Origin of the sequence: Nocardiopsis sp. NPDC006139, assembly GCF_040614155.1 — a bacterium.
GTDB classification, from domain to species: domain Bacteria; phylum Actinomycetota; class Actinomycetes; order Streptosporangiales; family Streptosporangiaceae; genus Nocardiopsis; species Nocardiopsis changdeensis.
In genome coordinates, this window is the sequence record NZ_JBEXTT010000007.1 from 1 (window position 1) to 115,005 (window position 115,005).

Sequence of the window (115,005 nt, forward strand, 5' to 3'; positions counted from 1 at the left end):
ATTCTCGTGTGACGGGGCCAAAACAAACTTGGCTGTAAAAATCGAACACGCGCTGTTGAGTTCTCAAGAAGCAACCGCCCTTCCCGTACAAGCCCCGGAGTCCTTACGGCTCCTGGTTGCTCTTCCGTGGAAGGCGTCTGCGTTTCCGCTTTGTTGTGTCTTCACTTTATCAGTGTTCCCGTTCCCCGCCAAATCGGCGTTTTCCGGGTCCTTCTGATTTCAGTGAAGGCGTGTGCCTCTTTCGAGGCGACCCGACCGAGTTTACATGGTCGAAGCAGTGCTTCGAACCGCTCACTTCGGAAGGGAGTTCGTCGCTGATCCCGGTCCGGTTCCGAGTCGACATCCTGTGGAGCCGCTCGCCGTCCCGTTGGCGACTCGGAGAACACTACCCCCCTCCGGGGGCCGCGGCAAACCGAACCGCCTGTGTCGCCACTCACACGCCGCATCCCCCGCCCCGCAGTGCTTCCGGCTCCCTTCGCGATCGGCCCGCGCCGGCCCCGCTCACCGGTGGACGGGGCTCGCGCGGGGCTTCGCTCACCGGGGTGACAAAACGGCGGGCTCCTCCGGCGGCCGGCGCGTCCGGGTCGGGGGCGGAGGCGGTGCACACGCTCTTCTTTTTCTCGGTCGCCGCACGTCAGAGCCTTTTCGTGAGCAATTGCGGGAATCGCCGGAAACTTCCGGGACCACCCTTGAAATCGCCCTGACCCCGTTCCATGATGTGCAGCATTACCGGCCCTTCATCCGGCCGGTGACCGTGTGCCGTGGTTCGGGGGGACGGCGGGCGCGACGCGGTCGCACGTGTTCGCATCCGTGCCCTGTGCGGGCGCACCCGGAAGGACGTTCATGGACCGCACATCCCCCGAAGAGGTCGGCGCCGACTCCCCCCGGAGCCACACCAGCTGGAAGCGCTTCGCGCTGTTCTGCGTCCCCGCGGGCGTCGCCGTCGGCGGGCTGCTGGTCGCCATGGCGCAGGGCGCCCTGGCCGCCTCGTTCTCCGTGTCCGGGCAGGAGTTCAAGATCTCCGCGGACAGCCTGCACGGCGAGGGCTTCGTCCAGTACGGCTGGCTCGACCAGACCGTCCGCAGGGAGGCCGTCCCCGTCGCGGTCGCCGGGATCCGGGAGGCCGAGATCGTCGGCCTGTGCCAGTCGGTGCTCACCGAGTTCCCCATCGTCGGCGCGATCTCGCTCCGGTTGACCGCCGGCGACCAGGGCTCGCCGGTGACCGCGGAGAACCTGGTCATCGACATGTCGCAGATGGGCGGCGACGCCGAGTTCGAGAACATCGAGATCGGCCGGGACGCCGGGACCCTCGACAAGGGTCCGCGGGGCGCCGCCGGGTTCAACGACCTGTTCGGCATGCAGTCGGACGTCATCGTGGTCGAGGACCTGGAGCAGACCGCCCGGGCCGCGACCGCGGGCACGTTCCGCCTCGCCGATCTGAACCTGGGCGTCAGCCTCGGGGAGGACGAGTGCTTCTGAGCCGGTGGACGGCCTGGCGCAGGCGCCGCCCGTTCGCCGGAGGGCTCCTGATCATCGCCTCCGGGGTGGTCATGGCCTCGCTGGTCGCCATGCCGGTCGAGCTGATGGTGCACACCGGCGTCGGGACCGTCTCCTCGGTGCTGTTCGGGGGCATGCTCGTCGTCCTGGGGCTGGTCACCTGGTTCACCCCCGCCCAGCACGTCATCACGGGTTCCCTCGCGGGGTTCCTCGGGCTGGGCGCGCTGGTCCTGTCCAACCTGGGCGGTCTGGTGGTGGGGACGCTGCTGGCGCTGGTCGGCGGCGGTCTGGCCTTCGCCTGGCGGCCCGTGGCACGGCCGCCGCGGCGCGGGGCCCGGCGGGACCGGTCCGGGGCCTGAGACCACCGGGACGGGCGCCGCCCGTCCCGGTCCGTCCGGAAAACCACGGCTACCGAATGGCGCGCATCCCTGGCACAAGTCCTCTCTTAGGAGTGTTCATGTCGGTTCCGCGACCGAGATCCCGCACCTACTCCTTGCTCGCCCTGACCGGCGCCGCCCTGCTGCTGCCCGGCGGCACCGCGCTGGCCGCCCAGGCCGGTCCGACGACGGTCGAGCCGGCCGGGGCCGCGTTCTCCGCGTCCCTGTCCGGCAGCGCCACCTTCACCGCCGGGAGCGTCGTGATCACCTGCGACGTCTCGGCCACCGACCCCGGCGGCGGGAACAACCTCGTGCCCGCCGCCCCGGGCAACCACAACCCGGACGGCGCCGTGTCCGGGCCGATCAACGCGCCCACGTTCGAGGACTGCTCGACGAACGTGCTGTTCGTGGACGCGACCGTCACGGTGGCGGACCCGGTGTGGGAGATGTCCATGCAGAACGGCTCCCCGTCGGTGGGCACCATGACCGTCCCCGCGGGCGGGATCGTGGTGACCACCAGCGGCCTGGCCTCGTGCACCGCGACGGTGAGCCCCGACGCCCCGGTCGGGGTGTCGGGCACCTGGACGAACGGCTCGCCCGCTTCGACGCTGGCCTTCGACACCTCCGCCCCGGTGGTGGTGGAGGGCGGCTTCGGCTGCCCGGTGGAGGCCACGGAGTCGGGCTTCACCGCGACCTACCTGGTGACGAACGCCGACGACCCGTCCTCGCCGATCACCGTGACCGGCTGACGCACGCGGCCGGCGGCCCCCGTTCCGCTCCGGGGAGCGGTCGGGGGCCGTCGCCCGGGCGCGGGGGTGTCAGCCCTCGTCGTCCATGGGCTCCTCCGACATCTCGCCGTCCATGGGGTCCTCTTCGGACATGTCGTCCTCCATGGGCTCCTCGGACATGGAGTCGTCCCCGGACATGTCGTCCGTCATCTCGCCGGACTCCTCCGTCCCGTCCTCCATCGGCTCCTCGGACATCTCGTCGTCCATGGGCTCCTCGGACATCTCCTCGGTGTCGACCGGGCCGCCCTCTGCGGTGTTCTCGCATGCGGCGACGCCGAACACGGCGACACCGGCGATGGCCCCGGCGGCGAGCAGGCGGCGGGCCCTGTGGAAGGTGGTGGGCATCTCCGGTTCCTCTTCTCTCGGTTCCCCGGCCCTCGGTCCGGGCCGGGGTCGCCCCCGTGCGGGGGGCGGGGTCTCAGGCCACGGTCACGGTGACGCTGTGGTGGCCGGTGGCCCCGTCCGGCGCGGGAGGCGCCTGGTCGGGGGTCTGGGTCCGGCCGGCGCGGTCGGTGGCGCGGACGGCGATGCGGTGCCCGCCCGGTTCGGCGTCCCATTCCAGGACCCACTGGCGCCAGGTGTCGGCGGTCCCCTCCGGCGCGAGCCGGGCCTCGGTCCAGGGGCCGCCGTCGATGCTGACCTCGACCCTGTCGATGCCGGTGTGCTGGGCCCAGGCGACCCCGGCCACGGTGGTGGGGCCCGGCGGGAGGTCCGCCCCCTCGCGGGGGGTGTCGATGCGGGACTGCGTCTTGACCGGTCCCCGGGCCGCCCAGCCGCGGGGGACCCAGTAGGCGTCGAAGGAGTCGAACGTGGTCAGCTCGATGTCGACGATCCACTTGCAGGCCGACACGTAGCCGTAGAGCCCGGGGACGACCATGCGGACGGGGAAACCGTGCTCGCGGGGGAGGGGGCGGCCGTTCATGCCGACCGCGAGCATGGCGTCGCGCCCGTCCATGGCGTCGGCGACCGGGGTGCCGATGGTCATCCCGTCCTCGGATCGGGAGACCAGCTGGTCGGCGGGGCCTCCGTCGGCGGGGGAGCGCACCCCGGCCTGTGCCAGCAGGGAGGCGAGGGGGACGCCGGTCCACCGGGCGTTGCCGATGTACTCGCCGCCGACGGGGTTGGACACGCAGGCGAGGGTGATGTCGCGTTCGCGGAGGTCGGGGTGGCCGAGCAGGTCGTCGTAGGTGAGCACGAGCTCGTCGCGGACCCCGAGGCCGTGGATGCGCAGCGACCAGGCGGTGGCGTCGATGCGGGGCACGGACAGGGCCGTGTCGATGCGGTAGAAGTCGGCGTCGGGGGTGAAGTGCGGGGCGAGCCCGTCGATCTCCAGGTCGATGCCGTCCGGCAGGGGCGCGGCGCGGTCGCCGGGGACGGGCAGGGTGACGTCGGCGGGGGTGAGGCCGCCCCGGCCGGCGGGGGCCAGCCGGGCTCCGGCGGCGACCGCGGCCGAGGCCGCCGCGGCGGTTCCGGCCAGGAGGACGAACCTGCGCCGGTCGAAGCCTCCCCGGCCGTCCCCGCCGGGCGGGGCGGGGGTCCGGGTGAGGAGGGTGAGGACCGCGGCGAAGGCGGCGGCGCCCGCCAGGGTGGGCAGGGCGTCGAGAGGTCCGGCGTCGGGCCGGGTCAGTGCGGCGGTGAGGCCGACGGCGGTGAACAGGACCGTCCCCGTGATCGCGGCGGCGCGCCTGCGTACGGCGGCGATGCCGATGAGCACGGCCGCGCAGGCCAGGAGGACGGCGATGCCGCCGAGCAGGACGGGTTTGTCCGCTGTACCGAACGTGTCCACGGCGAACTGCTTGAGGGGGAGGGGCACCAGGTCGATGACGCCGGCGCCGACCGCCTGGAGCGGTCTCGCCGCGGGGCGGGACACGAGGGCGCCGACGGCCTCGGCCGCGGCCAGGGCGGCGCCCGCGGACACGAGTCCCGCGACGGCTGCCGGGACCGCGGGGAGGCTGCTCGGTGTGTCGGTCATGCCCCTCGTTCGGAGCCGGTTCCGGGAGGGCGACACGTCTTCGGGTAACAGAAGGATCACGGATCCGCGGACGGGGTCTCCCGGCGCCCCTCTGGTCCGAACCCCGGGGTGAACGAACAGGGAAGGCTGGTGGTCCGGTGATACGGGCGGGATCGCACCCGGCTCCGGAAGGGGCGGGGACATGGCGGGGCGACCCTCTGGCGGAGCCGCTGGGCCGGGTCGCCCTGGGCGACCTGGAAGCGTTCGAAGAGGTGTACCGGGAGCTGTCGGGGCCGGTCTTCGGGGTGGCCAGGCGGGTGCTGGTGGACACTGCGCAGGCGGAGGAGGTGTGCCAGGAGGTCTTCCTGGAGGTGTGGCGGACGGGTTCGCGGCACGATCCGGAGCTGGGGAGCGTGGCGGCGTGGGTGTGCACCATCGCCCACCGCAGGGCGGTGGACCGGGTCCGGTCGGAGCAGGCGGCGTCGGACAGGCTGTCGGCGGCGGGCCGGCTGGAGCCGGGGGCGACCCCGCACGACGCGGTGCCCGAGCAGGTGGAGAACCGCCTGGAGCAGGAGAAGGTGCGCCGCTGCCTGCGGCGGCTGACCGAGGGGCAGCGTGAGGCGGTCCGCCTCACCTACTACACCGGGTACACGCAGCGGCAGGCCGCCGACCTGCTGCGGGTGCCGCTGACCACCGTCAAGGGCAGGCTCCGCGACGGGTTGATCAAGTTGAGGGACTGCCTGGGGGTGGCGGTGTGAGACGGACCGGGGAGCACGGGCTGACGGCCGGGTACGCCGTCCACGCGTTGGAGCCGGAGGAGGCCCGCCGGGCGGAGCGGCACCTCGCGGAGTGCGAGGACTGCCGCCGGGACCTCGCCGAGTTCCGCGAGACCACGGCCAGGCTGGCGCGTGCCGAGGCGGTCCGGCCCGGGGAGCAGGTGTGGCGGGCCCTGCGCGCCGAGGCGGAGCGGACCCGGCAGGAGCCGCCGCGCCGTGCCGGGCAGGCCGGCGGGCGCGCCCGGGTCCGGAACCTGGCGCGGTGGGCCCCGTGGGGGCTGGCCGCGGCGCTGGCCCTGTTCTGCACGGTGCTGGCCGGGGCCCTGGTGTCGGCCAACGAGCGGCTGGCCGCGCAGGAGGCCCGGGCGGCGGAGATGGAGGCGCTGCTGGCCGCGTCCGACACGAACATGATGGAGGCCCCGCTGGGGGACGCCCGCGCGACGCTGTTCGCCTCGTACGACCGGGATGCCGCTGTCCTGGTGGTGGAGGGGCTGCCGCGGGCGCCGGAGGGGATGGACTACCGGATGTGGTGGTTCTCGGGCGGCGAGGTGCGTCCGGCCGGCGTGCTGGAGGCCTCGGACGGCGGGCACCACGCGGGGCTGGCCGGGGGGATGGGCTCGCCGGACCAGCTGTGGGTGTCCCTGGAGCCGGAAGGGGAGAGGGCGGAGCCGAGCGGGGAGGAGCTCACCATCGACATGTGAGGCGACGTGTCGACACGCGGTGTCGACATGCGGTGTCGACATGTCGGCGGGGCGACCGTGTCCCGAAGTGACAAGGAACGGCGGGTGACCGCTCATCCGCGTACGGAGAAACGCTCCGCCCCGTCGCCTACGGTCGCAGTATTTCCGGGTGGTCCACGCGGCGAAGGCCGCCCGGTGAGGCGCGGAAGGCTTCGCCCGTCCCCGTACCCCCCGGAGACAGCATGGCTACCGATGGTCCGTCCCGTGTACGACACACCTTCGAGGTGGCCCGGGTCCTGGTGCGCGCGGGCGTCCTCGCGCCGGGCCGCCCGGACAGGATCGCCCGACAGCTGCGCGCCCTCAGGACGTGGGGGGCGACGATCGCGGGCGGATACGCGGCCGCCGAGGAGCGCGCCCCCGACCACGCCGCGGTCGTCGACGAGCGCGGGGAGAGCACCTTCGCGGTGATGAACCTGCGCGGGCGTGCGCTGGCCCGCTCGTTGCGGGAGGCGGGCGCGGGTCCCCAGAGCCGGGTGGGGCTGCTGTGTCGCAATCACAGCGGTTTCGTGCAGACGATGATCGCCTGCGGCCGCCTGGGCGCGGACACGGTGCTGCTGAACACGGGCCTTTCGGCACCGCAGCTGGCGGACGTGGCGCAGGCCAACGGGATCACCGTGCTGGTGGCCGACGAGGAGTTCGCGGAGCTGTGCGCGCTCATCCCGGCGCAGATCCCGCGGCTGACGGCGTGGAGCGACTCCGGCGCCTCGGACCTGGCGTGGGGGAGCGTCCCCCTGGACGGCGCGGACCAGGAGCCGCCCGGGAGCCCGGGTCGGCTGATCGTGCTGACGTCGGGGACGACTGGTACGCCCAAGGGTGCCCGGCGGCCCACCCCGCGGGGCCCGCAGGACGCCGCGTCGATCCTGTCGCGGATCCCGCTGCGGTCCTCGGACCGGATCCTGGTGTCGGCGCCCGCCTTCCACGCCTGGGGGCTGGCGGGGGTGCAGCTGGGGATGACGATGCGGGCGACCCTGGTGATGCGGCGGGTGTTCGAGCCGGAGGACGTGCTGCGGACGGTCCAGGAGCAGCGGTGCACGGCGCTGTTCGCGGTGCCGGTGATGCTGCAGAGGATCCTCGACCTGCCCAGGTCGACGCGGGCCGCCTACGACACGTCGTCGCTGCGGATCGTGGCGGTGAGCGGGTCGGCGATGAGCCCCAAGCTGATCACGGGCTTCATGGACGAGTTCGGGGACGTGCTCTACAACCTGTACGGGTCCACCGAGGTGTCGTGGGCGACGATCGCGACGCCGCAGGACATGCGCACCTCGCCGACGACGGCGGGGCGGGCGCCTCTGGGGACCCGGCTGGCGGTGGTGGACGCCGACGGGGCGGAGCTGCCGCCGGGGCGGGAGGGGTCGATCTTCGTCGGCAACGCGATGCTGTTCGACGGGTACACCAACGGCAGGAGCAAGCGGGTGGCCGACGGTCTCATGGAGACCGGGGACCGGGGGTACATCGACGCGGACGGGCTGCTGCACGTGGCCGGCCGGGACGACGACATGATCGTCTCCGGCGGGGAGAACGTGTTCCCGCGTCCGGTGGAGGAGGCGATCGTCGCCCTCCCGGGCGTGCGCGAGGTCGTGGTGGCGGGGGTGCCGGACGAGGAGTTCGGCCAGCGCTTCGCGGCGTTCGTGGTGCCGCACGAGGGCGCGTCGCCGGACCCGAACGAGATCCGGATGCGGGTGCGCGGGGTGCTGGGCCGGTTCTCGGTGCCCCGGGACGTGGTGTTCCTGGAGGAGCTGCCGCGCAACGCCGCCGGAAAGGTGGTCAAGCGCAGGCTTCCGTTCGACGTTCCGCGCCAGTGACGGCGGGGTCCGGGTGCCGTCCCCTCCCCGGGCCCGGGCGTGCGGAAATGCCGGACCATGAAAGGAATCCGAATCCTCGGGGAATTGGGTTCCTTTTTTCCTCGCGTGCAAGACATTTGTGTGCTTTGACATCGGGTACGGGGTTACTACCATGTTGCCGATGCCCGACCGACCTGAAACGTCCGAGGACGATTTCCCCCTCCCCCGCGTCGATGAGCAGATGTGTTTCGCTCTCTACGCCGCTTCGCGTGCGGTCACCAACCTCTACCGGCCGCTCCTGGAGCCTTTGAACCTCACCTATCCCCAGTACCTCGTGATGATGCTGCTGTGGGAGCGGGGGGAGTGCTCGGTCAAGGACGTGTGCTCGGCGCTCCAGCTGGACTACGGCACACTCACCCCGCTGCTGAAGCGGCTGGAGGCGCGCGGGCTGCTGGACCGCGGCCGGGATCCGCGCGACGAGCGGTCGGTGCTGGTCGCGCTCACCCCGTCCGGTGCTCGGATGCGGGAGCTGGCCGAGGGGATCCCGGAGGCGGTCGGGGAGGCCATCGACCTCCCCGAGGAGGAGTTCGAGGCCACCCGGCTGGCCCTGCGGCGGCTGACCGGGAACGTGCTGGGCGGCCGCGCCCGGATGCCCGCGCGGCTCGCCGCGCTCGCCGGGGAGGGCGCCCGCGGGGCGCCGGACCCCGGCACACAGGACTGACAGGCCCGAGAGGTGCCTGTCTCCGTCACCGCGCCCGTTCGGGGATGAACGCGGCGACGGGCGGTCCGGGCGCCGCGGGGGTCGTGCCCGGCCCGGGACCGGCGGGCGGGCCGGGGAGGGATCCCCGGCCCGCCCGCTCCCGTTTCCCGGGGGCTCAGCAGGCGCCGGGGGTGTTCTCCCAGTACCCGGCCGAGGTCTCGGTGAGGGAGGTCGTCACGAACACGTTCCACAGGCCGAGCGGGTCGTCGGAGCCGGCGGCGTAGGCCAGGCCGAGCCGCTGGACGGCGCGGCCCGCCCGGACGTGGTCGTAGTTGGTGGCGCGCACGCACTCCCCGGACCCGGGGTCCTCGGTGGGCTCCTCCGTTGGCGGGTCGGTGGGATCGGGGCCGGGGCCGTCGGCCAGCCCCCAGAACCCCGCGGTGTACCCCGTGGAGCAGACCGAGGCGAGGAAGTACGCGCCCGCGGTGCCGCAGCCCGAGGCCGGGTCGACGGGGGTGCCGTGCCCCAGCCCGGAGACCGAGTAGTGCGCGACCCGCGCCGAGGCGGCGTCGGCCCCGCCGTAGTAGGACGCGGTGGTGGACCCCGGCAGCGACTCGGTGGCGGTGGGGGAGCCGGAGATGCCGTGGACGTCGGTCCACTGCCGCACGCTGCCGGTGCCGTTGGCGGGGGCGACGGTGGTGTCGGAGGTGCCGTGCCAGACGGCCACGCGCGGCCAGGACCCGGTCCACCCGGGGTTCTTGGCGCGGACCCTGTCGCCCCACTGCTGCGGGGTCTGGGTCCGGCCGGGGTTCATGCAGGTGAAGGCGTCGATCATGCTCGAGGCGCAGCCGGTGGGGATCCCGGCGACGATGGAGCCCCCGGCGAAGAGGTCGGGGTAGGCCGACAGCACCTCGCTCACCATGGCACCGCCGGCGGACAGGCCGGAGGCGTACACGCGGTCGGCGTCCAGACCGTGGGCGGACACGGTGTGCTCCACCATGGACCGGACCGAGCGGGCCTCCCCGGAGTCGCGGGCGACGTCGCCGGGCTCGAACCAGTTGAAGCAGCGGTTGGCGTTGTTGGCGGTCTTCTGCTCGGCGTAGGCGAGGGCGAACCCGCCCGCGTCGGCGGCCTGCGCCCAGCCGGAGTGGCGGTGGTAGGCGGCCGCGTCCTGGGCGCAGCCGTGGAAGAGCAGCACCAGGGGCGCGTCGGCTGACAGCCCGTCGGGCACGTACGTGTACAGGGAGAGGTTGCCGGGATTGGTACCGAACGAGGTGACGGGGGTGAGGGCGGCGGCGTGCGCGCGGGGCGCCAGGGCGGCCAGCAGTGCGGCGGCCGTGACGAGGACGGTGGCCAGGGCGAGGGCGAGGGGCACCCGCGCCCGGCGGGCGGCGGAGTCCATGGGGGTTGCCTCCTGGGATACGGCGTGAGCGGGGGGTTCGGCCGAACCGTTGCCCGGACCCTAACGCGCGTGTGACCCATGCGACATGTAGCAGAGACCCCGATCACACGCCACTGTCCAGTGCGAACCCCACAGGGGGCTCCGGGGGCATGGCCGATGTCCACATGTCCGAGTCCGGTGGTGTGTCCCCGCCTCCTATCCCCCGGCCGCGCGCTCGGGCCTACCTTGCTGCCATGACGACGCACGAGTTCCCGGCGGATACGGCGCGGCGCGCCCCCCGGACCCCCTCCCCCCGGCCCGCGGAGCGCACCGCCCGGGTCGACCTGACCGGCAAGACCGCCTTCGTCTCGGGTGCCGCCGGCGGCATCGGCCGGGCCTGCGCCCTGCGCCTGGCCGACGCGGGCGCCTCCGTGCGTCTGGCCGACGTGGACGCCGACGCCCTCGGCGCCCTGGCCGACCGGGGTGTGGGCGAGCCGGTCGTACTGGACCTGACCGACCTCGACGCCGCCGAGGAGGCCGCGCGGGGCTGCGACATCGTCGTGAACAACGCCGGCGTGCAGACGGTCTCGCCGGTGCAGGACTTCCCTCCCGAGCGGTTCTCGTTCATCCTTCGTCTCATGGTCGAGTCGCCTTTCCGGCTGGTGCGCGGCGCCCTGCCGCACATGTACGGGCGGGGCTGGGGAAGGATCGTCAACATCTCCTCGGTGCACGGGCTGCGCGCCTCGGCCTACAAGTCGGCGTACGTGACGGCCAAGCACGGGCTGGAGGGGTTCTCCAAGGTGGTGGCGCTGGAGGGGGCCCCACACGGGGTGACCTCCAACTGTGTGAACCCGGGATACGTGCGCACGGCGCTGGTGGAGAAGCAGATCGCGGACCAGGCGGCGGCGCACGGCATCCCCGAGGAGCGGGTGGTGTCGGAGGTGCTGCTGGCACGGACCCCGCTGAAGAGGTTGATCGAACCGGAAGAGGTGGCCGAGCTGGTCGCCTACCTGTGTGGTGACGACGCGTCGTACATCAACGGGGCGTCGCTGCCGGTGGACGGAGCATGGAGCGCGAGCTGAACACGACCCCTTCCCGGCCCGGCGACGACCCGGCGGGCGTCGCCGGCCAGGCCCCCTTCCTGGACCTGCTGCTGCGCGACGCGCCGGCGGTGGAGTACGAGCGCCCGGTGCTGCGGGCCCGCGCCCAGGGCGCGGACCCGGAGGTGGTGGCGGCCCTGGAGGCGGCCAAGCTGACCGCGCTTCGCGTGCGGTCGGTGATGCGGGACCGGCAGCGCCGTGAGTCGGAGCTGAGCGCCCTGTTCGAGACCGCCAACGACCTGGCGGGGATGCGCAGCCTCGACCAGGTGCTGCGGGCGATCGTGGAGCGGGCGCGCAACCTGCTGGGCACCGACATCGCGTACCTGACGCTGAGCGACCCGGAGGCGGGCGGCACCGTGATGCGGGTGACGTCGGGGTCGGTGTCGGCGTCGTTCCAGCAGCTGCGGCTGGGCGCGGGCAAGGGGCTGGGCGGCCTGGTGGCCAAGACGGCGCTGCCGTACGTGACGGCCAACTACTTCGCCGACCCGCGGTTCGCCCACGCGGAGAACATCGACCACGCGGTGCGCGAGGAGGGCCTGGTGGCCATCCTGGGCGTCCCGTTGAAGATGAACGGCCGGGACGTGGGGGTCCTGTTCGCGGCGAACCGGCGGGAGCGGCCGTTCGCGCACTCGGAGGTGGCGCTGCTGTCGTCGCTGGCCACACACGCGGCGATCGCGATCGACAGCGCCAACCTCATCGACGACACCCGGCGGGCGCTGGACGAGCTGCACACCGTCAACGAGCGGTTGCAGCGGCACACGGCGTCGGTGGAGCGGTCGGCGGCCGCCCACGACCGGCTCACCGACCTGGTGCTGCGCGGCGGCGGGGTGCGGGAGGTGGCGGCGGCGATCGCCGAGGTGCTGGGCGGGTCGGTGACGGTCCGGGACGTGACCACGGACGTGACGGTGACGGCGACCCCGCAGGGGTCGGTGACCGAGAGTTCGCACCCGCCGGAGCCGGACGGGGCCGTGGAGGAGGCGGTGAGGGCGGCGCTGGCGAGCGGCCGCGCGGTGCGCGCCGGGAACGCCTGGGTGGCGTCGGCCGCGGCGGGCAGCGAACCGTTGGGCACACTGGTGCTGCGCGGGGTGGAGCTGGACGAGACCGACCAGCGGGTGCTGGAGCGGGCGGCGATGGTGACGGCCCTGCTGCTGCTGATCCGCCGTTCGGTGAGCGAGACCGAGCACCGGGTGCGCGGCGACCTGCTCAACGAGCTGCTGGAGACCCCGGCGCGCGACCCGGGTTCGCTGCGGGAGCGCGCGGCCCTGCTGCACGCGGACCTGGACGCACCGCACGTGCTGGTGGTGGCCGAGGCTCCGGGCGCCGACCCGGGGCGGCTGCGGTCGGCGGCCACGCACGTGGCCGAGACCACCGGCGGGCTGGCCGGGAGCCGGGCGGGGCGGCTGGTGCTGGCGCTGCCGGGGACCGACCCCAGGGCCGCGGGGCGGCGTGCGGCCGAGGAGCTGGCCCTGGCGGCCGGGGGTGCGCCGGTGACGGTGGGGCTGGCCGGGCCGACGGGCGGCCCGGAGCGGTTCCGGCCGGCGTTCGCCGAGGCGGCGCGGTGCGTGCAGACGCTGCGGGCGCTGGGCCGGGAGGGCGACCTGGCGACCGCCGAGGACCTGGGGTTCTCGGGGCTGCTGCTGGGCCGGGACCGGGACGTGCCGGGGTTCGTGCGGTCCGCGCTGGGTCCGCTGCTGGAGTACGACGAGCGGCGCGGGACCGTGCTGGTGGAGACGCTGAAGGCGTATTTCGCGGCCGGGGGCAACCTGTCCAGGGCCCGCACCGCGCTGCACATCCACGTGAACACGGTGTCGCAGCGCCTGGAGCGGATCGGCCAGCTCCTCGGGGAGGACTGGCAGCACCCCGACCGCGCGCTGGAGCTACAGCTGGCCCTGCACCTGCACGGTCTCCTGGACAAGGGTGTGGACCTGCTCGGCGAGCAGCCGGGCGGTTGAGGAGAACAGCGGCGTGTAGTGGTTGTCGTCGGGGAGTTCGACGGTGGCCAGGGTGTCGGGCAGGCCGGCGAGGCGCTCGGGCGTGTACAGCCCGGGCGTTTCGTCCATGAGCCCGCGCGCCGTCCACAGCAGGCGGGCGGGGACGGTGAGCCGGTGGATCGCGCCGAGGACCTCCGTGTCGGACAGGACCTGCCCGCCGTCGACCCGCACGGCCGCCTCGTCGCAGGTGGAGCGCAGCTCGGGGGCGGTCCCGGTGAGGTCGCGCAGGACGTAGTCGTCGGCCCAGGGGTTCCACCGACCGGCGAAGGCCGGGTGCCTCTGCCAGAACGCCCGGTAGTCGTCGGGGGAGCCGAAGGTCATGCGCAGCCGGGCCATGGCCGGGCCCAGGACGGCGTCGATGTCGGTCCCGGCGGGGACGGGGAGCCCGTGGCCGCCGTCGACGAGCAGCAGCCCGGCCACCCGGTCGGGGTGGCGCACGGCGGCCAGGCAGGCCACGAACGCGCCCATGGAGTGGCCGACCCAGACGGTCCGCTCCACGCCCAGGTGGTCCAGGACGGCGACGAGGTCGTCCGTGTGGGCGGCCAGGCCGTGCGGGCCGGGCAGGGTGCCGCTGGCCCCGCGCCCGCGCAGGTCGGGCGCGTGCAGCGGGGGGCCGCCGCGGGCGGCCAGCTCGGCCGCGGTCCGGGCGAAGGAGTGGCCATTGGCGGTGATGCCGTGGACGGCCAGGACGGGGACGCCGGGGCCGTCACCCCACCGGGTGACGGCCAGGTCGCCCCCGGGGACGGGGACGGTGTACTCGTCCCCGCCGACCGGGGTGGTGTCGCTCATGCGGATATCCCTCTCACTCGTGTGCGGTCCGGCGGCCGCGCAGCGCGGACCGGACCCGCCCGGGCAGCGCGGTCAGGCCGCCGGGGAAGAAGAAGACCATCAGGACGAAGAGCGCGCCGAGGATGAACAGGGGCTGCGACAGCGGGGCGGCGATCCAGTCGGGCAGGGCCGAGAAGGCCTCCCCGCCCGCCTGGCGCAGCCGGTGCTCGGCGTAGGTGTACAGCCCGGCGCCCAGCACCGCGCCCCAGCGGCTGCCCGCCCCGCCCAGGGCCACCATCACCAGCAGGGTGAGCGTGAACTCGGCGGTGGTGATGGTGGGCGTGACCCCGCCGGTGACCAGCAGGTAGACCACGCCGCCCAGGGAGGCCAGGCCGCCGCCGACGGTGAACGCCGCCAGCTTGTACGGGTAGGGGTCGACGCCCAGCACCGCGACGCGCTGCTCGTTGGCGCGGATGCCCTGCCAGACCCGGCCCACCGGGGAGGCCGACAGCCACCACACCATGACGGTCGCTAGCGCGGCGTAGGCGAGCGCCGCCCAGTACAGGTTGGCGGTGTCCATGACGCCCACGAACGCGTCGGGGACCACGGCGGTGTTGAGCGACAGGCCCTCCTCGCCGCCGGTCACCCGGCCCGGGTCGCGGGCCACCAGGATGGACCCGGCCTGGGCGAACGCCAGGGTGACCATGGCCATCGCGATGCCGTTGACCCGCAGTGCCACCGCTCCCAGCAGCAGGGACAGCAGGGTTCCGGCCAGGACGGAGACCAGCGCCGCCCACAGCAGGGGCAGCTCCAGGATCCGCATCAGGAGCGCGGCCGTGTAGGCGCCGCAGGCGAAGTACAGGGCGTGCCCGAAGGACAGCAGCCCCACCCTCCCGTACAGCAGGTCGTAGCTGGTGGCCAGGCCGCCGAACACCAGGCAGAACGCGAGCAGGTGCAGGGTGGCCGGGCTGTTGAGGGCGCCCTCGAACAGGCCGGGGACCGTCAGGGTGGAGAAGGGCAGGGTGGCCAGGACCACCAGCACGGCGGCAGGGCCGGCCCAGCGGGGGAGTCGGCGCCGCCCGCCCGCGGCCGGGGCCGCGGTGTCGTCGGCCCGGGCGGCCGCCCGGGGTTCGGTCTCGGTGATCATGCCACCCTCTCCGCGGACTTCTTGGCGGCCAGTCCGCCCTGCCGGGTGAGCAGCACCAGGGCGAGGACGATGACCACGGCGATGTCGCCGAGTCCGGCGACGGTGTAGTAGTTGGCGAACTGCTGGACCAGGGCGACGGTCACGGAGGCGATCGCGCAGCCGGTCAGGGAGGTGGTGCCGCCGATGACCACGACGATGAACGCGAAGATCAGCAGCGACATCCCCTGGGTGGGGGTGACCACGCCGTAGTAGAGGCCGCCCAGCGCCCCGGCCAGCGCGGCCGCGGCGCCGCCGATGGCGAACACCAGGGTGAACGACCTGCGCACGTCGATGCCCAGGGCGGTGACCATGGCCCGGTCCTGGACCCCGGCGCGGACGATGAGCCCGTAGCGGGTGCGGGAGTTGAACAGCCACAGGGCGGTGAACAGGGCTGCCGCGGCGAGGATGAGCAGCAGCCGGTCCCTGGGGATGCTGGCGCCGAGCACCTCGACGGTGCCCCGGACCAGGTCCGGCTTGGGGAAGGTCAGCGGGTCGGCGCCCCAGACGGCCTGGAGGAGCGCCGGGGTGGCCAGGCTGAGGCCGACCGTGGCGAGGATCTGCTCGCGGTGCCTGCCGTAGAGCGGGCGGATGACGCACAGTTCGACGAGGGTGGCGGCCAGGGTCCCGGCGGCGACGCCGAACACCAGGGCCAGCAGGAACCCGGGCCCGTCGGGGCCGGCCCCGGGCAGGAAGTTCGCCGCCCACCACGTGCCGTAGGCGCCCAGGGCGAGGAACGCCCCGTGCGCGAAGTTGAGCACGTCCATGAGGCCGAAGATCAGCGACAGTCCGGAGGCGATGAGGAAGTAGAGGGCGCCCAGGCCGAGCCCGGTGACGATGAGGAGGACCACGGTGCTCACGCGGTCGGCCTCCCTTCGGTGTCGGCGGCCGTGCCCGTGGCGGGCGCGGCGGCGGGGGCGGCCGCCGCGCGGGACACGCCCAGGAGTTCGCGGACGCGGTCGGCGTCGTCCAGGAGGTCCGGGACGGGGCCGGTGTGGACGACCCGGCCGGCGTCCAGGACGACGGCGTCGCCCCCGACCCGGCGGACCAGGGACAGGTTCTGTTCGACCAGCAGCACCGGCACCTCCTCGGCGGCGCGGGCCACCGCGTCGGCGACCTCGCGGACGATCCGGGGGGCCAGGCCCTTGGTGGGCTCGTCGACGATGAGGAGGCGGTTGTCGTTGAGCAGGGCGCGGCCGATGGCGAGCATCTGCTGCTGGCCGCCGGAGAGGGTGCCCGCGGGCTGGTCCCTGCGCGCGGCGAGCTCGGGGAACAGTTCGTGGACGAGGCCGTAGCGGTGGGGTCCGGGGCGCCGCTCGGCGATGCGCAGGTTCTCGGCGACGGTGAGGGCGGCGAAGATCCCGCGTTCCTCGGGGACGTAGCCGATGCCCCGGGAGACGATGGCGTGGGTGGGCTCGGCGGTGGTGTCGGCGCCGTCGAAGACCACCCGGCCGGTGCGGGGCACCAGGCCCAGGACGGCCTTGACGGTGGTGGTCTTGCCGACGCCGTTGCGGCCGAGCAGGGAGGTGACGCCGCGTTCGGGCATGGCGAAGGAGACGCCCTGGAGGATGTGGGAGCCCTCGATCCACACGTTGAGGTCGACCGCCTCCAGCAGCGGTCCGGCGGCGGTCACGCCCCGTCCCCGAGGTAGGCGGCCTGGACGTCGGGGTCGGCCATGGCGGAGTCGGGGTCGGTGAAGGCGAGCAGTGCGCCGTGGTGCATCACGGCCAGCCGGTCGGCCATGTCGAGGAGCACCTCCATGTGGTGTTCGACCATGAGGACCGTGCATCCCTGTTCGCGGTGCACGTCCCGGATGACGGTGGTGAGTTCGCCGACCTCCCCGGCGCTGACCCCGGCCATGGGCTCGTCCAGGAGGATGAGCCGGGGGCGGCGGGCCAGCAGCAGGGCGAGTTCGAGCTTGCGCTTGTCGCCGTGGGAGAGGTCTCCGGCCGGTGCGGCGGCGCGGTGGGAGAGGCGGACCAGGTCCAGGGCGGCGGCCGCCTCGGGGCCGCCGTCCCCGGCGCGCTTCCAGAACCTGCGGGAGTCGCCGGTGCGGGCCTGGACGGCCAGGCCGACGTTGGCGCCGACGGTGAGGTCGGCGAAGACGCTGGAGGTCTGGAAGGTGCGGCCCATGCCCAGGCGGGCCCGCTTGTACGGGGCGTACCGGGTGATGTCGGCGCCGCCCAGGGAGACCGTGCCCGCGGTGGGCCGGGTGAGGCCGGACACGAGGTTGAACAGGGAGGTCTTGCCGGCGCCGTTGGGTCCGATGAGGGCGACGAACTCGCCCTCGGCGACGTGCATGGTGATGTCGTCGACGATGACGGCGCCGCCGACCGACCAGCTCAGGTGGTCCAGGGCCAGGGAGGTGGCCGCGGCCGCGCCGGGCGCGGCGGCGGTGGCCGCGCCCGCGGGGGTGTCGGTGGCCATCACCCCTCCGCGACGACGGGCTCGACGTCGGCGGCGGGGATCTCCGCGACCAGCTCGGGCTCGGCGGAGTCGCCGGACCCGACCAGCTCGACCTGGTACATGGGCTGGAGCAGGGCGTGGTCCTCGGCGCGGATGGTCAGCTCGCCCTTGACGCCGTCGAAGGTCCAGCCCTCCAGGGCGGCGACGCGGTCGGCGGTGGTGTCGCCCTCGGTGGCGGCGTGGACGATCATCTGGGCGGCGGTGAAGCCGTCGGGGGTGAACAGGTCGACGGTGCCGCCCGCCTCCTCGACGCGTTCGCGCATGGCCTGAGCGGCCTCGGTGTCGGAGGCGCCGTCGAAGTAGTGGGACAGGAACGAGATGTCGCCGCCGGCCTCGCCGAAGACCGGGTAGGACGCCCTGATGTCCAGGCCGGTGACGACCTCGGTGTCGGCGAGGACGCCCTGCTGGTCCAGGGCCTGCCACATGGCGGCGGCGGTCTCCCCGGCCCAGGCGACGAACACCAGGTCGGCGTCGGCCTTGCCGACCTGCTCGGCGAAGGGGGTGAGGTCGGTGGTGTCCGCCGGGGCCAGGATGCTGTCGACCTCGGCTCCCTCCCCGCCCAGGACGGCGGTGACGGCGTCGACGTTGGCCTGGCCGAAGGTGCCCTGCTGGGCGAACACGACGACCTTGGAGCCCTCGGCGTCGTCCATGAAGCTGCCCGCGGCGAGGATGTCCTGGTAGGTCTGGCGGCCGGAGCGGAAGGTGTTGGCGTTGATGCCGGTGACGGCGTCGGTGGCGGCCGGGCCGGAGATGAAGAGGATGTCGTCCTGTTCGGCCAACGGGGCGACCTGGACGGCGATGCCCGAGGCGGTGGACCCGGCGATGATGTCGTGGCCGGTGCCGATGAGCTCGCGGGCGGCGGAAACCGCGGCGGTGGGGTCGCCGCCGTCGTCCATGTACTCGACCTCGACGGCGCGGCCGTCGATCTCCATGGTGCCGCCGGTGGCGTAGTCGAGTCCGGCCTCCAGGCCCTGCCTGTACTGCTCGCCGTAGGTGGCCAGCGGGCCGGTGGCCGAGTAGACGATGCCGATCCTGACGGGCCCGTCCCCGCCCCCTCCCGCGGCCTCGCCGGGGCTGCCGCAGGCGGTGAGGGCGAGGACGACCGCGCAGGAGGCGGCGGTCAGGGGGGTCTTGCGCATTTCTCTTCCTCCAGTCGGCACCGCCTCGTCACGATCGCCCGCGCTGGGGGATGGGGTGCCAACCCGAAGGTAGAGCTACGGTGATCCGTTTCACATGTACATGTGACATACATTCGGGCGCGAACCGGTGTAGAGGGGCGCCATAGGGTCCTTTCGGGAACCTCGGGCCTTGACCTCAACATTTGTTGAGGAACCAGGCTGTCCTCCGACGGCCGGGCGATCCGGCCGCGGAACCGAGGGGAACGACCATGGAGCGACCCGTACTGGTGACCGGGGCGACGGGTAACACCGGCCGGCACGTGGTGGCCGGACTGCTGGCCGAGGGCGTGCCCGTGCGCGCCCTGGTCCGCCGGGAGGACCACGGCCTGCCGGCCGGGGTGGAGGCCGTGACCGGCGACGTCACCGACCCGGAGGCGGTGGCCCGTGCGGCGGAGGGCGTCCGGGCCGCCTACCTGGTGTGGCCGCTGATGACGGCGGAGGGGGTGGGGCCGGTGGCGGCGGCGCTGGCCCGGCACGCGGACCGCGTCGTCTACCTTTCGGCGGCGCAGGCCGGTGGCGGGGACCCCGGCGAGCGGGGGTCGTGGGGCGCGGTGGAGGACGTGGTCCGGGACTCCGGGGCGGAGTGGGTCTTCCTGCGGGTGACCGGGCTGTCCGCCAACGCGCTCCAGTGGTCCGGGCGGGTCCGCACCGGCACGGTGCGGGCCCCGTACGGGGACGCGCGGCGGTCCCTGGTGCACGAGCGCGACGTCGCCGAGGTGGCGGTGCGGGCCCTGGTCGACGAGGGGCACGCGGGCAGGGCCTACCTGATGACCGGCCCGGAGGCGGTGTCCCAGCGGGACCAGGTGCGGATGCTCGGCGAGGCCGTCGGCGTGGCGGCGCGGTGGGAGGAGCAGCCCCGGGAGGAGGCGGCGGCGGAGCTCACCGCCCTGTTCGGGGACGCCGGGTACGCGGAGGCGGCGCTGGAGTACTGGGCCTCACTGGCCGAGCGCCCCGAGGAGGTGTCGGGGGACGTCGAGAGGGTGCTCGGCCGCCCGGCGCTGCCCTTCTCCCGGTGGGCGCGCGACCGCGCCGACGACTTCCGCTGACCGCGCCGCGCGGCGCCCGGCGCCGGGCCCGGGCCGCACCCGGGGCGGGCGCGGCGCGGGCCCGGCGCCGGGCTCAGCAGCGGCCGCGGTCGGACCAGGGGCCCCAGAGCGTGCCGGAGTCGGGCTCGTTGTCCTGGTTCCACCAGCGGGACTCGTACTCGCGGCCGTTGTGGCTGACCCGCTCCCCCTCCTCATAGGTGGTGCCGGGGCTCCAGGCGGGCGCGGAGCAGGAGTGGTCGTCCCAGCCTCCGCCCTGGCCTCCGCCGTGCCCGTCGTTGTGCCCGCCGCCGTCCCCGTCGTCGGACTCCTCGTCGCGGTCGCCTTCGGACTCCTCCGAGGGGGTCTCCGACGGGGACTCCGAGGGCTCCTCCTCGGGCTCCGGGCCGGTCGAGACGGTCACCGAGACCTCGCCCTCCTCGGGCAGGATCGACCCCGGCTCGGGGTTCTGGGCGCTGACCCCGCCCGGTTCGACGGTCTCGTGGTGCTGCTCGACGACCACCGCGGTCAGGCCGACCCGGGTGAGGGCGTCCACGGCCTCCTCCTGCGTCATCCCGTCCAGCGAGGGGACGATGACGCCCTCGCTGACCCGGATGACCACCGGGTCCTCGCGGTCGCCCTCCCGTCCCGCGGCGGGCTCGGTGGCCAGGACGGTCCCCGGCAGCTGCTCGGCGGAGTGCTCCTGGACGACGTCGATGCGGGTGAACCCCGCCTCGCGCAGCAGGTCGCGGGCCTCGTTCTCGGTGTCGCCGACCACGTCAGGGACATCCGCGTGGCGGGGTCCGACGGACAGCGCCAGCATGACCGCGTCGCCCTCGGCCAGGACGGCGCCCGGGCCCGGCTCGCTGCCCGCGACCCCGCCCGGCTCGACGGTGTCGTGGTAGGTGTCCCGGAAGCGGACCACCAGCCCCAGGCCGAGCGATTCCAGCCGCGCCTCCGCCTCCTCCGCGGCGACCCCCGCCAGGTCGGGGAGGGTGGCCTCGGGCTCGCGGGGGAACAGCGCCCACCCGGTCGCGAACAGGGCGGCGACCAGCAGCACGGCGGCCGCCAGCCCGGGGACGCGGCGCCGCAGCGGTCCGCGGCGGGGTGCGGGGAGCTCGGCGGCGGCGATCGGGATGGGGCGGGTGGTGTCGGCGCCGCCCTCCTCCAACGGCCGGGACAGCGACCGCATCACCTGCTCGACCAGGGTGAGGTACTGGCCCGCGTCGCGGGGCCGGTAACGCGGGTTGGGGTCGGTCGCGTTGGCGACCAGCATGTCCAGGTCCGGCGGCAGGGAGTCCACCAGCGCCGAGGGGCGCAGCGGGCGCGCCTCGCCGGGGTCGGCCGGCTCGCCGGTGATGAGCGCGTGCAGGAGCAGGCCCACCGCGCGCACGTCGGTCCGGGTGTCGGGTGCCTCGTCCTCGGCGGCGTCGAAGAGGAGCGGGAAGCCGGTGATGCCCGCCCTCCCGTCGTCGCCGACGACGACCCGGTCGGGGGTCAGGGCGCCGTGCACGATCCCCTGGGCGTGGGCGGCGTCGAGCGCCTCCAGGACGGAGGCGATGACGGTGAGCGCCCGGTGCGGCTCGTGGACGGGGGAGGTGCCGTCCAGGACCTCGGCGAGGGGTTCGCCGCGAAGGTACTCGTTGACGGCGTAGACGCGGTCCCCGTCGCGGCCGTGGTCGAGGAACCGGGCCAGGCCCGGGTGGGAGACGGCCTCCAGGTGCTGCGCCCTGCCGCGGAAGGCGTGCACGGCCGGCGCGTCGCCGACCAGCCACGGGTGCAGGACGGTGACGACGACGGTCGTCCCGGTGGCGCGGTCGTGGGCCGCGTAGGCGCTCCCCGAGGCATCACTGCGAAGGCGCTCCCCGAGGACGTAGCGTCCGTCCAGGACCGCGCCGGAGTGGGGATCGGGGGTGGGGGTCTCCATGAATCGGAATTGTACGGGCCGGAATTCCGGAATTCGGCTCTGATTTCACCCCGTACCGGTTCGCTCACCCGAACTCCCCGGTGGAGGCCGGAACGGTAATGTCGGCGCTGTCCGCCCTTCCCCCGAACCGTTGCGAGGCGACCGTGCAGACCCCGCCCACCGGAAGCATCGAGGACCGCGCCCTGGGCGTCCTGCTGGGCGCCGCCTGCGGCGACGCGCTGGGCGTGCCCTACGAGTTCGGCCCCACGCTGTCCGAGCGCCGGGTGCCGGAGATGATCGGCGGCGGCCTGGGCCCCTACGCACCCGGGGAGTACTCCGACGACACCCAGATGACGGTGTGCATCGCCCATGCGCTGCGCGACCACGACGACCCGCTGTCCGCCGGGGCGCTGCGCGCGACCGCCGACGCCTTCCTGGAGTGGGCGAACGGCGGGGCCACCGACATCGGCAACCAGACCCGCCGGGTGATGGGCGGTGCCGGGGGCGCCTTCCGCCGCCCGGAGGTCGCCGAGGTGATGGCGGCGTACGCCGCGTCCATGTTCGAGGAGGGGGTGGCGAGCGCGGGCAACGGGTCGCTGATGCGCACCGGGCCGCTGGCCCTGGCCTACCTGCGCGACCCGGAGGGGCTGGCCCGGGCCGCCGACGCCTACAGCCTCCTGACCCACGGGGACCCGCTGGCCTCGCAGGCCTGCGTGCTGTGGTGCGAGGGGATCCGCCGGGCCGTGCTGGAGGGCACCCTGGACGGCGTCCGCGACGGGGTGGAACTGCTGCCGGAGGACGCGCGCGGCCGCTGGAAGACCTGGCTGGACGAGGCGGAGTCGGCGGCGCCGCACACGTTCGCGAACAACGGGTTCGTGGTGAGCGCGCTCCAGGCGGCGTGGTCGGCCCTCACCCGCAACCCGGAGGGGTACGTGGCGGCCGTGCACGCGGCGGTGCGGGCGGGCAACGACACCGACACCGTCGCGGCGATCGCCGGTGCGCTGGCCGGGGCCCGGTGGGGCCTGTCGGGGATCCCGGCGGGGTACGTGTCGGCGGTGCACGGGTGGCCCGGGTACCGGTCCGACGACCTGGCCGGACTCGCCCTGGAGATCCTGCGGCGGCATTCCGCGTCGTAGGTCCCTAGGGCGTGTTCGGCGGATCATTCCGGGTCGCGGCCGCGAGGCCTCCTCTCGCCGCGCCGCCCGCGCTCGGACGGCCGAACCCGGGCCGACCTGCGCCGGTCCTCCTGCGAGAGATCGCCTCGCGGCCGCTCCCGGCATTCGGCGCAAGCGCCGAAACGCTCGAAAGCATCCACCGAACACGCCCTAGGCTGGGGCCGTCCGGAACACGAAACGAGGAGCATGCCCATGTCCGTGTCGTTGAACTGGGTGGACGCCGGCGAGCAGGAGCACCTGATGGCCGCCCCCGTCCGGGAGGCCGTCCGGGGCCACGCCGAGGTGCGGGTCGCGCCGATCGACCCGAACCTGGCGGACACCGCGGCCTTCTGCACCCACTACGGGATGACGCTGGAGACCAGCGCGAACTGCGTGGTGGTGGCGGCCAAGCGCGGCGGCGAGACCACCTACGCGGCGTGCATGGTCCTGGCCACCGACCGGGCCGACGTCAACGGCGTGGTCCGCCGCCACCTGGGCGCGCGCAAGGCGTCGTTCGCGCCGATGGCGGAGGCCACGGGGCTGACCGGGATGGAGTACGGCGGGATCACCCCGTTCGGGCTGCCGCGGGAGTGGCCGATCCTGGTGGACGAGGCCGTGGCGGCCACCCCGTACGTGGTGGTGGGCAGCGGGCTGCGCCGGTCCAAGCTGTGGGTGCCGGGCAAGCTCGTGGCCGCCCTCCCGGGCGCCGAGGTCGTCCCGCTCGCCCAGCACTGACCCGCGGCCCGGTCCCGGGTCCCACGGGCCCGGCGGTGTGCCCGGTTCCGGCCGGGCGGACCGGCCCCGGGTCTCGCGGACCGGGGGACGGGCACGACACCGAGCACCACGAGGACCCCGCCTCGGCGGGGGAGCCCCGGGCCCGTCCACAGGCTGTGGATGGACTCCGCCGGGCAGCCCGGTCCGGGTCTCGCGGACCGGGGGACGGGCACGACACCGAGCACCACGAGGACCCCGCCTCGGCGGGGGAGCCCCCGGCCCCGAGTCCCGCAGCCCCGGCGGCGAGCACGGCGCCGAACGCCACGAGGGCCCCGCCTCGGCGGAGGAGCCCTCGGCCCCAGGCCCCGCAGGTCGGGGGCGGGTACAGCGCCAGCGCCACGAGGCCCCCGCCGCGGCGGGGGCCCGGGTCCGTCCACAGGCTGTGGACGGACCCGACCGGGCGGCTCAGGGCCGGTCCTCGACCTCCGGGACCCAGGCCGTCTCCACGATCACCGAGTAGTGGTTGACCAGGGGCAGCTCCACCCCCTCGGGCTGCTCGTACTCCGACTCCACCGCGACGACCTCGAAGTAGAGCGGCATCCCGGTGTCGGCGTCGAACATGATCCGGCGCTCCAGGGTCTCCTCGCCCTCCTCCTCCACCAGGAAGAGCTCGCCCTCGCGCCCGTACCGGTCCTCGGACGGGCCCGCGTAGAGCACGCCCTCGTGCCCGGCCAGCACCCGCAGCACGGCCGACTGGACCCGCGGGTCGACGGGGGCCTCGGTGTACAGGCTCTGGAGCGCGTAGAAGAGGGTCGCCTCCGGCGTGCCGGCGTCGAACCCGGCCCCGTCGACCAGCTGCTCCTCCAATTCCTCCGGGTCGGTGGACAGCGTGTCCGGCTCCCAGGTGAAGAACATCCCGTCGCCGCCCTCGCCGTCCCCCCATTCGAAGCGCTCGGTGCCGTCGCCGAACAGGAAGCCCAGCGGGCCCTCGTCCCCGCCGACGTGCTCCGGCTCTCGGGGCACGGACAGCTCCACCCCGGACTCGTCGGGGGCCCGCCACACGCTGCGCTCCTCCGGCAGGATCCCCCAGCCGACCCGTCCGCTGTCCACGTCCTGCGAGTACGTGAACGTCCACTCCGAGGTCCGCACGTACGCCACGTCCCCGTCGCGTGCGGGCGGCTCCGCCGCCGCGGCGGCGCGGGCCAGGTCGAGCAGGTGCTCCCGCCCCCCGGTGCGTTCGGAGGCGGGCACGTCCAGCGGGGCGGGCGGCGGCTCCGCGTACGCGGGCCGTCCGCTCTGGAGCGACACCGGGACGACGACCGCGACGGCCGTCAGCGCGGCGGCGGCCCCGATGAGGGCCGGACGCAGGAGGCGGCGGGGCCGCGCCGGGGCGCCTCCCGGCCGGTGCCCGGCGGCGATGACCTCGATCCGGGACAGCTCGCGCGCGGCCGCGTCCTCCGGATACCCGGCGGCCGGGTCGTGCCCGGCGAACAGGCGCCGGACGGCGGCGACGTCGTCGTTGAACGCGGTGTCCTTCATGGGTTCTCCTTCAGGGCGGTGCGGGCGGGGGTCCGGGGGGCGGCCGCGGGGCGGCGCTCCCCGTCGGGGGGCGGCTGGTCCAGGAAGCGCTCGATCCGCCGCCGCGCCCGGTACAGCCGCACACGGGCCGTGGCGGTGGTGCAGCCCAGCACCCGGGCGGCGTCGCGCACCTCCAGCCCCTCCCAGGCCAGGAGCATGATCAGCTCCCGGTCGGTCTCGCCGAGCCGCCCCAGCGCCCGCAGCGCGCTGTCGCGTTCGGCCACCGCCCCGGTCGGGTCCGGCGCGCCCGGCTCCCGGTGGTCGCCCTCGGGGAAGGGGGTCGACATCTCTCCTTGTCGCCTCAGCTCCCGGAACCGGGCCCGCACGATGTTGCGGGCCACCCCGTACAGCCACGGCAGCGGCTCGTCCCGGGGCACCCGGTCGAACCGGCGCCAGGCGACGGAGAAGGTCTCCGCCGCGACGTCGTCGGCCGCGTCCGGGCCCAGCCTCCGCAGGGCGTAGCGCCGGACGTCGTCGTAGTGGCCGGTGAAGAAGCGGGTGAACAGTCCACCCGCCCCCTCCTCCGTGTCATCGCCGCTCATCCCTCTCCTCTCGGTGTGCCGTCACCCCTCTTCTGTCGGCGGCGGGCCGTTCATTACACGGCATTTTCGAGATGTCGACAGAACCACCTGTCCGCACGTCCACATGGTGGGAAAACGCAGGTGGCGGCGGACGCGACCGGCCGGGCACTATTTACTGAACGATCGGTCTGTAATACTGTGCCGGAAGACACTCAGCCCGAGGAGAGGACCGTCAGGTGTCCGAAGTACTGCAGAGCTACGCGCTGGGATCGTGGTTCACCCCCACCGACGGGGGCGAGCCCCTCGCCGACGCGAACACCGGTGAGACCGTCGCCCGCATGTCGCAGAACGGCCCCGACGTCTCCGCCATGGTCGACTACGCCCGCACCGTCGGCGGCCCGGCGCTGCGCGCCCTCACCTTCCACCAGCGCGCGAACCTGCTCAAGGCCCTCGCCCAGCACCTGATGCAGTACAAGGACGAGTTCTACGCGCTCTCCCACCGGACCGGCGCCACCAAGCGCGACAGCGCCGTGGACATCGACGGCGGCTTCGGCACCCTCTTCAGCTTCTCCAGCAAGGGCCGCCGCGAGCTGCCCAACTCCACGGTCATCCTCGACGGCCCCCTGGAGCGGCTCAGCCGCGAGGGCACCTTCGCGGGACAGCACGTCTACACCTCCCGGCCCGGCGTCGCGGTGCAGATCAACGCGTTCAACTTCCCCGTGTGGGGCATGCTCGAGAAACTCGCCCCCGCGTTCCTGGCCGGGCTGCCCAGCATCGTCAAGCCCGCCGCCCAGACCGCCTACCTGACCGAGGCCGTGGTCCGCAGGGCCGTCGAGTCGGGGATCCTCCCCGAGGGCTCCCTCCAGCTGCTCGTCGCCGGGCACCGGGGGCTGCTCGACGGCCTGGGCCCGCAGGACATCGTCGGCTTCACCGGCTCGGCCGCCACCGGCGCCATCCTGCGCAACCACCCGAACGTGGTCAGCGGCGGCACGCAGCTGAACGTCGAGGCCGACTCCCTCAACTGCTCCATCCTGGGCCCGGACGTCACCGCCGAGGACCCCGAGTTCGACCTGTACATCAAGCAGGTCGTCACCGAGATGACCGTCAAGGCGGGCCAGAAGTGCACCGCCATCCGCCGCGTCATCGTCCCCGAGGCGATGGCCGACACCGTCGTCGAGGCCCTGAAGGAGCGCCTGGCCAAGGTCGTGGTGGGCGCCGCCGACCACCCGGACACCCGCATGGGCGCCCTGGTCTCCCTGGCCCAGCGCGACGAGGTCCGCAAGGCGGTCAAGGCCCTGCGCACCTCCTGCGAGCTGGTGTACGGCGACCCCGAGCGGGTCGAGGTCGTGGGCGCCGACGCCGAGTCCGGCGCGTTCATGTCGCCGATCCTCCTGCGCGCCGAGCCGGGCGCCCGGGAGCCGCACGAGGTGGAGGCGTTCGGCCCGGTCAGCACCGTCATCACCTACGGCTCGGTGGCCGAGGCCGTCGAGCTGGCCGCCCTGGGCAAGGGCTCCCTGGTGGGCTCGCTGGTCACCCACGACCCCGACGTCGCCCGGGAGGTCGTCCTGGGCGTCGCCCCCTGGCACGGCCGCATCCTGGTGCTGGACCGGGACGACGCCAAGGAGTCCACCGGCCACGGCTCCCCGCTGCCCGTGCTGGTGCACGGCGGCCCGGGCCGCGCCGGCGGCGGCGAGGAGATGGGCGGTGTGCGCGGCGTCAAGCACCACATGCAGCGCACCGCGATCCAGGCCTCGCCGGACATGCTCACCGCGATCACCGGGCACTGGACCACGGGTTCCAAGAGGAACGTGGGCGACGTCCACCCCTTCCGCAAGAACCTGGCCGAGCTGCGCATCGGCGACACCATCGAGTCGGCGGAGCGCAGGGTGACCCGCGCCGACATCGACCACTTCGCCGAGTTCACCGGGGACACGTTCTACGCCCACACCGACGAGGAGGCCGCCGCCGCCAACCCGCTGTTCGGCGGGATCGTGGCGCACGGCTACCTGGTGGTGTCGCTGGCCGCCGGCCTGTTCGTGGACCCGGCCCCGGGCCCGGTGCTGGCCAACTTCGGCGTGGACAACCTGCGGTTCCTCACCCCCGTGAAGGAGGACGCGGTCATCAGGGTGACGCTGACCGCCAAGCAGATCACCCCGCGCACCAACGCGGAGTACGGCGAGGTCCGCTGGGACGCCGTGGTCACCGACCAGGACGGCGAGGCCGTCGCCACCTACGACGTGCTCACCCTGGTCGCCAAGGGCGACGAGGAGGCGTAGCGGCGAAGAGGCATGGCGGCGTATCGCCGTGTCGACATGGCGGTGCCCACGGCCGGTCGGCCGTGGGCACCGCCGCGTTCAGACCCGGGAGGCGGGGAAGGCCCTGCGGGACAGCGGGACCAGCAGCAGCACCGGGACGAGCAGGGCGAGCACGCCCCAGGGCAGCGCTCCGGCGCCCACCCCCGCGAGCAGCGCCCCGCCCGCCGCGCCGCCCCCGGCCATGGCGACGTTCCACAGGGTGACGTACACGGACTGGGCGGTGACGGCCGCCGCCCCGCCGACGTCGGCGACCGCGGTCTGAAGCAGGGTCGGCACCCCGCCCCACCCGAGCCCCCACAGGGCGGCCGCGACCAGGGCCATGCCCGGCAGGCCGGCGGCCAGCGCCAGGAGGACGGCCGCCGCGCCGATGAGCAGGACCGCGCCGACGGCCAGGGCCCGCAGCCTCCGGTCGATAAGGGCGCCCACGATCCAGACGCCGGCCACGGAGGCCGCCCCGAACACCAGGAGGACCAGGTCCACGCCGCCGCCGCGCCCCGCGTTCGCGAGGACCGGGGCGATGTAGGTGTAGAGGACGGTGTGGGCGGTCACCAGCAGGAGGGTGACGGCCAGCAGCGGCAGCAGGCCGGGCAGGGCGAACACCCTGGCGAACGGCACCCGTTCCGCCCGGGGCTGCCCCGGGCGGTCCGGTACGGCCGCCAGGATCCACCCGGCCAGGACGAGGGCGATCCCGGTGATGACCAGGAACACCGAGCGCCAGCCGACCATGTCCCCGAGGAAGGCGCCGGCGGGCACCCCCAGGGACAGGGCGAGCGGGATGCCGATCAGGACGATGGCGATCGCCCGGCCCTGGTGGTGTTCCGGCACCAGGGAACGGGCGTAGCCGACGAGCATCGCCCAGGCGAGCCCCGCGGCGATCCCGGCGGCGAACCGGGCTGCCAGGGTGAGCAGGTGGTCGGAGGAGAGGGCGGTGACGGTGTTGGCCACGGCGAACAGTGCCACGGTCCCCAGCAGCAGGGGGCGGCGTCGCACTCCGGCGGTGACCGCGGCGAGCGGGATCACGGTGAGCGCGGTACCGGCGGCGTAGGCCGTCACGGCCTGCCCCATGGTGGACTCGCCCACTCCGAGGTCGGCGCTCATGGCGGGCAGCAGCCCGGCGGGCACCAGCTCGGTGAGGACGACCAGGAGGGCGACGGCGGCGAGGGCGAGCAGGGCGGCCCACGGAAGCCGGGCCGCCCGTTCGGGGATAACCCCTTGTGCGGTGGTGGTCATGACCGCCATGCTCAAACCCTCACATCTATGTGAAGGTCAACGGGGCGACCGGTGAGGTGGGCCACATGCGGATCGGGGAGCTGGCGGAGCGGACCGAGACCTCGCGCCGGCTGCTGCGCTACTACGAGGAGCAGGGGCTGATCGTGTCCCGGCGCCTGGAGAACGGCTACCGGGACTACGACGAGGACACCGTGGACCGGGTGCTCCAGATCCGGGGGCTGCTCGACGCCGGCCTGCCCACCAAGATCATCAGGCAGATGTTGCCCTGTCTGGACCGGCCCCGCTCGATCCTGATCTCCGACGTCTCCCCGCAGATGATCGCCACCCTGCGCGGTGAACTCTCGCGCATGGACCGGCGCATCCGCTGCCTGGAGCAGAACCGCAGGGCCATCGCCGAGTACCTGAAGGCGGTGCTCCCCGGGGACCCGGAGCCCGCCGCCTGACGACGGGAGCGCCCCGGGGGTGCCGACTCCCCCCGGGGCGCTGTCGTGGGACCCGCTACAGGCGGGCGATGGCCGCGGCGGGGTCCTCGATGGCGTCGGCGACGACCCGCATGAACCCGGCCGCCGCGCCGCCGTCGCACACCCGGTGGTCGAACGCGAACGACAGCTGGGTGACCTTGCGGACGGTCAGCTCGCCGTCCACCACCCACGGGCGGTCGATGATCCGGCCGATGCCGAGGATGGCCACCTGCGGGTGGTTGATGATGGCGGCGCTTCCGTCGACCCGCAGCGAACCGTAGTTGTTGAGGGTGAAGGTGCCGCCGGTCATCTCGGCCGGGGTCGCCCGGCCCGCGCGGGCGGCGGCGGTGAGCCGCTTGATCTCGGTGTCCAGCTCGGCGGTGGTGAGCCGGTGCGCGCCGAGCACGGCCGGCGCGACCAGGCCGCGGTCGGTCTGCACGGCCAGGCCCAGGTTGATCCCGTCGTACTGGACCAGCTCGCCGCGCTCGGTGTCCACCAGCCCGTTGAGCTCGGGGTGGGCGCGCAGTCCGGCCACGGTGAACCGGGCGACGTAGGACAGCAGCCCCGGGCCGTCCGGGTGGGCGGCGCGCAGGCGGACCAGCTCGGTGGCGTCGACGTCCACCCACACGGTGGCCTCGGGGATCTCGCTCCTGCTGCGCGAGAGGGCGGCGGCGACGCTCTTGCGGAACCCGCTCATGGGCACCCTGGCGGACTCGGCCAGCCCGGTGCGCGGGTCCACGGCGCCCGCAGGGACCGGTGCCGGAGCCGGTGCCGGGGCCGCCTCGGCGGCGGGCGCGGCGATCGGGGACCGGGCGGCCTCGATGGCGGCGAGCACGTCGCGGCGGGTGATGAGCCCGTCCTGGCCGCTGCCCTCGATGTCGGCGACGCGCAGCCCGGCCTCGCGGGCGAGCCGTCTCACCAGCGGCGAGGTCACCAGCGGGACGCGGCGCGCGGGCGGGGACTCGGGCGCGACCGGGGCCGCGGGCGCGGCGGTGGGCGCCGCAACGGCCCCGCGGGGCCGGCGGCGGCGCCCCCGGGCCCCCGCCTCCGGGGTGCCGTAGCCGATGAGGACGTTGCCCGAGCCGCTCCCGGCGCGCTCCTCCTCTCGGTACCGCTCACCGGCCGCGGACACCGCGGCCGGCTCCGGCACGGAGGGCGCGGGGGCGGCGGGCGCGGAGGGGGCCGCCGGGGCCGCCGCCTCGTCGGCGACGCTGATCAGCGCGGAGCCCACCGCCAGCACCTCGCCCTCGGCGCCGTGCAGCGCGTGCACCACCCCGCCGTAGGGGGTGGGCACCTCCACGATCGACTTCGCGGTCTCCACCTCGGCGATCGGCTGGTCGATGGCGACGGTGTCGCCCACCGCGACCAGCCACTTGACCACCTCGGCCTCGGTGAGGCCCTCGCCCAGGTCGGGCAGTTCGAAGGTGCGGATCGTCACTGGTCGTCCTCCCACTGAAGGTCGTCCACCGCGTCGAGGATGCGGTCGACGCTCGGCAGCTGGTGGCGCTCCAGCTTGGGCGGCGGGAACGGGATGTCGAACCCGGTGACCCGGCGCACCGGGGCGGCCAGGGAGTGGAAGCAGCGCTCGGTCACCCGGGCGACGATCTCCGAGGCGACGCTGGCGAACCCGCTGGCCTCGGCGATCACGACGGCCCGGCCCGTGGAGCGCACCGCGGCGCACACGGTCTCGTCGTCGAAGGGGACGATGGAGCGCAGGTCCACCACCTGGAGGCTGCGGCCCTCCTGGGCCGCGGCCTCGGCGGCCTCCAGCGCGGTGGGCACCGAGGGCCCGTAGGCGATGAGGGTGGCGTCGGTGCCGGGGCGGCACACCACCGCGGTGCCGATGCCCGGACGCGAGCCGTCGCCCGGGTCGAACTCCTCCTTGGCCCAGTAGAGCTTCTTGGGCTCCATGAACACGACGGGGTCGTCGGAGGCGATGGCCTCGCGCAGCAGGTGGTAGGCGTCCGCGGGGGTGGCCGGGGTGACCACCTTCAGGCCGGGGGTGTGGGCGTAGTACGCCTCGGAGGAGTCGCAGTGGTGCTCCACGCCGCCGATGCCGCCCGCGTAGGGCACCCGGATGACGATGGGCAGGGAGACCCGGCCGCGGGTGCGGTTGCGCAGCTTGGCGATGTGGCTGACGATCTGCTCGAACGCCGGGTAGGCGAACGCGTCGAACTGCATCTCGATGACGGGGCGCATCCCGTTCATCGCCATGCCCACGGCCAGGCCCGCGATGCCGGACTCGGCGAGCGGGGTGTCGAAGCAGCGGTCCTCGCCGAACTCGGCGGTGAGGCCGTCGGTGATGCGGAAGACGCCGCCGAGGGGGCCGACGTCCTCGCCGAAGACGTACACGGTCTCGTCCTCGGCCATGGCGTCGCGCAGCGCCCGGTTGAGGGCCTGGGCCATGGTGAGCTTGGTGGGGTCGGTCGCCATGGGTCAGTCGCTCTCTCTGCTCAGTTCGTCGGCCAGGACGGCGGCCTGCTCCCTCAGCTGCGGGGTGGGCTCGGCGTACACGTGGGCGAACAGTTCGGAGGGGTGGGGGTCGTCGTCCCGGGAGATGCCCTCGCGCATGGCGGCGGCGACGGCCTCGGCCCGCTCGGTGATCTCGTCCCGGCGCGCCTTGGTGAGCACGCGCTTGCGCTTGAGCAGCGCCTCCAGCCGCGTCAGCGGGTCGCGGGCGACCCACGGACCGACCTCGTCGCTGTCGCGGTAGCGGGTGTCGTCGTCGGCGTTGGTGTGCGCCTGCATGCGGTAGGTGTGCGCCTCGACCAGCTGCGGGCCCGCGCCGGAGCGGGCGGCCGCGACGGCGGCGTCCAGCACGGCCAGCACGGCGGCGGTGTCGTTGCCGTCGACGCGCTCGCCGTTGACCCCGTAGCCGATGCCCTTGTGGGCGAGGGAGGGCGCGGCGGTCTGCCGGGCGAGGGGGACGGAGATGGCGTACTCGTTGTTCTGGACGAAGAACACGACGGGGGCCTTGAGCACGGCGGCGAAGTTCAGTGCCTCGTGGAAGTCGCCCTCGCTGGTGGCGCCGTCGCCGCACAGGGCCATCACGACGGTGTCCTCACCGCGCAGGCGGGCGGCGTGGGCGACGCCGACGGCGTGCAGCAGCTGGGTGGCGAGCGGGGTGGCCTGCGGGGCGACCCGGTGCTCGTAGGGGTCGTACCCGGCGTGCCAGTCGCCCTTGAGGAGGGTGAGCACCTCGACGGGGTCGACGCCGCGGGTGACGACGGCGACGGTGTCCCGGTAGGTGGGGAAGAGCCAGTCGTTCTCGCCCAGCACGAGGGAGGCGCCGACCTGGCAGGCCTCCTGGCCGTGCGAGGAGGGGTAGACCGCCAGGCGGCCCTGGCGGACCAGTGCGCCGGCCTGGTCGTTGACGCGACGGCCGACCACCAGGGCGGTGTACGCGGCGAGGAGACGCCCGTTGTCGGGGAAGGGGAGGGTCGGGTTCTCGACCGGCCTCCCCGACTCGTCGAGCAGCTGCACCGGCTGCTCGGAGGGGAGCAGGTCCCGGTCGTCGGCCATGCCTCTGCCTCCATATGTCGAGAGTCGGATGTGTCGAAGGTGACGTGTACAGACATATGGTGAGGTTTCTTGCCATCTGTTCGCCATAGGCGTGCCGAAGTCGAGAAAACGTCGTAGATGACATCGGCTTTCGTGACCGTTCGTCCAGATATGTGACCCGGGGCACGTCCCCGGATGGACATGTGGCCGACACTCCCGGTCACCCCCGCGCGCCCGCCCACCTGCCGGAACGCCGCGCCCCCGGAGCCCCGGGCCGGGACGGGGTCCTAGCATGCGTGGCAGGGTGTGACACGAGAGGAACGAGGTACCGGTGAGCGACGACCGCGAGACACTCACGTACGAGCTGTTCGGCACCGCGATGCGGGAGCTGGCGCAGGAGATCGCCGACGACGGCTTCGAGCCCGACATCATCCTGTCCATCGCGCGCGGCGGACTGTTCGTGGCGGGCGGCCTCGGCTACGCCCTCGGCGTCAAGAACCTCCACGTCATGAACGTGGAGTTCTACACGGGCGTGGGCACGACCCTGGACATGCCGGTCATGCTGCCGCCCGTCCCCAACGTGGTGGACCTGAGCGACAAGAGGGTCCTGGTCGCCGACGACGTCGCCGACACCGGCAAGACCCTCAAGCTCGTCCACGACTTCTGCGCCGAGCACGTCGCCGAGGTGCGCAGCGCGGTCATCTACCAGAAGTCCCATTCGCTGATCGACTGCGAGTACGTGTGGAAGCGCACCGACCAGTGGATCGACTTCCCGTGGTCGGTGCTGCCCCCGGTGGTCTCCCGCGAGGGCCAGGTCCTCGACTCCTGAGACGTTTTCAGCGGATGTTCCCGTGCTCCTTCGGCGCTTGCGCCGAAGGAGCACGGGCGGCCTACGGGCGATCCCTCGCAAGACGGCGGGCGCAGGCCGGTCCGGGGCCGTCCGAGCGGAAGCGGCGCCGCGAGAGGCGGCCCAGGGGTCGCGAGGCGGAATGTTCCGCCGGACACGCCCCGGGACCGGGGCTGCGCGGGTGGGCGGCAGGTCCGTCATGCCCCCGCGCTCGGGAGGTCCGGGATCCGGGGCCCGGACGGCGGCCACCGGTGCTCACTCCGGTGACCTCACCGGGGCGGCACCGGCCTCCGGCCGGAGGCGTCCCCCGACCCCGCCCGTCAGCGGCAGCACGGCGGGACCGCCCATCACCCGCAGCCGGAGGGTCCCGGGCTCCCCGCCCCGGCCGCGGCGCACCCAGTGCGGGGTCCGCCCGGGGTTCCCGGTGACGAAGAGATCGACGGCGTCCTCCACCGGCCATCCGCCGGCGAGGCCGGTCAGCGACGGGGCCCGGACCCTGCGCACGGCGGTGACCGACGACAGGGGCACGACGGTGCGCACCCCGGACCGCCACAGGCACCGGTTCCGGACGAGCTCGACGGCGTCGTCCGTGATGAGGATGCCGGAACCGGCGGCGGCCTCCGGCAGCCGCCACAGCGCCCAGGCGGCCAGGAGCACGGAGGGCAGGACGACGAAGAGGAGCATCCGAGGCTCGGCGAAGAGGTCGAACCCCAGGGTCACAGCCATGAGCACCGTGATCAGGAAGAACCCGAGGGCGCCGACGGCCCGCTGGAGTCCGCGCCGGGGGAGTTCCACCCAGACGTCCGTACGGGGCGGAACGGCCCCGGGTCCGGGCACCGGCGCGGAGGCCGGGACGGGGCGCAGGCGTTCGGCGAGGTGGAGGATCTCGGAGGCCGCGCGGGCGTCCGCCGGGGCGAGCACCAGCCGGGGCGTGTCGGTGACGGTCCCCCACCCCGGCGTCCCGGCGGGGGCGTACCGCGCCCAGCGGGGGAGGGGGCTCTCGGGAGCGGGCCCGGTGGCGTGCACTTCCAGCACCGGAAGCCGCGCGCTGCCAGTGCCGGGCCCGCGCGGACGCTCGTGCCGTGTCAGGGCGTGCACCTCCTCCCAGGGCACGAAGTGGCGGGTGCCCCGGAGGAACGGTCCCGGGCCGCGGCGCACCGACAGGCCCCGGGCGTCCAGGCGGACCCCCTGCGGGGCCCAGAACCGGGGCCCCACCGCGAGGGCGCCGAGCACGGCGGCCCCGGCCGCCCCGGCCGGCACGGCGAGGAAGGGGTCCCCGGAGTCGTACCAGGACCACCCCAGCACACCGGTGAGGAACAGGGCGGGCAGGAACCCTGCGACCGCCCACCCCAGGACCCGCATCCCGCGGAAGGAGAACCACCGGCCGTCGGCGGCGGGAGGCGGGGCTGCCGCGGGGGCCACCGCGGCCCGGTACCCGGCGACGGTCCGCGGCAGGTCCCGGGCGACGTCCTCGGGCAGTTGGAGGAAGACGCGGTAGGCGTCCGATACGGGTTCGCCCTCGGGGGGCTCCGCGCCGGGCGCGACGACGTGCGCCCACTGCGGCGGCGCGGCGTCGGCCGCGCCGTCCAGGTGCAGCACCGAACCGGCGAACCCGCGCCTCGCCTCCGGGTTCGCGGGCTCGCCCACTCCGGCCAGTCCGCCCCAGGGGATGTGCAGGCTCCGCTCCCGTGACCAGCCGGACCGTTCCTGGTACAGCGTCAGCCCGCCGGGGTCGAGGCGGATGCCCTGCCGGGCCAGGAAGGCCGGGGCACGGACGAGCAGGAAGACCAGCACCCCGGCGGCGCCGAACGCGAAGACCCCGAGCAGGAGCGCGGCGATACCGGTGACGACGCCGAGGACTCCGGCGAACGCCGGGTCGAGGTGCCGGTCGATCAGCGGGCGGACGTACACCATCAGGCCCGCGCATCCCGCAGCGCTCACCGTGAGCAGGATCAGGACGGCGGCGAGGGCGCGGGGGAGGGACCTCCGGGAGGCGGCGGTCAGGTCGATGGTCTGCACCCGGCAAGTGAAGCAAACGCACGCGTCGGCCTGCCAGCCCCGCCCCGGCCGGTCAGGACGCGGCGATGCGCAGCCGCTCCGCCAGCCACAGCGGGACGTTCACCGAGGACCGGGGGAAGTACCGCAGGTCGAGGGCGTGGTCGAAGGCGGTCGGCGGCAGGGAGAAGGCGGGCTCGCCGTCCCGGTCGTAGGAGACCCGCCACCCGGAGGACGGCCCCACGACGATGTCGACCGTGAACCAGGCGCCCCGCTCCTCGACGTAGGTGGCCGAGCGCAGCACCTCCAGTGCGGCGCGCAGGTCCCGGTCCACGGGCAGGTCGCGGTCGCCGTCGGGCCGGGCAGCGGTCAGGGTGCCGCCCGCGTACCCGGCCAGGGCGCGGTAGGTCAGGCGCAGCCGGGACCACTCCGGGCCCCGGGCCAGGCAGCGCATCCGGTCGGCGATGTCGTCGAGCAGGGCGACCCGGCGCGCGAGGGGGAGCCGCAGCGGCGGAACGCTGGGGCGGTCGGGCGGGCCCGGCCAGGGCGGGTCGTCGGCGGCGCGGTCGGACAGCAGGTCCGCCCAGGAGGGGCGGCGGGAGGGGGCCCGGCGGGCCATCTCGGCGCGCAGTCCGTCCACGTCGGCGGGCTCGCCGGTGGGGTGCGCGAATCCCAGCTCGCGGACGTCCTCGTCCACCGGCCCGGGCATCCACTCCGGCCAGTGGTCGTAGGCGCGTTCCAGGGTGGCGCCCTCGCGGGTGACGGTCAGGCGGGCGAAGAGCCACCGCCCGTCCGCGCCGCCCTCGTCCAGGCGCAGGCGCTCCAGGACCGCGTGCAGCCCGGGGCCGGCGGCGACGGGGACCAGGTCGTCGTGGAGGAGGCCGTGCGGGTGGGGGGCGCGGTAGAGGAGGACCCTGCGGTCGGCGTCGCCGAGCAGGTGGCCGCGGACCAGGGCCGCGGCCCGGGCCAGGGCCTCCTCGGCGCGGCCGTCCGGTTCGGCGTCCGCCGCCAGGGCGGTGACGGGGTCGCCGCGGCCGGGCAGTTCGCGGGCCGCGCGCATGGCGTCCCCGAGCAGCAGCATCAGGGAGCGCCCGCCGATGGCGGGGTGCGCGGCGGCGGGCCGGGAGCCGCCCGGCGCCATCTCCTCGGGCTCCTGCTCACCGGTGAGTCCGAGACCGCGGGCCAGCGCGAGCCCCGCGACCGGGTCGGCGTCGTCGCGGGCGGCGTGGTCCAGGACCCCGGTGAGCGCGTCGGCGTCCAGGGTGCGCTCCCGGGCCCGGGCCGCCAGGTCGGCCACGGCCTTGCGGGCGGACACGGTGTCCGCGGGGTCGGCGGTGGCCAGGGCGGCGCGGACCACCCACTCGGTGAAGTCGTCCAGGTCGGCGCACCAGCCGACGGTGGCGGCCAGGCCGTCGTCCGCCCAGTCGTCGGGGTAGGCGGCGCGCGCCCACTCCCCGTCCCACCAGTAGGCGAAGTCGGGGCGGGGCCGCTCGGCCAGCCAGTCCCAGGGCAGCGTCTCGGGGGCGCCCTGGAAGGGGTCGATGGGCCGGGTCCGGGCCCGTTCCCCGGCGCTCTCGGGGTCCTGCCCGACGAGCAGGAACCCGCCGCCGGCCACCCGGGCCAGGCAGAAGCGGGATCCCAGGACCAACCGGAAGTGGACGGCGGCGGGTCCGGGGACGCACTCGGTCAGCCCGAGCCCGGCGCAGACGGACGCGTAGGCCCCGACCCGGGCCCACAGGACCTCGGGATGGGGCAGGTCGGAGGGCAGTCCTGGCTGGTGGAACACCGTGGCGCCTTTCCTGGGGGAGCCGTCCCGCACATTGTTCCCCACCGGGTACGGGGCGACCCCGTATTGTGCCGCCGTGTCACGGCCGGTGTTTCACGTGAAACACCGTCCGCCCGAGCGGTATGCCGGGACGGACGCGGCCCCGGCCCGTTCCGCGGGCGCCGGATGGGACGGACCGGCGCCCCTACCGCACCGGCCCGCCCCCGTCCCCGGGTCAGGCGTGGGTGTCCTCGGGGATCTCCGGGGTGATCGAGTAGTCCCGGAACACCGCGCGGAACCCCTCCCGCTGCGGCGAGCAGCACATGACCCCCACCCGGCAGGTCCCGCCCAGCGGCAGGTGGGCCAACCGCAGCAGCCGCCACGCGCCCCAGCCGTCGAGGTACTGGACGTTGACGGTCTCGCCGGTGCGGATCGCACGGATGGTCACCGGAGGAAAGGAGCCCCCGGTCCGGGGCAGGGAGACCACCGACCAGTCGGAGTGGCCGCGGGTGACCACGGCGCTGACGTTGAGCCCGCCGCCGACGAACTCGGTGCCGGTCTTGATCCAGTTCTCCTCGTCGGCGCGGAGCATCAGGCCGGCCTGGTCGTACTGCTCCAGGTAGTCGCCGTCGAACGTGACCTGGACGGTGAAGTCCCCGGTGGCCTCGGCGGACAGGAAGTGGCCGTCGTCGTGCACGAACCCGTAGTGGGTGTGCCGCCAGAAGTCCTTGCGGTCCCCGGTGGTCACGGTGAGGACGCCGTCCTCGACCGTCCAGGACGGGGGCTCGTTCATCCAGGCCATGTCGGTGAACACGGTGGCGCCTTTCGTTCAGGGGTGTGGGAGCGCTCCTGTGAACGTCGGTACGACCCTATGTCGACAAGGCGCCGTGGCGAGAGGGGGACAAGGCGAGGGGGAGGCACGGCGACAGGTCGCCGCGCCTCCCCCGGGCGAACGGGTCAGGCGGCCTTCTCGGCCGTGTCGGCCCCGTCGTCGTCGACGTGCAGGTCGACGCCCATCTTCTCCTTGACCAGCGAGACCCCCAGGAAGGAGACCGCGGCGGCGACGATCATGTAGACGCCGATGCTCCAGGAGACACCGGTGTTCTCCAGCAGCATCTGGGCGATCATCGGGGCGAAGGCGCCGCCCAGGATCGCGCCCAGGGCGTAGCCGATGGAGACGCCGGAGTAGCGGATCTCGGCCGGGAACATCTCGGCGTACAGCGCGGACTGGGGCCCGTAGCTCAGGCCCAGGGTGAGGCAGAAGACGAAGACGCCCACGAAGTACATGAGGACGTCGCCGGTGTCGACCAGGAACCACATCGGCACCGCCCAGGCGGCGAGCAGGACGTAGCCGATCTGGAAGGTGCGCACCCGGCCCCAGCGGTCGCTGACCCAGCCGCCGTACAGGGTGGAGATGAGCCAGCCGAAGGAGGCCAGGGTGGTGGCCAGCAGGACCGGCCCGCGCTCCATACCCAGGGCGGTGGAGGCGTAGGTGGCCAGGAAGGCGATGACCAGGTAGCCGGCGGCGTTGTTGGCGAGGAAGATCAGCGCGGAGAGCACGACCTCGCGGGTGTTCTTGCGGAACAGGGTGCCCAGCGGGGCGGAGGACTTGGCGCGGCGCTTCTGCATCAGCTCGAAGACCGGGGACTCCTCCACGGACTTGCGGATGAGGTGGCCGATGATGATCAGCAGGAAGGACAGCAGGAACGGGATGCGCCAGCCCCAGGCGAGGAAGGCGTCCTGGCCGATGATCACGGTGATGAGCCAGACGACGAAGGTCGCCAGGATCATGCCGCAGGGGACGCCGATCTGCGGGTAGGCGCCGAAGAAGCCGCGCTTGTTCACCGGCGCGTGCTCCACGGACATCAGGGCCGCGCCGCCCCATTCGCCGCCGGCGGAGAAGCCCTGGAGGATGCGCAGGGTGATGAGCAGGATCGGGGCGGCGATACCGATCTGGGCGTAGGTCGGCAGCAGGCCGATGAGGCAGGTGGCGATGCCCATCATGACCAGCGTCGCGACGAGGACCTTCTTGCGGCCGAACCTGTCGCCCAGGTGGCCCGCCACGATGGCGCCCAGGGGGCGGAACAGGAAGGAGATGCCGATGGTCGCGAACGACAGGATCTGGGCGAGGCCGGGGTTGGACTGCTCCAGCGGTCCGAGGAACAGGGGCGCCAGGACGAGGCCGGCGGCCTGGGCGTAGATGAAGAAGTCGTACCACTCGATGGTGGTGCCGACCATGGTCCCGGCGAGGACCTTGCGCCGTTCCCTGCCATCCAGCGGGGCGGGTGCCGAGGCCGTGGCGTCGGATGTTGCCATTGCTGCTCCGTAATGTCTGCCGACCGGGGGTCGGTCACTGCCGGGGCCCGTGCCCGGCACCCGGGGACGGGGGGTACCGAATCGGCACAGGACGGTTGTGCCGAGACATAGGTCACGAGCCCTAGGACACTATGCCATGTGACCCACGGCATTATGAACAGCAGGGCGGAATCTTCCCTGATCAGGGCATGTGTACTGACCGAACGGTCGGTGAGTGTGCGAACACCGTCCGACCATCGCCGCAGGCCGCGGGCCCGCGTCACCGCCCCCCGGGACAGGACCCGGAGAGCACGACGCGCAAACGCAGGCAGAGGCCGAGCAGGCGGAGCGGCAGGGAGAGCTCCAGCAGGCCGAGGCCGGACGGAAGGGGGCAGTGGGCACTGCACGGGGAATCGCTCATGGTCGGACTGTACCCCCTGGGGGTATGAAGGGAACGCGAGGGGACGCACGGAAGAGGGACTCGACACCCCCGCCCCCGGGCCCGGCCGCACGGCGGCACGTCCCCTTGTCGACACGCCGACAAGGGGACGAGGGGACACGTGGACGAGGAGACACAGGGGACGGCCCGGCCCTCCGATGGGGGACACTGGAACGGTGAGCACCGAGAACACCCGCCCCGGACCGCCCGCGCTGAGCGTCTCCGTCCTCGTGTTGACGCTGGCCCGCCGGGTGGAGGGCGAACTCGGCGCCGCGCTGGCCCCGCTCGACCTCACCGTCGCCCGCCTGGGCCTGCTCGGCCACATCGCCGGGGTGCCCGGCGTCTCGTTCAGCGACCTGGCCCGGATGTCGGGGATCACCGTGCAGAGCGCGCACTCGGGCGTGAAGGCCCTGGTCGCGGCGGGCCTGGTGCACGACCTCACCGCCCGGCCGGGGGCGGCGTCCAGCATCGAGGTGACCCGGCGGGGGCGCGAGCTGCTGGAGCGCGCGGGCCGGGAGATCGCACGGGTGGACGAGGAGCTGTTCGGGCCGGACGCGGACCCGATCCAGCAGCAGGTCGGCGCGGCGTTCCGCGAGGCGTTCTCCTCCCCGCCCCGGGACTGAACCTCACCCCACCTTCAGAGTGGCTGAAGCATGCCCTAGGCTTCAGGCAACCTGAAGGTTTTGTCACCGAGGAGCCCACCCATGGAAGACCTCCTGCTCTCGATCCACGTCCTGGCGGGCATCGTGTTCGTCGGCGGATCGGCGGTCGCCACCAGCCTGTTCCCCCGTTACGTCCCGGTCGCCGTCCCGGCGGGTGCCCCCGTCGAGGCCCCGGGGGACGGCGGCGGGCGCAGCCGCGATACGGCCCTCGCCCTGCACCGCATCACCCGCGTCTACGCGCTCATCGGCATCGTCGTGCCGGTGGTCGGCATCGCCCTGGCCCTGCTCCAGGGGCGGATGGCCGAGCTCTGGGTCAACGTCGCGATGGTCCTCACCGCGGCCGCGGGTGTGCTGCTGGCCTGGCAGATCCACCCCCGCCAGCGCGAGGCGCTGCGCGAGCCGGGGGAGAAGTCGGCGCTGGGGCGGCTGTCCATGTGGAGCGGGATCTACAACCTGCTGTGGGCGGTGGTGGTCGTGCTCATGATCGTCCGGCCGGGCTCCGCCGCCTGACCCGGTGTCCGGCGGCGGACACCGCCGGGCACCGCGGAGACGGCCCCCGGCGGGCACGGTTCGGCCGACGGAACCCCCCAGAGCGCACCCCGCGGGTGTTCGACCCGCAGGGGCCCGGGGCGGGTGCGCGCGGCCGCGCGCCGCGGGAGGGGAGGAGGCGGTGCGCTCGCCGCGCGGCCCCGGGACCAGCGGGAACAATACCGTTGCCCGGTCGCGAGGGTCGCTGTTAGCGTCGCAGGAATGATCCCCGTGACGGAGAACGAGATCCGCGGCTCGTTCATCAACTGCTCCAAGGGCGAGGCCAAGCGCCTCTCCCTCCCGCGGGACCTGGACTCCCGGCCGTGGGAGGACCTGGACTTCCTCGGCTGGCGCGACCCGATGGCGCACGAGCGCGCGTACCTGGTCGTCGAGCGCGGTGACGGTCCGGTGGGCGTGGCCTTCCGGCTCACCGGCTCGGAGACCGGGGCCCGGCGGGCCCTGTGCTCGGTGTGCGTGACCAGCCGCCAGGGTCCCGGCGTGGCGCTCATGGTGGCGCCGCGTGTGGGCAAGGCGGGACGCGAGGGGAACACGGTGGGGCTGCACATGTGCACCGACTTCGCCTGTTCGCTGTACGTGCGCGGGCTCAAGCAGCCCGAGCCGGGCGGGCGCTTCGCGGAGACGCTGACCGTGGAGGAGAAGGTGAAGCGGCTGGAGGAGAACCTGCACGGGTTCCTGGACCGGCTGACCCGGGGGTAGACGTGTCGGCGAACGGGCATGTCGACTCACCGACACGCCCGTCCGCCTTCGGGAAGGGCCGTGGGGCGCCCCTCCGCCGCCCCGGTCCCGGGGCGGCGGCTCACGCACCCCCGGTGCGGTCGGCCGCGTCCGGTGCGGGGACCGGCTCCCCGCCGCCGCGCGGCCGGCGCATACCGCCCTGGACCCGGGTGGCGGCGACCGCGAAGGCCGCGGTCGTCACCAGCGTGACGGTCGCCCACACCTGCCAGCCGCCCGCCGCCGACACGACCGGCGCCAGCAGGACCGCGCCGAGGATGAAGATGCGGCTCACGAAGTGGTTGAGGCCGAAGGCGACCCCCTGCACGTCCGGGTGCACCGACTCCTCCGCGTACTCCGAGAAACTCGCCATCCACGGCCCGAAAACGGTCCCGAGGGCCACCCCCAGGCCGGTCAGCAGCACGACGACGAGCCATGCCGGAGCGCCCGCGCCCGCGCTCATCGCCAGCACCAGCGCCCCCAGCAGCAGCGTGGCCGCCACCGCCCCGTAGACCAGGAACGGCTTGCGCATCTGGAGCCTGTCGGAGAACCGGGCGAAGGCCAGCGAGGCCAGCAGGTTGCTCGCCCAGAAGCACATCACGACCGCGGACGCCATGCGCACCGAGATCCCGAAGTGCTCGGCCACCATCGCCTGCCCGTAGGCGTTCATGGTGGCGAGCAGCACGTAGAGCAGCGACATCGCGGCCACGTGCGCCCAGACGACCCGGTGCCCCAGCAGCATCCGCAGCCGGTTCCCGGACGGCGCCGGGGCGCCCTCCCGGGTGGACCGCTCGCTGAGCCTGATGGTGCGCCGCAGCTCGGGGGACAGGTCGCGCAGGGTCAGGGCGACGATCGTGGCTCCGACGCAGGCCAGGCCCGCCATCAGGAAGATCTGCGAACGCCAGGAGTGGCCGAACAGGTCGAGCGTCAGCACCGCGACGGCCGCGGCGAAGAAGTTCGCCCCGACCGGCCCCCAGCTCCAGAACGCGAACGCCTGCGCCCGCCCCATCCGCGGCGTGAAGTCGCGGATCAGCGGCTGCGTCCCCGCCATCGCCACGCCCTCGACGAAGGCGAGCAGGATGCGCGCGGCGGTGAAGTGCACGACCGTCTGCGACATCGCCATGAACAGGCACGCCGCCGCGGACAGGAACATGAACGGCACCAGGATCCGCACCCGGCCGAACCGGTCCACCAGCTCTCCGCCCAGGTACCCGGACACCGCCCCGAAGAGCAGCGACGCCGCGGTGATCTGCCCGTAGGTCTGGAGGGACATGCCGATGTCGTCCAGCAGCAGGGGCAGGACCGGGGCGAGCTGCCCCTCGTAGGCGGAGATGAACAGCGCCAGGACGACGACGGCCAGCAGGAGGCGGCGGCGGGCTCCGGTGGGGTACTCGTGCAGGAGTCTTCGGTGCGAGGACACGGGACCGACCCTTCTCTGAATCCTGGACACCACGTCCAGGAATGGTCGAGGTGTCCAGAAGATAAGCACAGTGACCGGCGCCACACAACCCCCTGCGCCGCCCCTAGTCCGAGAAGGAGTCGAAACCCGAGGCCCAGTAGCGCCCGCGCCGGGACAGCTCGACCAGCGTCTCCACGACCTGTTCGGTGTCCGGCCGGGGGGCGGGCGACTCCAACCACCACAGCAGCACCGCGACCTGCTCGCCGACCCAGGCGCGGGCGATGACGCGCAGGTCGACACGGGGGCGGGCACCCTGGGCCCGGACCCGCTCGGCGAAGATGCCGTAGGCCGTCGCGGTCCACGCGTCGGTCAGCGCCCGCAGCCCCCGCCCGTCGCCCTCCCCCCGCAGGATCAGGCGGTACACGTCCGGCTCCTCCGCCGCGTGGCGGAAGAGCTCGGCCACCGGCCGCCCGGTGAACCCGACCCCCTCGCGGTCCAGCGGCGCCATCCGTTCGCGCAGCTCGTCCAGGACGACCTCGACCACGTGGTCGTACAGCGCCTCCTTGTCCCGGAAGTGCGTGTAGAACGTCGCCCGCCCGACGTCCGCGGCGGCGGCGATGTGCTCCACCTTGACGCCGGCGTACCCGCGTTCGAGCACCTGGGAGACGAACGCCGCCCGCAGCGCGGCGCGTGTCCGGAGTATCCGGCGATCCTCATGTGTCATGGGGCCTTTCTAGCAACCCCTCGACCGCTGGACACATCCTGGACATTGTGTCTAGTATCTCGATGCTCGCTCATCGACCTCTGGAGGGCCCGTGAACCTCGGTACCTACCTCACCCGAAGCGCGACCCACTGGCCCGAGGCGGAGGCCCTGGTGTCGGGGGACCGGCGCTGGAGCTACCGCGCCCTGGAGGAGGACGCCAACCGGCTGGCCTCCGCGCTCCTGGCGCGCGGCTGCGTCCCCGGCACCGCGGTCGCCACGCTGGCGAACAACCGCGGGGAACTGGTCGTCGCCGAGATGGCGATCTGCAAGGCGGGGTGCCTGCGCGTGCCGATCAGCGCACGGCTGGCGGCGGCCGAGATCGAACACGTCCTGCTGGACGCGCGGGTGCGCCTGGTGTTCGTGGACGCGGCCAACCTCGACACCGTGCGCGCCATCGTCGCCGCCCGCGCCCCCGACTGCCTCGTCGTCTCCTTCGACGACGGCGACCCCGCCTACGCCTCCCTCCTGGCGGAGGGGGACCCGGCCCCTGTGGCCGTCGACCTCGACCTCGACGACCCGGCGGTGCTCAACTTCACCTCCGGCTCCACGGGCACGCTCAAGGCGGCCGTCCAGACGGTCGGCAACCGGCTGTCCAACATGCGCAAGCTGGCCATGAACCCGCAGGGGTCGGTGGGCCGGGACTCGGTCTACCTCGCCCCCGGCCCGATCACCCACGCCAGCGGCATGGGCATCCTGGGCTGCCTCTTCCGCGGCGCCGCCGTCGTCGTCCTGCCGAGCTTCGAGGTCGAGTCCTACCTCGACGTCCTCGAACGGGAGGGCGTCACCCACACCTTCCTGGTGCCGGTCATGCTCAACCTGGTGCTGGCCTCGCCGACGGCGCGCGACCGCGACCTCTCCCGCCTGCGCAGCGTCACGATCGGCGGCGCACCGGTGAGCCCGGCCCGCCTGCGCGACGCCGTCGGCCTCTTCGGCCCCGTGGTCAACCAGGGCTACGGACAGGGCGAGACCACGAGCGCCATCACCTTCCTCACCTCCGAGGACGTGGTGCGGGGGATCGAGTCAGACCCCGAACTCCTGCTCTCCTGCGGGCGCCCCGTCTTCGACACCGAGGTCCGCGTCGTGGACGACGCGGGCTCACCGCTCCCGGCCGGAGAGGTCGGGCAGATCGTGGCGCGCGGCCCCGACTGCGTGCGGGAGTACTTCCACGCCCCCGAGGCCACCGCGGAGACGTTCCGCGACGGCTGGGTGCACACCGGGGACCTCGGCTACCTGCGGCACGACGGCTACCTGTTCATCGTGGACCGCCAGAAGGACATGATCATCTCCGGCGGCTACAACGTCTACTGCACCGAGGTGGAGGCCGCCCTCTACGAGCACCCCGCCGTCTTCGAGGTCTGCGTGGTGGGCACGCCGGACGAGCGGTGGGGCGAGACGGTCAAGGCGTTCGTGGCGCTCCACCCGGGCCGGGAGGCCTCCGGCGACGAGCTGCGCGAGTTCTGCGCCACCCGGCTGTCCAGGGTCAAGCTGCCGCGGGTCGTCGAGTTCGTCCGACAGCTGCCGCGCAACCGCAACGGGAAGATCGACCGGCGCGCGCTCCGGCAGCGCGAGTGGGCCGGCGCCGAACGAAAGGTGGGGTGAGGGAACCATGGCCTTCTCACTGCGACCGACCTACGGGGACCGTCCGCACCTGGACGGGCTGGTCACCCGGCTCCGGGACTACCTGGACGGCGAACTCGCCGAATACGAGGCCGGCCTCGGCCTGGAGCACGAGACGCCGCTGGAGCGGTCCGTACTGGAACCGGTGTGGCGGCGCAGCCGCGAGCTCGGCTTCTACGGCGTCCACCTGCCCGAGCACCTGGGCGGACAGGGGCTGTCCTTCACCGAGCTGGCGGCCCTCAAGGAGGAGGTGGGCGCCTCCGGCCGCGTCCTGGCCACCAGCGTGCTGGGCGACATGGGCGGGCCGCTGCGCATCGGCGCGATCTTCGAGCACGCCACCGAGTACCAGATCGAGAAGTACCTGCTGCCGGTCGTGCGCGCCGAACGGGCCTGCTGCTTCTCCATGACCGAGGACGACGCCGGCTCCGACGTGCGGCGCATGCGGACCACCGCCACCCCGGTCCCGGGCGGCTACCGGATCACCGGCCACAAGGTGTTCAGCACCGGCGGCACCTTCGCGGACTTCTCGATCCTGGTCGCCCGGATGGACGGCGCCGAGGAGGTCTACTCCGCGTTCCTCGTGGACCTCAACTCGCCCGGCTGCCGCGTCACCCCCGGCCGGGTGCCCCTGTCCGGGCAGAACATCGAGAGCGACGTCGTACTGGAGGACTGCTTCGTCCCCGCGGAGAACCTGCTCGGCGAGGAGGGCCAGGGGCTGCGGATCAGCCTGGGCCGGGTCACCGCCAACCGGCTGCTGCACTGCCCCACCGCCCTGGGCGCGGCGCGGCGCGCGCTCGGCCTGGCCCTCGACTTCGCCGCGACGCGCCGGGTCTCGGGCGGCCTCCTGCTGGAGAAGCAGGCGATCCAGCACACGCTCGCCGACATGGCCACCGACTACTACGCGGCCCGTTCGATGACCTACGACGCCCTCGCCGCGCTCGACGCGGGTGAGCGGCCCCGGATCGAGTCCTTCATGTGCAAGCTGTTCGTGGCCGAGCGCGCCTTCGACATCGCCGACCGCGCGGTGCAGATGCACGGCAAGGCCGGGATGGTGCGCGGGGCGCCGGTGGAGGTGATCTGGCGGCAGCTGCGCATGTTCCGGGTGCTGACCGGGGCGTCGGAGATCCAGCGCAACGGCATCGTCCGCGACCTGGTGAAGTCCGTGGGGGGTGCGGCATGACGCGCCCCGGAGACCCCCTCCCCGCCGAGGACGGGCAGGACCTGCGCGACGCCGGACGCGGCTTCCTGGGGACGCTCGAACCCGCCGTGGTGACCGACGCCGCCGGCGGCACGGTCTACGACGCCGACGCGTACGCGTTCCTGGACGGGCCCGCGCCCGACACGGCCCACCCCGGCCTGTGGCGGCAGAGCGGGCTCACCGCGCGGCACGGCCTGTTCGAGGTCACCGAGGGCGTCTACCAGGTCCGCGGGTTCGACCTGGCCAACATGACCCTGGTGGAGGGCGCGACCGGGGTCGTCGTGATCGACACCCTGACCTCGGCGGAGACCGCCGCCGCGGCCCTGGCGCTCTACCGTTCGCACCGCGGCGACCGCCCGGTCACCGGCGTGATCCTCACCCACCCGCACGCGGACCACTTCGGGGGCGCGGCCGGAGTCCTCGCCGGGGCCGCACCCGGCGTCCCCGTGCTGGCGCCCGAGGGGTTCATGGAGCACGCGGTCTCCGAGAACGTCCAGGCCGGCCCCGCGATGGCCCGGCGGTCCGGCTTCATGTACGGCACCGCGCTGGAGGCGTCACCCGACGGCCACCTGGGCTGCGGCCTGGGACAACGGCTGTCCACCGGCACCATCGGCCTGGTCGAGCCCACGGACTCGGTCACCCGCACCGGCGAGGTGCGCGTGATCGACGGCGTCGAGATCGAGTTCCAGCTCACGCCGGGGACCGAGGCCCCGGCGGAGATGAACATGTACCTCCCCGCCCGGCGGGCACTGTGCCTGGCCGAGAACGCCGTGCACACGATGCACAACATCCTCACCCTGCGGGGGGCCCGGGTCCGCGACGCCCGCCAGTGGGCGCGCTACCTCACGGAGGCCCTGCACCTCTTCGGCCACCGCACCGAGGTCGCCTTCGCCACCCACCACTGGCCCACCTGGGGCGCCGACCGGATCGAGGAGTTCCTGACCGGGCAGCGCGACCTGTACGCCTACATGCACGACCAGACCGTGCGCCTGATCAACCGGGGCCTGACCCCGCGGGAGATCGCCGAGCAGCTCACCCTGCCGCCCGCGCTGGAACGGCGGTGGGCCAACCGCGGGTACTACGGATCGCTGAGCCACAACGTCAAGGGCATCTACCAGCGCTACCTCGGCTGGTACGACGGCAACCCCGCCCACCTGTGGGAGCACCCGCCGGTCGAGGAGGCGAAACGCTGGATGCGCCTGCTCGGCGGAGTCGACGCGGCCCTCGCGCACGCGGACTCCCTGGTCGGGGAGGGCGACCTCCGCTTCGCCGCCACCCTGCTCGACCACGCGGTCTTCGCCGACCCCGGCCACGAGGGGGCGCGGCGCCGCCTGGCCGACGTCTACACCGCGCTCGGCCACGGCTGCGAGAACGCCACCTGGCGCAACGCCTACCTCACCGGGGCCCGCGAACTCCTCGGCGGTCCGGCCCCCCGCCGCCGCGGCGGCGGCCGCGGCATGCTGGCCGCGCTCGACGTCGGATCGCTGCTCGACTCCCTGGCCGTTCGGGTCGACGGGCCCGCCGCCTGGGACCTCGACCTGCGCGTGGACCTGCGGCTGACGGACCAGGACCGCGTCTGGCACGTGCGCCTGGCCAACGGCGTGCTGGTGCACCACCCCGGCGACGCCCCCGACCCGCGGGCCGACCTGGTGGTCACCACGACGAGGCGGGGGCTGGTCGGCCTCCTGGCGGGCCGGGGGCGGGGGGACGCCGGGTACGAGGGCGACCCCGGGGTGCTCCGCACGCTGTTGGGCGTTCTGGAGGCACCGGACCCGGAGTTCGGCGTGGTGGTGCCCTGAGGCGCGCTCCGGCGCGAACGGCGGCGTCCGCCCGCGGCGGGTGCCGCGGGCGGACGCGGACATGCGGGCATGTCGACAGGTCGTCATGCCCGCATGTCGGGGAGTCGGCGCCGCCGGGGCGGTCAGCGGCCGCGGCCGTCCAGGGCGGCGACCTCGCGCACCGCGCCGGCGACGGCCCGGAAGTCCTTCCGGAGGATCGCGCCGTGGTTGCTCGGCACCTTCGCGAAGAGCCGGATGTTCTCGTTGCGCTCGTACACCGCGTCCATGCCGGCCCGGATGACCTCCTGCTCGTCGCCCTTGCTCCCGAAGGACGTCCCCGAGGCGAGGACGTACCTCGTCGGCACGGTGATGGAGTCCAGGACGGCGCCCAGCTCCTTCTCCCCGCCGAGCAGGCCGAGCTCGATGTTGCTCTGCGCCATCTGCTCGGCGTTCATCCGGGGGAGCAGCCCGGTGGGGCGCAGCAGCGGCCCGAGCAGGGCGACCCGCCGGAACATCACGCGGATCCGCTGCGCCATGGCCTCGTCCATCCAGTCGTAGGGCTGGGCGCCGTCGACCATGACCGCCCCGATCGCGCGTTCCGGGTTCCGGGCGGTCCAGTGCGACGCGACGTAGGCGCCGTAGGACCAGCCCACCACCAGCGCCCGCTCCACGCCCCGGGCGTCCAGGACCGCGGTCACGTCGCGGACGGCGGCCTCGAAGGAGTAGTCCGAGGAGGTCTTGGACCTTCTGCCGCGGGCGCGCTCGTCGTAGGTGATGTGCCGCCACTGCGGGCCGAGCTCGGCGATGGTCCGCCGCCAGTAGCCCTGGGTGGCGAACTGGCCGTTGAGGTAGACCACGGGGGTGCCGGTCCCGCCGGTGTCGGTCACGGCCAGGGCCGTGTCGTCCACCGGCACCATGCCGGTCCAGGGGGTCTCGGTGCGGGTTCCGTTGCCGCCGGTCATGTTCCTTCTCCTTGTGTCTTCGTGCGGTGTGCGGTGCGGGGGCGTGCCGGTCGGGGTGCGGGCGGGTGGGCCGCCCGCACCGGGTCGGCGTTTCAGAGGCTGCGGGCGGTGATGTCGCCCATGTCGGTGGTGGCCCGGATGTCGAGCGCGGCGGTGCCGTCGTTGCGGAGCCCGTTGTCGATGCGGCCGAGGCCGGTACCGGCGTCCAGCGAGGCGGACACCCCGGCGGCGGCGGTCACCGAGATGTCTCCGGAGCCGGTGCGCAGCACGACCTCGCCCGCGGCGGCCTCGTCGATGCGGATGTCGCCCCGGTCGGTCCGGATCTCGGCCGGGCCGGTGAGGCGGCCGACCTCGACGTCGCCGTCGAGCACGGCCAGGCGCAGGGCCGCGGCCTCGTCGATCTTGGTCTGCCGGTAGGCGCCCTCGAAGACGACCTCGCCCAGTCGGCCGACCCCGCGCAGTTCGGCGCCGCCGGTGCGGCCCTCGACCCGGGAGCCGGAGGGGACCTGGACGGTGACCTCCAGGGCCCCGGTCGGGCCCAGCAGGCGGTTCCCGGTTTCCGGGGTGAGGATCCGCAGCACGCCGTCGTCGTAGGTGACGGAGGTCTGCTCGGCGGCCTTGGCGTCGCGGCCGCGGCCGGCCTTGGCGGGCCGGACCTCGACGGTGCTGTCGGACCGGTCGGCGGCGATGATCTGGACGCGCCCGGCGGGGATGTCCAGGACGACGGAGACCGGGGTGGTGGTGTCGAACTTCTCCATGGTGCTCTCTCCTTGCACTCGCTGTTTCCAATGATGGAAACGCTACGTTGCATTCGCGAATCTGGCAACACAATCGTTGCCAAGAGATTGAGTATTAGCAGGTAGATACGTCATATTCTTTGCAATGGGATGTCGATTAACGCAACAGGATGATCGCCTCGTGTTGCATTGATTGAAGCCGAACGCTACGCTGGGCCCATCAGCGGACAGAAAGGGGCCCACGGTGCCGGGAGGCAGGCTCACCCAACAGGAGCGCCGGCGGATCGCGCAGGGGCTGGCCGACGGCCTCGCCTACGCCGAGATCGCCCGCGACCTGGACCGTCCCACCTCGACGGTCACGCGCGAGGTGATGCGCAACGGCGGCCCCACCGCCTACCACGCCGACCTGGCCCAGCGGGCCACCGAGCGCCGCGGGCGCCGGCGCAGGAAGGCCGAACCGGGGGGCCGCGCCTCCGGCCCGGGCGCCCGCGACGACGCCGCGCTGGCCGAGTACGAGGAGAAGTTCACGGCCATCTTCGTGCAGCAGGGCCTGCCCACGATGACGGCCCGGGTGCTGACCTGCCTCTTCACCGCCGAGGCCGGGAGCCTCACCGCGGCCGAGCTCGTCGACCGGCTCCGGGTCAGCCCGGCGTCGGTCTCCAAGGCGGTCACGTTCCTGGAGGGCCAGGGCCTCCTCCGCCGGGAGCGGGACGAGGGCCGCCGCGACCGCTACTTCGTCGACGACGACGTGTGGTACCAGTCGGTGATCGCCAGCGCCCGGGGCACCGCCGAGCTCGCCGAGACCGCGCGGCAGGGCGTCGACCTGGTCGGACGCGGCAGCGTGGCCGCCACCCGGCTGGAGAACGTCGCGCGCTTCAGCGACTTCATCAGCGAGAGCATCCTGCGCGCCGCCGAACAGGTCCGCGACGTCCTCCACACGAAACCCCCGGCGGTCCCGGACGAGCCGCCCCGGGAGGAGCGGGGGAAGCGGGACCGGGACTGACCGCCCGGGGGGCGGGGCGACGGCGGCGGGGTTGACCTTGCGGTTACTGGAGGGCGCACACTCGTCGCATGCTCTCCATCAAGGACTTCAGCGAGATGTGCCGCCTCTCGCCGCAGACGCTCCGCTTCTACCACGCCGAAGGCCTCCTGGTCCCCGCCGAGGTCGACGAGCGGACCGGGTACCGCGGGTACGAATTCGCGCAGATCGAGACCGCGATGACGGTCATGGCCCTGCGCGGGGCCGGGATGAGCGTCAAGCTCGTACGGCGGGCCCTCGACGAGCCCGCGTCCGCCGCCGACCTGCTGCGGGAGCACACCGAGGAGCTGCGGCTGAAGCGCGCGGCCGAGGACGACGCCATCGCCACCGCGCGTGAGCTGCTGACCGCCCGGCCGACGGTGCGCCGGGGCACCGCGCCCGGCCGCGCCGTGGTGACCGCGGTGGCGCCCGACCCCGAGTCCCCGCCCACCGAACTGGAGGACGACGTCTGGGGGCCGACCATGACCTCCGTCGCCGCCACCGCGCGCGGGCTGGCCGCGCTGGTGGAGGAGCACGGCGGCCGGGTCGCCGGCCCGGCGTGGGCGTCCATGACCCTGGAGACCGAGGAGCAGCTGCACCGGTACCACTCGGCCGAAGGCCCCGTATGGCGGGTCGACGTCCCCGTCGCCGGGGACACCGCAGCGCTCGCGGAGCACGCCGAGGTCCGGGCCTTCGAGTCCCGCGAGGAGCTGTCCGTGTTCATCCCGGGCGCGCAGTCCATGGCCAAGTACGGCACCGCCCTGTCGATGCTGGCCTCGCACCGCGTCGAGGACATGATCATCGACATGTCGGCCATCCGCCTGGTCCTCCACGACGACGGCGTCGAGACCGCCATCCGGCTGATCCCCCTGGCCGACTTCATGGAGGACGAGGTCCCCGCCTAGGCCGTCATCCGGACGGCCGCTCCGGAGCCCGCAGCCCCGCCTCCCTCCCCAGGAGTCCGGCCCGGGTCCGGTTGGTGAGGCCGAGGCGGATGAGCAGGCGCGACACGTACCCCCGTACCGTCGACTCCGCCAGGAACAGCCGCGCCCCGATCTCCGCGTTGGTCATCCCCTCCGCCAGGCACCCCAGGAGGTCGCGGTCCCGCGGGCTCAGCCCCGCGACCAGCTCGCGGGCGCGCGCCGACACCCCGGACCGCCCCGTGAACCCGCCCGCGACCTCCCGGGACAGCACCGCGTGCCCGCCCGCCGCCACCCGCACCAGCCCCACCAGGTCCTCCATGGGGGTGGACTTCACCAGGAACCCGGCCGCACCTGCCTCCAGGGCGCGCGCCACGTGGGAGTCGTCGGCGAACGTGGTCAGCGCGACCACCGCCGGGGGATCGGGCAGGGCGGCGATGCGCTCGGTGGCGGCGATCCCGTCCACCCCCGGCATCCGCAGGTCCATCAGTACGACGCGCGGCCGGTGCCGGAGCACCGCCTCCACCGCCTCCGCCCCGTCGGCCGCCTCGCCCACCACACGCAGGTCCTCGGCCGCGCCGAGGATGACCCGCAGGTGCTCGCGGACCATCGGCTCGTCGTCCACGAGCACCACGTCGATCACCGTTCCTCCTCCGTTCCCTCCCCGGGCAGGGGCACCACGGCCGCCACCAGGAATCCGTCGCCGTCCCGTCCGGCGCGCAGGGACCCGCCCAGCATCTCCACCCGGTGCCGCAGCCCCTCCAGGCCGGTCCCGGTCCCCTCGATGAGGGGACCGGTCCGATCGTCCTCCACCGGGTTGGCCGCCTCCACCAGCACCGCGCCGCGCTCGCGGACCACCCTGAGCCGGACCGCCGCGCCGGGGGCGTGCTTGCGCGCGTTGGTCAGGCACTCCTGGACCACCCGGTGCAGGGCCCGCGCCACATGGGGCGGCAGGCCGGCGAGGTCGTCCGGAACGTCCGGCTCCACCGCCTGCCCCGCCTCCCGCGCCTCGCGCACCGGCGCCAGCGGATCGGGGACGCCGACCGCCGGCCCGAAGGACACCGGCGGGTCCGGCCGCACCGAGGCCGGGTCGTTCAGCACACCGACGATCTCGCGCAGCTCGTCGACGGCCCGCCCGCCCGCGGCCCGGATGCGGTCGGCGACCTCGCGCACCCCGGGGTCGGCGGACGCGGCGGCCAGCGCTCCCGCCTGGAGAACGATCAGGCTGACCTGGTGCGACACCACGTCGTGCATCTCCCGGGCCAGCCGCCGGCGCTCGTCGACGCGGGCCCGCTCGGCCAGCAGCGCCCGTTCGCGCTCCTCCTGCCGGGCCCGTTCCCTCCGCGCCTGCGCCAGGCGCCCGTACAGGGCCAGGGCCGCGCCGCCCAGCACCGGCGAGGAGGCGTTGAGCGCCTCCAGGAACGCGAACCCCTCCGTCCCGCGCACGACGGCGATGAACACCGCGTAGCCGACGAAGGCGGCCGCCCCCACCGCCGCCCCGCGCGGACCGCGCGCCCACCTCACCAGGTTCGCGGCGGCCCACGCCAGGACGAGGACCGGCCACACCAGGCCGCCCACCAGGGCCAGCTCCCGCCAGGCCCCGCCGGCCAGGTACGGGAGCACCGCCAGGACCACCGCCGCCGCGGCGACGGTGCCCGGGAACCGGGGGCCCAGGGGCACCAGCACCGCCGACGCGCCGGCCATGCCCGCGGCGCCGGCGAGGACCGGGAGCGGCCCGGCCCCGTCGATGACCACCAGGCAGAACACGCCGTTGGCGACGGCGAGGAGCCCGAAGGCGCAGGCGAGCAGGATCGCCCCGCGACGCGCGGGCCGCCCCCTTCCGGGCGGCGGGGCCGGGGGAACCGCGTGGTCGTCCATGCCCCCACCGTAGGCGGCGGGCCCCCTCCCGGACCCGTCCGGGCGGGGATCGACGACATTCGTCGTCTCCCTCACCGCATTCGGCGCTCCCGCCGCCACACCCCCGGGCGGTTGCCTGGTGGTGACGGACGAAGGACGACGGAGGGCGGACGGCGTGATCGAAGTCGAGGACCTGAGCAAGCACTACGGCCGGACCCGGGCGGTGGACGGCCTGACGTTCACCGCGCCCTCCGGCCGCGTCACCGGGTTCCTGGGTCCCAACGGCGCGGGCAAGAGCACGACCATGCGGATGATCCTCGGGCTGGACCGGCCCACCGGCGGCCGGGCCGCGATCGACGGGCTCCGCTACCGGGACCTGCCCGACCCGCTCCGGGCGGTGGGCGCCGTGCTCGACACCGACGGGATACCGCCCGGCATGACCGCCGCGGGGCACCTGCGCTGGGTGGCGGCGGCCGCGCGCCTGCCCGACCGGCGGGTGGACGAGGTGCTGGGCGCGGTCGGGCTGTCCGGGGTCGCCGGGAAACGGGTGGGCGGCTTCTCGCTCGGCATGCGCCAGCGGCTGGGCATCGCCACCGCCCTGCTGGGCGACCCCGGGACCCTGGTGCTCGACGAGCCGGTCAACGGGCTCGACCCGGAGGGGGTCCGGTGGGTGCGCACGCTGATGCGGTCGCTGGCCGCGGAGGGTCGCACCGTGCTGGTCTCCAGCCACCTCATGGGGGAGATGGCCGAGACCGCGGACCGTGTGGTCGTCATCGGCCTGGGGCGGCTGATCGCCGACACCACCGTGGCGGACCTGGTCCGCAAGGGTGCGGGCGGCCGGGTCCGGGTCGGCGGGCCGCGGCCCGGGCCGCTCGCCGCCGTCCTGCGCGACCACGGCTGCACCGTCGAGACCGATGCCGGGGACGGGACCGCCGACCTGCTGGTCACCGGGGCCGAGGCCGCCGACGTGGGTGAGCTGGCCGCGAGGTACGGGCTGGTGCTGCACGGGCTGACGACGGAGCGGCCCAGCCTGGAGGACGTGTTCATGGAGCTCACGGGCGCCGACGCGGGTCACGTGTCCGCGCCGGTGGCCCGGACGGGAGGGAGGCGATGACCGCCGGGGTACAGGAGAACGGACGGGGGACGCGCCCGGGCCCGGGGTTCGGGCCGGTGCTGCGGTCGGAGTGGCGCAAGTTCCTGGCGACGCCCGCCAACCGGCTCGTGCTGGTGCTGGCGTTCGTGCTGACGGTGGGCGTCACCGTGCTCATGGTGGTGTTCGGCGACAGCGCCGCGATCGCCCGCGAGCAGGCGGAGGGCGAGTACGCCGTCATCTTCTTCGCGGGAGGGTTCGGCACGCTGGCCTTCGCCGGCCTCGCGGGCGGCATGGTGGCGTCGGAGTTCCGCGGTCCCGCGGTGTGGACGCTGGCCGCGTCCCCCCGCCGGTGGCGCCCGCTGCTGGCCAAGCTGGTCATCGTGGCGGCGCTGGCGCTGGTGGTGGGACTGGCCGTGGCCCAGGTGAACTTCCACGTCAGCCAGGCCGCCCTGCGCGCGGCGGGGGAGCCGACGCTGAGCCTGGGCGCGCCGGGGATGCTCCGGGCGACGCTGGTCTACATCCCGCTGGGGATGGCGGTACAGGCGGTGCTCACGGCGTGCGCGGCCGCGGTGCTGCGCAGCGCGGCCGGGGCGTTCACGGCGGTGTTCCTGGTCAACCTGCTGCCGGTGGTCACGGCCCCCTTCCTGGGGGAGTGGTGGATGGAGAGCGTGCCCCGGTTCACCTACGGCGCGGCGACGGAGAGCGTCGCGGGCATCGCGGTCCCGGGAAGCGAGGGGTACCTGCCCACCGCGGCCGCCGTGCTCGTGCTCGTGGCGTGGGCGGCGGTCTTCGTGGCGGTCGCGGTGGCGGTGTTCGAGCGCCGGGACGTGTGACCGGGGAGGACGGGGGTCAGCCGGCCGCGGGGGCGCCCGCGGCCGCCCGGTCGCGCAGGCGCGCGACGGCGGCCTCCGTCGCCTCGTCGGCGGGCAGCATGACCAGCACCTGCTGGTCCCGCGGGGACGCCTCCAGGACCTCCCGGTGCAGGTGGAGGACCCCGGCCGAGGGGTGCGCCAGGGTCAGCACCCCGCGCTCGGGGAGCCTGTGGCTCTGGAGGCGGTCGGTGAACTCCGGGCCCGCCACCGGGGCGAGCTCGGCGCCCATCCATTCCGCGGACTCCCGGGACGGCGCCGTCCACAGGTCGAACGCCTGCTCGTCGGCGACGGCGCCCCAGTCGGGGAACAGCTCCCGCGCCCGGGGGTCGGTGAACACGTACCGGGTCAGGTTGGGGAACCCGCCGTCCGCACCCGCCTCCTCCAACAGGCCCGTCTCCGCGAACACCGCGTCGAACCCGCGCGTGCGGGCCAGCAGGTCGCCCAGCCGGTTGGTCACGGCCGCCACTCCCGGCTCCAGCAGCCCCAGCGTCCGCAGGACGGTCGGCGCGACCTCCCGGTCCGGCGGCGCGGGACGGTTGTGGGAGGGGCACCCGCCGCCGGTGATCTTGGCCAGGTAGAGCAGGTGCCCGCGCTCCGAGCCGTCGAGTCCGAGCGCTTCGCCCAGCGCGTTCACGACGGCGGGCGACGGGTTGCCGTCGCGCCCCTGCTCGATCCGGGTGAGGTATTCGACGCTGATCCCCGCCAGCGAGGCGAGGTCCACCCGGCGCAGCCCGGGGGAGCGGCGGCGGTGGCGGGCCGGCAGGCCCAGCGCCTCCGGCTGGATGGCGTCGCGCCTGGCCCGGATGAAATCGCCCAGAGGAGTACCCATGCCGCGATCCTAGGGCGGGCCCGCCCGGCGGGTCACGGCCTCAGCATGGCCCTGTGGGGGCCAGCCTGACCACGGCCTGTTCACGTCCGCCGCCGGGGCGGATCGTGGTCGGCATGGACAACACAGCACACGCTTTCAAGCTCGTGATCGTCGTCGGCAGCGTCCGGGAGGGCCGGTTCGGCCCCACGGTCGCCTCCTGGGTCGCCGACAGGGCGGACGCCCACGGGGCCTTCGAGGTGGAGGTCGTCGACCTCGCGGACTTCGACCTCCCCCTGGCCCTGCCCGCGGTCCCGCCGAAGATGGCGGGCGACGCCTACCCCTTCCCGGACTCCCTGGCCCCGTTGACGGAGGCGCTGTCGGGGGCGGACGCGTTCATCCTGGTCACCCCCGAGTACAACCACAGCTACCCGGCCTCGCTGAAGGCCGCCATCGACTGGCACTTCACCCAGTGGGCGGCCAAGCCGGTCGGCTTCGTCAGCTACGGGGGAGCGGCGGGCGGCCGCCACGCGGTGCTGCACCTGGAGAACGTGCTGACGGAGCTGCACGCAGTGACCGTCCGCGACGGCCTGAGCTTCCCCAACTACTTCTTCACCTGGGAGGACGGCCTCCCGCGGGACCCCGAGGCCGAGGGGTACGCCAAGGCGATGCTGGAGCAGCTGGCCTGGTGGGCCGGGGCGCTGCGGGCCGCCCGTGCGGCGGCCCCCTACCCGGGGTGAGGGGCGCCGGGCGGGGCCGCGGCCCCGCCCCCCTTCCCGGGTCAGGGCCGGGCGACCCCCGTCCGGTAGGCCCAGACCACCGTCTGCAGCCGGTCCCGGGTGCCGATCTTGGCCATCGCCCGGGTCAGGTGCGACTTCACCGTGCTGGTCTCGATGAACAGCGCCCCGGCGATCTCCGCGTTCGACATCCCCTGTGCCAGCAGCCGCACGATGTCCGCCTCCCGGGCGGTGAGCAGGCCCCGCGCGTCCGGGTCGGCTCCGCCCGGGGGCCTGCGCCGGGCGAACTCGGCCATGACCCGGCGGGTCACGGCCCGGTCCACCAGCCCCTGCCCGCTCGCGAGCCGCCGGACCGCGTCCACCAGGTCGTCGGGGTCGGTGTCCTTGAGGACGAACCCGGCGGCCCCCGACTCCAGCGCCCCGAACACGTACTCGTCGAGGTCGAAGGTGGTGATCACGAGGATCTCCGGCGGCCGCTCGCCGGGCCGCCGGGCCGACCGCTCCAGGATCTCCCGGGTCGCCGCCAGCCCGTCGCCGCCCGGCATGCGCACGTCCATGCAGACCACGTCGGGCCTGAGCCGGGACGCCAGCTCCACCGCCGACGGGCCGTCCCCCGCCTCGCCGACCACCTCGATGCCGTCGGCCATGTCGAGGATCACCCGGAACCCGGCCCGGACGATGGCCTGGTCGTCCACCAGCAGAACCCTGATCACCGCTCGCCCCCGTCCGCCGGCAACTCCCACCGCACCCGCCATCCTCCATCACCGGTGGGCCCGGCCTCCAGCGCCGCACCCACCACCTGGGCGCGTTCGCGCATGCCCAGCACGCCCAGCCCGCGGTGATCCCGCCCGGTCGCACGGGCCCCGCCCGGCCCGTTCTCCACCTCCAGGACGAACCCCTCCGCCCCGTGCCGGAGCAGCACCCGCACCCGTGCCCCCGCGGCGTGGTCGCGGGCGTTGGTCAGCGACTCCTGCACCACCCGGTAGGCGGTGACGTCGGCGATCGGCGCCAGCCCGTACGGCTCGCCCTCGCGCACCACCTCGATCTCCGTGCCGAGTTCGCGCTCGGCGCCGACCAGCCGGTCCAGGTCGGCCAGCCCGGGCACGGGCGCGCCCTGTTCGGCCCCGGCGCCGCCGTCCTCGGCGGGGTCGCGCAGCGCGCCGACCACCGAGCGCAGGCCGGCCAGGGTCTCCCTGCCCTGGGACCGGACCCAGGCCATCGCCTCCCGGGCGGCCTCGTCGTCCCGGCCGATCAGCCGCTCCGCCGCCCCGGCCTGCACGACCATGCCGGACAGGTGGTGGGCGGCGATGTCGTGCAGTTCGCGGGCCATCCGGGTGCGCTCGGCCCGGATGGCCGACTCGGCGCGTTCCCGCTCGGCGCGGGCCTCCTCCGCGGCACGCGTCCGCAGCAGGCCGAGGTAGCGGCGCCGGGTGCCCACGTAGGCGCCGACCAGGGCGGGGAGCACGAACGTGGGAACGCCGGAGGCCAGCAGCTCCAGCCATGGCACCGCCGAGTCCCCGGAGGCCGGCGGCAGGTCCGCGGGCGGCGCCAGCAGCCCCTGGGCCGAACCGCCGACCAGCCAGTAGAGGACGACGGCGCCCGTGACCGCCCCGAGGAGCCGGGGCACGGGCAGTAGGGTCCCGCAGGTGTACGCGGCGATGAACAGCGCGAGCCCCTGGACCCCGACCTCCGGCGGCAGCAGCGCCATGACCGGCAGTTGGAGCGCCGTCCCGCCGACCAGGCACACGACCGGGTACCGGCGGCGCACGGCCAGCAGCAGCGACTGCGCGGCCATGGCGGCGGTGAGGACGGCCCCCGCGGCCGCGGAGAGCGCCACCGCGTCCACGTGGACCAACGAGAACAGCAGCAGCCAGAGCATCCCGACCGAGGCCGCCGCGACGGCCGCCGCCAGGGCCGCGTCCCTGCGGGCCCGCCCGCGCAGCCCCACCCGGTCCAGCAGCGCGTCCGCCAGTTCGCCCGCCCCGGAGAACGGCGTCGCCGGCACCGGCACCGCCGTTCGCGCGGCGGGGCCGTGGTCCTGCCCGCCCATCGGGTCCCCCTTCACTCGTCCGTGGACATGATCCCCGCCGGCACCCGGGACCTCAGTACGTCGGGTCGAAGGAGAGCAGCCCGAAGGACAGCGCGAACCACGCCGTGCCCGCCAGTGCCGCCAGTACCAGCGCCCCGGCCGCGTACCGCTTCCACCCGGCACGGCGCCGGACGTCACCGGCCAGCGACCACGCGGCGGGGACGACGCCCAGCGCGCCGAGCAGCTGCAGACCGTGGAGGCCCAGCAGCACGGCCGCGGGCACCTCGTTCATCCCCATCAGGAACGACAGGACCAGCACCCACCCGACCGCGGCGGCCAGGGCCGCGGCCGTGCCGACCCGGGTGAGGACCCGGGCGGTGCGCCCCGCCCGGTCGCGCGCGGGCAGGGACAGGATCCGGCGCGCCACCGCGCCGACCGGCCAGGAGAGCACGGCCACGAGCAGGACCGCCGGCGAGAAGGCCAGGACCGCCGGTGCCGCGACGTGCCCGGGGCCGGCGCGCAGGAACGCGGACGCCGGGTCGGTCCCGAGCGCCTCCACCCGGCCGTCCTCGGCGCGCATGGACAGCGTCCGGTGCCCGCCGACCTCCCTCCACAGCCACGGCTCGACCTCCTCGTACACCTGGGGGTGGCCGCTCGCGGTGCCGGGGGTGACCAGGATGGTGCCGTCCCCGCGGTCCCGGACCTCCAGCCCGCCGACGAGGTCGAGCACCGACAGGAAGTTGCTCTGGACGGCGCGGGTGCCGATGTAGCTCCCGTCCGCCATCGCGGCGTGCTCGGCGGCGGTGTCGGTCCCGGCCGCGGGCCCCTCCTCCCGGGGCAGGTAGCGGTCCATGAAACCGCCGGTGATCTCCTCCCGCAGGTAGTACCCCTGCCCGTCCGGGTACCCGCCGCCGTTGAAGGACACGAAGACGCCGGTGCCGTCTTCGGGGTGGATCTGCAGGTGGGAGTGGAAGTACATGCTGTCCCCTCCGTGCCCCAGCGCGGGCCGCCCGTTGCGGTCCTCCCGGTAGAACCCCAGGGCCATGCGCGGCCCCGCGGCGAGCGTGCCCAGGGAGTCCTCGTCCAGGGCCGGGGAGTGCATGAGGTCGAGGGTGTCCCCGTCCAGCCCCAGCCCCTCGAGGTCGCCCAGGTGGGCGAGCATGAACCGGGCCATGTCGGGGGCGGAGGTGGTCAGCGCCCCCGCGGGGGCGTCGGGGACGGTCTCGAACTCGCCGGCGGGCCCGGTGTCGTCGGTGTACCCGGAGGCCGGCCGGTCCCGGAACCCCTCGGGGAGCGGCTGGGCGAAGGTGGAGGAGTCCATGCCGAGCGGCTCGAACACGGTCTCCGCGACGTACTCCTCGAACGGCGCGCCGGCCGTGCGCTCGACGATGTACCCGGCCAGCGCGTTGCCGTAGTTGGAGTAGGCGGGCACGGTGCCCGGCGGGTACACCTGCTCGGGCGGGTCCTCGACCAGGTAGGAGCGCAGGTCGGGGGCGTCCTGGCCGCTGAGGAACATGCCCTTGATCCGCTCCTCGAACCCCGGGGTGTGCGTCAGCAGGTGCCGCAGGGTGACCGGCTCGTCGAACCGGGTGGGGAGGGTGAAGTCGAGGTACTCGTTCACGTCGGTGTCGAGGTCGAGGGCGCCCTCCTGGACCAGCCCCATCACCGCGGTCGCGGTGACCAGCTTGGACACCGAGGCGACCCGGAACAGGGTCTCCTCCGGGTCGACCGGGACGGGTCCGCCCCCGTCCGCGCCGGTGTCGGCGTACCCGTAGCCGCGGACGGTGAGGATCTCCCCGTCGTGGACGACGGAGACGACGGCGCCGGGGATGCCCGAGACGTCGAGGGCCCCGGGGACGACCCCGTCGAGCCAGGCGTTGACGTCCTGCTCGGTGAGCTCGGCGGTGGGCGGCGCCGCCGCGGGCGCGGGGGCGCCGTCGTTCGGGGCGCCCCCGCCCGCGGGCGCGGCGCAGGCCGAGGCGAGGACGGCGAGGGCGGCGGCCGCGGCCGCCAGGGGGACCGGGGCGCGGCGTGCGCGCGGCGGTGCGGTGGTCTTCGCGGGGATCACGGACCCCTCCTTCCGGTGGTGTGGTCCCAGCGTCGCGAAAACGGTGCCCCGGCCACATCGGACGCGGATCGGCACCGTGGTTGCGACCTTCGTCGGAGGCGCCGCCTCCTCGGGTCGGCCCATCGCTCCGTCGACCCGCCGCCCCGTCCACCCGCCGCCCTGTCGACGCGTCCCCTTGTCGACTCGTCGCCGTGTCGCCTCCTCGACCCGGCGACACGGCGCTCCGCCGGCGGAGCGGCCTCACCTCACCGGACGAGGTCCTTGAGGTAGGCGGCGGTACGGCTCCCGGGCACGGCGGCCACCTCGGCGGGGGTGCCCGCGGCGACCACCCGGCCGCCCTCGTCACCGCCGCCGGGCCCCAGGTCGACGACGTGGTCGGCGGTGGCGACGATCCGCATCTCGTGCTCGGCGGCCACCACGGTCGCGCCCGCGTCGATGAGGTCGCGCAACCGCTCCATGAGCACGTCGGCGTCGTGGGGGTGCAGCCCGGTGGTGGGCTCGTCCAGCAGGTAGACGGTGTCGGCGACGGTGCGGCGCTGGAGTTCGGCGGCGAGCTTGATCCGCTGCGCCTCCCCGCCGGACAGCTCGGTGGCGGGCTGGCCCAGCCGCAGGTAGCCCAGGCCGACCGCGCTCAGGGTGTCCAGCGAGCGCGCCACGGAGGGCGCCCGGGCGAAGAACTCCAGCGCCTCGTCCACCGACAGGTCCAGGACCTGGGCGACGGTGAGCCCCCGGTAGGCCACCCGCAGGGTGTCGGGGTTGTAGCGGGCGCCCCCGCAGTCGGGGCAGGGGGCGTAGGTGCTGGGCAGGAACAGCAGCTCCACGGACACGAACCCCTCGCCCTCGCAGGTGGGGCACCGCCCCTCGGGCACGTTGAAGGAGAACCGCCCGGGCCCGTACCCGAGCGCCTTCGCCTCGTCGGTACCGGCGAACAGCCTGCGCACCGTGTCGAACAGCCCCGTGTAGGTGGCCGGGTTGGAGCGCGGGGTGCGGCCGATGGGCTTCTGGTCCACCCACACCGCCCGTCCGCGTGCGGCGGCGTGCTCCCCGATCGCGCCGAGCAGGGTGGACTTGCCCGAGCCGGACACACCGGTGACGGCGGTGAACACTCCCAGCGGTACGTCGACGTCGAGCCCGCGCAGGTTGTTGCGGTCGATCCCGCGCAGCTCCAGGGTCCCGGAGGGGGTGCGGCCGACCCGCTCGGGGACGGGGGGATCGAAGAGGTAGCGGCGGGTCACCGACTCCCCGACCTCCGCCAGCCCGGGCACCGGGCCGCTGTAGAGCACCCGGCCGCCGTCGGCCCCGGCCCCGGGCCCCACGTCCACGACCCAGTCGGCTCCCCGCACGATGTCCATGTCGTGCTCCACGAAGCACACGGTGTTGCCGCCGTCGCGCAGCCGCCGCAGGATGCCCGACAGGGCCTCGCAGTCCGCCGGGTGCAGCCCGGCCGACGGCTCGTCCAGCACGTACACCACCCCGAACAGGGCTGTGCGCACCTGTGTGGCCAGCCGGATGCGCTGGAGTTCCCCGGTGGAGAGGGTGGGGGCGGGGCGGGCGGTGCCCAGGTAGCCCAGGCCCAGCTCCACCAGGACCCCGACGCGGGCGGTGATGTCCTGGACGAGGGCGCCCGCGGGGCCGGGGTCGTCGTGCCAGGGGGCGAGCAGGTCGGCCAGCGCGGAGAGCGGCATCCGGGCCAGCTCGTCGATGCTCCGGCCCGCGAAGGTCACACGCAGCGCCGCGGCGTTGAGCCGCCGCCCGTCGCACCCGCGGCAGGCCCGCTCGTCCATGAAGGAACGGGCGCGCTCCCTGCGGGCCTCGCTGGCCGAGGACGCGTACGCCTTGAGGACCAGCCGCCGGGCACTGCTGTAGGTGCCCTGGTAGGGGCGCTGCACCCGGCCCGCCTCCCGGACGGGGTGCACGGTGACCACCGGCTGTTCGTCGGTGAACAGGATCCATTCGCGCTCCTCGCTCGGGAGCTCGCGCCAGGGGCGGTGGACGTCGTACCCGAGGGTGTCGAGGATGTCGCGCAGGTTCTTGCCCTGCCAGGCGCCGGGCCAGGACGCGATGGCGCCGTCGGCGATGCTCAGGGACGGGTCGGGGACCAGCGACCCCTCGGTGACCTCGTACTCCACGCCCTCCCCGTGGCAGACGGGACAGGCGCCGACCGCGGTGTTGGGGGAGAAGGAGTCGGAATCCAGGTGTTCGGCCCCGGGCGGATAGGTCCCCGCCCGGGAGAAGAGCATGCGCAGCGAATTGGAGACCGCGGTCAGGGTGCCCACCGTGGACCGCCCCGAGGGGACCGAACGGGCCTGGGCCAGGGCCACCGCGGGCGGCAGCCCGGTGATGCCGTCGACGTCCGGCGCGGGCAGCTGCTGGAGGAGGCGGCGCGCGTACGGCGCGACCGACTCCAGGTAGCGGTGCTGGGCCTCGGCGTACAGGGTGCCGAACGCGATCGAGGACTTGCCGGACCCGGACACCCCGGTGAACGCGACGAGCGCGTCGCGGGGCAGGGAAACGTCCACGGCGCGCAGGTTGTGCACCCGCGCGCCGCGGACCCGGATGTGGGCGTCGGTGTTCTCCATGCTCAGAGGATTACCCGACGCGGCGCCGTTCCCGGTCCGCGGCCCGCCCCGGGGCCGCGGACCCGGGGGTCAGCCGGTGTAGTTGGGGTCCTCCGCGATGGGCGGGGCCGGGACCGCGCTGGGGGTGTCGGGGTCCCACGGGTCGTCCTGCGGCATCTCGGAGGGCACGGGGGCCGGGTCGCCCGGGTCCACGGGCGCGTTCCCCTCCTCCGTGGGCGGGTCGGTCGGAACGCCGGGGTGGCCTCCGTCGCCGGGGGTCGGGGCCGGGGTGGCGACGGCGGCCGGCTCGGCCGGGGCGTCGTCCGACGCGAGCGCCGGGGCGGCGCCGAAGAAGGCCGCCGCCATGGCGGCGACGATGAGCATCCGGGACTTCACTCGCATGGTCGACCTCTTGTCGTTCTCGCTGTCGGGTGTTCGGGGGTCCGCTCGGTGAGCGGTCATTCGGTGATCTCGACCGGGGTTCCCAGCGGCAGGCGCTCGGCCATCCAGGTGATGTCCTCGTTGGAGACCCGGATGCAGCCGTGGCTGACCTCGCCGCCCAGGCCCGACTCGTCGTCGGTGCCGTGCACCGCGAGCTGTCCGGGCCCGCCCGCGAAGGTCTCCAGGGTGTCGGAGTGCCCGCTGAGCCCGAAGGCGTAGGCGCCGTAGGCGCCCGCGGGGTCCGAGGGCCGGAGCAGCTCGGTGAAGTAGTACTCACCGGGCGGTGTCGGGGTCTCGCTCGTCCCGATGCCGATCGGGCCGGTCCGGAGCTCCTCCCCGCCCTCGACGACGGTGAAGGAGAACTCCGACATGTCGATCTCCACGCGGAACGCGGTGGCGGTGAGTTCGACGTCGTCGGCCTCGATCCAGCCGGTGGAGCCGTTGGGCCGCACCGGCAGCAGCACCTCCAGCCAGCCGCCCCGGACCTGTCGGACGAGGAAGGTGCGGTCCGCGCCGAAGTCGTTCGGGCTGGCGAGGGTGTGCACCACCTCGCCGCCGTCCGGCTCGGAGCGGACCTCGACCTCGTCGCCGACGGCCGTGGCGATGTAGGAGCCCTCGGGTGCCGCGGACTCCTCCGCCCGCCCGGACGTGCCGGAGGGTTCCTCCGGGGAGTCCGAAGCGGACGAGCAGGCGGTGGCCGCGGCCAGGACCGCGGCGGCGGCCAGGGCGGGCAGGGCCACGGAGGCTCCGCGGGGCATCAGGGATCGGCGCATGGGGTCCATCCGGTCGGGGTGGTCCGGCCGGGCTCTCCGTGCCGGACGCCATGAAGAGTGGACGAGGAATGTGAAGAACCCGTGTGGCCGCCGTGTGCGTCCTGTGTTCCGACCTGGGGAGACCTCTTCCGGCCCCGCCGGGCCGGCGGGCGGCGCCCGTACGATCGTCCGTGTCGGGGGCCCTCTCCCCCCATCGGCGAACGGAGGTCCTCCACGTGTGCGCGCATGTCCTGGTAGCCGAGGACGACGTGAACCAGGCCGAGCTGATCCGGCGCTATCTGGAGCACGAGGGCCACGCGGTCCGCGTGGTCCACAACGGTCGCGCCGTGCTGGAGGAGCACCACCGCGACCGCCCCGACCTGATCGTGATGGACGTGATGATGCCGGTGATGAGCGGTCTGGAGGCGTGCCGGGTGCTGCGCGCGGAGTCCGACGTGGCGGTGCTGCTGCTCACCGCGCGCTCCACGGAGGAGGACCTGCTGGCCGGGCTCGACCTGGGCGCCGACGACTACGTCACCAAGCCCTACAGCCCGCGCGAGCTGATGGCGCGGGTGCGCACGCTGCTGCGGCGTTCGCGCACCCCGGTCCGGGACGAGGAGCGGGTGCTGAACGCGGGGCCGATCACCGTGGACCCGGCCCGGCACGCGGTCCTGGTGGACGGGGAGCCGGTGGAGTGCACCCCCGTGGAGTTCCAGCTGCTGCGGGCCCTGGCCGCCCGGCCGGGCCGGGTGCTGAGCCGGGCCCAGCTGCTGGAGCTGATCCACGGGATCAGCGGGTACATCACCGAGCGCACCATCGACGTCCACGTGAAGAACCTGCGCCGCAAGATCGAGCCGAACCCGCGGCGACCGGTCCGGCTGGTCACCGTCTACGGGGTCGGCTACAAGCTGGTGGGGCCCGAACGTGGCCGCTGAGCGCCGGCGGCCCGGGCGGGACCGCTCCGGGCGGAACCGGTCCGGACGGCGGGTCTCGCTCCGGCACGGCCTACTGTTCCGCCTGTTGACGGGCTCGGTCCTGGTGGCGGTCTGCTCGATCACCGCGACGGCCTGGCTGTCGGTGCAGCGGACCTCGGAGTCCATCAACGTCCAGCAGGGGGAGACCCTGGCGGTGGACACCCACATCCACGACACCCTCGTCGGCTACGCGGCGACCCACCGTGGGTGGGAGGGGGTCGAGGAGACCGTCCGGGCCCTGGCCGGCGAGACCGGCCGCCGGATCGTCCTGACCACCGAGGGCCGGGCCGTGATCGCCGACTCCGCCCTCCTCGCCGCGGAACCCCCGCAGGGGGCCGCCGGGGACGCCCCGCCGCTGCCGCCCCGGACGTCGTCGGTGGTGGACGCGCTGGCGGTGGACGTGACCCTGGCCGCCGAGAGCGGAGACCGCATCGACCCGCGGGCGGTGGGCCCCTTCGCCCTGACCGACCACGAGCGCGCCCTGCTGCGCGCCGACGCGGAGCAGGGCGCGGACTGCCTGCGGACGCTGTACGGAGTGGCGGCGGAGGCGGTGACCGGGCCGACGGGGCGCCCCGTGGTCGAGACGGAGCAGGCCGACGCGTACATGTGGGACGACTGCGGCCTCGACGCCCTGGACCGGCCGGTGGGGGGCGAGGAGGAGGCCCTGGCCGACCTGAACGCCCTGGCCGCCGACTGCGCGCCCGACTCCGGGACGGACCTCGTGTACGCCATGGACGGCCGCACCGGGGGCCTCGTGATCACGGGCCCCCCGCCGGCCGATCCCCCTGAGGCGGCGGACGATGCCCGGGCCCCGGCCGCTCCGGAGGACCCCGGCAACGTGTCGCCGTCGGAGGACCCGGGCGCCGCCCCGCCCGAGGAGGGGGCGGGGGAGGACTCCGGGGCGGAGGAGCCGCTCCCCGGCGGGGAGCCCTCCATCGTCCCGGACGCCCCGGCACCGGGCGAGGAGGTCCCGTGGGAGGTCCCCCAGGACCCGCAGAGCCCCTGGGAGCCCGCACCGTCCCACGCCCCCGACCCCTCCGGCACCGGGAGCCTGACCGGCTCCCGGGTCGAGGTGCCGCCGGAGGCGGCCCCCTGCCTGGACGCCGCCCGCCGCGCCCAGCTCGACCCCTACGTGGCCCCGGCCGCGCTGCTCTTCATCGACGACCCCGCGGAGGACGCCGCGGCGGGGCCCTCCCTGTCCCGCGAGGGCGTGCTGCGCGTGGGCGGGGTGGTGGTGCTGGTGCTGGTGCTGACCGTGGTGGTGAGCACGACCCTGGCGACCCGGCTGCTCCGCCCCGTCCACGCGCTCACCGACGCCGTCAACCGGATGCGCGAGGGCGGCGGCCCGGCCCGGGTGGAGGTCCGCGACTCCGGGGAGATCGGCCGCCTGGCGGAGGCGTTCAACGAGATGTCCGAGCACCTGGAGCGGGCCGAGGAACAGCGCAAGGCCATGGTGAGCGACGTGTCGCACGAGCTGCGCACCCCGCTGAGCAACCTGCGCGGCTGGCTGGAGGCCGTCCAGGACGGGGTGGTCGACCCCGAGCCGGACCGCATGGGGATGCTGCTGGGGGAGACCCTGCTGCTCCAGGCGGTCATCGACGACCTCCAGGACCTCGCCCTGGCCGACGCCGGGCGGCTGCGCCTGGACCCGGAGCCCGTGGAGGCCGGCCCGCTGGTCGAGCAGGTGGTCGCGGGCCACGGGCTGCGCGCGGAGGAGGCCGGGGTGCGGCTGGTCCCCGAGGTCCGCGACGTGACCCTGGTGGCCGACCGCACCCGGCTGCTCCAGGTGCTGGGGAACCTGGTCGGCAACGCGCTGCGGCACACCCCGGAGGGCGGGACCGTGACCGTGCAGGCGCACCGGGCGGGCTCCGAGGCGGTGCTCCGGGTGAGCGACACCGGGGTCGGCATCGCCCGGGAGGACCTGCCGCACGTGTTCGACCGGTTCTGGCGGGCGGACAAGTCCCGCAACCGGCGCACCGGCGGCAGCGGACTGGGGCTGGCCATCGTGCGCGGGCTGGTGGAGCTGCACGGCGGGACGGTGGCGGTGAGCAGCACGGTCGGGGAGGGCACGGCCTTCACCCTCCGGCTGCCCCTGGCCGGTCCCCCCGGGAGGGGACCGGCCCGCGGAAGCTCCTAGTGCCTGTTCCTCGAACGCTCTCCCGCGCCGCCGGGGGTTTGCGGAGGTCCCGGAGAAGCGGCCCTCGGGGAAAGCCTGTGGCCGTGGGCCGTCCGTTGAGGGCCTTCCGCCGCTCGACGGGCGGGCCGCAGCGGAGCGGAGGTTCGAAAGAGCGCGGCCTAGGCCAGGCCGCGGCGGCGGAGCAGCGGCTCCAGGCGCGGTTCGCGGCCCAGGAACTCCGCGGTGGCGCGCATCGGGTCGACGCTGCCGCCCACCGAGAGCACGTACCGGCGGAAGCGGTCGCCGTTCTCCCGGGTGAGGCCGCCGTTCTCGTTGAACCACTCCACGCTGTCGGCGTCCAGGACCTCGCTCCACACGTAGGAGTAGTAGCCCGCGTGGTAGTCGCCCGCGAAGCAGTGCTGGAGGTACGCGGTCCGGTAGCGGGGGCGGACCAGGTCCAGGGCCAGGCCCCACCTCTCCAGCGCCTGCGCCTCGAAGGTCCCCGGGTCCACCTCCTGCCCGGGGGCGATCCGGTGCCAGGACCAGTCCAGCAGCGCCGCCGCCAGGTACTCGACCGTCGCGAAGCCCTGGTCGTAGCGCTCGGCCGCGGCCAGCTTCTCGATGAGCTCGGCGGGCACCGGCTCCCCGGTCTCGTGGTGGCGGGCGTAGTTCGCCAGGATCTGCGGGTGGTTGGCCCACATCTCGTTCACCTGGGAGGGGAACTCGACGAAGTCGCGCGGCACCTCGGTGCCCTCCAGGCGCGGGTACCGCACCGCCGACAGCAGCCCGTGCAGGGCGTGCCCGAACTCGTGGAAGGCGGTGTTGACCTCGTCCGGGGTGAGCAGGGTCGGCCCCGAGCCCGGCTTGGTGATGTTGAGGTTGTTGACCACCACCGGCTTCTGCCCCAGCAGCTCGGACTGCTCCACCAGGTTGTGCATCCACGCGCCGCCCTGCTTGGTGGGGCGGGCGTAGGGGTCGAGCAGGAACAGGCCCATCCCCGAGCCGTCGGTGTCGAACACCTCCCACACGCGCACGTCCGGGTGGTAGCCGGACAGGTCGGCGCGCTCGGCGAAGGTGATGCCGTACAGGGCGGTGGCGGCGTGGAAGACGCCGTCGGTGTAGACCCGGTCGAGCTCGAAGTACGGGCGCAGTGCCGCCTCGTCCACCTCGTAGCGGTCGCGGCGCACCTGCTCGGCGTAGAACGGCCAGTCCCACGGCTCGATCGGGTGCCCGGCCAGCTCCGCCAGCTCCTCGGTCTGGCGCAGGACGTTGCGCACAGCGGGCTCGACCATGGCGCCCAGCCGCTCCTCGACCGCCTCGGGGGTCTTGGAGGTCTGGTCGGCGACCTTGTGCGAGGCGTGGTCGGCGTAGCCGAGCAGGGCGGCGCGCTCGGCGCGCAGCACCGCCATTCGGGCGGCGATCTCCGTGTTCTCCGGGGCCCGGTCGACGCTGAGCCGGAAGAGGCGCTCGCGCACGGACCGGTCGGTGAGGCGGGCCATCAGGGGGTGCAGGGTGGTGTTGTGCAGCGGCAGCGCGTAGGTGCCGTCCTCGCGGGCGGCCGCGGCGACGCGGTCGCCGTCCAGGCCGTCCAGCGCGGCGGCGTCGGTCACGACCAGCGCGGACTCGGTGGCGGCGGTCACCCCGTTCTGGCCGAACTCGGTGGACAGCCGGGCCAGCTCGCCGTTGATCTCCCGCAGCCGCTCCTGGGCGTCGCCGTCGAGCCGGGCGCCGGCCTTGACGAAGTCGGTGCGGTAGCGCTCCAGGAGCGCCTCGTCCTCGGGGCCTTCGGCGGTCACCTGCTCGATCCGCTCCCACAGGGCGCGGTCGAGTGTGATGGCGTCGGCGTGCGCGCTCAGCCGGGGCATCATCTCCGTCTCGATCTCCTGGACGCGGTCGGAGGCGTCGGAGGAGGTGAAGGTGAAGAAGACGTTCGAGACACGGCGCAGGATCGCGCCGGAGCGCTCCAGGGCGACCAGGGTGTTCTCGAAGGTGGCGGGTGCCGGGTCGTTCTTGATCGCCTCGATCTCGGCGAGCTGCTCGGCCATGCCGCGCTCGAAGGCGGGGACGAAGTGCTCCTCGCGGATGTTCGCGAAGTCGGGGAGCCCGTAGGGCAGACCGCTGGGTTCGAAGAACGGGTTCTCGGTCTCGGTCAAGGTCAGGACTCCTCGGGGTCGTGCGTCGGTCTCCGTGCCGTTCTACCGCGCCCGAGTCGTCCCGTCACCCCACTTTCGTTCAGGGCTTACCCCCGACCCCGCCCCGCCTTCAGACAGCCTGAAGGTAAGCGTATGCTTCAGGCAATCTGAAGGATGGAGGCCTGATGGACACCTACGGCGACCTGCCGTTCCCCCGCACCGATCTCGCGCTCGACGCCCTGCGCCTGGCCCGCGACACGGAGTCCCCGGCGATCTTCAACCACAGCATGCGCAGCTATCTCTACGGCCGGTTCCTGGGGGAGCGGCAGGGGCTGCGCCCCGACCACGACTACGACGACGAGCTGCTGTTCCTCGGCTGCGTACTGCACGACATCGGCCTCACCCCGCACGGGGACCGGGGCGGGCGGTTCGACATCGACGGCGCCGACACGGCCGCCGCCTTCCTTCACGACCGGGGCGTGGCCGCCGACCGGGTCGAGGTGGTCTGGGACGCCGTCGCCCTGCACCTGTGCTTCGACGTGGCGATCCGCAAGCGGCCCGAGATCGCCCTGGTGACCGCGGGCGCCGGGTACGACCTGGGACCGGAGGGCCCCGCCCTGCCCGAGGGGTACGCCGACCGGGTCCACGCGGTGCTGCCCCGCCTGCGCGCGGCCGCCGCGCTCCACGACGCGATCGTCGGCCAGGCCCTCGCCGACCCGGGCAAGGCGCCGCCGTTCAGCACCCCGGGGGAGCTCCTGCGGCAGCACACGGGGGAGCGGTGGCCCACCTGGCGGGAGCTGATGTCCGGCGAAACGGGCTGGGGCGACTACGCGGGGATCTGAGAGCGGTCCTTCGGGGCGGCCCCGTCGACGAGTCGCCGGGACCGCATGTCCCCCTGTCGACACGCGGTCCCGGCGGGTTCCGGGCCCCGGCTCCGGACGGGTTCAGCGGCCGTACGGCGGGGGGACCGGGGGGCCGGGGTGGTACGCGCGCTGCTCGCGGACCGTCTCCGGGCTCCCGATCCCCGGCGGGAAGGGCACCTGGAGGGCGGCGGGGTGCATGCCGTGCGCCAGCAGGGCGTGCTTGAGGCCGTCCGCGTCCTTGACCCGGGCGACCAGGTACCGGCCGTCCCGGGTCACGAACTCCATGCCCCCTCCGGCGCGGCGCTTGGTGAAGTTCCCGTCGGTGCGCAGCGTGATGTCGCGCAGCCGGAAGCGGGCCGAGCCCGCGTAGGAGATCTCCGCGACGGGCAGCCGCAGGCGCTCGCTCTCGGGGATCTCGCCCATCCCCAGCAGCAGCACCTCCGCGAGCGGCACCTTGGACAGGGTCAGGACACCGTCGCGCACCTCCACGCGGACCGAGGCCACCCGCGAGACCAGGGCGCTCAGCAGCAGCCCGATCCCCAGTGCCAGGAACACGTAGAAGGTCGCCTGCCAGAACTCGAAATTGATGTAGCCGAGCGACGCGATCGCCATGAGGGGGAGGGGGATGAGGAAGCCGAGGGCGCGCACGAGCGGGGCCACCGTGACCCGTGAGCGGTAACGGGGCGCGGCCGTGGGCTGTCGGGGGTGCGGGTACGACAAGGGGATCTCGCTTTCAGGTCAGGGGCTCGGGGCGGGAGACCGACGCCCTTTCGACGTGCGCACTCCCCCCGCGGTTCTCTCTCGGCCGCGGACACGGCCGCCGCCGGATCGACAGGTCGCCGGGCCGATACGGGGACAGGCCGACACGGTGACACGGCGCTTTGTCGACACGGCGCGCGGAACCCGGCCGACCCGCCCCTCAGGCCCCCGCCGCCGTGCCCCGGGCGCGCCACCCGGCGGCCTCCGCGGTGCGCCCGCGATCGTCGAGCAGGGCGGCGAACCGGTCCGCCGCCCCGGGGACGCCCGCCTCGGCGGCCCTCTCGAACCAGGCGAACGCCTCGTCGGCGCGCCCCTGCCCCGCGCACAGCAGGCCGAGCCCGTACAGGGCGGTGAGGTCCCCCGGTTCCCCGATACCGAGGCGGTCCGGGTCCTGCGCCGCGTCGACCGCGCGGAGCAGCCATGGCTCGGCCTCCGCCGAGCGCCCCCGTTCCAGCAGGAACACGCCGAGGTCGCCCAGGTACTCCGGCGCCCCCGTCTCGGCCGCGCGGCGGAACCACTCCTCGGCCCCGGCGTCCTCCCCCCGGGCGGCCAGGAGCCCGGCGAGCAGGTGGCCGGCGGCAGGCACCCCCTCCTCCGCGGCGGGGAGCAGCCGCTCCGCGGCCTCGTCCGCGCGGTCCAGCTCCGCCAGCAGGCGGCCGAGCAGCAGGACCCCACCGGGCTGCCCCTCCGCCGCGCTGCGCCGCGCCCAGTCGGCCGCCTCCCCGGTCCGGCCCCTCTCCCGGAGCAGCTCGCCCAGGTACATCGCCGCCGCCCCGCAGTCGTCCACCTCGGCCGCGGCGCGGTACCAGTGCTCCGCCTCGTCCTGCAGCCCCCTGCCGTGGAAGAGCGAGCCGAGGTCCATCCGGACCCGGGCGTCGCCCTGCCCGCCCGCGCGCCGCCACCACTCCCGGGCCTCGTCCGCGAGGCCGTGCTCGTCCAGCACCACCCCCAGCCGGACCATCTCCCCGGGGCCTCCCCGGTCGGCGCGCCGCCGCCAGGCGTCGGCCCGGCCGGTGTCGCCCGCGCCGGCGGACCACTCGGCCAGCAGGTGCGCCGCGGCGAAGCGCGAGGAGCCCTCCTCCGCCTCGCGCCGCAGCCATTCCGCGGCCTCCTCCGCCCGCCCCCTCCCGCGTTCCAGCAGTGCCAGGTGGATCCGGGCGTCGGGGACGCCTTCCCGCACGGCCCGGCACAGCCACTCCCGTGCCTCGTCCGCGCGGCCGCGCACCGCCAGCAGCACCCCCAGGTTGTAGGCGGCGTCCTCGGCGCGCGGCGGGCCCGCGGCCGCGGCCGCGGCGTACCAGTCCTCGGCCTCGTCGAGGCGGCCCCGGCCGCGGCAGAGGTTCCCCAGGACGAACATGTGGAACCCGGACCCGGCGTCGGCCGCCACCCGGTACCACTCCTCGGCCTCCGCGGGCCGCTCCCGTTCCAGGAGGGCGCCCAGGCCGCCGGCGGCCCCGGTGTCCCCGTGCGCGGCGGCCCTGCGCCACCAGAGTTCGGCGCCGGGGTGCCGCCCCAGGTCGAAGAGCAGGCCGGCCAGGGCGGACATGGCGGGCGGGTGCCCCGCCTCGGCGGCCCGGCGCAGCCAGGCCTCCGCCCCGGCGATCCCCCCGTCCTCGTAGCGGGCCGCCTCCAGGACCCCGTCGTCGGCCAGGGCGGTCCACAGGGCCTCGACCAGGGCCGCGGCCTCCGGGTCCCCCGCGCCGGAGACGTGCCCGGCCAGCTCCCGCATCACCGCGGGGGAGCGCTCGTACAGGTCCTCGGCCAGTTCCGCGCCGCGCTCGTCGCCGAGCTCCTCGAACCGCTCCGCGAGCCGTTCCAGCAGTTCTTCCGGGGCGGCCGGGAGGGCGGCCGGGCCCTCGCCGCCCGCGGGGGTGTCGTCGTTTCGCATACACGGGATGCTCGCAGCCCGGTGGGACGGCCGGGCGGGCCGGTGCCCGCCCCCGCGTGTATCGCACGTGTATCCCGGATGTATCCGGCCTCCCTACCGTGGTCGTCGGCCTCCGGGGCACACCGGAGGCCCGGTACGGGGCCGCGGAGCCGTGGCCCGGAAACGGAGTGTCATGTTCGGGAAGATCGGAAGGCTGGGCGACCGGCTGCTCGCCCGCGTCGTCCCCAGGACCGCGGCCGGCGCCGCCTCCTGCTGGTACGAGTACGCCCCCATCAGCTCCCCCTGTATCCGGCGCACCTGCTGCAACATCGGCGGGCACGTCGGGGTCCAGTGCACCTCCTACCGCCCCTGCTGACCCCCCGACCGCAACGACCGGAGAGGACCCCATGATCGGTTCCCTGGGCGACCGGCTGCTCGCCCGCATCGTCCCCAAGACCAAGGCGGCGGCCAATCCCTACTGCTGGTACCAGTACGCGCCGGTGACCTCCCCCTGCATCCGCCGCTACTGCTGCGACCCGCCCGGTAGCACCCCCGTCACCTGCACCTACTACAGGCCCTGCTGACCCGCTCGGCCGCCGAGGAGCACCGACCATGACCGTGACCGCGCCCGAACCGCTCCGGAAGGCGGCACGGCCGTGACGGCGGTGCTCCTCGCCGCCGCCGGGATCGCGGCGGCGGCCCCGCTCGCCCTGCTCCTATGGGCCAACCGCACGCTGGTCGCCGTGGACGTGGTCGGGCACAGCATGGAGCCCGCCTTCCACCACGGCGACCGGGTGCTCGTGCGCAGGGTCCCCGCGAAGCGGCTGCGTGTGGGGGACGTGGCAGTCCTGGGCCGGCCCGACACGGGCGACCTCCGGGACCTCGCCCTGATCATGGGCTCCGTACCGCCCTGGGTGGTCAAGCGGGTCGCGGCACTGCCCGGCGACCCCGTCCCCGCCTCCGTTCCCGCCAGGGGCGGCACGGTACCCCCGGGGCACCTGGTGGTCCTGGGCGACAACACCGGCCACAGCACGGACTCGCGGGTGTGGGGCCCCGTCCCGGACGGCCGAGTTCTCGGGGTCGTCCTGCGGCGGATGACCTCTCCGCGCACCCCGGCGGCATAGGCGGAGCGGCGGCGGAAGCGGCGGCACGACCCCCTCCGACCAGGGACTGCGCCTTCGAACAGGTGAACCACGGCGCGACGGCGGGCGTCTCCCCTCCCAGAACGCACTTCGCCTGATCGGAACACCATGCGCCCCACCCGCTTCGCCCCCGCAGCCCTCCTCGCAGTCCTGGCCCTCACCGGCTGCGGCGGCTCCGAGCCCACCGCCGAGAACGCCCGGGCCGAGTGCGAGAACCACATCAGCCGGGACGCGGAGCCGCCCGGCTCCGTCGAGTTCGGCGCGTCCTCCGAGGTCACCGTGGTCGACGATGACGACGAGGACCTGTGGCAGTACGAGGTCGCCGGCAGCGTCGAATCGGGCGACTTCTACGACTCGGAGGTGCCCACCGACTACACGTGCCTCGTCATCAACAACGGCGGCGACTGGGCCGTGGTGGACCTGCGCTCCGGCGAGGAGTGACCGGGCGGCGGCCGCCCGGACCGGAGCCGGCCGCCGGCGCCGGGTCGACATGGCGATTCGACGCGTTGTCGACCCGGCGCCCCACCCGCCGGGAGCAGGGGTTCCGGCCCGGGCGCCGCGAAGGACCCCGCGCCCGGGCGGCCCGGAAAAGGGAAAGAGCCCTGCCCTCCGGGTGGAGGAGCAAGGCTCTCGACTGTGCAGACAGTGTGGGCGTACCAGGACTTGAACCTGGGGCCTCATCCTTATCAGCGATGATTCGACCGCTGAGAAGACCCGTCACAGACTCCTCCAGAACGGCCTTCCCCCTGTTGAGCGGCTTCCTGCCGTTCGCCGAGTGACGCCGGGTGCCGCGCCCTACCGCACGGTCACACGGTCAGATCACGGTCAAGAACAGGGGTCTGTCCACGTGGGATTCTCACGCGCCCGCACCAGCGCCAGGGGCGGAACACGCTTCACCGCGTACTACATCGACATTAAGGGAGACGAGCGGTCGGCGGGCACCTTCGCTACCGCGAAGGAAGCCGACAAGGCATGGCAGCGAGCCGAGGCCAAGGTCGCCGAGGGGCGCGTCACCAGCACCAAGCACGGACGTCAGCGCTTCGCCGACTTCGTCCTGAACACCTGGCTGCCCAACCACGTCATGGAGGAGTCCACGAGACAGAACGTCACCTATGCCGTCAACAAGCGCTTCATCCCCGAGTTCGGCAAGATGCGCATGAACGAGATCCTGCCCCAGCACATCCAGAGCTGGGTCCGGCAGTGCCAGAAGGAGGGCCTGGCCGCGTCCTCCATCCACCGCATGACCACCATCCTGTCGGCCATCTTCACCTCGGCCGTCGTCAACCAGGTCATCTTCACCCACCCCTGCAAGGGAGTGGTCTTGCCGACGGTCGGCAAGAAGCAGTTCGAGATCATCACCCCCGAGCAGTTCTCCGACTTCCACGACGCGATCGAGGGCGAGCGGTTCCGACTCCTGGTGGAGTTCGACATCGAGTCCGGACTGCGGTGGGGGGAACTCAGCGAGGTCCGGCTCAGGGACATCGACCGGGCCACGGGCATCCTCACCGTCAGCCGCTCCGTCGTGGAACTCACCGCGAAGTCCCACCCGACCGGCGGACGTTTCCTCGTGAAGGAGTACCCCAAGGACCGCAAGTTCCGTCGCTTCAAGCTGAGCCGACCCCTCATCACGCAGGTCCTGGCCTTCGCCCTGGCCAACGGCATCCGTGACGACGACCTGCTCTTCTCCTTCCCCGAGCAGGAAGACGACGCTCCGGTGCCCGGAGTGCCCGACGGAGCGGACCTCGGGCTCACCGCGCCCAATGACGCAGGGAAGAGGTACAAGCACGGCACGACCACGGCCTACACCAACGGCAGGTGCCGCTGCCAGTACTGCCGTGCCGCGTTCGCCCACTACCGAGCGGTCCGGCGCGCCGAAGGCAAGGACAAGCCCCGCCGTAGGCGTAAGGTCACCACCGACGGGCACATCCCCGCCGACTGGTTCCGCAAGAACATCTGGCACCCGGCAAGGAAGGAAGCCGGGTTGCCGAAGTCTTTGACGCCCCACCAGCTACGGCATGCCCATGCCTCGTGGCTCCTTGCCGGAGGCGCCAACCTCACCGTGGTTCGAGACCGGTTGGGACACGCCTCCATCACCACGACCGAGCGCTACCTGCACACCCTGCCCGAAGCCGACGACAGCGCCCTAGAAGCACTCAGCAACGTTCGCTACCGCAGCACGACGGCGGCTACCGCGTAGCCACTGGGGCACGGCTCCCTGGCGCCGACCGGTTCCACTGGTGCAGCGTGCAGCGGAGGGAACGACGGGTCGGGGGTGCGGGCGCTACGGCGCCCGCACCCCCGACCGCTACGCCTGGGTCACTGCGTTATCCGGCCACGGTCACGCTCTCGCCTCAGCTGCCGCGCGGCCCTGTCGTCAGCGTGAAATCCAGGTACCTCTCATCGCCTTCCCCTGGGTTGATGAGATCGACCCAGATCCGCGCCCGCGGCCCTTGCGCCACCAGGTCCGGCATGGTGGCGCACCCGAGCTCGAATCCCGGCCGGTCAACCGTCAGGTACGGAGATGCCTGCACGTGCACCGCCAGGTCACTTCGACGGTTGGCCAAGCGCCGCTCGTTGGCCCCGTCCAGGACCAGCAGCACTCGTGGGAAGCGCGGATACCGCTTCTGCCACGCCGGACGTGCCGCCCCGCTCGAGGCGCTCCTGTGTTTGCGCAGGGGCTGGTGGTCGAAGTAGCGGGCGTAGGCCACGAGCTTGGCCGCCAGCCGGGACACGGGCATGGTGGCCCGGTCCACCTCCACCAAAAACTGGTAGTGAACGCGGGATCCGTCGGAACGGACGGCGACATAGTGCACCAGGGCGTCGCTGATCACGTGGGTGTCGGTGAACCTGCCGCCGCCCTTGGTGTACCGATGCGCCACCTCCGGCATCCAGTACAGGGGCTGGAATTCATCCCCCAGGGCGCGGGCTTGCTCGAAGAAGGCCAGCCCTGTCTCCACCACCGCCAGCATGTGCTCTGCGAGCGGGCCGGCAGCGCGTTCTGGGCTCATCCGATAGGGACGCGCCGGCACCTGGTCGGCCTCCTGCACGGCGCGTACCCCGGCAAGGGTGAGGAACCAGCGATGGGGTCGGCGCCCCGGGGGAACCACTCGGTCGGCCAGGCCCCGGCGTCCCAGGTGGTGCAGGACGTGAAGCATGTAGCGGGGTGAGGCCGTGTCCGGGGTGAGCAGGCGGGCCAACTGGTGGCTGGTGACCAGACGGTGCTGGTAGAGCACCGCCATCGCCTCCTGGGCCAGCACGCTGGCCTCGATGGTGCGGATCGGCAAACCGTCGTCCTCCTCGGCGTAGGGATCCCGTCGTAAGGGGTAAGCCCTCCGAGGGCGAGCCTGTGACGCACTTCAGCGAAAGATCCCTGGACACCTGGAGCAGGATGCGTTGCTCCGGGAAAGGAGAAACAGCCCCCTCTCTCTCGCTTCTACGAGGAAAAGATTCTTCCCTGAGCCCGGGCCTTATCACGGACAGGTGCGCCCCGAGCGCCCTTCAGGCCGACGCTGGTGGACTCCCGCCTCACGCCCGCAGAACTCCCTTGGGTGCACTCCACCGAAGCCCTCAGTGTCCACCTGAAGGCTTGAGTTGGACTGAGCTTCCATGAAGCGTTCGGGGGCGTCTCGGCATGAGGGCACGTCCGGGTACACAGATGATCTGATGAAAAGGAGGCGAGGGTACGTAGATGGACAAGGAGCTGAAGCAAGACAGGCGGTTGAGAAGCAGCAGAGCCAGGGGGAGTGCAAAGACAGGAGGAAACCACAGGGGAGGATAGAGCAGGAATGCAGGATGAAATCACGGTCTGGGTGGAGCAGGGAAAACAAGAAGGAAGATGAGGATCTTTTCTCTTGCGTAAGGCAAGATAAGAAAATGTCGGACTTTGACGACACCGCTGCATCCCTTGCGCCGCCAGGCTTTGCGGTGATCGAAGGGTGTGGAAAGACTGAACACGATCCTGTAGTGGCACCTGTAGCGCCCGGTCAACCATGGTGTTAACCGTCGTGACAACCTCGGTGTCAACCTTCCGAGGCGGCACCCTTCTCCGGCTCCGGAACGCCTCGGAGCTGCGGGCAAGGGGAGCGATCAACCAGGGATCGGCAAGATACTCAACCGGCCTTGCGGGCATCAAGTGGTCCATATTGGCCTGGCTGGGTGAGAGCGGTTCAGGCCGTTCCGGTGACGTGGTTCAGCCAGAGCAGGTCGCGGAAGACGGGGGTACAGAACCGGCAAACCCCTTAGCGGCCCTGTACCACCTGACCTATGCGAGGCCTGAAAAGGGTAACCACGACGGGCCACCAAACTGTGCGGATCCACAGTCCGCTCAAGGGGAGTACCAGATTGGTCCGCACGCGTACCACCATGGTCCACCCCCGTACCACTGTGTACCACCAACGGTCGGCAAGGGGATTCACGCTGGCCACAACGGGTTGCCGACTTTTCGGCAACCCGAACCGCCTCTGCAGGGGCACCCTCACCTGAACATCCGGCTCGCCCTGTATCTCATAGAGACCCTTCTTCATTGGGGCCATTCTTCGTTTCCGAAAGACGGTGTTGGGCTGCCACGAACGTGGCAGTCTCGACCACCTCGCCCGGGTCCGCAAGGATCTCCTCCTGCGCAGGAGTTCTCAGTTCCTCTGCCCATGCAGATGCGGCCCTGGTTCAAGCCGAACCACAACGGCCCCGTCCCGGATACCCCTGCCTCAGAGCAAAAAGGTCGGCCACCGGCACTCCCGAGACCAGGAACGTTGCCGTAACCGATGAGAGACCTTCGGCAACTCGGGTCGACAACCCAGGACGGGGTCTCCCCGGCTTCTTCTCAACGGAGACATCTCCGTTTTTCGGTTGCCCCGGCTCGCCACTGCTCACTGCTGTAGGTTCGGAGCACTCATACCCCGGGTCTCCGGTGTCTCCCAAGGCGGAAGGGCGGCCTCGGAGCCGGAAGGAAGGGCTATGCGTCGCTGGGATCCACTCAATGAACTACAGCTCTCCGTACTGTCCAAAATCGCCGAAGGCGTCGACCTCGGCGGCCAGGAAGGGGCCAGGTACCGCCGGTCGGCCTATGCACTCCGCGACCGAGGTCTGGTCACCGCGGGCAAGAAGCAGGGCAAGTGGCAAGCTCGCCTCACCGATGCCGGCCGCTTCTATCTGGAGCACGGGCACCATCCGGACAGGCCTTCCCCTGGGAGTGACGCCAAGGAGAGGGAACGTCCGGCGAGGACAACGCCGGAGAATGCCCTCACTTCGCGTCCCGCTTCTTCGAACGATGCGGCAAAGCTGATCGCCGACTTGAACGCCGGAGGAGGTGTCCTCCGCGTCGAAAGCCCGGACCTGGAAACCAGGGCGCGCTACCGAAGGGCGATCGACCGCGCCAAGCGGTACGACCTCGTACCCGAGGGCAGATCTCTCAGGTACATAGGGCGCAGCACAGGCGACCTGGTCATCTGTCTGATCGACCCGGCGAACGGTGGCGAGACCGAGTGGAACAAGATCCGGATCACCAACGGCAGCACGTACACCGGCATGACCGCCATCATCGAAGAGCTCCGGCGTGATCCTTCTCCGCTGGGAGTCTCAGAAGCCCTTCGCCCGCGAGCACTGACCGTCATCGAATCCCTCGGCAAAGCTCTGAACAGGAAGGGCTACCGGCTCATCCTGGCAAAGAGGCGCAGAGGCACCACGTTGTTCACCATGGTCGGCGGACACCAGTACGACTTGGCGGTGGTGGAAGAACGTGAGCGGTTGGAGAAACCCTCGGACACACGACTCAGAAACCGCTCGGGCAACCACTACTTGTTGCCGCGCCCCGTGTACGAACTCAGATGGACCGGTCGCCTTCAGCTCACGATCTCCCCCCAAAGGCACGCCGAAACCACGGACTGGAGCGACCAGGGACGGCGACGCCTGGAGAACCGGGTCCGTGATGTGGTCCCGGAACTTGAGCACCGATCGAAAGCTGCGGACGAGGCCAAAGCGGCCCATGAGCGCCAACTCCAAGAGTGGAGAGAGCAGGAGGAGCGCCGGAAGGCGCAGGAGCGAGCCGACTGGGAGGAGGCCATGGCCGGCGCGGTGGAGCAGGCTGTCGCTGCCAGACGGAGCATGCTGTTCCGTGAGGCCCTGGAGTCATGGCACACCGTCAACGAGATCCGGAGTTTTTGCAAGGCCTTGGAGGAGGAAGCGGGCCGCTGCGAGGACTCATCACAAGCTGAGCTGTTGCTGCGGTGGGCCCGCTGGGGAGAGGAGACGGCCGAGCAGTGGGACCCTGTTCGTTCGGTTTCTGGCGTGAGAAACCAGGACTTCGATGCCGACCCATCACCGGATGAATTGAGGCCATTCCTAGGCGATTGGAGTCCGCATGGGCCGCGACGCGAGTACCGCTACAGGCCAGAGCCCGATGAAGCGAACCGCAGGGGGTACGAACAGGAAGAGCGTTGGCACTATCGCGACCGGAGACGGCCCTCGTGGTGGCGCCGCTGAGCATGCCCCGGAGATGCCTCGTTCCAAAGGTACGCAAAGTTCATCTGTGGTAGCCGCGGTGCGTGTTCTGTTGGATGAAGTGGGCCAGCGCTTCACGGGATATGTACTTCCGGGCTCCAACCGTCACATGTTCGATCTCCCCCCGGGTGACGAGCTCATAGACGGTGGAGTACGAGAGTCCCAGGGCCTTGCCTGTGTCCTTCAAGCTCAGAAGGAGTGGACCCTCCGGTGACAGTGGGTGGGGCTGTTGGACGATGACGGTCTCTTCGGCCCCTACCACTTCCACTTCAGAAGCTGTGGTCTTCCATGATCCGAAGTACCCGTAGGGGCGGTCGAACTCCTCTCGGACCTTCTGAGCAGCATCCTCTTCATCGGCAGCCCGGATGTACCTCTCCGCCACCTGAACACGTGTCACCATGACTCGGTACCGCATGAAGGTCTCCGGGGTTTCGACGTGCTTGGTCTTGAACGTCTTGTGTTTCCTGGCCGCGCCAGCCCTCATCGCACGGACTGTCGCGTCCGGAGCCGGACCACCTTCACTCACCGGTTTCAAAGCGCCAGACGAAGCTCCGGGGTCCAGTGGAACTGATCGCCGGGTCGGCTGCTCGGCCGACCGGTAGTTCCCGTGTTGGAGGTAGTACCTGCCATCCGGTGTGATGGTGGCCGACCAGGTGCCCCCTCGTTTGCTCACCACGACCAGGCGCCGTCCCTGAAGAGCGACCGCAGTGGTCTTGTAGGTGTAGCCCTGCATCCCACCCGCAGGGCACCCGTTCGAGATCCACCTGAGCACTTCGACCTGCCAAGAACTCAGAGGCGGGAATCTTCGAGCCATGACACCAGTCGATCACAGGAGACCGCCTTACGAAGGCGTTTCCCTTCATCTCGGCACTGCTTGGCACACCGTCATTTTTGCGGAGTCCTCAAGCATGAGTCCGCAGCTCTGGAAAAATAGAACGTACGTTCGCGAAAATGGGGGGCCAGGGGCCCTTGCATCGCCTTCCGCCCCGCTCCCTCCCGCGCCTCACATCTACTTCGACAGCATCACCCCAGGCCACAGGACACCTGAACCTCAGACTTCGGCTCCAACGACGAAGCCTTCAGGGATCCGGACACAGTAGAGCAAAATGATCAGGCCAGATCAGGCCAAACTCCGGAAAATGTCATGGCCTCCTTCTACTATTCCGGGTGGATAGGCCAGAACGGCGGAGAGCGGTCATATGGAGTTCCTGTTCGAAGAGGACGACGAGGCAGGAGAAGAGCACACCGGGCCAGAAGTCGGTGGACAGGCGCCAGGCTCGTTCACGGTCGGCACCGACGGCCTGAGCGTGCACGAGCCTTCCTTCCCTGCTCGGGTAGCCGCCTTCCTGCGGTTCAGTCCCGTTATCGAGGCCATGCAAGCAGCTCAGCGCCGCAGATGGCCTGAAGATACCTACGACATCGTGACACTGGCTTTGGCCGCTATAGACCTGGTGGTCTCCCGACAGGGGTTCGAACTGGAAGCGACCCGTGGAGACGTGATCCAGGCACTGTCCCAGCTTGCCGAAGTGGCTGCTCCCGACCGATCGCCTGACGAGCACTCGGATGTTGCCGTTTTCGTGGTGGATTCCCTGTTGAACCGGTCGGCTCGCCAGGTGCCGTTCCGTTATGTGACGAGCGACTACTCATCTCCTGACCTCGTCCATCGGCAGCGCGAAGTGCCTTTCTCCCTCTTGGTCGAGCACGACCACCCGGCACGGGACGAGAACGTCCTACGAGCGACCAAAGACGCGATCAACGCGCTCATCGGTGGTCTGGACTTCGACGTCGAAGACGAACAGGTCGCGACCGAACTGATCCTGGAACGGCAGCTGGCCCGCAACGACTTCGAACCAGCGGTCAGATCCGCCGAACGCGCCAGACTCCTCTCGATGAGGCTGGCCGAGGAATTGGACCGTCTCATCCGGCAGACCCGCCGTGATCTCCGGGTCGTGGAAGAGGAGTGGGCGGTAGCCGTACCGGATCAGCTTGGGAGGGCAAGAGACCACATACACGAGCGTCTCAGAGTCGAGCGGAACCTGCTGACAAAGATTCGGGAGGCGCTGACCAGCACGGATTCCCGTCTCTTGAAGGCAGCGCTGCGTATCGGCCAACTGTTGGAGGAGTGCCAAGAGCGTCACGAGTCCCTGCACCAGCGGGTCATCTCCGCACGCGGCGTGTTCCTGGACGAACAGGAGCGACAGGCGTTCCGGCCACCCGCGCTGCTCAATCTGCCTGACCCGCACCAGGATGTCCTGATGCCGGTTCTGGAACTGAACCGCACCGATGCCGGAACCCTCGCTGAGAGGTTCCTTGTCGACATGTGGGGCCCCAGGGCGCCCCGCCTTCCCCGTTTGTACCGACTTGTCAATGATCTGTGGTCACGGCACACCAGAGCCGAGTCCAACAATCATGGCGAAGACGAAGAACACGACCTGGCCGACCCCCCTGTACCGCTCCTCCGGTCCGAGATCATCGGCGTCGCAGTCCGTGCCGTCGAACGAGTGGGGCTCCCCGCCCGTCTGTCGACCCTCATCTCCGCCTGCTACGACGATCCACAGGAAGCCTCCGCCAGCATCCGCCAACAGGGCGCTGAAGTCCTGAACCTGGCTGTCCTGTGGGCTTTCTCCCCAGAGGATGCAGATGACGACGAAGGACGGTTGGCGGATGACCTCATGGCCACGGTCCTCGGTCGAAGAACCGCCGTCGACGGTGACGGAATCCGCCTGCGCCTCCCTGGTTGGGCTGGCGACGACGTGATCGTCGCCCGCGACCCCAACAGCCTCGCGGAGGCGAATCCCACTCCTTCTGTGTTTCTCAGCACCTCACCTTCCTCGATCGAGGAGCCGACATGAGCCTGACCGACAACGATCACACCGACATCGGAACGCTGGTCGCCTGGGCCCTGCGTCCCACGCAGCGGCCGGGCCGCAACCCGGAATATCAGCGGGTGCTGAGCCGCTACCGCACGGACCTGAACTTCAAGACGGCCACTAACGCCATGCTCCACGGCCTCGGGGCACAGGTGCTTTCCGACGGAGACTTCGGTCTGATCCTCGGTGTCCAACCGGAATCCCCACTGGCGTTTCGGCTCTCGGACATGCCCAACACCGGCAAACCCGAGCACAAGATCCTGGCCGGGCTGGTTCTCACGGGCCTCGTCGCCTTCGCCTTTCCCAGCGCCCAGGAGCTCGATGACGACAGGGTCCGGCGCGTCCCCTCCAAGGATCTGGACACCTGGCTGCGCGAGTTGTGCGAACAACTACGCACACACGACGCGGCCGGGGAGATCATCCCGGAAGAAGGGCTGGACGAGGCCTGGCGGATCTATCTGAACATGCCATCCACGGACTACGGGAAGCAGGGGCCCCGAGCCGGCAGGCTGACGACCAAGTGCACTCGCTTCTGGGTCGAATCCATCCTCTCCTGGCTCACAGGGCAGGGAATGGCGCGCGCCGACCCTTCGGTCAGTGGAACGTGGACGCTAACCGAGCGGTTTCGCGTACAGGCCAGGGAGATCGCGCTCGAACGCGCCTACACCTTCATCGCAGAACTCCGCCGAGCTCAGCGGGGAACGGACCCGACCAGCGAGGAGAGCGACGGATGACATACCAACTGGCAGCTCTACGATTCCGTTCCGTCGGCGAGCGGTCGGCCCGGTTCACCGACCTGACCCTCGATCTGACCGCTCCGACCGACGAGGGTGCGCTCCCCCACGACTCGGTGGTCTGGCTTCGCAACGGCGGCGGCAAGTCCAGCATCCTGTCACTGCTGTACGCGCAGCTTCTGCCTCGTGCCAACGACTTCATGGGGCGAGCGGTCCAGCGGCACCTGACCGACTACGTGGACTCGGGCGACACCTCTCACGTGACCGCTGTCTGGCAACCCATGGAAACCGCCCGGACGCTGCTGGGCGATCCGGAGGACGTCCTCATCACCGGCGTCGTCCATGAATGGGCCGACCTACGCCGACCTGTCAAAGCCACCGAGTCACGGGACCGCCTGAACAGCAGCTTCTACCTCTTCCGCATGCTGCCGTCTCTTCTGGACCTGGAGAACCTCCCCTTCACCGACGAGGCGGGCAAGCCCCGCCGGGCGAGCGCCTTCCTGGAAGCGCTGAAGGACATGGCGAAACCGCATATGCGTCACGCCGACCTCGTGGTGACGGACAAACAGTACGTGTGGAACAAGGCGCTGCTGGACCGCCACCTGGATCCGGAGATCTTCCGGATCCAGAAGCAGATGAACCATGTCGAGGGCGGGGTGGAGGACATGTTCAAGTTCCCCGCTGCCAAGGACTTCATCGATTTCCTCCTCGATCTGACCACTCAGCCGGAGGCGCCCGCCGGTGTGGCCCGCAGACTGGCCAGCGTCACCGAACTACTGTCCGCCAAGCCCCGCAAGATCGAGGAACGTGATTTCTGCAACGCGGCGGCGACAGGCCTGGACGAGGTGGACTCGCGTCATCGCAAACTGCAGTCCGCCAACGATGAGCTCTCGGTGGCCGATATGTCCGCGATGCGGTTGGCGTCCTCTTTCGCCTCCTCGGTCGCCAAGATCGGTGCGGATCTGAAGGATCTCGAGTCGCAGAAGAAGGTCATCCAGGAGCAGAGAAGCGCGGCCAACAACGAACGCTCGCAGAGCGGTGGGCTGCTTTATCTGTACCGTCGGGAGGCCGCCCGGCTGCGTCTACGCGAGGCCGAAGCCGAGGAACGTTCCGCATACGAACGAGCTGAGGAAGCTCGCGCCATCAGCCGGGCTTGGGAGGCCACTGGGAAACTGGCCGCCTTCGCCACCCTGGAAGGCGAGCTCGCCCAAGCGGAACTGGACGCGGCCGCTGAGGAAAACGAACTCGCTCCGCTGCGTGAGGAGCACGCCCGCAAGGCAGTGCTGCTGAAACTACGGCTGGCCAGGCTCGCCGAGGAAGCCGATTTCGGGGCTGAACTGGCAGATGAACAACGAGGAACAGCCCTGGAGTCCGCAGCCGCGGAGAAGGAACTCGCTGGGACGGCACGCGCCGATCGGGACAAGGCCGCGGCAGACGAGACCAAGGCTCGTGAGCGGCTGACCATGCTCGCCCAGCAGATCAGCCGAGGGGTGGAACGCGGCCACCTGCCCACGGAATCCACATCCCCCGACCAGCATCTGACGACAGTCACGGAGCAACAGGGCCGGGTCGACAACCGCGTCACGGAGCTTTCCGAGCAAGCGGAAGATCGTCGGCGGCGCCGTGACAAGATCACGGCACGGCAGACATCCCTGGCGCATGAACGCAGCGCGGCAGAACACGCCAGGACCGCAACGGCACAGCGCCGAGCTGGGCTGGATCAGCGGCTGAACGTATTGACAGGCTCCGAACGGCTCCGTGAACTCGCCGAAGCCGATGACACCACCGGCATCGATCTGTGGTCGGAAGCAGCGCTGCTTCAGCGCCGGCTGAGCGACGCCGCGCTCTCGGCCGACAACGAGCGCATCCTTCGCCGGGCCGAGCGGCATGCCGACCAGCACACCATCGAGGCTCAGCAACGCGACCATGTGCTTCCGCCCGGGCTGGATACCGAACGCGTCGAGCATGCACTCACCAGCGCGGGCATCCCCACCCAGGCGGGATGGTCCCACCTCCGCGAGGTCGTGTCCGCTGACCGCCTCATCACCCTCCTGGATACTCCGGAGGTAGCCCGACTGGGGTGCGGCGTCGTGGTACCGACCGAGTCGGTCCTCGAAGCCGTGCGTACTCTGAACGCTCAGAGTGTCGTGACCACGAACCTTGTCGGCCTCTACTCCGTGGAAGCCGCTGACGCCATCATCCACGGCGGCTCCACGAACAGCTCCGGTACCGAACCTGCCTGGACCGCCCTTCAACCAGGTCTGGTCGATCCCGTCGAAGCGGAGGCGACGGTACGGATCCTGAAGGAGCAGGCGCACGTCCATCAACGGATGGAACGGGAACTGGCCGCCCAGCACGACGCCGACGAGGAGTTGCGCCGCGCGATCATCGCGTTCCTTGATGACTGCCCTGCCGGACACCTGGAGGCGCTGAATGAGGAGATCGACGGCCTCGACCAGAAGATCACGGGGTTCGATGAGGAAGCCGAAACACTTCGGCTGGAACTTCAGAGCCTGAACGACCGCGATGAACTGGATGAGCCCCGCCGTGCCGAACTCGTCGAGGAGTCACGTCGTCTGGGCGCAACCATCGGCTGGCTCGAGGACCTGCTCCCTTCGTTTGCGGAGAAGGAGTCGTGGCAACGGTGCGAAGCCGACGCCCGACTGCGCAAAAGCGATGCCGTCGCACGGGAAGAGACGCACGACCGTGCTGCCACACAAGCACTGCTCACGGCCCAGGCCAAGGAGTCCGAAGCCAGCGCCAAACAGCGTCAGGCCCAGCGCTACCGAGCGGAAAGCGACGAGATCCCCGGCAGTCCCGATGAACTGTCGGTTCAGGTCGAGATGTCGGACGACTCTGCCGTACCGCTGGACACCCTGCGCCACAACCAGCAGAATGCGCTGAGCGCGCTGAGGCAGCGCGCGTCCGCATCAGTACTGGCCGACCGTGTCCAGAGCCTCACCCAACGCGTCGCCTCTGCCCGGCAGGAACTGGGCACACTCACTTCGCAGGTGCGTGAGGTCGCAAGTCGACTTCTCGCCTCACCAGAGGGGCAAGACCGGCATCTTCGAGACTCGGCGCTCGAGGAAGCCCGTGCAGCCTCGGAAACCGCTGACCGAGAACATGGCATCGCACAGGGCAGGGTTGAACAGTGCGAAGCCGATCTCAGGACTATTGAAGAGGTGCGGCAGAAACCGCGCCGCGCCCTGCCCACGGTACCCGTCGATTCGGCACAGGCCGACTCCTTGGCTGCCGAGCAGGAAGTACTCACCCAACAGGCACAAGAGAAGGTCACCTGGGCAGAAGCGGTCATCCAAGAACTGGACGCACGAATCCAGAGCTCTGGTGTTCGCCAAAAACTCCTCGACACCCTGTTGGAGTCACTTCCCAAACCCGGAGAAGATGCCGTCACCGAGGCGGACCTGTTCACTGATGACGAGAACACCGCCAGGGAACGCTCCCGTGAGGCCAGGAACGCCATTACCGCCGCGGCGAAGAAGGTCGACACGGCGAACGCGGAGCTCACGGCTTCCGTGGATCAGCTACGTCGCACCGCCGCGCGATTCCCGGGGGTCTCCGGCCCGGTCAAGGACCGAGTGGCCAACGACCAGCCTTCCGTGCTCGGCTCCCATGCGTCCGACCTGGCCGATCGGCTGCGGCTGCGTGCTCAGACGCTGGACGATGAACTCGCCTCGATCGCCCAGGACCAGAGCATTCTGAGCGAGGCCCTGGCCCACCTGGTCAAGGAGAGCCTCGACGTGCTCGCTAAAGCCGAACGCGCCTCCCAAATGAAGAACACCTCCGGTTCCTGGTCAGGGAAGCACATACTTCGGATCACCTTCGACAGGCCCAGCGAATCGGATCTGCTCGTCTATGCCGAGCGAATCATTGACCGGACGGTACAGAAAGGACTCAAACCCGAGGGAATGCCGATGCTCAAGGCAGCCGTGCATGAAGCGGCAGGGCCTCGGGGCTTCACGGTCAAGGTGCTCAAGCCCACCGAAGACGTCACCGGCACTACGGAGGACATCAGTCGGCTCGCCAAGTGGAGCGGGGGCGAGAAACTCACCGTCTGCGTGGCCTTGTACTGCACGCTGGCCGCACTGCGCGCCGCGAACACCGGCCGCCGGGGCCGATCAGGTGGGGTGCTGCTGCTGGACAACCCCATCGGTAGGGCTTCTTCAGCCTCCTTGGTGCGGTTGCAACGGAGCGTGGCCGCCTCACACGGGGTGCAGCTCGTCTACACCACAGGTGTGAAGGATCCCGCAGCCGTCATCCAGTTCCCCAACGTCATCAGGCTTGAGAACCGGGGTGGACGAACCCGCAACCGCCGCTACATCGTTGCGGAGGAGAACGGAGACGATGCCATAGGTGTCACCGGGATCCGGGTCGCACATAACGATCACTCCTGGGACGACGCTTCCGGCCATGAGGCAGGAGACATATGAGCGAACCTGAAAAACAGCGGCTGTCTCCCCTGGCCTCTGAAATGGCCCGTGCTATCGAAAGCTCCCGCACCAAACGAGTCGTGGCCGATGTGCTCTTTAAATGTGCACACGAATTCGACCCCGGGCTGATCGGTGATCCCCAGGGCCGCGCCAGGGTACATGCCGCTCTCAGTGAACTGCACGTTGCCGACAAGATCGCTTTTCCATCGGAGAGCTCGCGGACAGGTTGGGATAGACGTGCATCTCCGCCGATACCCCACTGGGTCGTGCGTGTCATACCTCCAGGACCGCCCAAGCCGGAACCGATGAGGCGCGTCTGGCCCAAGGCCCTAGAAACCGCGGGGCGGATCGCCACCCGGGCTGACGAGCAGAAGATCCTTGATCAGGTAGCTGCGTGGATGCGTGACAACCCCACACCAGTTCCAGCTCCGATACAGGAGCGGTCGTTGGAAATCTTTGATGACGAGAAGGCCCTCGACCGCTATTTGAAGACCAGGCTTTTCATGACCGGCGCACTGAATTTAGACTCGCTGTCATGCTTCACACCACCACTTCCATTCGTATCACAGTATGTGCCAGGAGAAGGACGTCCTCGCCTACTCGTCGTTGAGAACCTTGCCACCTACAATTCTTTTCTCACTGCTTTCCGAAATTTTGAACCAGATGGGCGACCAAACCTACACATAGGCTGGGGGCACGGTACATCTTTCACGCAGAGCGTTCTGAGCATCTCTATGCTTGAACCGCAACCAGAGCGCGTCTACTATTTCGGCGACCTGGATTTGGCAGGACTTCAAATAGCTGCGAGCGCGGCCGCGCAGGCCGAAGAGTTCGGACTCCCGCAGATTAGGCCAGCGGAATCTCATTATCGTTTCCTGCTCAACGGTTCCGCCTCTTGGAGGCGGCCAGACGCAAGCAATCGACACGCATCATCGGATTATTCAGCGGCCTGCCGATGGCTTCCGGCGTCTTTGAGAATTCGGACTCTTTCTCTCCTCCAAGAGCGCCAGCGAATACCACAGGAACGACTTGGCATAAGCGCCCTGACAAGCGAACCCAACTTGGGAAAGCACTGGTGGTGACCGCAGACAAAGATTTCGAAGCCGCGGCCTGCTTGAAATCTTGGAAGCCTGAAAACAGGTGCGGGTCATCGAAACCCACATCGACGACCCGCACCGTCTCGGACACATTGTTGGCAGATTATTTGAAGGATCGCCCAGCTCAGGCGCAGTTCCCGCCCTTGCCTCGTCGGTGGTCTCGGTCAGACGACCCGCCCCGCGAGAGCGCCCTCCGAAGTGGTCAGTCGGCGCTCAGGACGCTTTCGGCGCTCGGGGTCGGTGAAGTGAACACGAGGCGGGACTCGGCGAGGATGTCACGGTTGAGCACCTTGAGGTAGACCTCGTCGACGCTGCCGAAGGTCGCGGTGGCGTAGTCGAGGTCGAGCATGGCCGCGGCGGCGCGGACAGCCTCCTCACCGGGGCCTTCGATCTCGAGGTAGGTGGGCAGGTCCGGCCAGGTGTCGAGATCGTAGGTGACGCCGTCGAGCTGCCATTCCTCGCGGTAGTTCTCCTGGTAGCGCAGTGCCGCGAACCCCATGGCCTCCAGCAGATGCTGGGCGGCGTGGAAATCGGCGACCTCGACCTCGGCTTCCAGAATGCCGTCGATACCGGAGGCCCCGTCGGCGTCGTTGACCTGCTTGTAGGTGAGCATCGTCCTGTCGCCCTGCTCACGCAGCCGCAGCCATCCGCCGCGGTCGCTGATGTCCTGGTTCTTCAGGACCACGCGCCTCATGAGCGTGCGGGGCATCGTGCAGGTCGCCCCACGCTCTCGGAGCCGGCCGGTGATGGCGTCGGTGTCGATGGCCAGGAAGCGGGCTTCGAATTCAGGAGTCATGTTGAGATCGGTTCCTTGGTCGGTCGTGAGGCGATGAGCAGCCCCATGCGATGGACATGCGGGTGTGGTTGCTCGATGTGGGGGTCTTCGACGAAGGCGGGCGTGTACGCCTCCCAGGCGATGTCCCAGCCGGTGAAGTAGCGGCGCAGCTCTCCAGCCTCCGGGTAGTGCTCACTCGCGAAGTGGCGTGGTTCGACGGGCATCATGTACTCGGCTCCGAAGAGCCCCTCGTCCGTGCGGGTGAGGTTTTGCATGGCCGTGACGAAGTCGGCCAGGGGTCGGCGGTGGTTGACGCTGTAGTGCCAGGAGCAGCTGGTCCACACGGCATCGACGGTCTCGATGGTTTCGGGGGGTTCGAGGATGTCGGCCTCGAGGATGGTCACCTGAGAGGTCAGGTCTTCGGCTGCCAGTCGCCGGCGAAGACCGGTCATGGTGCCCGGTAGGGGGCCGGGCAGGGTGATGGGGCCACCGTCGAGCGCGAGGACATCGCGTTCGACGGCGATCACGCGGAGCCCGCGCCGGGCGAGGGGCAGCACGTACTTGCCGTCGGACGCGCCGACGACGCACACCGTCTCAGCGCCATGTCTTTCGACCTGGTCGAGGAACAGCGGGAAGAACGTCTTGGTCGCCTGCCAGACGCTCTCAGTGGGGGAGGCGGCCACGGCATGAGTCATCGGGTCTCTGTATGGCAGCACCGTCACGTTCAGCCACCAACATAGACGACGTCGGGGATGGCCAGGGAGAATTCGTCGTTCTCCTGAGGCTCGTGGACGATCTTCTCGGCCTGCTTGTCCCATCGGAAGGCGTTGGCGTCGCGGCCCACGGCCTTACAGGACACGGTGAGGCCACCACGCGGGTCGGATTCGATGCGGTCGAGCCAGCCGTCGGTGACCAGGTTCGAACAGGCAGAACCGGCGGGAGCGGGTGAGAGGTCGGAGTCGTAGATGATCGTGATGTCCAGGTCGGCTTGGGCGATCTGCTCGTGCAGCCGGGCGTAGCGGGAAGTGCCGGCCACTTGGAGGTCGGGGTTATCGACAGCGTTGCCCACCAGGCGCAGCGCGTGCAGCTTCAGTTCGGTGACCCCGTGCTGCTGAAGCAGTCGTGCGAGGGGGACGACCTGGTCAAGGTTGTGCGCCGTGACGGTCATGGTGGCGCCGGTGGTGACGTCGAGGTTTCGGGCATGGTCGATCATCTCGATGGCGCCGGTGAAGCTGCCCTTTTGGCGCATCCTGTCGTGCGTGTCGGCCAGGCCGTCCAGGGAGACTCGGAATTTGTCCAGGACCGGGGCGAGGCGGGTCACCGTGTTGCGGAAGCCGCGGTGAGCGTTGCTGCACATCTCGGTTCGTAGGCCGAGGTCGTTCTTGGCGTAGCGGCACAGGTCGACGATGTCCCGGTAGAGCAGGGGCTCACCGCCGAGGAGAGTGACGGCCTCGAGCCGGTAGGTGTCTCGGAAGCGGCGCAGGATCGTCTGCGCCTGCTCGAGGGTGTAGTGCTCGGGAGAAGCGAGCAGTTCGCCGTGGAAGCAGTGGCGGCAGCTGAAGTTGCAGCGGTACAGCAGCTGCAGGTACAGCATGCGGATCCGGTGTATCCCGGTGATCTCGGTGAGCATCGTGATGGTTCCTCCGGTGGTGGCTATCAGGGCCAGGGCAGGAGTTCGTCAGGTGTGGCGGTGATCGGGTGTCCGTCCGGGGTCTGGGCGACCACGACGGTGCGTACGCCCAAGTCGCGCAGGAGCTCTCGGCAGGTGCCGCAGGGGGACCAGACGTGGATGCCCGTGTGGTCGCGGACCATGGCCACGCAGGCGGTGAGAGCGGTGGCGCCTGCGGCCAGGGCGGCGCCGAGGGCGACCGGTTCTGCGCAGGTGGCGCAGTGGCTGCAGTTGGTCGACCGCACCTGCACGCCGTTGTGGATCGCGCCGTCGCTGTCGCTGACGGCGGCGGCGACCTTGACGCTCGGATGGGCGCATGTCAGGAAAGTGGTTCGGCACGCCTCCAGCAGGCGCGTCAACTCGGTGGAGGAGGACAGCGGATCAGCCGGCATGGGGCGTCGTCTCCTCGGTGTCCTGGGCCAGGGCGAGGAAGTCGGCGGTGTCCTGCCGTCGCCACAGCACGGTTCCGTCGGTGGCGACCACGGGAGGGCGCATCCAGGTGTTGGCGATCCAGTCGCCGACTGAGTAGGCGCCGACGGCGTCCAGGCACACGCGGGTACCAGGACGGAGATCAGAGGGGCCGTGTACGGTGCCGAAACTGTCGCTGCGGTGGCACAGGGGCCCGACCACGGTCCACGGGGTCGCGGTACCGGGAGTGTCGGGGTGGGCGAAGACGATCGGTCGTCTCTCGTCCGAGCGCCAGCAGTGCAGCGCGTTCGTGCCGATGTCGAGAACGGCGTGCCGCCGGGGTCCGTCCTTTCGGACGGCGACGACTGTGGCGACGGCGGTCATGGCGGGTTCGGCAAGGTATCGGCCCGGTTCCAGAATGAGGCGTCGGATACCGAGTCGATGCAGCCGGTCGGCGTTGCGTTGGAAGGCCGCGGCGATGCCGTCCAGGTCGGGTGCTTTCTGTTCTCGGGCGGGAATCCGTAGTCCAGCCGCGTGCAGCGCTTCGAACAGTGGCCCGGTTCGGCGTTTACCGACCCAACCGGACGCGAGTCCTCCGCCTACGTCGAGTGTGGTGACCGTGGTGATGCCGGCGGCGCGCAGCCGCTGGAGCAGAGTGCAGGTTTTGGTCAGGACGGCTTCGTAGAAGTCTGCGGACACGACCTGACTTCCGGCATGTATGTGAAGGGCGTCCAAGACCGCTCCGGGGGTGGAGGCCACCGTGCGCGCTGCGCGGATGACCTCGGCGCCGGTGCTGTTCCAGCCGAACTTCGGGGTGCCGCGTCGCCAGTGAACCGACGGGTCGCTGCCGCGCTCGCCGGAAACACCCGGCAGGCACGCACGCAGTCCTACAGCGAGCGGGTCTCCGTCGCCCGTGAGTGCACCCAGGTGTTCGATCTCGGTATCGGTCTCCAGGTTCACCAGTCGTGGTCGGCCGCCGGTGGCGGCGTGTTGGAGAAGCCCTGCCATCTTGCCGATTCCGTTCACCACGATCCTCTGTGGGGTGCAGTACCGACGTGCCAGGTGGTACTCGAGGGCCGAGGTGACTTCCGCCCCGATTCCGTGATCTGAGAGCAGAGCACACAGCTGGGGGAGGTAGTTGGTCTTGTACGAGTAGTAGACCTCTGTGGGGAACGGCAGCCGGCGGGTGAAGGCTTGGAGGCGGTCCACCGCGGACTGAAGCCGCTCGGGTGAGAACACCAGCAGTGGAGTTCCGTGTGTTTCCGCGAGTTCGAGCGCACGGCGGTGGGTCTCAACAGGCATCGCTCACCCCGGACAGCGTCACGACGTGCGGCTTCGCGAGCAGCCGTTCGACTGTGCCGACCACCTGCTCTGGGGTGAGGCCCGTGGTGTCGACCGGGCTCAGGTCGAACGAGTCGTAGACGCTTCGCAGCGTGGCCGATCCCGCCTCGGCCAGTTCCGACCAGTGGTGTCCCGGCCCACCGCTTTCGCGTTCGGCGAGACGCCGCTGACGGTGCGGTTCGCGCAGGGTGAGCTCGATCGCCAGGTTCGGTGCGGCCGCTCGGCCCCAATCGACCTCGGGCAGATGCCGTGCTCCCATCGCCGCGTGGGTGGCGAGGGTGCGGTAGAAGTAGCTCTCGATCACCACGTCCCGCCCTGTCCGCAGGTGCTCGCGCACGATGTCGGACACCGCGTAGTTGGCCATCATCCAGAAGTGCAGGCGCGCGTTGACCGATCGCTGCTCGTCCATATAGCGGCGGGCCTGTGTGAACTCGGGGAGCTGTGTTTCCACCAGTTCCGCGTCCAGTGCGGCTGCCAGGAGGGGAGCGATCGTGCTCTTTCCGACGGCGGCCAGGCCCTCGAGAACGATGAACCGGCCTGACCGCGGGTCCGCGTCCGGGCGGATGGTGCGTGGTTGTTCCGGAGCTGTGGGAGATGTCGACGACGCCCGGAGAGCCGCAGGTGAGACCACAGGCAGAACTCCTTCGGTGCGGCTCAGCGATCCCGGCACGACTCACACTGCGCCGGCCTGCTGAGCTTCAGGGGATGGGGGCACTGGCCGGTTCGACTCCGGCCGGACACTTCCACGCTGTCACCACCGGGCGGGCTCCAGCCATGGGGCACCGTCCTAGTCCTGCTCTACTTCTGCTGTCGGCTGGCTACCGTAAGGTGCACGATGACGGCCCGGTGCGAAACGGAAGGGATACGGACCCATGGGTTCGGTGGTGGCCCGATGGACCGGCCGGGAGGCACGCGCCTTTCGCGAGGCCAAACGCATGAGCGTTCGTGAGTTCGCCGCCCATCTCGGGGTCAACGATGCGGCCGTGTCGAACTGGGAACGGCGAGGCGCCCAAGCGAAGCTGCGTTACGACACACAGCAACTCCTCGACACGGATCTCGCTCGATCCGGACCGGAGGTGGCTGACCGGTTCGAGCTCATCCTGCGATCCGAGATCACCGCCGAGCCGACCGGTCCGAGCACCCCGCAGAACGAGGCGTTGGCGGCCGACGGCAACCGTCTTGGCCACCACTCCGGAGAGCGGACCACAGCCCTCCTCGACGCGGCTCCAAGCGTTGTCGCAGAGTCGGCGTACCAACCCGAGCAGAGCGGCGTCGAACGGTTCCGACAGTTCCTCGGCTCCCCAGCACGGGTCTTCGTCCTCACCGGAGGCACCGGTAGTGGGAAGACCCTCCTCACCGAATACCTGGCGCGCCGGTGGTCCGAGCAGGTGGATTTCCAGCTCCACAGCTGTTCCGTCGGGGGGCTCTCCACGACAAGCCTCGCCACGGAGATACTGCGGTACGCCTCGTTCCCCAGTGGCGAAGACGCGCTGTTGACCCTGGAGCGAGCATCGGGCTCCCTGAAGCGCACGTGCATCGTGGTCATCGACGGTGTAGACGCCGAGGAACAACTCACCGTCGTCGGTCAACAGGTCGATGGCATCCTGCGGCAGGTCAATTCCCATCGCCTGCGGTTCCTCCTCGTGGCGAGAACGCCGCCCGTGCCCGACCTCTCACGCTTCCCCGTTCTGGCGGCGGCCGTCTTCGGCTACGTAGCGCAGTCGTCCGGGGCGTCCCACACCATGGCGCCATGGACTCTGGCCGAGACCCGCGAACTCTGGAACCGGGCACGTCGCACAGACCAGGTCCCGTTCGATGACCTTCCGGAATCGCTGCAGTCCCTGGCAAGAACACCCTTGTACATGGAGATGCTGCGCAGTGCCGGAGGCACCGCTCACGTACGAGCGCGGCCGGGCGCGATCAATGCCTTCCGGCTCGTCGATCACTGCGTCCGTACGGTTCTCGGCCGCAACTCTCACAACATCGGCTCGGAACTGGATCGCCTCACCCGGCTCGCGTGTGAACTGATGCCCGAGGCCATCCCCGGCCTGTTGGCCAGTGCGGTCCAACCGTCCGCCTCGACTCGAGCGTTGGCTTCTCCCGACCAGGAGTCGACATCTGCATTCGTCGAGCACACGCCTGAAGGGCGGCAACGATTCACGCACGACGTGTTCCGGGATTACTTCCTCGCCGTGCGCATCGCCGACCAGATGACGGCCCGTGGACGCTCCGTAGCGACGATTGCGGCCTTCAACGACTTGGCCGACCGTGCCGTACGCTCGGCAGCGGCTCGGGGCGTGTTCGACTTCGTCGTGTGCGCCCTCGACTGCCAGGCGCCCACCCTCATCGAGGTCATCGCCATGGCACCATCGATCGGTCTGGACACCGCGCTGCCGATGCTGCTCGAAACCACGGCGGTCAGCGGTGGCCTCGCCTCAGCCGAGGTCGTTCGCGCGTGCGCCCACCGGTGCGCCCAGGCCCCGACACGTCAGCTCGCCCGTGCGCTGCTCGCCTCTCCGAACATCGCGGAGGCGCTCGGCGACCAGTACGCATCTTGGGTGGTCCAGCAGCTGCGAACCTACGGGTTCGAGATCTGGAACGACGTCGCCCACCACATCGAAGAAGCCCTGGACATCCGTGTCAGTACGCTCATCGCGGACTGTATCGATTTGGACCGCGCCGAGGAGGCCGCCTTCCTGGCCCGGTACTTCGATCTGTTCACCGGTGCCGGGCGTGATCACGCCGATCTGCTTCAGCAACTCCTGCAGCATCTCGACTGGCGAGTACGCGCAGGCCTCGCGGAGGCGCTGCTGGAACGCCGTGCACTCAACCCGGCGCATGTGGATCGCATCGTCGAGCACCTGGTCCACGACGACGACTACAAGGTGCGCGCGGCCGTTGCCCGAGCGGTGGGAACACTCGACGCCGCAACCGTGCACAGTCATGTCCAGGTCCTACTGGCAGACAGTAACTGGCACGTTCGCGAACGCACCCTGCAAGGGCTCCTGGCCGGGCCACAGGCGCCGCTGCCGAACCCGGAGCTGGCCCACGCGGCGATCACCAGTGCCGACAGCGACAAGAATTGGGACACCCCTCCCCCTTCCGCGGCGAAGCTCCTGGCAAGGATTCGGCTTCTCAACGGGGGGTCAACTGACGAAGTGCCCCCGCGTGAGGGCGGCGCCCTCTTCGGGTTACTCAGGGAAGTCCAGACCGGTTGGGTCGAGCTGCCGTCTGACCTAGAACAATCCCTGGTATCCCAAGGGGTGAGTTCCTCTCACTGGCTCACCGTCCGGGAAGCCCAGGCTGTCCAGAGGCTGAACGCTTCCCAGGCAGGGATGCAGAGCGCGCGAGAACACTACCGGCGCCGCCGGGGTCGGCGCTCCATCCAGGTGGCCCTCGACGTCCACAACCTCGACCGTGCGGTTGCGATCGCCACAGCCTCCGCCACTGCCGGAGTCGACTTCCTGGAGGTGGGCGATCCGTTGATCAAGCGAGCGGGTGTCGCTGCGATCGAGACGGTCAAGCGCCATGCACCGGAAGCGTTCGTGGTGGCCGAAATGATGTCCGCTGACTGGGGCCGTGACCAGGTCGAGCTCGCAGCCGAGGCGGGAGCCGATGTCGTCCTCCTCATCGGGCCGGCCTCGATCGCCAGTGTTTCCGCCGCCGTCTCGGCGGCGCGCCGCCTCGGAGTCGCGCTCACGCTCGACGTCACACCTGAACGCCTCACACCTTCATGGCTGCGCGACATGGAACGGACCGGTGTCGACGGTTTCGTCATCACCACCAACATCGACCTCGGCATAGGCGGTAACCACCCCCTCGCGGCCGCCAGAACGATCCGGACATGCAGCCAGTTGCCCGTCGCGGTCTCCGGCGGCTTCAGCCCGGTCGATGACGCCCTCACCGCCAACGACGACTGGGATATCGTCATCGTCGGCCGCAGCATCGCTGACGCCGTCGCTCCCGCCGACATGGCACGCCAGCTGACCACCATCGTCCACAAGATCCACATCGAGGAGCGCTCGTGATCGTCACGCCCCTTCGCCCCGAACGGATCGGCGAAGTCCTACGGCTCATGGAACTCGGCGAGCCGTACATCTCCGCACGAACCCTGTCCGACTACTGGCTCTACGCCACCCTGTTCTCCTCCACCTGTCCCATCGCCATCGACAGCGATGACACCGTCGCCGGAGCGGTGATCGCCTTCCGCAGCCAGGACGACCCCGCGGACATCTACGTGCAAGACGTCATGACCCATCCCGACCACCGTCGCCGCGGCATCACCCGAGCGCTCCTGCAGAACGTGCGCTCCCAGGCCGAGAAGTGGAAGTGCCGGCGTCTCTACCTCACGTCCGAACCCGACAATCGAGCAGCACACTCCAGCTGGACCGCCCTCGGCTTCGAGAACGTCCCCGGCGACCACGAGATCAACGGTGTCTCCGTCATCACCGACTTCAAGGGGCCGGGCCGTAGTCGAGCTGTCTATCAGTTGACTTTGACCTGAACCGGTGGGCTGGTCGGCTGTCCCTGGGACCGTCCTCCGAGGGGGCGGGCGCCAAGTGCCGGGGAGAGACGGCAGTAGAAGCACTGTTGCGTTGTCGGGCCCATGATCCAGTAGCTCGCCGACCGCAAAAAATCACCGAGCCGAGGTGCCTACGAAGCCATCCGAACGGTGGACGCGGCTTCAAAGCGTTCTCCGGCGGAGTCCCCGTTCACACGCCGGGTGCGTGCCTCGTGGGCGCGGTAGTGGCCTCGCACGATGTCAGCCGGAGGGTTCACGGCTTCCGGCCGGACGGTGGGAGTCCAGTTGCCGAAGCGCGTTCGGGACGCCGGGACCGGTCCATGGGGAGCCGTATCCATCGGCGGGCATGGGTCGGGAACGGGCAGGCAGAGAGAACCAGCCCCGTCCATGTTCCGGTCGGCCCTCCCGATGATCGGCGCGTCGGAGGCGTACCGGCGAACGCGGGACGCACGGCGGGGCCAGGCCTTGCCCCTGAACGCACGCGGTCCGGCGTGAAGTCCCCGGGCAGGACGGACGAGGCGGACGAGCAAGGTCAGGAATTCGATAACGTGTCGCATGACGACGCTCCTTCGTAGCGTTGTCCAGGCCCCGGACGTGCCAGCGTCGCGGGGCCGTGGTGTGTTCAGGAGCGGAGGTTGTCCCCGTCCTCGTGCAGGCTGGGGTTCGGGGCCGCGACGCAGGGCTTGCGCCACGGGCCCGGAAGCGGCCGGCCGGCCGTGATCCACTCATGGAGCCGACCGAACGCCGTGTCGGATTCGATGAGGATCCGCCTGAGTTCCTGCAAGTCGTTCCGGGCCTGGGCGAGCGCCGCCCGGAGTTCTGCCTCGGCGGCCTGATCCGGAGGGTCGATCCAGCCCCCTGCTTCAGGCAGTTCGCGCAACGTGCCGCTCACAGCGTCGAAGAGGTGGTCAGCGAACCCCTTCTCGTCCTTGTCCGGGTCCGGGATCTCTGAGAAGTCGTCGGTCAGCAGCATCCTTGCCGCCCTTCCTCCGCGTCGGATCGCGGAAAGTAGGGGATGTTCCGGCTCCGCCGGGGAAGTGGTGCGTTGGAGGGAAAGACGGCCCTCGTCGTGGGTCGGGACCGGGGCCGCGAGGCGGAGAGCAGGGATCGCCACGCCTCTGCCTCATCCCCGATCCGGAACGGAACGTCATCGGATCCGTCTTGGCTATTGCCTTTGGGACAGTTGCTGTGTGCCGTGTGGCCGCCCATTTCCGTCCGACCGCACTCCGGGCATGTCCAGGGGGTCACAGCCGGGTCCCCCTGGTCGTGAGGAGAGCGGCGACCGTCCGCGCGGTCACCCACTCCATGCCTTCCGGATGCATGCGGTCCAGGACCACTACGCACCCACGGGAGCGCCACTCGTGGCACCACCACCCGCGCTCACGGCACAGGGTCATGGCCACGCCGTCTCGCACGGCCGTGACACGATCCGGCCCCGGGCCGGCCTCCGCGTCCACGAGGTACTCCTCACGGAGGCTTGCCACCAGGTCCGACACCGGGGTCGCGAATGATCTGCGAGCGTGCGCACTCATGCGGAGACTCCTGGAGGAGAGGGGGCGCTGGAATTTCAGTGTCGCCGACCGCCCTTTCCCAGGTGAAGGGCATTACGCCGACACTGGAGCGCTATGTTCGACAGTAGATTTTCCAGGAAAGGCAACACACATCCTGGAATCTGTGATGTCATACCTGTCATGCCCCCTGAAAAAGAAGCCATTGCCCGCTATGGGCGCGAGCTGAGAGCCATGCGCGAGGACTCCGGCATGACCCAGACGGCCCTGGCGCGAGCCGCGAACACCAGCAAGAGCACCATTTCCGCAGTTGAGAGAGGACTCACGACCCCGTCGCCCAAACTGCGTTCGGATCTGGGGGAAGCTCTAGGGTCGGAGCGCCTCGCCCGCGTGTGGGAAGAGCTGACCGGCGATGGCCGGGAAGCATGGAAAACGGAAGTCGCGGAGTTGACGGACAAGGCGAGCGCGGTCTACGAGTACCTTGTTCTCGTTTGGCCCGCTCACCTGCAAAAAGAGGCGTATGCGCGGGCACTCATCAAGCACGGGGCCCAATGGCTCACCGACGAGGAAGTGCAGTCACGGGCGAAGGCCAGGGCGGAGCGCGCGGAGGCGCTGACGAGCCGCCCCTACCCCAAACTATGGATCGTCGCGGACGAAGCCCTGCTGTACCGCCGGTACGGGAGCCTGGAGACGACCCGGGAACAGCTGGAATCCGTGCTGGACCTTGTCGAGCGAGGCCGTATCACGGTGCAGACGATCCCCATGAACACACGGAAGCATCCCGGCACCGGCGGCCCGTTTAAGCTGATCACGTCAGGCGACCATCCTGACGTGCTGTTCGCTGAGAGCGCTCGGCACGGCCAGTTGGTGACGACGTCCACGGAAGTCACGGCATGGCGCATGCAGTTCGCGGCGCTGCAGAGTGTGGCACGGAGCCCGGATGAGACCTTCTCGCGCCTGCGGGATGAGTACAGGAAGTTGAGCGATGAACACGAGTAAGCCGACATGGCACAAGAGCACTTACTCCGACGGCGGCTCGAACTGCGTTGAGGTCCGGGAGAGCGTGAGCGGCGCGGACGTCCGTGACACACAGAACCGGGAGCTGGGCCACCTCACCGTGCCCCCGGCCGAGTGGGTGGCGTTCCTCCGGCTGGCTCAGTAGACCAGTAGCAAAGGTCCCGGGAACCTCCCTTCCCGGGACCTGTTAGGGCAGGACGTACTCACTCATCGTCTGCTCTTTCCGCTGGCTTCTCAGCCCTCTCCCTGCGGAAAAGAGCTTCGACGAGCAGGCCTACCACGACCCTGCCTGCGGGCAAAGCGTTAGGGCGGGCACCGATGAGCTCCCTGTACAAGCCAGCGGCAAGCACGGTGGCCAAGATGGCCTCGCGTTCTTTGAGGTAGGGACTGAGCTGAAGTAGGTGAACCTCCAGTGCTCCGGTAGCCGCCTGGAGGGTGGAGTGGCTGGGGTGATCCGCGTCCCAGACGAGCGAGATGTCTTCGCGCACGGTTTGGAAGGCAGTGGCGAAGTCCCGGGGGGACCATGATCCGGGGTCAGCTGCCAGCTGGCGAGCCTGAAGTTCAACGGCGGGGAACTCCTTGTCGTCCAATGCGGGGTGGACGAGTTCAGGTTCGGCTTCCTCTGCGGTTGCTACCGGAGGTGGACTGACTTCCTGTGACTCTGCGGGAGCAGGCCTGGCAGGACGCATGGACTGGAGCTGAGGCAGACTGGTCCCCATCGGGTTCATGTCGAGGACTGTGTGGAACAAGGTCCGTGCCATCGCTGACAGCGGGAACTGGGATTCCTCTGCGAACGTCTTCGCGTACCTGCTGTCGTCCTGCACCATCTCTTGGGTAAGCGTCTCAAAGCGCCGAAGTCCGTGTTCGGTCATGCTGGCCAACGGGGAACGGGGATGACGTCGGGCAGCTGCAGCAGCGTCCCGAGTCGCGGCCCAAGCTGCGAAGTAGAGTTGCCCCAGACACCGAACCTGGGCCACCTTCTCCGCAGCTTCTCGCAACCGAGGACGCCTTTCTTCGGGAACAGCCGGCAGATGGTGCTCCATCAGCTTGTGATCGAAGTAACGCACACCCTCCTCGGCAATCACCTCAGCGAGAAGTCTTTCCAGGGCAGCGAATCGCTCGTAGTCGTTCAGAGCGTGTGTTAGGCGTCGAAGAAGCTCCGTGTCCGCCGAGGAGACAGCGCCCTGGAGGTCCCGGCCATATGACACATAGAACCGTGTCCTGTAAGGGAAGTAAGATCCCGTCAATTCGGGTGCCGGAAGACTACCCAAATCTCCCTCAGCATGAGCAACAGCCTCGCTGAAACTGCCAATCCTCCAGCACATCGACTCCATCGGGGTTGACGGGTGGATGTGAAGAACCTCGTGGGCACGTAGCTCGACCAGAGTCTCCACATCCCTGTTGTCAGGGGAGAGCGGTGGCAGGGTCAAATGCTCCTTGAGACTGATGATCCCGCCTTTAGCAGCGTTCCTCACCACGGCCAGAGCGGCAAGCTCCTGGCGAACACTTAGCCGAGGAAGCTGATCTTCAGGCTGGCAGAGGAGAGCGTAAGTGCGCTGCAACACCTCTCGATGCGAACGGATCCAGAACTCCTCCGCCTCCGCGTAGACTTCATTGATCGATTGCTTCTCTCGGCGCCGTTCAGCCTGGCGGGCAGCCCATGTGTCAGGGTTTCTATACTGTTCTGCTTCTTCCATGAGGGTGGGATGACAGTCAACGCAGACCACACTGTCATCTCCGGAGAGGATCTGGTTCAGGGCGGTGCGGTTGGGCAAGGAAAGTTCCTCCTCGCATGAGGCACAGAAGTAACCCTTCGCGACCGCTCGGCTCGCAGCGGCTGCCAGAAGGTGGTGCCGTCCGCCCCTGCCATTGGTATCGATCTCGCGAACACGTGTACGCCATAGGGGGTTCACGCCAGCCTCGTCCAGGCCACGAAGGTCCCAGTACTGGCGAGCGATGCCGACCAGGTCGGAAGCAGTGTTATCAAGAACCCGAACGTCCAGTTCGAAACTCTGGTTGCCAGCCGAGGTGCTCATCTGATCCTTGGGGGGTGAAGTCCGTGTCGGTACTCCAGAATGCCCCGTGCTGTTGGAACCCGAGGTCTCGAACCAGAAAAAGTTCTTACCTTCCTAGATTGAGGACCGCGTTCCTTGGCTGCTTCTATGGAGAGCCAGCATGGCCGTGCAGCCCCGAGGCAGCACAGCGTGCGTGCAGAGCCGACACGAACCTCCCCCACGTGGTGACAAACTGAAGCCCCACGTTCTTGCCAGGAGGAATCTCGTGACCGACACTAATCCTGCCCCCATGAGCAACGAGGAGAAGGAAGCGTTCTACGCCGAGCTCACCCCGCCCGACACTCCTGAGACCGAGGTGTGTGACTATCTGGTCGTGCACCCCGACGGCACCCTCGACCGGGCCCGCGGTAGCCGCCGAGCCATCGCCAAGCACCTCAAGAAGGACCAGACTACGGTCAACGGCGAAATGGGGGCAGAAAACCTGGTGGACATGCCCTCAGTCAACGCCTTCTGGATGGCTCCCTACGACTGCGAGCAACTTGACGAGAACCCCGTCGCCAACCACATGATCCAGGTCTTCGACTCGGTGGTGGAAGTGCCCGGCGAGTGTCGCGGCGACGTCATCTTCGCTCCCGCCATCTATCGCGGCCTCGACGTTGAAGAGCCCTTGTCCGGGCACCGACTGGACTTGGTGCTAGAGATCTACGCCGAAGTTCGTTCGGATCTGGCAGCGGGCCGCACGCCGCGTGCCTGCCTTCACCCATCAGAGATGGCTATAGCCTCGCGAAACCTCTCCCCAGAGCAGGCTTCGGAGGAAGCCCGTAACGCGGTCTGGGGCGTCGCGACCGAGGATGTGTCCCAGGTGATGCGCGAGTACGAGGAGCAGGTCCGGGCGAACACTCCAGCACCGGAGTGAGCTGACCACCTCAATACGCACCGATCTGATGGCTGTTTTACAAGCCGTGCAAGCTGCCCTGATCACACAATGCACAACCCAGACGCGCGACCAGGGCAGCGATGAATCGCTAGACCACGAAGGCAAAAGCTGTAAGCGCTCCGAGGAACAAGCCCAGCCCGGTCAGGAGGGACATGCCCCAGGTCTGTGCTGACTCTCGGGCGACCAGGACGCCGATGAGGCCTGTCAAGAGCGCCAGCAGAAGAAGAATGAGATAGCTAAGCATGGTTTCTTTCGCTTTTCGTTAGTTGAGCATCAAGGAACACGAACAGAAGACCCTCCTGTGGGTGGTGTTCCGGGGCTCAACCACGAGCGCCGGTGGGGTCGGCGCATCATGCTTGGGTCGGTTTCGCGTGGTGGTCACGAAATCAACTATGTACAAGCATAGAACAAGGAGATGTCCGTGTCCCCTGTTCTGCCACTTTCTCCGGAACAGTTTGAGTCCTTCATGGCTTCGGCGATCCAAGCAAACGTGTGGCACGGGTAGACCAGCGTTGGAAGACGCATTGCGTTGGCTGTCCTACATCGCGAGCAGGCCCCGGGGCGGCGCCCTAATCGTTACCGGCTGGACCCACAACAGAGTGTTCTAAAACGCCTTCGCTTCCCTCAGCAGATGATCTACCCTCATTTGTCCAGCCCGAAGAACTCCACAGCCTTCCGCTGGACCTGGGTAAGCCGCTTGGAAATCGGGCTGTGGTTGGCGTAGCCGAGTTTCTCAGCGATCTCATGCTGGCGAAACCCGCTATTGAGCAAGACAACAACCTCGCGCTGCTTCTCGTTCAGGAGCGCGAGAAAATCGCTGGTGACGAGCTTGCCTAGGACCTCGCTCTCAGGACCCTGCACCGGGATGGTGTCGGTCAGCTCCACGAAACGGACCTGCACCTTGCTTCGTTTGCGGTAGAGTTTGCGTTCGAAGTCCTCACGGGCGTACGACCACCGGCCGGAAAAGTCGTCCTCAACCCGGTGCGAACGCACGGCATCCATGATGCCTCTCAAGTTTCCAGTGGCATCAGCTGCTTCTACCGTGGCGGCCACCATCTCCGCAGCCTCATCCTTCCCCGTCCATACGGAACCGCCTTGGCGCGGATTGCCCGTAACGGCACCCGGAAGAAAACTCCCATCCTCAAGGGGAACCGGTCCGACCGTCTTACCTTTGTCAACCTCTGGGAACTTCCCAAGAGTGTCCTGGATGATCTTCGTGACCGGCGGAACCCAGTAGTTTAGGTTGTGCGAGAGAATTCGTATCGGATCATTTCCGGAGAAAGCTTGCATCGGTGAGCCAGAGTTGATGTGCGGCCAGACTGACCATGCCCATGCTTTCGCCAGGCGCTGTTCGAAGTCCGCAGGCAGAAAGCGGTCGGCATCGCCAGGGTTGATTATGAACGGCCACTGGCCTCGACGCAAAATCGGCAGCCCAAAGCGATCCAAGGTGTCCTTGGGCAACAGGTGGAACAACGGTGCGTACTCGAAGTACCGAGACAGGGTATACGGGACAAGGATCGTGTTGATATCGCCAAGCTCAGCGATCTTCGCGATCGGTTCGGGGAGGTCGTCGACGCTGAAAAATCGTCGACGAAACTGGCCTGCTTCCCAGACAACATTCCACTTACTGACTTCAACGATCAACTCCGTGGAAGCGTGGAACATCGGGATGGTGACGTAGTCGGGAAGTTGGGGATCCAAAGGGCGGACCACACCAGCGAACATCATCAGTCCCGCCGAGATGTTGTAGAGGGCCGGGTGTGTCTCAGGCGTGGCCTCATCCGCGGGGAGGAAGAAGTTCTCTCGCTCCCATGCCTCGATCTCGGCCGCCGTCGGCTCAGGGGCCTCATTCTTCGCCGGGTCCGGTGCGTCGTGTGTCTGTGTCATACCTACACCACGACAGTTCGAAGGGCTTTCGTTCCGGGTCGGACGGAGAAGCCGCAACTTTTTCGAAGCAGCGGAGGTGTCCGTAGCCGGCATCGATGTCACGAGCTGTGGCTCTAGAGGCTTACCCCCTTTGACGACCAGATCGACCCAGGGAGACCTGTGACCAAGAAGACCAGGGCGTTCACGATCCGAGAGCTGTACGACCTGCCAGCGGCGGTTGACTTGATGACGGCCGCTCGCGCCCTGCATATGGGGCGGACGATGGCCTACGAGCTTGCCAGGCGCGGTGAGTTCCCCTGTCAGCTGCTCCGCTACGGCGGGACCTACCGGGTGGTCACAGCAGAGCTCCTGGAGCTGCTGGGCGTGCCCCTGCCCGAGCAGAGGCGATCGACTAGAGTCGAGTCGACATAGCGATTCGATCTGTTGTCGACTTGGCGTCCGGCCGGTGCCGCACATGCCGGGGAAGTACGGGTTCTGACAGGGGATGCCGTGGGGTTCTCACGGTCAGATGACGGTCAAAAGAGGAAGAGCCCTGCTCTCCGAGGTGGAGAACAAGGCTCTGAACTGCACAAACTGTGTGGGCGTACCAGGACTTGAACCTGGGGCCTCATCCTTATCAGGGATGCGCTCTAACCGACTGAGCTATACGCCCTTGTTCCGTGTGGAACTCTACCGCATCCGGTGGACCGGGGCGAACCGGTATCCGGGGGCGGGGTGAAGCCGGGACGCGGCACGCGCGGCCCTCTTCACCTTCGATTTTACCGGCTGCGAAGAGTGCTCCGAACACCCGCCGGAACGCCGGCGGGCCCGGCCCCCAAGGGACCGGGCCCGCCGGGGCAGGATCGCTACTCGGCCTCGGAGAGGGTGATGTCCAGCCCGCCCACCAGGTCCGCGACCAGGTTGTAGACCATGGCGCCCACCGTCGACAGGGCGGTGATGAGCACGATGTTCAGCGCCCCGACCACACCCGTGTAGCCGAGCACCCTGCCGGGGGAGAACCACGCGGCGGGGTTGAGGCCCAGCTCGTCCTCGCCGCCGCCGTCGCCCTCCAGCAGGGCGGTGATCATGTTCGTCAGCTCGTCGAACACGCCCAGCATGGACAGGGTCACGTAGATCACGGCGATCGCGACGAACAGGATGATGAAGCACACCAACGACACGACGAAGCTGAACTTCATCACCGACCACGGCTCCACGCGGGACACGGTCAGGTGCGCCTTGCGGCTGCTGAGCGTCGCCTTGCCCGCCGCCGCCTCCTGGGGCTCGGAACCGCCCGGGGTCTCCGTCATGGTGGCCGCCTCTCCGCCGCCCTCCAGGGCCGTGTCGGTCGTCTCCACGTCCCCTGCGGGAGCGGTGTCGTTCGTGGTGGTGTTCCGCTGGTTGTCAGACATAGAAACGTTCCGCTGGACTTTCCTTGAGAGCGGGTGGTTGAAGCGACCTGGACCCGCGGGGATGGTCCGTACCCCCACGGGTCCTATCGGGACTTAACGCGCAGTCTAGGCCTCGGGTTCGCCTTCGGCCGCGACCGTCTCCTCGACCGTGTCGCCCTCGGCGGCCTCCAGCTCCTCCTCGGCGTCACCGGCCTCGGCGTTGCGGGCGATGGCGACGATCTTGTTGCCCTTGTCGAGGTTCATCAGCCGGACGCCCATGGTGGTGCGGCCGGACTGCTTGACCTCGGCGGCGCCGGTGCGGATGACGCCGCCGGCGGAGGTGATCGCGAAGACCTCGTCGATCTCCGGGTCCACCATGAGCGCGCCCACCAGCTTGCCGCGGGCCTCGACCACCTTGGCGGTCAGCACGCCCTTGCCGCCCCGGTTCTGCACCGGGTACTGGTCGGAGGGGGTCCGCTTGGCGTAGCCGTTCTCGGTGGCGACCAGGACGTCGGTGGACCCGTCCCCGGGCCGGATGACGTCCATGCTCAGCAGGTAGTCGCCCTCCAGGAACCGCATGCCGATCACACCGCTGGTCGCCCGGCCCATCGGGCGCAGCGACTCGTCGGAGGCGGGGAAGCGGATCGCCTGGGCGTCGCTGGAGATCAGCAGCAGGTCGTCGTCGCCGAAGACCAGGCGGGCGGCGATCAGCTCGTCGCCCTCGCGCAGGTTGATCGCGATGATGCCCGCCGAACGCGCCGAGTCGAAGTCCTCCAGGCGGGACTTCTTGACCAGGCCCTCGCGGGTGGCCAGGACCATGTACGGCGCGGCCTCGTAGTCGCGCAGCGCCATGATCTGGGCGATCTCCTCGCCCGGCTGGAACGGCAGCAGGTTGGCGACGTGCTGGCCGCGCGCGTCGCGGGCGGCCTCGGGCAGCTCGTACGCCTTCGTCCGGTACACCCGGCCCTGGTTCGTGAAGCACAGGATCCAGTGGTGGGTGGTGGTGACGAAGAAGTGCTGGACGATGTCGTCCTGCTTGAGCTGCGCCCCGCGCACGCCCTTGCCGCCGCGCTTCTGCGCCCGGTAGTTGTCGATGCGCGTGCGCTTGGCGTACCCACCGCGGGTGATCGTGACGACCACGTCCTCCTCCGCGATGAAGTCCTCCATCCGCATGTCGCCCTCGAACGGGATGATGTGCGTGCGCCGCTCGTCGCCGTACTTGTCGACGATCTCGCCCAGCTCCTCGCGGATGATGGTCCGCTGGCGGGTGTCCGACTCCAGGATGTCGGTGTAGTCGGCGATCTGCGCCATGAGCTCGTCGTACTCGGCGGTGAGCTGGTTGCGCTCCAGGGCGGCCAGCTTGCGCAGCTGCATGTCGAGGATGGCGCGGGCCTGGACGTCGTCGATGTCCAGCAGGCCCATGAGGCCGGTGCGGGCGTCGTCGGCGGAGGCGCTGGAGCGGATGAGGGCGATGACCTCGTCGATCCGGTCCATGGCCTTGAGCAGCGCGCGCAGGATGTGGGCGCGCTCCTCGGCCTTGCGGAGCAGGTACCGGGTGCGCCGGACGATGACCTCGACCTGGTGCTTGACCCAGTGCCGGATCATCTGGTCCAGGCGCAGGGTGCGCGGCACCCCGTCGACCAGCGCCAGCATGTTGGCGCCGAAGGTCTCCTGGAGCTGGGTGTGCTTGTACAGGTTGTTGAGCACGACCTTGGCGACGGCGTCGCGCTTGAGCACGATGACCAGGCGCTGGCCGGTGCGGCCGCTGCTCTCGTCGCGCACGTCGGCGATGCCGTTGACCTTGCCGTCCTTGACCAGGTCGGCGATCTTCAGCGCGAGGTTGTCCGGGTTGACCTGGTAGGGCAGCTCGGTGACGACCAGGGTCTGGCGGCCCCGCTTGTCCTCCTCGACCTCGACCACGGCGCGCATGGTGATGGAGCCGCGCCCGGTCCGGTACGCCTCCTCGATGCCGCGCTTGCCCACGATGAGGCCGCGGGTCGGGAAGTCGGGGCCCTTGATCCGCGCGATGAGCGCGTCGAGCAGGTCCTCGTCCGAGGCCTCGGGGTTGTCGAGGTACCAGTTGACGCCCTCGGCGACCTCGCGCAGGTTGTGCGGCGGGATGTTGGTGGCCATGCCGACCGCGATGCCCGAGGAGCCGTTGACCAGCAGGTTCGGGAAGCGGGCCGGCAGCACGACGGGCTCGGAGGAGCGGCCGTCGTAGTTGGGCCGGAAGTCGACGGTCTCCTTGTCGATGTCCCGGAGCATCTCCATGGCCAGCGGGGCGAGCTTGCACTCGGTGTACCGCATGGCGGCCGCCGGGTCGTTGCCCGGGGAGCCGAAGTTGCCGTTGGGGTCGACCAGCGGCATGCGCATGGACCACCACTGGGCCAGCCGGACCAGGGTGTCGTAGATGGCGCTGTCGCCGTGCGGGTGGTAGTTGCCCATCACGTCGCCGACGACGCGGGCGCACTTGAAGAACCCGCGGTCGGGGCGGTAGCCGCCGTCGTACATCGCGTACAGCACGCGCTGGTGGACGGGCTTGAGTCCGTCACGGACGTCGGGCAGGGCGCGGCCGACGATGACCGACATCGCGTAGTCGAGGTAGCTGCGCTGCATCTCGACCTGGATGTCGACCGGCTCGATGCGGTCGGTGACGCGTTCCAGCTCCTCCACGGAGGATTCCGCTCCCTCAGGGGCGTCCGGGTTGTTCGCATCCGTCACGGATGTCGATCCCTTCTACGAAGCTTCGTTGAGCTCGGTTCACTGCCCGGGACACGGCCCGGGCCCGGTCCCTAGATGTCCAGGAAGCGGACGTCCTTGGCGTTGCGCTGGATGAAGGCGCGCCGGGACTCGACGTCCTCCCCCATGAGCACGCTGAACATCTCGTCGGCCTGGGCCGCGTCCTCCAGGCTGACCTGGAGCAGGACGCGGCGGTCGGGGTCCATGGTGGTGTCCCACAGCTCGCTGGCGTTCATCTCGCCCAGGCCCTTGAAGCGCTGCACCATGTCGCGCGGGCGCGGGTCCCTCTTGCCCGCCGCGATGCCCGCCTCGATCACCCGGTCGCGCTCGGCGTCGGAGAAGGCGTAGCTCGCGTCGGTGCCGCGCTGGTCCCACTTGATCTTGTACAGCGGGGGCTGGGCCAGGTAGACGTGGCCGAGCTCCACCAGCGGCTTCATGAAGCGGAACAGCAGGGTGAGCAGCAGGGTCCGGATGTGCTGGCCGTCGACGTCGGCGTCGGCCATCAGGATGATCTTGTGGTACCGCAGCTTCTCGACATCGAACTCCTCGTGGATCCCGGTGCCCAGGGCGGTGATGATCGCCTGGACCTCGTTGTTCTTGAGGATGCGGTCGATGCGGGACTTCTCGACGTTCAGGATCTTGCCGCGGATGGGCAGGATGGCCTGGTTGTTCGGGTTGCGGCCGCCCTTGGCGGAGCCGCCCGCGGAGTCGCCCTCCACGATGTAGACCTCGCACTCCTCCGGGTTGGTCGACTGGCAGTCGGACAGCTTGCCGGGGAGGGAGGTGGACTCCAGGAGGGTCTTGCGGCGGGTGAGGTCGCGGGCCTGGCGGGCGGCGATGCGGGCGCGGGCCGCCTGGCTGGCCTTGGACACGATGTCCTTGGCCTCGCCGGGGTTGCGCTCGAACCAGTCGCGCAGGTGCTCGTTGGTGACCTTCTGGACGAAGGACTTGGCCTCGGTGTTGCCGAGCTTGGTCTTGGTCTGGCCCTCGAACTGCGGTTCGGCGAGCTTGACCGAGATGATGGCGGTGAGGCCCTCGCGGATGTCGTCGCCGGTGAGGTTGTCGTCCTTCTCCCGCAGCAGCTTCTGGTCGCGGGCGTACCGGTTGACGATGGTGGTGAGCGCCGAGCGGAAGCCCTCCTCGTGGGTGCCGCCCTCGGTCGTGTTGATCACGTTCGCGAAGGTGTGCACCGACGAGGTGTAGGAGTGGTTCCACTGCATGGCGATCTCCGCCGACATCCCCTCGCCCTCTTCCTCGAAGGAGATGATCGACGCGTGCGCCGGCTCCTTCTTGGCGTTGATGTAGCTGACGAAGTCGGAGAGGCCGTTCTCATAGTGGAACGTGTTGACCGTGGGCCCGCCGTCGGTGTGGTCGGGCCGCTCGTCGCGGATGGTGATGGCGAGCCCCTTGTTGAGGAACGCCGTCTCCTGCAGGCGACGGGACAGGGTCTCGTACGAGAACGTGGTGGTCTCGAAGATCGAGCCGTCGGGCCAGAAGGTGATCTGGGTGCCGGTCTCGTCGGTGGCCTCGCCCTTGACGAGCTCGCCCGTCGGGGCGGTCATCTCGTAGTGCTGGCGCCAGACGTGGCCCTCGCGGCGGATCTCGACGTCCAGGGCGGTGGACAGCGCGTTGACGACGGACACGCCGACGCCGTGCAGGCCGCCGGAGACCGCGTAGGACTTGCCGTCGAACTTGCCGCCCGCGTGCAGCGTGGTGAGGACGACCTCGACCGCCGGGCGCTTCTCCACCGGGTGGAGGTCGACGGGGATGCCGCGGCCGTTGTCGGCCACCCGCACGCCGCCGTCGGCCAGCAGGGTCACCTCGATCGCGTCGGCGTGGCCCGCCATCGCCTCGTCGACGGAGTTGTCGACCACCTCGTAGACGAGGTGGTGAAGGCCGCGCTCCCCGGTGGAACCGATGTACATCCCGGGGCGCTTGCGAACCGCTTCAAGCCCCTCCAGAACCGTGATTGATCGAGCGTCGTAGGCCAAGTGGGTACACCCTCCTGCTGGGGACGCCTGCCGACCGCGGCCGAGCGGATGACGACGGGCCGACGGCACGGGGACCGCAGGGTCGGGGATACCGCGACACCTGGGGGATCACCGTTCGCCGCACGGTCCGTCCGCCCACCCTCTCTTGGGGGCGTGATACCGGCTACAGGCGTCTGAAGAACCGTCTCCATGATACCCCGCGCGGTACGACAAAGTGGCATTGGCGGCCCTGTGCCGCATCACAACGAACGTTCGGGGAGGGAGACGACTCCCCACACACGGGAGGGGCTCTTCGGAGTTCCGTGGGCGCTTCAGATGCCTTGGGGGAGGGTTCGGTTCCGATTCCCCCGCGCCCGCCCCGTCACACCGGTGGACACCACCGGGCACCTACCCCGTGCGCCCCCGCACAACCATCTCCACCTGCGGATATCCACAGCCTGTGGACGGCCGGGCCCGCCGCGCGGACCGCCGGGGGACTCAACGCCGACGGGAACCGGGGCCCTTGATCTTGATGGAGACGACGGTGCCGTCGCCCAGTTCCTCGTTGAGCCGGCGCATCAGGTCCCGGACCATCGAACGCGCGTGCGCCGCCATCGTCGGCGAATCGGCGACCAGGACGAGTTCGCCCTCGGAATAGCTCTCCGGCCGCAGCCTGCGGGCGTTGAACTCGCCGACGATCTCCGACCAGCGGCCGAAGACGCCGCCGATGGCGACCTGTTCCTGCCAGCCGTGCTCGATCAGCCAGGTCCTCACCGCGTCACCGAACATCTGCGGCTCGTTGCGTGACCGCAACCGGCCACGGCGGCGCGTCCCGGTGCCGCGGGGGACGGCGCCGCGGTCGCGGGCCTCGGCCCGGGCGCGCGCCAGCGCCTGGCGGGCGAGGTCGGCCCCGGACGCGGCAGGGGCGGGCCGCCCCTCCGGGGCGGCGGGGGAGCGGGGCCCGGCGGGGAGGTCGGCGCGGCCGTCCACAGGCTGTGGACGGCGGGCCGCGGCGCCCGGGTCCGCCGGGGCCGGACCGCGGCGCGGATCCACAGGCTGTGGATAGTGCTCAGCCACCGGCGACCTCCTCGCCGCGGACCTCTCCCTCGCGCACGCCGAACCGGGCCCCGTCCAGCTCCGCCGGGATGTCGTCGGGGACGGCCGCCGTCACCAGCACCTGCTCGGCGTCGCGGACCCGCTCGGCCAGCCGGCGCCGCCGCTCGGTGTCCAGCTCCGCGAAGACGTCGTCGAGGATGAGCACCGGGTCGTCGCCGTCGGCCCGCAGCAGGTCGAACGCGGCCAGCTTCAGGGAGAGGGCGTACGACCACGACTCCCCCTGGCTGGCGTAGCCCTTGGCGGGCATCCCGCCCAGCTCCAGGAACAGGTCGTCGCGGTGCGGGCCC

The 115,005-nt window shown here is 71.2% G+C and carries 98 protein-coding genes and 1 tRNA gene (1 of these 99 only partly in view); 44 read left to right on the plus strand and 55 right to left on the minus strand.

Features of this window, described 5'->3' with window-relative positions; genetic code table 11:
* Positions 1–843 precede the first annotated feature (843 nt).
* The 3 genes from ABZ249_RS10775 to ABZ249_RS10785 all read left to right on the plus strand — a co-directional run bounded on the left by ABZ249_RS10775 (position 844) and on the right by ABZ249_RS10785 (position 2,623).
* Complete coding sequence (locus ABZ249_RS10775) at positions 844–1,479, plus strand: DUF6230 family protein (RefSeq protein ID WP_355260286.1); 636 nt, start codon at positions 844–846, stop codon at positions 1,477–1,479.
* A complete protein-coding gene (locus ABZ249_RS10780) occupies positions 1,470–1,856 on the plus strand; it encodes a DUF6114 domain-containing protein (RefSeq protein ID WP_220564067.1) in 387 nt (128 codons plus the stop codon). Before ABZ249_RS10775 ends, ABZ249_RS10780 begins: the two co-directional genes overlap by 10 nt.
* Before the next feature lie 98 nt (positions 1,857–1,954).
* Complete coding sequence (locus ABZ249_RS10785; protein WP_220564066.1) at positions 1,955–2,623, plus strand: hypothetical protein; 669 nt, start codon at positions 1,955–1,957, stop codon at positions 2,621–2,623.
* A gap of 69 nt (positions 2,624–2,692) precedes the next feature.
* Here ABZ249_RS10785 and ABZ249_RS10790 read toward each other — a convergent pair whose 3' ends face one another.
* Positions 2,693–3,007: a hypothetical protein gene (locus ABZ249_RS10790; protein WP_355260289.1), complete on the minus strand. Its 315-nt coding sequence runs from the start codon at positions 3,005–3,007 to the stop codon at positions 2,693–2,695.
* A 73-nt stretch (positions 3,008–3,080) separates the two neighbouring features.
* Entirely contained in the window at positions 3,081–4,634 is a 1,554-nt protein-coding gene (locus ABZ249_RS10795; protein WP_355260292.1) for a sulfite oxidase, read from the minus strand.
* A gap of 137 nt (positions 4,635–4,771) precedes the next feature.
* Here ABZ249_RS10795 and sigK point away from each other — a divergent pair, with 137 nt between their 5' ends.
* The 4 genes from sigK to ABZ249_RS10815 all read left to right on the plus strand — a co-directional run bounded on the left by sigK (position 4,772) and on the right by ABZ249_RS10815 (position 8,631).
* Positions 4,772–5,371, plus strand: coding sequence for an ECF RNA polymerase sigma factor SigK (gene sigK / locus ABZ249_RS10800; RefSeq protein ID WP_355260295.1), 600 nt, complete (start codon positions 4,772–4,774; stop codon positions 5,369–5,371).
* Positions 5,368–6,090 carry an anti-sigma factor gene (locus tag ABZ249_RS10805; protein ID WP_355260298.1) on the plus strand — a complete coding sequence of 241 codons (723 nt, stop codon included), beginning with the start codon at positions 5,368–5,370 and terminating at the stop codon, positions 6,088–6,090. Before sigK ends, ABZ249_RS10805 begins: the two co-directional genes overlap by 4 nt.
* A gap of 221 nt (positions 6,091–6,311) precedes the next feature.
* Positions 6,312–7,931: an AMP-binding protein gene (locus ABZ249_RS10810; RefSeq protein WP_355260301.1), complete on the plus strand. Its 1,620-nt coding sequence runs from the start codon at positions 6,312–6,314 to the stop codon at positions 7,929–7,931.
* A 160-nt stretch (positions 7,932–8,091) separates the two neighbouring features.
* Complete coding sequence (locus ABZ249_RS10815) at positions 8,092–8,631, plus strand: MarR family transcriptional regulator (RefSeq protein WP_355260304.1); 540 nt, start codon at positions 8,092–8,094, stop codon at positions 8,629–8,631.
* Between the two features lie 154 nt (positions 8,632–8,785).
* On the opposite strand, the gene ABZ249_RS10820 is transcribed toward ABZ249_RS10815, so the two are convergent.
* Positions 8,786–10,012: a PHB depolymerase family esterase gene (locus ABZ249_RS10820; protein ID WP_355260307.1), complete on the minus strand. Its 1,227-nt coding sequence runs from the start codon at positions 10,010–10,012 to the stop codon at positions 8,786–8,788.
* Between the two features lie 233 nt (positions 10,013–10,245).
* On the opposite strand from ABZ249_RS10820, the gene ABZ249_RS10825 reads away from it, so the two are divergent.
* Positions 10,246–11,073, plus strand: a complete 828-nt coding sequence (locus tag ABZ249_RS10825; protein WP_220564058.1) for a 3-hydroxybutyrate dehydrogenase — start codon at positions 10,246–10,248, stop codon at positions 11,071–11,073.
* Positions 11,058–13,043, plus strand: coding sequence for a GAF domain-containing protein (locus ABZ249_RS10830; protein WP_355260310.1), 1,986 nt, complete (start codon positions 11,058–11,060; stop codon positions 13,041–13,043). Before ABZ249_RS10825 ends, ABZ249_RS10830 begins: the two co-directional genes overlap by 16 nt.
* On the opposite strand, the gene ABZ249_RS10835 is transcribed toward ABZ249_RS10830, so the two are convergent.
* Genes ABZ249_RS10835 through ABZ249_RS10860 form a run of 6 tightly spaced genes read right to left on the minus strand, consistent with a single transcriptional unit; the run spans position 12,969 to position 18,638 of the window.
* Positions 12,969–13,871, minus strand: a complete 903-nt coding sequence (locus ABZ249_RS10835; protein WP_355260313.1) for an alpha/beta hydrolase — start codon at positions 13,869–13,871, stop codon at positions 12,969–12,971. The genes ABZ249_RS10830 and ABZ249_RS10835 overlap by 75 nt on opposite strands.
* Positions 13,872–13,884: 13 nt before the next feature.
* On the minus strand, positions 13,885–14,997 hold the full coding sequence (locus ABZ249_RS10840; protein ID WP_355260316.1) for a branched-chain amino acid ABC transporter permease: 1,113 nt from the start codon (positions 14,995–14,997) through the stop codon (positions 13,885–13,887).
* Complete coding sequence (locus ABZ249_RS10845) at positions 14,994–15,893, minus strand: branched-chain amino acid ABC transporter permease (protein WP_220564054.1); 900 nt, start codon at positions 15,891–15,893, stop codon at positions 14,994–14,996. The genes ABZ249_RS10840 and ABZ249_RS10845 overlap by 4 nt, the downstream gene beginning before the upstream one ends.
* Complete coding sequence (locus ABZ249_RS10850; protein ID WP_220564053.1) at positions 15,890–16,666, minus strand: ABC transporter ATP-binding protein; 777 nt, start codon at positions 16,664–16,666, stop codon at positions 15,890–15,892. Before ABZ249_RS10850 ends, ABZ249_RS10845 begins: the two co-directional genes overlap by 4 nt.
* On the minus strand, positions 16,663–17,460 hold the full coding sequence (locus ABZ249_RS10855; protein ID WP_220564052.1) for an ATP-binding cassette domain-containing protein: 798 nt from the start codon (positions 17,458–17,460) through the stop codon (positions 16,663–16,665). Before ABZ249_RS10855 ends, ABZ249_RS10850 begins: the two co-directional genes overlap by 4 nt.
* Entirely contained in the window at positions 17,460–18,638 is a 1,179-nt protein-coding gene (locus tag ABZ249_RS10860; RefSeq protein ID WP_355260321.1) for a substrate-binding domain-containing protein, read from the minus strand. Before ABZ249_RS10860 ends, ABZ249_RS10855 begins: the two co-directional genes overlap by 1 nt.
* Positions 18,639–18,886: 248 nt before the next feature.
* On the opposite strand from ABZ249_RS10860, the gene ABZ249_RS10865 reads away from it, so the two are divergent.
* The gene (locus ABZ249_RS10865; protein WP_355260324.1) at positions 18,887–19,723 is read left to right on the plus strand and encodes an NAD(P)H-binding protein; all 837 of its coding nucleotides are present in this window, start codon (positions 18,887–18,889) and stop codon (positions 19,721–19,723) included.
* A 73-nt stretch (positions 19,724–19,796) separates the two neighbouring features.
* Here the strand turns inward: ABZ249_RS10865 and ABZ249_RS10870 are convergent, their stop codons facing one another.
* Positions 19,797–21,626, minus strand: a complete 1,830-nt coding sequence (locus tag ABZ249_RS10870; RefSeq protein WP_355260327.1) for a PASTA domain-containing protein — start codon at positions 21,624–21,626, stop codon at positions 19,797–19,799.
* A gap of 143 nt (positions 21,627–21,769) precedes the next feature.
* On the opposite strand from ABZ249_RS10870, the gene ABZ249_RS10875 reads away from it, so the two are divergent.
* Together ABZ249_RS10875 and ABZ249_RS10880 are read left to right on the plus strand one after the other, a co-directional pair.
* Positions 21,770–22,741: an ADP-ribosylglycohydrolase family protein gene (locus ABZ249_RS10875; protein ID WP_355260330.1), complete on the plus strand. Its 972-nt coding sequence runs from the start codon at positions 21,770–21,772 to the stop codon at positions 22,739–22,741.
* 231 nt (positions 22,742–22,972) lie between these two features.
* A complete protein-coding gene (locus tag ABZ249_RS10880) occupies positions 22,973–23,494 on the plus strand; it encodes a YbaK/EbsC family protein (protein WP_355260333.1) in 522 nt (173 codons plus the stop codon).
* 444 nt (positions 23,495–23,938) lie between these two features.
* On the opposite strand, the gene ABZ249_RS10885 is transcribed toward ABZ249_RS10880, so the two are convergent.
* Together ABZ249_RS10885 and ABZ249_RS10890 are read right to left on the minus strand one after the other, a co-directional pair.
* Positions 23,939–25,012, minus strand: a complete 1,074-nt coding sequence (locus tag ABZ249_RS10885; RefSeq protein WP_355260336.1) for a CU044_5270 family protein — start codon at positions 25,010–25,012, stop codon at positions 23,939–23,941.
* A complete protein-coding gene (locus ABZ249_RS10890; protein ID WP_355260339.1) occupies positions 25,009–25,593 on the minus strand; it encodes a sigma-70 family RNA polymerase sigma factor in 585 nt (194 codons plus the stop codon). The genes ABZ249_RS10885 and ABZ249_RS10890 overlap by 4 nt, the downstream gene beginning before the upstream one ends.
* 215 nt (positions 25,594–25,808) lie before the next feature.
* Here ABZ249_RS10890 and paaZ point away from each other — a divergent pair, with 215 nt between their 5' ends.
* Positions 25,809–27,848 (plus strand): phenylacetic acid degradation bifunctional protein PaaZ, encoded by a 2,040-nt coding sequence (gene paaZ / locus ABZ249_RS10895; RefSeq protein WP_355260342.1) that lies wholly within the window; start codon positions 25,809–25,811, stop codon positions 27,846–27,848.
* A gap of 78 nt (positions 27,849–27,926) precedes the next feature.
* Here the strand turns inward: paaZ and ABZ249_RS10900 are convergent, their stop codons facing one another.
* The gene (locus ABZ249_RS10900) at positions 27,927–29,117 is read right to left on the minus strand and encodes an MFS transporter (RefSeq protein WP_355260345.1); all 1,191 of its coding nucleotides are present in this window, start codon (positions 29,115–29,117) and stop codon (positions 27,927–27,929) included.
* Positions 29,118–29,182: 65 nt separating this feature from the next.
* Between ABZ249_RS10900 and ABZ249_RS10905 the strand changes: the two genes are divergently transcribed.
* Entirely contained in the window at positions 29,183–29,560 is a 378-nt protein-coding gene (locus ABZ249_RS10905) for a MerR family transcriptional regulator (RefSeq protein ID WP_355260348.1), read from the plus strand.
* A gap of 55 nt (positions 29,561–29,615) precedes the next feature.
* On the opposite strand, the gene ABZ249_RS10910 is transcribed toward ABZ249_RS10905, so the two are convergent.
* Genes ABZ249_RS10910 through pdhA form a run of 3 tightly spaced genes read right to left on the minus strand, consistent with a single transcriptional unit; the run spans position 29,616 to position 33,100 of the window.
* Complete coding sequence (locus tag ABZ249_RS10910; protein ID WP_355260351.1) at positions 29,616–31,016, minus strand: dihydrolipoamide acetyltransferase family protein; 1,401 nt, start codon at positions 31,014–31,016, stop codon at positions 29,616–29,618.
* On the minus strand, positions 31,013–32,011 hold the full coding sequence (locus ABZ249_RS10915; protein WP_220564042.1) for an alpha-ketoacid dehydrogenase subunit beta: 999 nt from the start codon (positions 32,009–32,011) through the stop codon (positions 31,013–31,015). The genes ABZ249_RS10910 and ABZ249_RS10915 overlap by 4 nt, the downstream gene beginning before the upstream one ends.
* 3 nt (positions 32,012–32,014) lie before the next feature.
* Positions 32,015–33,100 carry a pyruvate dehydrogenase (acetyl-transferring) E1 component subunit alpha gene (gene pdhA / locus ABZ249_RS10920; RefSeq protein ID WP_355260353.1) on the minus strand — a complete coding sequence of 362 codons (1,086 nt, stop codon included), beginning with the start codon at positions 33,098–33,100 and terminating at the stop codon, positions 32,015–32,017.
* A gap of 310 nt (positions 33,101–33,410) precedes the next feature.
* On the opposite strand from pdhA, the gene ABZ249_RS10925 reads away from it, so the two are divergent.
* On the plus strand, positions 33,411–33,908 hold the full coding sequence (locus ABZ249_RS10925) for a phosphoribosyltransferase (RefSeq protein ID WP_220564040.1): 498 nt from the start codon (positions 33,411–33,413) through the stop codon (positions 33,906–33,908).
* A 273-nt stretch (positions 33,909–34,181) separates the two neighbouring features.
* Here the strand turns inward: ABZ249_RS10925 and ABZ249_RS10930 are convergent, their stop codons facing one another.
* The 5 genes from ABZ249_RS10930 to ABZ249_RS10950 all read right to left on the minus strand — a co-directional run bounded on the left by ABZ249_RS10930 (position 34,182) and on the right by ABZ249_RS10950 (position 40,402).
* Positions 34,182–35,945: a hypothetical protein gene (locus ABZ249_RS10930; protein ID WP_355260356.1), complete on the minus strand. Its 1,764-nt coding sequence runs from the start codon at positions 35,943–35,945 to the stop codon at positions 34,182–34,184.
* 52 nt (positions 35,946–35,997) lie between these two features.
* Positions 35,998–37,707 carry a hypothetical protein gene (locus ABZ249_RS10935; RefSeq protein WP_355260359.1) on the minus strand — a complete coding sequence of 570 codons (1,710 nt, stop codon included), beginning with the start codon at positions 37,705–37,707 and terminating at the stop codon, positions 35,998–36,000.
* 214 nt (positions 37,708–37,921) lie between these two features.
* Positions 37,922–38,500 (minus strand): DUF1349 domain-containing protein, encoded by a 579-nt coding sequence (locus ABZ249_RS10940; RefSeq protein WP_220564038.1) that lies wholly within the window; start codon positions 38,498–38,500, stop codon positions 37,922–37,924.
* Positions 38,501–38,643: 143 nt separating this feature from the next.
* Complete coding sequence (locus ABZ249_RS10945) at positions 38,644–40,002, minus strand: MFS transporter (protein WP_355260363.1); 1,359 nt, start codon at positions 40,000–40,002, stop codon at positions 38,644–38,646.
* A 259-nt stretch (positions 40,003–40,261) separates the two neighbouring features.
* Complete coding sequence (locus ABZ249_RS10950; protein ID WP_355260366.1) at positions 40,262–40,402, minus strand: hypothetical protein; 141 nt, start codon at positions 40,400–40,402, stop codon at positions 40,262–40,264.
* Positions 40,403–40,596: 194 nt separating this feature from the next.
* Between ABZ249_RS10950 and ABZ249_RS10955 the strand changes: the two genes are divergently transcribed.
* The 3 genes from ABZ249_RS10955 (at position 40,597) to ABZ249_RS10965 (ending at position 42,327) form a co-directional block, all read left to right on the plus strand.
* Positions 40,597–41,043 carry a MarR family winged helix-turn-helix transcriptional regulator gene (locus ABZ249_RS10955; protein ID WP_355260369.1) on the plus strand — a complete coding sequence of 149 codons (447 nt, stop codon included), beginning with the start codon at positions 40,597–40,599 and terminating at the stop codon, positions 41,041–41,043.
* 81 nt (positions 41,044–41,124) lie between these two features.
* Positions 41,125–41,592: a hypothetical protein gene (locus ABZ249_RS10960; RefSeq protein WP_355260372.1), complete on the plus strand. Its 468-nt coding sequence runs from the start codon at positions 41,125–41,127 to the stop codon at positions 41,590–41,592.
* Positions 41,593–41,832: 240 nt separating this feature from the next.
* Positions 41,833–42,327, plus strand: a complete 495-nt coding sequence (locus ABZ249_RS10965; RefSeq protein WP_220564033.1) for an FBP domain-containing protein — start codon at positions 41,833–41,835, stop codon at positions 42,325–42,327.
* A 100-nt stretch (positions 42,328–42,427) separates the two neighbouring features.
* Here ABZ249_RS10965 and ABZ249_RS10970 read toward each other — a convergent pair whose 3' ends face one another.
* Together ABZ249_RS10970 and ABZ249_RS10975 are read right to left on the minus strand one after the other, a co-directional pair.
* Entirely contained in the window at positions 42,428–43,762 is a 1,335-nt protein-coding gene (locus ABZ249_RS10970) for an MFS transporter (RefSeq protein ID WP_355260375.1), read from the minus strand.
* Between the two features lie 103 nt (positions 43,763–43,865).
* On the minus strand, positions 43,866–44,465 hold the full coding sequence (locus tag ABZ249_RS10975; protein WP_220564031.1) for a TetR/AcrR family transcriptional regulator: 600 nt from the start codon (positions 44,463–44,465) through the stop codon (positions 43,866–43,868).
* 91 nt (positions 44,466–44,556) lie between these two features.
* Here ABZ249_RS10975 and ABZ249_RS10980 point away from each other — a divergent pair, with 91 nt between their 5' ends.
* Genes ABZ249_RS10980 through ABZ249_RS10990 form a run of 3 tightly spaced genes read left to right on the plus strand, consistent with a single transcriptional unit; the run spans position 44,557 to position 49,119 of the window.
* A complete protein-coding gene (locus ABZ249_RS10980) occupies positions 44,557–46,104 on the plus strand; it encodes an AMP-binding protein (protein WP_355260379.1) in 1,548 nt (515 codons plus the stop codon).
* A 7-nt stretch (positions 46,105–46,111) separates the two neighbouring features.
* Complete coding sequence (locus ABZ249_RS10985) at positions 46,112–47,302, plus strand: acyl-CoA dehydrogenase family protein (protein ID WP_355260382.1); 1,191 nt, start codon at positions 46,112–46,114, stop codon at positions 47,300–47,302.
* On the plus strand, positions 47,299–49,119 hold the full coding sequence (locus tag ABZ249_RS10990; protein WP_355260385.1) for an alkyl sulfatase dimerization domain-containing protein: 1,821 nt from the start codon (positions 47,299–47,301) through the stop codon (positions 49,117–49,119). Before ABZ249_RS10985 ends, ABZ249_RS10990 begins: the two co-directional genes overlap by 4 nt.
* A 122-nt stretch (positions 49,120–49,241) precedes the next feature.
* Here the strand turns inward: ABZ249_RS10990 and ABZ249_RS10995 are convergent, their stop codons facing one another.
* Both ABZ249_RS10995 and ABZ249_RS11000 read right to left on the minus strand, forming a co-directional pair.
* Positions 49,242–50,060: an alpha/beta hydrolase gene (locus ABZ249_RS10995; protein WP_355260388.1), complete on the minus strand. Its 819-nt coding sequence runs from the start codon at positions 50,058–50,060 to the stop codon at positions 49,242–49,244.
* 92 nt (positions 50,061–50,152) lie between these two features.
* Positions 50,153–50,818, minus strand: a complete 666-nt coding sequence (locus ABZ249_RS11000) for a DUF4097 family beta strand repeat-containing protein (RefSeq protein ID WP_355260391.1) — start codon at positions 50,816–50,818, stop codon at positions 50,153–50,155.
* Between the two features lie 223 nt (positions 50,819–51,041).
* Between ABZ249_RS11000 and ABZ249_RS11005 the strand changes: the two genes are divergently transcribed.
* Both ABZ249_RS11005 and ABZ249_RS11010 read left to right on the plus strand, forming a co-directional pair.
* Positions 51,042–51,800: a helix-turn-helix domain-containing protein gene (locus ABZ249_RS11005; RefSeq protein WP_355260394.1), complete on the plus strand. Its 759-nt coding sequence runs from the start codon at positions 51,042–51,044 to the stop codon at positions 51,798–51,800.
* Positions 51,801–51,868: 68 nt separating this feature from the next.
* The gene (locus ABZ249_RS11010; protein ID WP_355260397.1) at positions 51,869–52,720 is read left to right on the plus strand and encodes a MerR family transcriptional regulator; all 852 of its coding nucleotides are present in this window, start codon (positions 51,869–51,871) and stop codon (positions 52,718–52,720) included.
* A gap of 4 nt (positions 52,721–52,724) precedes the next feature.
* On the opposite strand, the gene ABZ249_RS11015 is transcribed toward ABZ249_RS11010, so the two are convergent.
* Both ABZ249_RS11015 and ABZ249_RS11020 read right to left on the minus strand, forming a co-directional pair.
* A complete protein-coding gene (locus ABZ249_RS11015; protein ID WP_355260400.1) occupies positions 52,725–53,378 on the minus strand; it encodes a response regulator transcription factor in 654 nt (217 codons plus the stop codon).
* Positions 53,375–54,613: a histidine kinase gene (locus ABZ249_RS11020; RefSeq protein ID WP_355260403.1), complete on the minus strand. Its 1,239-nt coding sequence runs from the start codon at positions 54,611–54,613 to the stop codon at positions 53,375–53,377. Before ABZ249_RS11020 ends, ABZ249_RS11015 begins: the two co-directional genes overlap by 4 nt.
* A gap of 154 nt (positions 54,614–54,767) precedes the next feature.
* Here ABZ249_RS11020 and ABZ249_RS11025 point away from each other — a divergent pair, with 154 nt between their 5' ends.
* Both ABZ249_RS11025 and ABZ249_RS11030 read left to right on the plus strand, forming a co-directional pair.
* Positions 54,768–55,706 carry an ATP-binding cassette domain-containing protein gene (locus ABZ249_RS11025; RefSeq protein ID WP_355260406.1) on the plus strand — a complete coding sequence of 313 codons (939 nt, stop codon included), beginning with the start codon at positions 54,768–54,770 and terminating at the stop codon, positions 55,704–55,706.
* Positions 55,703–56,518: a hypothetical protein gene (locus ABZ249_RS11030; protein ID WP_355260409.1), complete on the plus strand. Its 816-nt coding sequence runs from the start codon at positions 55,703–55,705 to the stop codon at positions 56,516–56,518. The genes ABZ249_RS11025 and ABZ249_RS11030 overlap by 4 nt, the downstream gene beginning before the upstream one ends.
* Before the next feature lie 16 nt (positions 56,519–56,534).
* Here ABZ249_RS11030 and ABZ249_RS11035 read toward each other — a convergent pair whose 3' ends face one another.
* Positions 56,535–57,386 carry a helix-turn-helix transcriptional regulator gene (locus tag ABZ249_RS11035; protein WP_355260412.1) on the minus strand — a complete coding sequence of 284 codons (852 nt, stop codon included), beginning with the start codon at positions 57,384–57,386 and terminating at the stop codon, positions 56,535–56,537.
* Positions 57,387–57,499: 113 nt separating this feature from the next.
* Here ABZ249_RS11035 and ABZ249_RS11040 point away from each other — a divergent pair, with 113 nt between their 5' ends.
* A complete protein-coding gene (locus ABZ249_RS11040; RefSeq protein WP_220564018.1) occupies positions 57,500–58,102 on the plus strand; it encodes an NAD(P)H-dependent oxidoreductase in 603 nt (200 codons plus the stop codon).
* Positions 58,103–58,143: 41 nt separating this feature from the next.
* Here the strand turns inward: ABZ249_RS11040 and ABZ249_RS11045 are convergent, their stop codons facing one another.
* From ABZ249_RS11045 to ABZ249_RS11070, 6 genes are all read right to left on the minus strand, one after another.
* Complete coding sequence (locus tag ABZ249_RS11045; protein WP_355260416.1) at positions 58,144–58,812, minus strand: response regulator transcription factor; 669 nt, start codon at positions 58,810–58,812, stop codon at positions 58,144–58,146.
* A complete protein-coding gene (locus ABZ249_RS11050) occupies positions 58,809–60,149 on the minus strand; it encodes a histidine kinase (RefSeq protein WP_355260419.1) in 1,341 nt (446 codons plus the stop codon). The genes ABZ249_RS11045 and ABZ249_RS11050 overlap by 4 nt, the downstream gene beginning before the upstream one ends.
* Before the next feature lie 52 nt (positions 60,150–60,201).
* Positions 60,202–62,196, minus strand: a complete 1,995-nt coding sequence (locus ABZ249_RS11055; RefSeq protein ID WP_355260422.1) for a serine hydrolase domain-containing protein — start codon at positions 62,194–62,196, stop codon at positions 60,202–60,204.
* A 245-nt stretch (positions 62,197–62,441) separates the two neighbouring features.
* Complete coding sequence (locus ABZ249_RS11060) at positions 62,442–64,775, minus strand: excinuclease ABC subunit UvrA (RefSeq protein WP_355260425.1); 2,334 nt, start codon at positions 64,773–64,775, stop codon at positions 62,442–62,444.
* Positions 64,776–64,844: 69 nt separating this feature from the next.
* Entirely contained in the window at positions 64,845–65,156 is a 312-nt protein-coding gene (locus tag ABZ249_RS11065; protein WP_355260428.1) for a hypothetical protein, read from the minus strand.
* A gap of 56 nt (positions 65,157–65,212) precedes the next feature.
* A complete protein-coding gene (locus tag ABZ249_RS11070) occupies positions 65,213–65,977 on the minus strand; it encodes a L,D-transpeptidase (RefSeq protein ID WP_355260431.1) in 765 nt (254 codons plus the stop codon).
* Between the two features lie 206 nt (positions 65,978–66,183).
* Between ABZ249_RS11070 and ABZ249_RS11075 the strand changes: the two genes are divergently transcribed.
* Positions 66,184–66,882 (plus strand): response regulator transcription factor, encoded by a 699-nt coding sequence (locus ABZ249_RS11075; RefSeq protein ID WP_220564013.1) that lies wholly within the window; start codon positions 66,184–66,186, stop codon positions 66,880–66,882.
* Positions 66,883–66,967: 85 nt separating this feature from the next.
* Entirely contained in the window at positions 66,968–69,058 is a 2,091-nt protein-coding gene (locus tag ABZ249_RS11080; RefSeq protein WP_355260434.1) for an ATP-binding protein, read from the plus strand.
* 158 nt (positions 69,059–69,216) lie between these two features.
* Here the strand turns inward: ABZ249_RS11080 and ABZ249_RS11085 are convergent, their stop codons facing one another.
* Positions 69,217–71,190, minus strand: a complete 1,974-nt coding sequence (locus tag ABZ249_RS11085; protein ID WP_355260437.1) for a M3 family metallopeptidase — start codon at positions 71,188–71,190, stop codon at positions 69,217–69,219.
* Between the two features lie 164 nt (positions 71,191–71,354).
* Between ABZ249_RS11085 and ABZ249_RS11090 the strand changes: the two genes are divergently transcribed.
* The gene (locus tag ABZ249_RS11090; RefSeq protein WP_355260439.1) at positions 71,355–72,011 is read left to right on the plus strand and encodes an HD domain-containing protein; all 657 of its coding nucleotides are present in this window, start codon (positions 71,355–71,357) and stop codon (positions 72,009–72,011) included.
* A 102-nt stretch (positions 72,012–72,113) separates the two neighbouring features.
* Here ABZ249_RS11090 and ABZ249_RS11095 read toward each other — a convergent pair whose 3' ends face one another.
* Positions 72,114–72,692 carry a hypothetical protein gene (locus ABZ249_RS11095; RefSeq protein WP_355260442.1) on the minus strand — a complete coding sequence of 193 codons (579 nt, stop codon included), beginning with the start codon at positions 72,690–72,692 and terminating at the stop codon, positions 72,114–72,116.
* A 259-nt stretch (positions 72,693–72,951) separates the two neighbouring features.
* The gene (locus ABZ249_RS11100; RefSeq protein WP_355260445.1) at positions 72,952–74,679 is read right to left on the minus strand and encodes a tetratricopeptide repeat protein; all 1,728 of its coding nucleotides are present in this window, start codon (positions 74,677–74,679) and stop codon (positions 72,952–72,954) included.
* 172 nt (positions 74,680–74,851) lie between these two features.
* Here ABZ249_RS11100 and ABZ249_RS11105 point away from each other — a divergent pair, with 172 nt between their 5' ends.
* From ABZ249_RS11105 to ABZ249_RS11125, 5 genes are all read left to right on the plus strand, one after another.
* A complete protein-coding gene (locus tag ABZ249_RS11105) occupies positions 74,852–75,034 on the plus strand; it encodes a hypothetical protein (RefSeq protein WP_220564008.1) in 183 nt (60 codons plus the stop codon).
* Positions 75,035–75,065: 31 nt separating this feature from the next.
* The gene (locus tag ABZ249_RS11110; RefSeq protein ID WP_220564007.1) at positions 75,066–75,242 is read left to right on the plus strand and encodes a hypothetical protein; all 177 of its coding nucleotides are present in this window, start codon (positions 75,066–75,068) and stop codon (positions 75,240–75,242) included.
* Between the two features lie 72 nt (positions 75,243–75,314).
* Positions 75,315–75,782: a S26 family signal peptidase gene (locus tag ABZ249_RS11115; protein WP_355260450.1), complete on the plus strand. Its 468-nt coding sequence runs from the start codon at positions 75,315–75,317 to the stop codon at positions 75,780–75,782.
* 126 nt (positions 75,783–75,908) lie between these two features.
* Positions 75,909–76,241: a hypothetical protein gene (locus ABZ249_RS11120; RefSeq protein WP_355260453.1), complete on the plus strand. Its 333-nt coding sequence runs from the start codon at positions 75,909–75,911 to the stop codon at positions 76,239–76,241.
* 406 nt (positions 76,242–76,647) lie between these two features.
* Positions 76,648–77,997, plus strand: coding sequence for a site-specific integrase (locus tag ABZ249_RS11125; RefSeq protein ID WP_355260456.1), 1,350 nt, complete (start codon positions 76,648–76,650; stop codon positions 77,995–77,997).
* Positions 77,998–78,151: 154 nt separating this feature from the next.
* On the opposite strand, the gene ABZ249_RS11130 is transcribed toward ABZ249_RS11125, so the two are convergent.
* Positions 78,152–79,084 carry a replication-relaxation family protein gene (locus ABZ249_RS11130; protein ID WP_355260459.1) on the minus strand — a complete coding sequence of 311 codons (933 nt, stop codon included), beginning with the start codon at positions 79,082–79,084 and terminating at the stop codon, positions 78,152–78,154.
* 1,669 nt (positions 79,085–80,753) lie between these two features.
* Here ABZ249_RS11130 and ABZ249_RS11135 point away from each other — a divergent pair.
* Positions 80,754–82,277, plus strand: coding sequence for a hypothetical protein (locus ABZ249_RS11135; RefSeq protein ID WP_355260462.1), 1,524 nt, complete (start codon positions 80,754–80,756; stop codon positions 82,275–82,277).
* A gap of 40 nt (positions 82,278–82,317) precedes the next feature.
* Here the strand turns inward: ABZ249_RS11135 and ABZ249_RS11140 are convergent, their stop codons facing one another.
* The gene (locus ABZ249_RS11140) at positions 82,318–82,779 is read right to left on the minus strand and encodes a helix-turn-helix domain-containing protein (protein ID WP_355260465.1); all 462 of its coding nucleotides are present in this window, start codon (positions 82,777–82,779) and stop codon (positions 82,318–82,320) included.
* A 715-nt stretch (positions 82,780–83,494) separates the two neighbouring features.
* Here ABZ249_RS11140 and ABZ249_RS11145 point away from each other — a divergent pair.
* The 3 genes from ABZ249_RS11145 to ABZ249_RS11155 are packed head-to-tail and all read left to right on the plus strand — an operon-like array spanning position 83,495 to position 90,347.
* Positions 83,495–85,147, plus strand: coding sequence for a hypothetical protein (locus ABZ249_RS11145; protein WP_355260468.1), 1,653 nt, complete (start codon positions 83,495–83,497; stop codon positions 85,145–85,147).
* Positions 85,144–85,899: a hypothetical protein gene (locus tag ABZ249_RS11150; protein WP_248772893.1), complete on the plus strand. Its 756-nt coding sequence runs from the start codon at positions 85,144–85,146 to the stop codon at positions 85,897–85,899. The genes ABZ249_RS11145 and ABZ249_RS11150 overlap by 4 nt, the downstream gene beginning before the upstream one ends.
* Entirely contained in the window at positions 85,896–90,347 is a 4,452-nt protein-coding gene (locus ABZ249_RS11155) for a hypothetical protein (RefSeq protein WP_355260472.1), read from the plus strand. The genes ABZ249_RS11150 and ABZ249_RS11155 overlap by 4 nt, the downstream gene beginning before the upstream one ends.
* Before the next feature lie 879 nt (positions 90,348–91,226).
* On the opposite strand, the gene ABZ249_RS11160 is transcribed toward ABZ249_RS11155, so the two are convergent.
* The 7 genes from ABZ249_RS11160 to ABZ249_RS11190 all read right to left on the minus strand — a co-directional run bounded on the left by ABZ249_RS11160 (position 91,227) and on the right by ABZ249_RS11190 (position 96,268).
* Positions 91,227–91,535, minus strand: a complete 309-nt coding sequence (locus ABZ249_RS11160; RefSeq protein WP_355260475.1) for a hypothetical protein — start codon at positions 91,533–91,535, stop codon at positions 91,227–91,229.
* 111 nt (positions 91,536–91,646) lie between these two features.
* Complete coding sequence (locus tag ABZ249_RS11165) at positions 91,647–92,240, minus strand: CYTH domain-containing protein (RefSeq protein WP_355260478.1); 594 nt, start codon at positions 92,238–92,240, stop codon at positions 91,647–91,649.
* Positions 92,237–92,914, minus strand: a complete 678-nt coding sequence (locus ABZ249_RS11170; RefSeq protein WP_248772889.1) for a class I SAM-dependent methyltransferase — start codon at positions 92,912–92,914, stop codon at positions 92,237–92,239. Before ABZ249_RS11170 ends, ABZ249_RS11165 begins: the two co-directional genes overlap by 4 nt.
* 29 nt (positions 92,915–92,943) lie before the next feature.
* Entirely contained in the window at positions 92,944–93,849 is a 906-nt protein-coding gene (locus tag ABZ249_RS11175; RefSeq protein ID WP_355260482.1) for a radical SAM protein, read from the minus strand.
* 26 nt (positions 93,850–93,875) lie between these two features.
* Positions 93,876–94,280, minus strand: a complete 405-nt coding sequence (locus tag ABZ249_RS11180; RefSeq protein ID WP_248772887.1) for a hypothetical protein — start codon at positions 94,278–94,280, stop codon at positions 93,876–93,878.
* Positions 94,270–95,598 (minus strand): hypothetical protein, encoded by a 1,329-nt coding sequence (locus tag ABZ249_RS11185; protein WP_355260485.1) that lies wholly within the window; start codon positions 95,596–95,598, stop codon positions 94,270–94,272. Before ABZ249_RS11185 ends, ABZ249_RS11180 begins: the two co-directional genes overlap by 11 nt.
* A complete protein-coding gene (locus tag ABZ249_RS11190; protein ID WP_248772885.1) occupies positions 95,588–96,268 on the minus strand; it encodes an AAA family ATPase in 681 nt (226 codons plus the stop codon). Before ABZ249_RS11190 ends, ABZ249_RS11185 begins: the two co-directional genes overlap by 11 nt.
* A gap of 241 nt (positions 96,269–96,509) precedes the next feature.
* On the opposite strand from ABZ249_RS11190, the gene ABZ249_RS11195 reads away from it, so the two are divergent.
* Together ABZ249_RS11195 and ABZ249_RS11200 are read left to right on the plus strand one after the other, a co-directional pair.
* Positions 96,510–99,665 (plus strand): orotidine 5'-phosphate decarboxylase / HUMPS family protein, encoded by a 3,156-nt coding sequence (locus ABZ249_RS11195; RefSeq protein ID WP_355260488.1) that lies wholly within the window; start codon positions 96,510–96,512, stop codon positions 99,663–99,665.
* Positions 99,662–100,141: a GNAT family N-acetyltransferase gene (locus ABZ249_RS11200; RefSeq protein ID WP_355260491.1), complete on the plus strand. Its 480-nt coding sequence runs from the start codon at positions 99,662–99,664 to the stop codon at positions 100,139–100,141. The genes ABZ249_RS11195 and ABZ249_RS11200 overlap by 4 nt, the downstream gene beginning before the upstream one ends.
* A gap of 640 nt (positions 100,142–100,781) precedes the next feature.
* On the opposite strand, the gene ABZ249_RS11205 is transcribed toward ABZ249_RS11200, so the two are convergent.
* Complete coding sequence (locus tag ABZ249_RS11205) at positions 100,782–101,132, minus strand: hypothetical protein (protein ID WP_355260494.1); 351 nt, start codon at positions 101,130–101,132, stop codon at positions 100,782–100,784.
* A gap of 652 nt (positions 101,133–101,784) precedes the next feature.
* Between ABZ249_RS11205 and ABZ249_RS11210 the strand changes: the two genes are divergently transcribed.
* Complete coding sequence (locus tag ABZ249_RS11210; RefSeq protein WP_355260497.1) at positions 101,785–102,666, plus strand: helix-turn-helix transcriptional regulator; 882 nt, start codon at positions 101,785–101,787, stop codon at positions 102,664–102,666.
* A complete protein-coding gene (locus tag ABZ249_RS11215; protein ID WP_248772880.1) occupies positions 102,653–102,829 on the plus strand; it encodes a DUF397 domain-containing protein in 177 nt (58 codons plus the stop codon). The genes ABZ249_RS11210 and ABZ249_RS11215 overlap by 14 nt, the downstream gene beginning before the upstream one ends.
* A gap of 58 nt (positions 102,830–102,887) precedes the next feature.
* On the opposite strand, the gene ABZ249_RS11220 is transcribed toward ABZ249_RS11215, so the two are convergent.
* On the minus strand, positions 102,888–104,459 hold the full coding sequence (locus ABZ249_RS11220) for a hypothetical protein (protein WP_355260500.1): 1,572 nt from the start codon (positions 104,457–104,459) through the stop codon (positions 102,888–102,890).
* Between the two features lie 529 nt (positions 104,460–104,988).
* On the opposite strand from ABZ249_RS11220, the gene ABZ249_RS11225 reads away from it, so the two are divergent.
* Complete coding sequence (locus ABZ249_RS11225) at positions 104,989–105,615, plus strand: hypothetical protein (RefSeq protein ID WP_355260503.1); 627 nt, start codon at positions 104,989–104,991, stop codon at positions 105,613–105,615.
* Between the two features lie 663 nt (positions 105,616–106,278).
* Here ABZ249_RS11225 and ABZ249_RS11230 read toward each other — a convergent pair.
* On the minus strand, positions 106,279–107,523 hold the full coding sequence (locus ABZ249_RS11230) for a sigma-70 family RNA polymerase sigma factor (RefSeq protein WP_355260506.1): 1,245 nt from the start codon (positions 107,521–107,523) through the stop codon (positions 106,279–106,281).
* Positions 107,524–107,784: 261 nt separating this feature from the next.
* Between ABZ249_RS11230 and ABZ249_RS11235 the strand changes: the two genes are divergently transcribed.
* The gene (locus ABZ249_RS11235; protein WP_355260509.1) at positions 107,785–107,934 is read left to right on the plus strand and encodes a hypothetical protein; all 150 of its coding nucleotides are present in this window, start codon (positions 107,785–107,787) and stop codon (positions 107,932–107,934) included.
* 167 nt (positions 107,935–108,101) lie between these two features.
* Here the strand turns inward: ABZ249_RS11235 and ABZ249_RS11240 are convergent.
* From ABZ249_RS11240 to recF, 6 genes are all read right to left on the minus strand, one after another.
* Positions 108,102–108,175 (minus strand) — tRNA-Ile (locus ABZ249_RS11240).
* A 193-nt stretch (positions 108,176–108,368) separates the two neighbouring features.
* The gene (locus tag ABZ249_RS11245; protein WP_220564004.1) at positions 108,369–108,914 is read right to left on the minus strand and encodes a DUF3566 domain-containing protein; all 546 of its coding nucleotides are present in this window, start codon (positions 108,912–108,914) and stop codon (positions 108,369–108,371) included.
* A gap of 105 nt (positions 108,915–109,019) precedes the next feature.
* Positions 109,020–111,614 carry a DNA gyrase subunit A gene (gene gyrA, locus ABZ249_RS11250; protein WP_355260512.1) on the minus strand — a complete coding sequence of 865 codons (2,595 nt, stop codon included), beginning with the start codon at positions 111,612–111,614 and terminating at the stop codon, positions 109,020–109,022.
* A gap of 71 nt (positions 111,615–111,685) precedes the next feature.
* Positions 111,686–113,623, minus strand: coding sequence for a DNA topoisomerase (ATP-hydrolyzing) subunit B (gene gyrB / locus ABZ249_RS11255; protein WP_220564002.1), 1,938 nt, complete (start codon positions 113,621–113,623; stop codon positions 111,686–111,688).
* A 477-nt stretch (positions 113,624–114,100) separates the two neighbouring features.
* Positions 114,101–114,490, minus strand: coding sequence for a DUF721 domain-containing protein (locus ABZ249_RS11260; RefSeq protein ID WP_355261025.1), 390 nt, complete (start codon positions 114,488–114,490; stop codon positions 114,101–114,103).
* A gap of 181 nt (positions 114,491–114,671) precedes the next feature.
* Positions 114,672–115,005: the 3' portion of a DNA replication/repair protein RecF gene (recF, locus tag ABZ249_RS11265; protein WP_355260515.1), read on the minus strand. Its footprint extends 815 nt past the window's final position; the window shows 334 of its 1,149 coding nt (coding positions 816–1,149); the start codon falls outside the window, past its right edge; the stop codon is at positions 114,672–114,674.

Coding starts and splice junctions, on each gene's coding strand:
- ABZ249_RS10775 (WP_355260286.1), top strand. CDS start 844: ATGGACCGCACATCCCCCGAAGAGGTCGGCGCCGACTCCCCCCGGAGC.
- ABZ249_RS10785 (WP_220564066.1), top strand. CDS start 1,955: ATGTCGGTTCCGCGACCGAGATCCCGCACCTACTCCTTGCTCGCCCTG.
- ABZ249_RS10790 (WP_355260289.1), bottom strand. CDS start 3,007: ATGCCCACCACCTTCCACAGGGCCCGCCGCCTGCTCGCCGCCGGGGCC.
- ABZ249_RS10795 (WP_355260292.1), bottom strand. CDS start 4,634: ATGACCGACACACCGAGCAGCCTCCCCGCGGTCCCGGCAGCCGTCGCG.
- ABZ249_RS10810 (WP_355260301.1), top strand. CDS start 6,312: ATGGCTACCGATGGTCCGTCCCGTGTACGACACACCTTCGAGGTGGCC.
- ABZ249_RS10815 (WP_355260304.1), top strand. CDS start 8,092: ATGCCCGACCGACCTGAAACGTCCGAGGACGATTTCCCCCTCCCCCGC.
- ABZ249_RS10820 (WP_355260307.1), bottom strand. CDS start 10,012: ATGGACTCCGCCGCCCGCCGGGCGCGGGTGCCCCTCGCCCTCGCCCTG.
- ABZ249_RS10825 (WP_220564058.1), top strand. CDS start 10,246: ATGACGACGCACGAGTTCCCGGCGGATACGGCGCGGCGCGCCCCCCGG.
- ABZ249_RS10830 (WP_355260310.1), top strand. CDS start 11,058: ATGGAGCGCGAGCTGAACACGACCCCTTCCCGGCCCGGCGACGACCCG.
- ABZ249_RS10835 (WP_355260313.1), bottom strand. CDS start 13,871: ATGAGCGACACCACCCCGGTCGGCGGGGACGAGTACACCGTCCCCGTC.
- ABZ249_RS10840 (WP_355260316.1), bottom strand. CDS start 14,997: ATGATCACCGAGACCGAACCCCGGGCGGCCGCCCGGGCCGACGACACC.
- ABZ249_RS10855 (WP_220564052.1), bottom strand. CDS start 17,460: ATGGCCACCGACACCCCCGCGGGCGCGGCCACCGCCGCCGCGCCCGGC.
- ABZ249_RS10860 (WP_355260321.1), bottom strand. CDS start 18,638: ATGCGCAAGACCCCCCTGACCGCCGCCTCCTGCGCGGTCGTCCTCGCC.
- ABZ249_RS10865 (WP_355260324.1), top strand. CDS start 18,887: ATGGAGCGACCCGTACTGGTGACCGGGGCGACGGGTAACACCGGCCGG.
- ABZ249_RS10870 (WP_355260327.1), bottom strand. CDS start 21,626: ATGGAGACCCCCACCCCCGATCCCCACTCCGGCGCGGTCCTGGACGGA.
- ABZ249_RS10880 (WP_355260333.1), top strand. CDS start 22,973: ATGTCCGTGTCGTTGAACTGGGTGGACGCCGGCGAGCAGGAGCACCTG.
- ABZ249_RS10885 (WP_355260336.1), bottom strand. CDS start 25,012: ATGAAGGACACCGCGTTCAACGACGACGTCGCCGCCGTCCGGCGCCTG.
- ABZ249_RS10890 (WP_355260339.1), bottom strand. CDS start 25,593: ATGAGCGGCGATGACACGGAGGAGGGGGCGGGTGGACTGTTCACCCGC.
- ABZ249_RS10900 (WP_355260345.1), bottom strand. CDS start 29,117: ATGACCACCACCGCACAAGGGGTTATCCCCGAACGGGCGGCCCGGCTT.
- ABZ249_RS10905 (WP_355260348.1), top strand. CDS start 29,183: ATGCGGATCGGGGAGCTGGCGGAGCGGACCGAGACCTCGCGCCGGCTG.
- ABZ249_RS10915 (WP_220564042.1), bottom strand. CDS start 32,011: ATGGCGACCGACCCCACCAAGCTCACCATGGCCCAGGCCCTCAACCGG.
- pdhA (WP_355260353.1), bottom strand. CDS start 33,100: ATGGCCGACGACCGGGACCTGCTCCCCTCCGAGCAGCCGGTGCAGCTG.
- ABZ249_RS10945 (WP_355260363.1), bottom strand. CDS start 40,002: ATGGCAACATCCGACGCCACGGCCTCGGCACCCGCCCCGCTGGATGGC.
- ABZ249_RS10950 (WP_355260366.1), bottom strand. CDS start 40,402: ATGAGCGATTCCCCGTGCAGTGCCCACTGCCCCCTTCCGTCCGGCCTC.
- ABZ249_RS10960 (WP_355260372.1), top strand. CDS start 41,125: ATGGAAGACCTCCTGCTCTCGATCCACGTCCTGGCGGGCATCGTGTTC.
- ABZ249_RS10965 (WP_220564033.1), top strand. CDS start 41,833: ATGATCCCCGTGACGGAGAACGAGATCCGCGGCTCGTTCATCAACTGC.
- ABZ249_RS10975 (WP_220564031.1), bottom strand. CDS start 44,465: ATGACACATGAGGATCGCCGGATACTCCGGACACGCGCCGCGCTGCGG.
- ABZ249_RS10985 (WP_355260382.1), top strand. CDS start 46,112: ATGGCCTTCTCACTGCGACCGACCTACGGGGACCGTCCGCACCTGGAC.
- ABZ249_RS10990 (WP_355260385.1), top strand. CDS start 47,299: ATGACGCGCCCCGGAGACCCCCTCCCCGCCGAGGACGGGCAGGACCTG.
- ABZ249_RS10995 (WP_355260388.1), bottom strand. CDS start 50,060: ATGACCGGCGGCAACGGAACCCGCACCGAGACCCCCTGGACCGGCATG.
- ABZ249_RS11000 (WP_355260391.1), bottom strand. CDS start 50,818: ATGGAGAAGTTCGACACCACCACCCCGGTCTCCGTCGTCCTGGACATC.
- ABZ249_RS11010 (WP_355260397.1), top strand. CDS start 51,869: ATGCTCTCCATCAAGGACTTCAGCGAGATGTGCCGCCTCTCGCCGCAG.
- ABZ249_RS11020 (WP_355260403.1), bottom strand. CDS start 54,613: ATGGACGACCACGCGGTTCCCCCGGCCCCGCCGCCCGGAAGGGGGCGG.
- ABZ249_RS11030 (WP_355260409.1), top strand. CDS start 55,703: ATGACCGCCGGGGTACAGGAGAACGGACGGGGGACGCGCCCGGGCCCG.
- ABZ249_RS11035 (WP_355260412.1), bottom strand. CDS start 57,386: ATGGGTACTCCTCTGGGCGATTTCATCCGGGCCAGGCGCGACGCCATC.
- ABZ249_RS11040 (WP_220564018.1), top strand. CDS start 57,500: ATGGACAACACAGCACACGCTTTCAAGCTCGTGATCGTCGTCGGCAGC.
- ABZ249_RS11050 (WP_355260419.1), bottom strand. CDS start 60,149: ATGGGCGGGCAGGACCACGGCCCCGCCGCGCGAACGGCGGTGCCGGTG.
- ABZ249_RS11060 (WP_355260425.1), bottom strand. CDS start 64,775: ATGGAGAACACCGACGCCCACATCCGGGTCCGCGGCGCGCGGGTGCAC.
- ABZ249_RS11065 (WP_355260428.1), bottom strand. CDS start 65,156: ATGCGAGTGAAGTCCCGGATGCTCATCGTCGCCGCCATGGCGGCGGCC.
- ABZ249_RS11070 (WP_355260431.1), bottom strand. CDS start 65,977: ATGGACCCCATGCGCCGATCCCTGATGCCCCGCGGAGCCTCCGTGGCC.
- ABZ249_RS11090 (WP_355260439.1), top strand. CDS start 71,355: ATGGACACCTACGGCGACCTGCCGTTCCCCCGCACCGATCTCGCGCTC.
- ABZ249_RS11100 (WP_355260445.1), bottom strand. CDS start 74,679: ATGCGAAACGACGACACCCCCGCGGGCGGCGAGGGCCCGGCCGCCCTC.
- ABZ249_RS11105 (WP_220564008.1), top strand. CDS start 74,852: ATGTTCGGGAAGATCGGAAGGCTGGGCGACCGGCTGCTCGCCCGCGTC.
- ABZ249_RS11110 (WP_220564007.1), top strand. CDS start 75,066: ATGATCGGTTCCCTGGGCGACCGGCTGCTCGCCCGCATCGTCCCCAAG.
- ABZ249_RS11120 (WP_355260453.1), top strand. CDS start 75,909: ATGCGCCCCACCCGCTTCGCCCCCGCAGCCCTCCTCGCAGTCCTGGCC.
- ABZ249_RS11135 (WP_355260462.1), top strand. CDS start 80,754: ATGCGTCGCTGGGATCCACTCAATGAACTACAGCTCTCCGTACTGTCC.
- ABZ249_RS11140 (WP_355260465.1), bottom strand. CDS start 82,779: ATGAGGGCTGGCGCGGCCAGGAAACACAAGACGTTCAAGACCAAGCAC.
- ABZ249_RS11145 (WP_355260468.1), top strand. CDS start 83,495: ATGGAGTTCCTGTTCGAAGAGGACGACGAGGCAGGAGAAGAGCACACC.
- ABZ249_RS11150 (WP_248772893.1), top strand. CDS start 85,144: ATGAGCCTGACCGACAACGATCACACCGACATCGGAACGCTGGTCGCC.
- ABZ249_RS11155 (WP_355260472.1), top strand. CDS start 85,896: ATGACATACCAACTGGCAGCTCTACGATTCCGTTCCGTCGGCGAGCGG.
- ABZ249_RS11165 (WP_355260478.1), bottom strand. CDS start 92,240: ATGACTCCTGAATTCGAAGCCCGCTTCCTGGCCATCGACACCGACGCC.
- ABZ249_RS11170 (WP_248772889.1), bottom strand. CDS start 92,914: ATGACTCATGCCGTGGCCGCCTCCCCCACTGAGAGCGTCTGGCAGGCG.
- ABZ249_RS11175 (WP_355260482.1), bottom strand. CDS start 93,849: ATGCTCACCGAGATCACCGGGATACACCGGATCCGCATGCTGTACCTG.
- ABZ249_RS11180 (WP_248772887.1), bottom strand. CDS start 94,280: ATGCCGGCTGATCCGCTGTCCTCCTCCACCGAGTTGACGCGCCTGCTG.
- ABZ249_RS11185 (WP_355260485.1), bottom strand. CDS start 95,598: ATGCCTGTTGAGACCCACCGCCGTGCGCTCGAACTCGCGGAAACACAC.
- ABZ249_RS11195 (WP_355260488.1), top strand. CDS start 96,510: ATGGGTTCGGTGGTGGCCCGATGGACCGGCCGGGAGGCACGCGCCTTT.
- ABZ249_RS11205 (WP_355260494.1), bottom strand. CDS start 101,132: ATGCTGCTGACCGACGACTTCTCAGAGATCCCGGACCCGGACAAGGAC.
- ABZ249_RS11210 (WP_355260497.1), top strand. CDS start 101,785: ATGTTCGACAGTAGATTTTCCAGGAAAGGCAACACACATCCTGGAATC.
- ABZ249_RS11215 (WP_248772880.1), top strand. CDS start 102,653: ATGAACACGAGTAAGCCGACATGGCACAAGAGCACTTACTCCGACGGC.
- ABZ249_RS11225 (WP_355260503.1), top strand. CDS start 104,989: ATGAGCAACGAGGAGAAGGAAGCGTTCTACGCCGAGCTCACCCCGCCC.
- ABZ249_RS11230 (WP_355260506.1), bottom strand. CDS start 107,523: ATGACACAGACACACGACGCACCGGACCCGGCGAAGAATGAGGCCCCT.
- ABZ249_RS11235 (WP_355260509.1), top strand. CDS start 107,785: ATGGCCTACGAGCTTGCCAGGCGCGGTGAGTTCCCCTGTCAGCTGCTC.
- ABZ249_RS11245 (WP_220564004.1), bottom strand. CDS start 108,914: ATGTCTGACAACCAGCGGAACACCACCACGAACGACACCGCTCCCGCA.